98 protein-coding genes and 1 rRNA gene (1 of these 99 only partly in view) are annotated in these 104,609 nt (G+C 74.5%); 70 read left to right on the forward strand and 29 right to left on the reverse strand.

Translation table 11 applies throughout. From position 1 onward, the window contains the following. A protein-coding gene (miaA, locus tag B5Y66_RS19415) for a tRNA (adenosine(37)-N6)-dimethylallyltransferase MiaA (protein ID WP_245807227.1) crosses the window boundary here: on the forward strand, window positions 1-501 show its 3' portion. It extends 540 nt beyond the left edge of the window; only the last 501 of its 1,041 coding nucleotides appear in the window; its start codon lies off the left edge, out of view; it ends in the stop codon at window positions 499-501. After that, window positions 498-1,424: a diaminopimelate epimerase gene (dapF, locus tag B5Y66_RS19420; RefSeq protein ID WP_079576239.1), complete on the forward strand. Its 927-nt coding sequence runs from the start codon at window positions 498-500 to the stop codon at window positions 1,422-1,424. Before miaA ends, dapF begins: the two co-directional genes overlap by 4 nt. Before the next feature lie 34 nt (window positions 1,425-1,458). On the opposite strand, the gene B5Y66_RS19425 is transcribed toward dapF, so the two are convergent. Continuing rightward, window positions 1,459-2,061, reverse strand: a complete 603-nt coding sequence (locus B5Y66_RS19425) for a class I SAM-dependent methyltransferase (protein WP_079576240.1) — start codon at window positions 2,059-2,061, stop codon at window positions 1,459-1,461. Between the two features lie 124 nt (window positions 2,062-2,185). On the opposite strand from B5Y66_RS19425, the gene hflX reads away from it, so the two are divergent. From hflX to B5Y66_RS19440, 3 genes are all read left to right on the forward strand, one after another. Then, window positions 2,186-3,760, forward strand: a complete 1,575-nt coding sequence (gene hflX / locus B5Y66_RS19430) for a GTPase HflX (RefSeq protein ID WP_079576241.1) — start codon at window positions 2,186-2,188, stop codon at window positions 3,758-3,760. Between the two features lie 103 nt (window positions 3,761-3,863). Then, the gene (locus B5Y66_RS19435; RefSeq protein WP_176168930.1) at window positions 3,864-5,918 is read left to right on the forward strand and encodes an ATP-dependent DNA helicase; all 2,055 of its coding nucleotides are present in this window, start codon (window positions 3,864-3,866) and stop codon (window positions 5,916-5,918) included. 9 nt (window positions 5,919-5,927) lie between these two features. Beyond that, complete coding sequence (locus tag B5Y66_RS19440) at window positions 5,928-6,887, forward strand: L-lactate dehydrogenase (protein ID WP_079576242.1); 960 nt, start codon at window positions 5,928-5,930, stop codon at window positions 6,885-6,887. Between the two features lie 39 nt (window positions 6,888-6,926). Here the strand turns inward: B5Y66_RS19440 and lexA are convergent, their stop codons facing one another. After that, complete coding sequence (lexA, locus tag B5Y66_RS19445) at window positions 6,927-7,664, reverse strand: transcriptional repressor LexA (RefSeq protein ID WP_407656414.1); 738 nt, start codon at window positions 7,662-7,664, stop codon at window positions 6,927-6,929. A gap of 449 nt (window positions 7,665-8,113) precedes the next feature. On the opposite strand from lexA, the gene B5Y66_RS19450 reads away from it, so the two are divergent. From B5Y66_RS19450 to B5Y66_RS19460, 3 genes are all read left to right on the forward strand, one after another. Continuing rightward, complete coding sequence (locus tag B5Y66_RS19450; RefSeq protein ID WP_139820994.1) at window positions 8,114-8,365, forward strand: LysM peptidoglycan-binding domain-containing protein; 252 nt, start codon at window positions 8,114-8,116, stop codon at window positions 8,363-8,365. Window positions 8,366-8,476: 111 nt separating this feature from the next. Continuing rightward, a complete protein-coding gene (gene nrdR, locus B5Y66_RS19455; protein ID WP_079576245.1) occupies window positions 8,477-9,022 on the forward strand; it encodes a transcriptional regulator NrdR in 546 nt (181 codons plus the stop codon). A gap of 130 nt (window positions 9,023-9,152) precedes the next feature. Continuing rightward, window positions 9,153-9,338, forward strand: a complete 186-nt coding sequence (locus B5Y66_RS19460; RefSeq protein WP_079576357.1) for a DUF5302 domain-containing protein — start codon at window positions 9,153-9,155, stop codon at window positions 9,336-9,338. A 76-nt stretch (window positions 9,339-9,414) separates the two neighbouring features. Here B5Y66_RS19460 and serA read toward each other — a convergent pair whose 3' ends face one another. Together serA and B5Y66_RS19470 are read right to left on the reverse strand one after the other, a co-directional pair. Continuing rightward, window positions 9,415-10,653, reverse strand: a complete 1,239-nt coding sequence (serA, locus tag B5Y66_RS19465; RefSeq protein WP_079576358.1) for a phosphoglycerate dehydrogenase — start codon at window positions 10,651-10,653, stop codon at window positions 9,415-9,417. Window positions 10,654-10,696: 43 nt separating this feature from the next. Beyond that, on the reverse strand, window positions 10,697-13,018 hold the full coding sequence (locus B5Y66_RS19470; protein ID WP_139820995.1) for a HelD family protein: 2,322 nt from the start codon (window positions 13,016-13,018) through the stop codon (window positions 10,697-10,699). 171 nt (window positions 13,019-13,189) lie between these two features. Here B5Y66_RS19470 and B5Y66_RS19475 point away from each other — a divergent pair, with 171 nt between their 5' ends. From B5Y66_RS19475 to B5Y66_RS19495, 5 genes are all read left to right on the forward strand, one after another. Beyond that, window positions 13,190-14,605, forward strand: coding sequence for a PP2C family protein-serine/threonine phosphatase (locus tag B5Y66_RS19475; protein WP_079576246.1), 1,416 nt, complete (start codon window positions 13,190-13,192; stop codon window positions 14,603-14,605). After that, entirely contained in the window at window positions 14,602-15,810 is a 1,209-nt protein-coding gene (locus B5Y66_RS19480; RefSeq protein ID WP_079576360.1) for a sensor histidine kinase, read from the forward strand. The genes B5Y66_RS19475 and B5Y66_RS19480 overlap by 4 nt, the downstream gene beginning before the upstream one ends. Window positions 15,811-15,888: 78 nt before the next feature. Further along, on the forward strand, window positions 15,889-16,329 hold the full coding sequence (locus B5Y66_RS19485) for a response regulator (RefSeq protein ID WP_079576361.1): 441 nt from the start codon (window positions 15,889-15,891) through the stop codon (window positions 16,327-16,329). Between the two features lie 122 nt (window positions 16,330-16,451). Then, on the forward strand, window positions 16,452-17,390 hold the full coding sequence (locus B5Y66_RS19490; protein ID WP_079576247.1) for a proteasome assembly chaperone family protein: 939 nt from the start codon (window positions 16,452-16,454) through the stop codon (window positions 17,388-17,390). A gap of 207 nt (window positions 17,391-17,597) precedes the next feature. Then, window positions 17,598-17,801: a cold-shock protein gene (locus tag B5Y66_RS19495; RefSeq protein WP_079576248.1), complete on the forward strand. Its 204-nt coding sequence runs from the start codon at window positions 17,598-17,600 to the stop codon at window positions 17,799-17,801. Window positions 17,802-17,889: 88 nt separating this feature from the next. Here the strand turns inward: B5Y66_RS19495 and B5Y66_RS19500 are convergent, their stop codons facing one another. Then, window positions 17,890-18,696 (reverse strand): spermidine synthase, encoded by an 807-nt coding sequence (locus B5Y66_RS19500; RefSeq protein ID WP_079576249.1) that lies wholly within the window; start codon window positions 18,694-18,696, stop codon window positions 17,890-17,892. A 243-nt stretch (window positions 18,697-18,939) separates the two neighbouring features. Here B5Y66_RS19500 and B5Y66_RS19505 point away from each other — a divergent pair, with 243 nt between their 5' ends. From B5Y66_RS19505 to B5Y66_RS19515, 3 genes are read left to right on the forward strand one after another with little or no spacing between them, the layout of a single operon-like run. After that, window positions 18,940-19,389 (forward strand): SAV_6107 family HEPN domain-containing protein, encoded by a 450-nt coding sequence (locus B5Y66_RS19505; protein ID WP_079576250.1) that lies wholly within the window; start codon window positions 18,940-18,942, stop codon window positions 19,387-19,389. Then, window positions 19,386-20,663 (forward strand): DNA polymerase IV, encoded by a 1,278-nt coding sequence (locus B5Y66_RS19510; RefSeq protein WP_079576251.1) that lies wholly within the window; start codon window positions 19,386-19,388, stop codon window positions 20,661-20,663. The genes B5Y66_RS19505 and B5Y66_RS19510 overlap by 4 nt, the downstream gene beginning before the upstream one ends. Before the next feature lie 38 nt (window positions 20,664-20,701). Beyond that, window positions 20,702-21,130 (forward strand): DUF3040 domain-containing protein, encoded by a 429-nt coding sequence (locus tag B5Y66_RS19515; protein ID WP_079576252.1) that lies wholly within the window; start codon window positions 20,702-20,704, stop codon window positions 21,128-21,130. 256 nt (window positions 21,131-21,386) lie between these two features. On the opposite strand, the gene B5Y66_RS19520 is transcribed toward B5Y66_RS19515, so the two are convergent. The 3 genes from B5Y66_RS19520 to B5Y66_RS19530 are packed head-to-tail and all read right to left on the reverse strand — an operon-like array spanning window position 21,387 to window position 26,149. Beyond that, the gene (locus B5Y66_RS19520; protein WP_079576253.1) at window positions 21,387-23,624 is read right to left on the reverse strand and encodes a transglutaminase family protein; all 2,238 of its coding nucleotides are present in this window, start codon (window positions 23,622-23,624) and stop codon (window positions 21,387-21,389) included. Then, the gene (locus B5Y66_RS19525; protein ID WP_079576254.1) at window positions 23,621-25,027 is read right to left on the reverse strand and encodes a DUF58 domain-containing protein; all 1,407 of its coding nucleotides are present in this window, start codon (window positions 25,025-25,027) and stop codon (window positions 23,621-23,623) included. The genes B5Y66_RS19520 and B5Y66_RS19525 overlap by 4 nt, the downstream gene beginning before the upstream one ends. A gap of 9 nt (window positions 25,028-25,036) precedes the next feature. Continuing rightward, window positions 25,037-26,149 (reverse strand): AAA family ATPase, encoded by a 1,113-nt coding sequence (locus tag B5Y66_RS19530; RefSeq protein ID WP_079576255.1) that lies wholly within the window; start codon window positions 26,147-26,149, stop codon window positions 25,037-25,039. A 406-nt stretch (window positions 26,150-26,555) separates the two neighbouring features. Between B5Y66_RS19530 and mraZ the strand changes: the two genes are divergently transcribed. The 24 genes from mraZ to B5Y66_RS19650 all read left to right on the forward strand — a co-directional run bounded on the left by mraZ (window position 26,556) and on the right by B5Y66_RS19650 (window position 53,281). After that, the gene (mraZ, locus tag B5Y66_RS19535) at window positions 26,556-26,990 is read left to right on the forward strand and encodes a division/cell wall cluster transcriptional repressor MraZ (protein ID WP_079576362.1); all 435 of its coding nucleotides are present in this window, start codon (window positions 26,556-26,558) and stop codon (window positions 26,988-26,990) included. A 203-nt stretch (window positions 26,991-27,193) separates the two neighbouring features. After that, the gene (gene rsmH, locus B5Y66_RS19540; RefSeq protein WP_079576256.1) at window positions 27,194-28,216 is read left to right on the forward strand and encodes a 16S rRNA (cytosine(1402)-N(4))-methyltransferase RsmH; all 1,023 of its coding nucleotides are present in this window, start codon (window positions 27,194-27,196) and stop codon (window positions 28,214-28,216) included. Next, a complete protein-coding gene (locus tag B5Y66_RS19545) occupies window positions 28,213-28,665 on the forward strand; it encodes a hypothetical protein (RefSeq protein WP_176168932.1) in 453 nt (150 codons plus the stop codon). The genes rsmH and B5Y66_RS19545 overlap by 4 nt, the downstream gene beginning before the upstream one ends. Window positions 28,666-28,787: 122 nt before the next feature. After that, window positions 28,788-30,791 carry a peptidoglycan D,D-transpeptidase FtsI family protein gene (locus tag B5Y66_RS19550; protein WP_245807228.1) on the forward strand — a complete coding sequence of 668 codons (2,004 nt, stop codon included), beginning with the start codon at window positions 28,788-28,790 and terminating at the stop codon, window positions 30,789-30,791. 96 nt (window positions 30,792-30,887) lie between these two features. Then, window positions 30,888-32,528, forward strand: coding sequence for a UDP-N-acetylmuramoyl-L-alanyl-D-glutamate--2,6-diaminopimelate ligase (locus tag B5Y66_RS19555; RefSeq protein ID WP_079576258.1), 1,641 nt, complete (start codon window positions 30,888-30,890; stop codon window positions 32,526-32,528). Further along, on the forward strand, window positions 32,525-34,012 hold the full coding sequence (locus tag B5Y66_RS19560) for a UDP-N-acetylmuramoyl-tripeptide--D-alanyl-D-alanine ligase (RefSeq protein ID WP_079576259.1): 1,488 nt from the start codon (window positions 32,525-32,527) through the stop codon (window positions 34,010-34,012). The genes B5Y66_RS19555 and B5Y66_RS19560 overlap by 4 nt, the downstream gene beginning before the upstream one ends. After that, the gene (mraY, locus tag B5Y66_RS19565; protein ID WP_079576260.1) at window positions 34,009-35,091 is read left to right on the forward strand and encodes a phospho-N-acetylmuramoyl-pentapeptide-transferase; all 1,083 of its coding nucleotides are present in this window, start codon (window positions 34,009-34,011) and stop codon (window positions 35,089-35,091) included. The genes B5Y66_RS19560 and mraY overlap by 4 nt, the downstream gene beginning before the upstream one ends. Beyond that, window positions 35,088-36,533 (forward strand): UDP-N-acetylmuramoyl-L-alanine--D-glutamate ligase, encoded by a 1,446-nt coding sequence (gene murD / locus B5Y66_RS19570; RefSeq protein WP_245807229.1) that lies wholly within the window; start codon window positions 35,088-35,090, stop codon window positions 36,531-36,533. Before mraY ends, murD begins: the two co-directional genes overlap by 4 nt. A gap of 40 nt (window positions 36,534-36,573) precedes the next feature. Next, a complete protein-coding gene (ftsW, locus tag B5Y66_RS19575) occupies window positions 36,574-37,950 on the forward strand; it encodes a putative lipid II flippase FtsW (protein WP_079576262.1) in 1,377 nt (458 codons plus the stop codon). A gap of 4 nt (window positions 37,951-37,954) precedes the next feature. Next, window positions 37,955-39,136 (forward strand): undecaprenyldiphospho-muramoylpentapeptide beta-N-acetylglucosaminyltransferase, encoded by a 1,182-nt coding sequence (gene murG, locus B5Y66_RS19580; protein ID WP_079576363.1) that lies wholly within the window; start codon window positions 37,955-37,957, stop codon window positions 39,134-39,136. After that, window positions 39,133-40,656, forward strand: coding sequence for a UDP-N-acetylmuramate--L-alanine ligase (gene murC / locus B5Y66_RS19585; RefSeq protein WP_079576263.1), 1,524 nt, complete (start codon window positions 39,133-39,135; stop codon window positions 40,654-40,656). The genes murG and murC overlap by 4 nt, the downstream gene beginning before the upstream one ends. A 296-nt stretch (window positions 40,657-40,952) precedes the next feature. Further along, window positions 40,953-41,678: a cell division protein FtsQ/DivIB gene (locus B5Y66_RS19590; protein ID WP_245807230.1), complete on the forward strand. Its 726-nt coding sequence runs from the start codon at window positions 40,953-40,955 to the stop codon at window positions 41,676-41,678. Window positions 41,679-41,942: 264 nt separating this feature from the next. Then, window positions 41,943-43,292, forward strand: coding sequence for a cell division protein FtsZ (gene ftsZ, locus B5Y66_RS19595; protein WP_079576264.1), 1,350 nt, complete (start codon window positions 41,943-41,945; stop codon window positions 43,290-43,292). A 7-nt stretch (window positions 43,293-43,299) separates the two neighbouring features. Continuing rightward, window positions 43,300-44,121 carry a peptidoglycan editing factor PgeF gene (pgeF, locus tag B5Y66_RS19600; protein ID WP_245807231.1) on the forward strand — a complete coding sequence of 274 codons (822 nt, stop codon included), beginning with the start codon at window positions 43,300-43,302 and terminating at the stop codon, window positions 44,119-44,121. Between the two features lie 157 nt (window positions 44,122-44,278). Further along, window positions 44,279-44,752, forward strand: coding sequence for a cell division protein SepF (locus tag B5Y66_RS19605; RefSeq protein WP_079576265.1), 474 nt, complete (start codon window positions 44,279-44,281; stop codon window positions 44,750-44,752). A gap of 90 nt (window positions 44,753-44,842) precedes the next feature. Continuing rightward, complete coding sequence (locus B5Y66_RS19610; RefSeq protein WP_079576266.1) at window positions 44,843-45,136, forward strand: YggT family protein; 294 nt, start codon at window positions 44,843-44,845, stop codon at window positions 45,134-45,136. Window positions 45,137-45,319: 183 nt separating this feature from the next. Further along, a complete protein-coding gene (locus B5Y66_RS19615) occupies window positions 45,320-45,958 on the forward strand; it encodes a DivIVA domain-containing protein (protein ID WP_079576267.1) in 639 nt (212 codons plus the stop codon). 158 nt (window positions 45,959-46,116) lie between these two features. Beyond that, window positions 46,117-46,578 (forward strand): TraR/DksA family transcriptional regulator, encoded by a 462-nt coding sequence (locus B5Y66_RS19620; RefSeq protein ID WP_079576268.1) that lies wholly within the window; start codon window positions 46,117-46,119, stop codon window positions 46,576-46,578. A 42-nt stretch (window positions 46,579-46,620) separates the two neighbouring features. Next, window positions 46,621-47,319, forward strand: coding sequence for a signal peptidase II (locus B5Y66_RS19625; RefSeq protein WP_079576269.1), 699 nt, complete (start codon window positions 46,621-46,623; stop codon window positions 47,317-47,319). A 2-nt stretch (window positions 47,320-47,321) separates the two neighbouring features. Then, the gene (locus B5Y66_RS19630) at window positions 47,322-48,251 is read left to right on the forward strand and encodes an RluA family pseudouridine synthase (protein WP_079576270.1); all 930 of its coding nucleotides are present in this window, start codon (window positions 47,322-47,324) and stop codon (window positions 48,249-48,251) included. Between the two features lie 8 nt (window positions 48,252-48,259). Continuing rightward, the gene (locus tag B5Y66_RS19635) at window positions 48,260-48,676 is read left to right on the forward strand and encodes a YkvA family protein (RefSeq protein WP_245807232.1); all 417 of its coding nucleotides are present in this window, start codon (window positions 48,260-48,262) and stop codon (window positions 48,674-48,676) included. Between the two features lie 78 nt (window positions 48,677-48,754). Continuing rightward, window positions 48,755-52,309 carry a DNA polymerase III subunit alpha gene (gene dnaE / locus B5Y66_RS19640; protein ID WP_079576271.1) on the forward strand — a complete coding sequence of 1,185 codons (3,555 nt, stop codon included), beginning with the start codon at window positions 48,755-48,757 and terminating at the stop codon, window positions 52,307-52,309. Next, window positions 52,306-52,839: an NUDIX hydrolase gene (locus B5Y66_RS19645; protein WP_079576272.1), complete on the forward strand. Its 534-nt coding sequence runs from the start codon at window positions 52,306-52,308 to the stop codon at window positions 52,837-52,839. Before dnaE ends, B5Y66_RS19645 begins: the two co-directional genes overlap by 4 nt. A gap of 37 nt (window positions 52,840-52,876) precedes the next feature. Next, the gene (locus tag B5Y66_RS19650) at window positions 52,877-53,281 is read left to right on the forward strand and encodes a pyridoxamine 5'-phosphate oxidase family protein (RefSeq protein WP_079576273.1); all 405 of its coding nucleotides are present in this window, start codon (window positions 52,877-52,879) and stop codon (window positions 53,279-53,281) included. 52 nt (window positions 53,282-53,333) lie between these two features. On the opposite strand, the gene B5Y66_RS19655 is transcribed toward B5Y66_RS19650, so the two are convergent. The 7 genes from B5Y66_RS19655 to B5Y66_RS19685 form a co-directional block, all read right to left on the reverse strand. Beyond that, window positions 53,334-53,561: an RNA-binding S4 domain-containing protein gene (locus B5Y66_RS19655; RefSeq protein ID WP_079576274.1), complete on the reverse strand. Its 228-nt coding sequence runs from the start codon at window positions 53,559-53,561 to the stop codon at window positions 53,334-53,336. A gap of 54 nt (window positions 53,562-53,615) precedes the next feature. Then, a complete protein-coding gene (locus tag B5Y66_RS19660; protein ID WP_217700856.1) occupies window positions 53,616-54,686 on the reverse strand; it encodes an ornithine cyclodeaminase family protein in 1,071 nt (356 codons plus the stop codon). After that, entirely contained in the window at window positions 54,683-55,609 is a 927-nt protein-coding gene (locus B5Y66_RS19665) for an ABC transporter permease (protein WP_079576275.1), read from the reverse strand. Before B5Y66_RS19665 ends, B5Y66_RS19660 begins: the two co-directional genes overlap by 4 nt. Further along, complete coding sequence (locus B5Y66_RS19670; protein ID WP_079576276.1) at window positions 55,606-56,868, reverse strand: ABC transporter permease subunit; 1,263 nt, start codon at window positions 56,866-56,868, stop codon at window positions 55,606-55,608. Before B5Y66_RS19670 ends, B5Y66_RS19665 begins: the two co-directional genes overlap by 4 nt. After that, window positions 56,865-58,493, reverse strand: coding sequence for an ABC transporter ATP-binding protein (locus tag B5Y66_RS19675; RefSeq protein WP_079576277.1), 1,629 nt, complete (start codon window positions 58,491-58,493; stop codon window positions 56,865-56,867). Before B5Y66_RS19675 ends, B5Y66_RS19670 begins: the two co-directional genes overlap by 4 nt. Before the next feature lie 83 nt (window positions 58,494-58,576). After that, window positions 58,577-59,629 carry a BMP family ABC transporter substrate-binding protein gene (locus B5Y66_RS19680; RefSeq protein ID WP_079576278.1) on the reverse strand — a complete coding sequence of 351 codons (1,053 nt, stop codon included), beginning with the start codon at window positions 59,627-59,629 and terminating at the stop codon, window positions 58,577-58,579. Between the two features lie 106 nt (window positions 59,630-59,735). Further along, window positions 59,736-60,455, reverse strand: a complete 720-nt coding sequence (locus B5Y66_RS19685) for a GntR family transcriptional regulator (RefSeq protein WP_079576368.1) — start codon at window positions 60,453-60,455, stop codon at window positions 59,736-59,738. A 108-nt stretch (window positions 60,456-60,563) separates the two neighbouring features. On the opposite strand from B5Y66_RS19685, the gene hisD reads away from it, so the two are divergent. Continuing rightward, complete coding sequence (gene hisD, locus B5Y66_RS19690; protein ID WP_079576279.1) at window positions 60,564-61,889, forward strand: histidinol dehydrogenase; 1,326 nt, start codon at window positions 60,564-60,566, stop codon at window positions 61,887-61,889. 109 nt (window positions 61,890-61,998) lie between these two features. Next, window positions 61,999-65,322 carry a DEAD/DEAH box helicase gene (locus B5Y66_RS19695; RefSeq protein WP_079576280.1) on the forward strand — a complete coding sequence of 1,108 codons (3,324 nt, stop codon included), beginning with the start codon at window positions 61,999-62,001 and terminating at the stop codon, window positions 65,320-65,322. 39 nt (window positions 65,323-65,361) lie between these two features. On the opposite strand, the gene B5Y66_RS19700 is transcribed toward B5Y66_RS19695, so the two are convergent. Then, window positions 65,362-67,626, reverse strand: coding sequence for a RecQ family ATP-dependent DNA helicase (locus B5Y66_RS19700; RefSeq protein ID WP_079576369.1), 2,265 nt, complete (start codon window positions 67,624-67,626; stop codon window positions 65,362-65,364). Window positions 67,627-67,930: 304 nt separating this feature from the next. Beyond that, window positions 67,931-68,353, reverse strand: a complete 423-nt coding sequence (locus B5Y66_RS19705) for a hypothetical protein (RefSeq protein WP_079576281.1) — start codon at window positions 68,351-68,353, stop codon at window positions 67,931-67,933. 93 nt (window positions 68,354-68,446) lie between these two features. Between B5Y66_RS19705 and B5Y66_RS19710 the strand changes: the two genes are divergently transcribed. Further along, window positions 68,447-68,995, forward strand: coding sequence for a Rieske (2Fe-2S) protein (locus tag B5Y66_RS19710; RefSeq protein ID WP_079576282.1), 549 nt, complete (start codon window positions 68,447-68,449; stop codon window positions 68,993-68,995). A 30-nt stretch (window positions 68,996-69,025) separates the two neighbouring features. On the opposite strand, the gene adhP is transcribed toward B5Y66_RS19710, so the two are convergent. After that, window positions 69,026-70,057, reverse strand: a complete 1,032-nt coding sequence (gene adhP / locus B5Y66_RS19715) for an alcohol dehydrogenase AdhP (protein ID WP_217700858.1) — start codon at window positions 70,055-70,057, stop codon at window positions 69,026-69,028. 208 nt (window positions 70,058-70,265) lie between these two features. Between adhP and B5Y66_RS19720 the strand changes: the two genes are divergently transcribed. The 6 genes from B5Y66_RS19720 (at window position 70,266) to B5Y66_RS19745 (ending at window position 75,063) form a co-directional block, all read left to right on the forward strand. Continuing rightward, window positions 70,266-71,480 (forward strand): histidinol-phosphate transaminase, encoded by a 1,215-nt coding sequence (locus B5Y66_RS19720; RefSeq protein ID WP_245807233.1) that lies wholly within the window; start codon window positions 70,266-70,268, stop codon window positions 71,478-71,480. Next, the gene (gene hisB, locus B5Y66_RS19725; protein ID WP_079576283.1) at window positions 71,480-72,082 is read left to right on the forward strand and encodes an imidazoleglycerol-phosphate dehydratase HisB; all 603 of its coding nucleotides are present in this window, start codon (window positions 71,480-71,482) and stop codon (window positions 72,080-72,082) included. Before B5Y66_RS19720 ends, hisB begins: the two co-directional genes overlap by 1 nt. 4 nt (window positions 72,083-72,086) lie before the next feature. Continuing rightward, window positions 72,087-72,623, forward strand: a complete 537-nt coding sequence (locus B5Y66_RS19730; protein WP_079576284.1) for a hypothetical protein — start codon at window positions 72,087-72,089, stop codon at window positions 72,621-72,623. A gap of 9 nt (window positions 72,624-72,632) precedes the next feature. Next, window positions 72,633-73,433 (forward strand): imidazole glycerol phosphate synthase subunit HisH, encoded by an 801-nt coding sequence (hisH, locus tag B5Y66_RS19735; protein ID WP_079576285.1) that lies wholly within the window; start codon window positions 72,633-72,635, stop codon window positions 73,431-73,433. Between the two features lie 92 nt (window positions 73,434-73,525). After that, the gene (gene priA, locus B5Y66_RS19740; protein WP_079576286.1) at window positions 73,526-74,257 is read left to right on the forward strand and encodes a bifunctional 1-(5-phosphoribosyl)-5-((5-phosphoribosylamino)methylideneamino)imidazole-4-carboxamide isomerase/phosphoribosylanthranilate isomerase PriA; all 732 of its coding nucleotides are present in this window, start codon (window positions 73,526-73,528) and stop codon (window positions 74,255-74,257) included. Beyond that, window positions 74,254-75,063: an SseB family protein gene (locus tag B5Y66_RS19745; RefSeq protein ID WP_245807234.1), complete on the forward strand. Its 810-nt coding sequence runs from the start codon at window positions 74,254-74,256 to the stop codon at window positions 75,061-75,063. The genes priA and B5Y66_RS19745 overlap by 4 nt, the downstream gene beginning before the upstream one ends. 10 nt (window positions 75,064-75,073) lie before the next feature. Here B5Y66_RS19745 and B5Y66_RS19750 read toward each other — a convergent pair whose 3' ends face one another. From B5Y66_RS19750 to B5Y66_RS19770, 5 genes are all read right to left on the reverse strand, one after another. Next, complete coding sequence (locus tag B5Y66_RS19750) at window positions 75,074-75,865, reverse strand: S1C family serine protease (protein ID WP_079576287.1); 792 nt, start codon at window positions 75,863-75,865, stop codon at window positions 75,074-75,076. Continuing rightward, window positions 75,862-76,443, reverse strand: a complete 582-nt coding sequence (locus B5Y66_RS19755; protein WP_079576288.1) for a hypothetical protein — start codon at window positions 76,441-76,443, stop codon at window positions 75,862-75,864. Before B5Y66_RS19755 ends, B5Y66_RS19750 begins: the two co-directional genes overlap by 4 nt. A 1-nt stretch (window position 76,444) precedes the next feature. Continuing rightward, a complete protein-coding gene (locus B5Y66_RS19760) occupies window positions 76,445-76,822 on the reverse strand; it encodes a DUF1844 domain-containing protein (RefSeq protein WP_079576373.1) in 378 nt (125 codons plus the stop codon). Window positions 76,823-76,924: 102 nt separating this feature from the next. Beyond that, complete coding sequence (locus B5Y66_RS19765) at window positions 76,925-78,442, reverse strand: catalase (RefSeq protein WP_079576289.1); 1,518 nt, start codon at window positions 78,440-78,442, stop codon at window positions 76,925-76,927. 32 nt (window positions 78,443-78,474) lie between these two features. Beyond that, window positions 78,475-78,933 carry a Fur family transcriptional regulator gene (locus B5Y66_RS19770; RefSeq protein WP_079576290.1) on the reverse strand — a complete coding sequence of 153 codons (459 nt, stop codon included), beginning with the start codon at window positions 78,931-78,933 and terminating at the stop codon, window positions 78,475-78,477. 462 nt (window positions 78,934-79,395) lie between these two features. Here B5Y66_RS19770 and infC point away from each other — a divergent pair, with 462 nt between their 5' ends. The 4 genes from infC to B5Y66_RS19790 all read left to right on the forward strand — a co-directional run bounded on the left by infC (window position 79,396) and on the right by B5Y66_RS19790 (window position 82,044). Further along, the gene (gene infC / locus B5Y66_RS19775) at window positions 79,396-80,355 is read left to right on the forward strand and encodes a translation initiation factor IF-3 (protein WP_245807247.1); all 960 of its coding nucleotides are present in this window, start codon (window positions 79,396-79,398) and stop codon (window positions 80,353-80,355) included. Window positions 80,356-80,460: 105 nt separating this feature from the next. After that, window positions 80,461-80,655: a 50S ribosomal protein L35 gene (rpmI, locus tag B5Y66_RS19780; protein ID WP_079576291.1), complete on the forward strand. Its 195-nt coding sequence runs from the start codon at window positions 80,461-80,463 to the stop codon at window positions 80,653-80,655. A gap of 85 nt (window positions 80,656-80,740) precedes the next feature. Continuing rightward, window positions 80,741-81,124: a 50S ribosomal protein L20 gene (gene rplT, locus B5Y66_RS19785; protein ID WP_079576292.1), complete on the forward strand. Its 384-nt coding sequence runs from the start codon at window positions 80,741-80,743 to the stop codon at window positions 81,122-81,124. A 47-nt stretch (window positions 81,125-81,171) separates the two neighbouring features. Continuing rightward, entirely contained in the window at window positions 81,172-82,044 is an 873-nt protein-coding gene (locus B5Y66_RS19790; protein ID WP_079576293.1) for a TrmH family RNA methyltransferase, read from the forward strand. A gap of 16 nt (window positions 82,045-82,060) precedes the next feature. Here B5Y66_RS19790 and B5Y66_RS19795 read toward each other — a convergent pair whose 3' ends face one another. Beyond that, complete coding sequence (locus B5Y66_RS19795; protein ID WP_079576294.1) at window positions 82,061-82,390, reverse strand: hypothetical protein; 330 nt, start codon at window positions 82,388-82,390, stop codon at window positions 82,061-82,063. Window positions 82,391-82,474: 84 nt separating this feature from the next. Between B5Y66_RS19795 and B5Y66_RS19800 the strand changes: the two genes are divergently transcribed. From B5Y66_RS19800 to B5Y66_RS19815, 4 genes are all read left to right on the forward strand, one after another. After that, the gene (locus B5Y66_RS19800; RefSeq protein ID WP_079576295.1) at window positions 82,475-83,119 is read left to right on the forward strand and encodes a 2'-5' RNA ligase family protein; all 645 of its coding nucleotides are present in this window, start codon (window positions 82,475-82,477) and stop codon (window positions 83,117-83,119) included. Between the two features lie 303 nt (window positions 83,120-83,422). After that, the gene (pheS, locus tag B5Y66_RS19805) at window positions 83,423-84,496 is read left to right on the forward strand and encodes a phenylalanine--tRNA ligase subunit alpha (RefSeq protein ID WP_079576296.1); all 1,074 of its coding nucleotides are present in this window, start codon (window positions 83,423-83,425) and stop codon (window positions 84,494-84,496) included. After that, the gene (gene pheT, locus B5Y66_RS19810) at window positions 84,496-87,108 is read left to right on the forward strand and encodes a phenylalanine--tRNA ligase subunit beta (RefSeq protein WP_079576297.1); all 2,613 of its coding nucleotides are present in this window, start codon (window positions 84,496-84,498) and stop codon (window positions 87,106-87,108) included. The genes pheS and pheT overlap by 1 nt, the downstream gene beginning before the upstream one ends. Then, window positions 87,101-87,985, forward strand: coding sequence for an SDR family NAD(P)-dependent oxidoreductase (locus B5Y66_RS19815; protein ID WP_079576298.1), 885 nt, complete (start codon window positions 87,101-87,103; stop codon window positions 87,983-87,985). Before pheT ends, B5Y66_RS19815 begins: the two co-directional genes overlap by 8 nt. Before the next feature lie 30 nt (window positions 87,986-88,015). On the opposite strand, the gene B5Y66_RS19820 is transcribed toward B5Y66_RS19815, so the two are convergent. Genes B5Y66_RS19820 through B5Y66_RS19840 form a run of 5 tightly spaced genes read right to left on the reverse strand, consistent with a single transcriptional unit; the run spans window position 88,016 to window position 91,858 of the window. After that, window positions 88,016-88,801 carry an LLM class F420-dependent oxidoreductase gene (locus tag B5Y66_RS19820; protein WP_079576299.1) on the reverse strand — a complete coding sequence of 262 codons (786 nt, stop codon included), beginning with the start codon at window positions 88,799-88,801 and terminating at the stop codon, window positions 88,016-88,018. Between the two features lie 33 nt (window positions 88,802-88,834). Continuing rightward, complete coding sequence (locus B5Y66_RS19825) at window positions 88,835-89,626, reverse strand: methyltransferase domain-containing protein (protein WP_079576300.1); 792 nt, start codon at window positions 89,624-89,626, stop codon at window positions 88,835-88,837. A 55-nt stretch (window positions 89,627-89,681) separates the two neighbouring features. Then, complete coding sequence (locus B5Y66_RS19830; RefSeq protein ID WP_079576301.1) at window positions 89,682-90,665, reverse strand: quinone oxidoreductase family protein; 984 nt, start codon at window positions 90,663-90,665, stop codon at window positions 89,682-89,684. Between the two features lie 27 nt (window positions 90,666-90,692). After that, a complete protein-coding gene (locus B5Y66_RS19835) occupies window positions 90,693-91,295 on the reverse strand; it encodes a DUF1684 domain-containing protein (protein WP_079576302.1) in 603 nt (200 codons plus the stop codon). Beyond that, complete coding sequence (locus tag B5Y66_RS19840) at window positions 91,292-91,858, reverse strand: class I SAM-dependent methyltransferase (protein WP_245807235.1); 567 nt, start codon at window positions 91,856-91,858, stop codon at window positions 91,292-91,294. Before B5Y66_RS19840 ends, B5Y66_RS19835 begins: the two co-directional genes overlap by 4 nt. Window positions 91,859-91,881: 23 nt before the next feature. Between B5Y66_RS19840 and B5Y66_RS19845 the strand changes: the two genes are divergently transcribed. From B5Y66_RS19845 to B5Y66_RS19905, 13 genes are all read left to right on the forward strand, one after another. Beyond that, window positions 91,882-92,400, forward strand: a complete 519-nt coding sequence (locus B5Y66_RS19845) for a GNAT family N-acetyltransferase (RefSeq protein WP_245807236.1) — start codon at window positions 91,882-91,884, stop codon at window positions 92,398-92,400. A gap of 64 nt (window positions 92,401-92,464) precedes the next feature. Further along, window positions 92,465-93,553 carry an N-acetyl-gamma-glutamyl-phosphate reductase gene (gene argC / locus B5Y66_RS19850; RefSeq protein WP_079576304.1) on the forward strand — a complete coding sequence of 363 codons (1,089 nt, stop codon included), beginning with the start codon at window positions 92,465-92,467 and terminating at the stop codon, window positions 93,551-93,553. Continuing rightward, window positions 93,550-94,740 carry a bifunctional glutamate N-acetyltransferase/amino-acid acetyltransferase ArgJ gene (argJ, locus tag B5Y66_RS19855; protein WP_079576305.1) on the forward strand — a complete coding sequence of 397 codons (1,191 nt, stop codon included), beginning with the start codon at window positions 93,550-93,552 and terminating at the stop codon, window positions 94,738-94,740. The genes argC and argJ overlap by 4 nt, the downstream gene beginning before the upstream one ends. Next, a complete protein-coding gene (gene argB / locus B5Y66_RS19860; protein ID WP_079576306.1) occupies window positions 94,737-95,696 on the forward strand; it encodes an acetylglutamate kinase in 960 nt (319 codons plus the stop codon). The genes argJ and argB overlap by 4 nt, the downstream gene beginning before the upstream one ends. After that, window positions 95,693-96,991 (forward strand): acetylornithine transaminase, encoded by a 1,299-nt coding sequence (locus B5Y66_RS19865; protein ID WP_079576307.1) that lies wholly within the window; start codon window positions 95,693-95,695, stop codon window positions 96,989-96,991. Before argB ends, B5Y66_RS19865 begins: the two co-directional genes overlap by 4 nt. After that, on the forward strand, window positions 96,991-97,923 hold the full coding sequence (gene argF, locus B5Y66_RS19870) for an ornithine carbamoyltransferase (RefSeq protein WP_079576308.1): 933 nt from the start codon (window positions 96,991-96,993) through the stop codon (window positions 97,921-97,923). Before B5Y66_RS19865 ends, argF begins: the two co-directional genes overlap by 1 nt. Further along, entirely contained in the window at window positions 97,920-98,444 is a 525-nt protein-coding gene (locus tag B5Y66_RS19875; RefSeq protein ID WP_139820999.1) for an arginine repressor, read from the forward strand. Before argF ends, B5Y66_RS19875 begins: the two co-directional genes overlap by 4 nt. A gap of 75 nt (window positions 98,445-98,519) precedes the next feature. Beyond that, window positions 98,520-99,749, forward strand: coding sequence for an argininosuccinate synthase (locus B5Y66_RS19880; protein ID WP_079576309.1), 1,230 nt, complete (start codon window positions 98,520-98,522; stop codon window positions 99,747-99,749). 13 nt (window positions 99,750-99,762) lie between these two features. Continuing rightward, window positions 99,763-101,208 (forward strand): argininosuccinate lyase, encoded by a 1,446-nt coding sequence (gene argH, locus B5Y66_RS19885; RefSeq protein ID WP_079576310.1) that lies wholly within the window; start codon window positions 99,763-99,765, stop codon window positions 101,206-101,208. A 100-nt stretch (window positions 101,209-101,308) separates the two neighbouring features. Beyond that, on the forward strand, window positions 101,309-101,935 hold the full coding sequence (locus B5Y66_RS19890; protein ID WP_079576311.1) for a uridine kinase family protein: 627 nt from the start codon (window positions 101,309-101,311) through the stop codon (window positions 101,933-101,935). Continuing rightward, window positions 101,932-102,645 (forward strand): DNA-3-methyladenine glycosylase, encoded by a 714-nt coding sequence (locus tag B5Y66_RS19895; RefSeq protein WP_079576312.1) that lies wholly within the window; start codon window positions 101,932-101,934, stop codon window positions 102,643-102,645. The genes B5Y66_RS19890 and B5Y66_RS19895 overlap by 4 nt, the downstream gene beginning before the upstream one ends. A gap of 63 nt (window positions 102,646-102,708) precedes the next feature. Further along, the gene (gene tyrS, locus B5Y66_RS19900) at window positions 102,709-103,968 is read left to right on the forward strand and encodes a tyrosine--tRNA ligase (RefSeq protein WP_079576313.1); all 1,260 of its coding nucleotides are present in this window, start codon (window positions 102,709-102,711) and stop codon (window positions 103,966-103,968) included. Between the two features lie 554 nt (window positions 103,969-104,522). Then, window positions 104,523-104,609 (forward strand): 16S ribosomal RNA (locus B5Y66_RS19905); the annotation flags it as partial.

Consider the following 104,609-nt stretch of genomic DNA (forward strand, 5'->3'; position numbering starts at 1 on the left):
ATCGTGCGCGCGCTCGAGGTCATCCAGCTCACCGGCCGCCCGTACACCGCCAACCTGCCCCGCCAGGAGTACGTCCGGCCGGCCGTGCAGATCGGGCTCGACTGCGATCGCGAGGTGCTCGACGCCCGGGTGGCCGGCCGGGTCGAGCGGATGTGGGACGAGGGCCTGGTCGAGGAGGTCCGCGCGCTCGCGTCGCCGGCGCAGGGCGGGACGGGCGCCGGGCTCGGCGGCACCGCGGCCCGCGCCGTCGGGTACGCCGAGCTGCTCGCGTGCTGGCGGGGCGAGCTCACGCTCGAGGCGGCCCGCGACGCGATCGTCGCGAACACCCGCCGGCTCGCGCGCAAGCAGATGGGCTGGTTCGGCCGGGACCCTCGCGTCCGCTGGCTCGACGCCGGCTCTCCCCACCTGCTCGACGAGGCGCTCGCGGTGGTCGGCGCCGCCGACGCCGGGAGCCTCCCCGAGCCCGGGGCGGGGCTCGTGCGCCGTAGTCTGGGCTCATGACGCTGCGCTTCACCAAGGGTCACGGCACCCAGAACGACTTCGTGCTGGTGGCCGACACCCGGGGGGACCTCGAGCTGACCGCGGACCACGTGCGACGCCTGGCCGACCGCCGTGGCGGCATCGGTGGCGACGGTGTCATCCGGCTCACGCCCACCGCGGCCGTCGCCCGCGCCGGCGAAGAGGTCGCCGACCGGGTGCTCGCCGAGGAGCCGGCGGCCATCTGGTTCATGGACTACCGCAACGCCGACGGCTCCGTCGCGCAGATGTGCGGCAACGGCGTCCGCGTCTTCACGGCCTTCGCCGAGCACCTCGGCCTCGCGGACCTCGACGACGGGCAGGAGCTCGCGCTCGGCACCCGCGCGGGGGTGCGCCGGGTCCGCAAGGAGCCGGGCGGGTGGTACGCCGTCGACATGGGGCCGTGGGCCCTGCCCGGCGGCGCGGAGGCGGCCTCGCGCGGCGCGGACTCCGCCGTCCTGGTGCGCGGGTGGGACGCGCCCCGCCCGGCGCTGAGCGTCGACCTGGGCAACCCGCACACGGTGGTCGCCCTCGCACGGCCGTCCGAGCTCGCGGATGCCGACCTGACGCAGACCCCCGAGGTCGACCCTCTGCCGCCCGAGGGCACCAACGTCGAGCTGGTCGTGCCGCTCGCCGAGACCGTCGACCCCGAGGGGAGGGCGGTCGGGCACGTGCGGATGCGGGTGCACGAGCGCGGCGTGGGGGAGACGCAGTCCTGCGGCACCGGCGCCTGCGCCGCTGCGCTCGCGGTGCGCACGTGGGCGGCGGCCGGCGCGACGGGCGCGGTCCCGGACGTGTGGGAGGTCGAGGTGCCGGGCGGGCTGGTGCGCGTCCGGCTGCTCGACGGCGGCCACGTCGAGCTCGCCGGCCCGGCGGAGCTGGTGTTCAGCGGCGAGACGGAGCTCTGAGCGGTCCGACGGCGCCCCCGGGGGGCCGTGCGCGTCAGTCGACGCGCAGCACGCGGAAGCCCTTGGACGACGCCGCGCGTTCGACGTCGCGACCCAGCTCGGCCTCGATCCAGCGCGCGAGCGAGTCCGAACCGAGGTTCTTCTGCACGACGAGCCATGCCCGGGCCTCGGGGGCCAGGCGCGGGAGCCAGATGCGCAGGAGGTCGTGCAGCACCCCCTTGCCGACGCGGATCGGCGGGTTCGACCAGATCGCGGCGAACCGCACGTCGTGGGGCACGTCCTCGGCGCGCACGGCGCGGACGTTCTCGAGACCGAGGCGGGCCGCCGTCGTGCGGAGCAGGTCGAGCGCCCGCTCGTTGACGTCCACCGCCCACACGGTCGCGTCGGGCGACGCGAGCGCCATCGTCAGCGCGATCGGGCCCCAGCCGCAGCCGAGGTCGAGCAGGTCACCGGTGGCGGGCGGCGCGGGCACCTCACGCAGCAGCACCTGCGTGCCCTTGTCCACGCCACCGGGGGAGAACACCCCGCCCGCGACGTCCACCTCCACGTCTTGGCCGGCGAGCCGGACGACGGCGCGGCGCCGCTCGCCGGCCGAGGCCGGCTGGGCGGTGAAGTAGTGGTCGGGCTGCTCGCTCACCCGGCGATCCTAGGTCGCCGTCGTCAGCCGAGGGGAAAAACTCTCCGCCGGGACGATCTCGCGTGGGACCCTTGTTGTACCCGTACGGCGGCCCGACCGCCGGTCCCGACCCGAGAGGCACACCTTGACCCACACCCCGACCAACCCCGACACCCCGCGCCCTGACGAGTCCGCCGGGGCCCCCGGCGCCGAGACCTCGGCGGGCGAGCGCCGCGAGGCGGAGCGCGACGCCCAGGCGATCGCGCAGGACGTCGTGGCCCGGGTGCTCGCGCGGGCCGGGACGGCGCGGTCCGAGGGCGCCACGGTGCACACCGTCCACGACGGCGACCAGCTCGACCTCGAGGAGCGCATCTCGCTGCGCCGCGTGGGCGGGCTCTCGACGGAGCTCGAGGACGTCACCGAGGTCGAGTACCGCCAGCTGCGTCTGGAGCGCGTGGTGCTCGTCGGCCTGTACTCCGGCGGCGAGTCCGCGGCCCGCGACGCCGAGGTGTCGCTGCGTGAGCTCGCCGCTCTCGCCGAGACCGCGGGCTCGCAGGTCCTCGACGGTCTGCTGCAGCGCCGCCAGAAGCCTGACCCGGGCACCTATCTCGGGTCCGGCAAGGCGGCCGAACTGGCGGACGTCGTCGCCTCCGTGGGCGCCGACACCGTCGTCGCCGACACCGAGCTGGCCCCCTCCCAGCGCCGTGCGCTGGAGGACATCGTCAAGGTGAAGGTCGTCGACCGGACCGCGCTGATCCTCGACATCTTCGCCCAGCACGCCAAGTCCCGGGAGGGCAAGGCGCAGGTCGAGCTCGCCCAGCTCGAGTACCTGCTGCCACGCCTGCGCGGCTGGGGCGACTCGATGTCCCGCCAGGCCGGTGGCCAGGTGGGCGGCCAGGGCGCGGGCATGGGCTCCCGCGGCCCCGGCGAGACCAAGATCGAGCTGGACCGGCGCAGGATCCGCAACCGGATGGCCAAGCTGCGGCGCGAGATCGCGGCCATGGCTCCCGGGCGCGAGACCAAGCGACTCGACCGCAAGCGCCACGGGGTTCCCAACGTGGCGATCGCCGGCTACACCAACGCCGGTAAGTCGTCGCTCCTCAACGCGCTGACCGATGCCGGCGTGCTCGTGGAGAACGCGCTCTTCGCGACGCTGGACCCGACCGTGCGCCGGGCCCGCACCGAGGACGGCCGGCCCTACACCCTCACGGACACCGTCGGGTTCGTGCGGCACCTGCCGCACCAGCTCGTCGAGGCGTTCCGGTCCACGCTGGAGGAGGTGGGCGACGCCGCGCTGCTGCTGCACGTGGTGGACGCCTCGCACCCCGATCCCGAGGGCCAGATCGCCGCCGTGCGCGAGGTGCTCGCCGAGATCCCCGGGATCGCCGACGTGCCCGAGGTGATCGTGCTCAACAAGGCCGACGTCGCCGACCCGGCCGTGGTCGGCCGGGTGCAGCGCCGGGAGCGGCGCAGCGTGGTCGTGTCGGCGCACTCCGGCGAGGGCATGGCCGAGCTGCGCGAGCTGGTCGCCGCCGAGCTGCCGCAGCCGCAGGTCGAGATCGACCTCGTGGTCCCGTACTCGCGGGGCGACCTGGTGCACCGGGCGCACGAGACCGGCGGCTCCGTGGTCGAGGAGCACCTCGCCGAGGGCACGCGGCTGCGCGGCCGGGTGGACGAGGCCCTTGCGGTCGAGCTCGAGCGCGTCGCCGTCGCGGGCTGACCTCACGCAGCGGCCCGGACGGCCACCGACGACGGCCCGGGCATGCCTGGGCGGGCTGTGGGTCCGTCGCCCTGCGGTCGTCGGGTCGCCCTAGGATCGTCGGGTGACCTCCCCCGACACCGCCGACGCCCCGACGCTCCTCGACCTGGCGGTGGGGGCCCTCGGCGGCGGACGCCGGGAGGGGCAGCACCAGATGGCGGAGGCCGTCGCGGAGTCCATGGACTCCGGGCGGCACCTGCTCGTCCAGGCAGGGACCGGGACGGGCAAGTCGCTCGCGTACCTCGTGCCCGCCGTGCGGCACGCCGTCGAGGACGGCAAGCGCGTCGTCGTGTCCACGGCGACATTGGCCCTGCAGCGCCAGGTCGTGACGCGCGACCTGCCCCTCGTCGCCGAGACGGTGGGTCCGAAGCTGCCCCGGGCGCCCAAGGTGGCCCTCCTCAAGGGCTGGCACAACTACCTGTGCCGGCACAAGGTCACGGGCGGCTACCCGACCGAGGGCGCGACGCTCTTCGACCTCCCGGCGGACCCGGGACCGGGGGAGGGCGCCGGAGCGGAACAGCATCCCGCGCCGTCGGGACCGCGGGGTCGGCGCGCCGACGACGCGGCGACGCTGGCCGACCACGTGCGTCGGCTGCACGCCTGGGCCGACGAGACCGACACTGGCGACCGGGACGACCTGGTGCCCGGCGTCCCGGACCGGGCATGGCGACAGGTCTCGGTGACGGCCCTCGAGTGCCTGGGCCAGCGCTGCCCGCTCCTCGCGGAGTGTTTCCCCGAGCGAGCCCGCGCGACGGCGCGGGAGGCCGACGTCGTGGTGACGAACCACGCCATGCTCGGGATCGCGGTCTCCGGCAACCCGGGTGTGCTGCCGGAGCACGACGCCGTGGTCGTCGACGAGGCGCACGAGCTCGCCGAGCGGGTGACCGCCGCGGCGACGGTCGACCTGTCGCTCACGGTCGTCGAGCACGCCGCGCGACTGGCGCGCCGGCACGGCGGCACCGAGACCGAGGCGCTCGACGCGGCCTCGCAGCGGCTGGGGAGCCTGCTCGCCACCGCCCCGGCGGAACGCTTTCCCCTGGGCCTGCCCGACGACCTGCGTGCCGCGGTGGCCGCCGTGCGCGACGCCGCACGCGAGCTGCTCACCCGCCTCAAGCCCCAGGGCGGCGCCAAGGGCCAGGAGGCCCCGGACGCCGGGATGAAGATGGCGCAGTCCGCCGTGCTGCAGCTCTTCGAGGTCGCGGAGCGGATGGCGGCCGAGGACACGACCGCGGACGTGCTCTGGTGCTCGCGGCCGCCCGAGAACGCGCCCTGGGCCGGCGACGGCGTCACCCGGCTGCACGCCGCCCCCCTCGCGGTGGCCGGGCTGATCCGCACCCACCTGCTGGGCGAGGCGACAGGCGTGTTCACGTCCGCCACCCTCACGCTGGGCGGCACCTTCGACCCGTTGGCCCGCTCCCTGGGGCTCGCCGGTTCCGGTGGCACCGACGAGACCGCGGACTGGACCGGGCTGGACGTCGGCAGCCCGTTCGACTACCCCCGCCAAGGGATCCTCTACGTCGCGCGACATCTGCCCGCGCCCGGCCGCGAACCGACCACGGACGCCCAGCTCGACGAGATCGCCGGCCTGATCGAGGCCGCCGGTGGCCGCACGCTCGGGCTGTTCTCGTCGCGGCGCGCCGCGCTCGCGGCGGCCGAGGCGATGCGCGAACGGCTCGACGTCCCCGTGCTGTGCCAGGGGGACGACCAGCTGCCCACCCTGGTCCGCGCGTTCGCCGACGACCCGGCGACGTGCCTCTTCGGCACCCTGTCGCTGTGGCAGGGCGTCGACGTCCCGGGGCCGAGCTGCCAGCTCGTGCTGGTGGACCGCATCCCCTTCCCGCGACCGGACGACCCGGTGAAGGCGGCCCGGGCCCGCTCGGTGGAGCAGGCGGGCGGGAACGGGTTCATGCAGGTCTCGGCCACGCACGCCGCGCTGCTGCTCGCGCAGGGCGCGGGCCGGCTGGTGCGGACGGGGGACGACCGCGGGGTCGTCGCCGTCCTCGACCCGCGGCTCGCGACCGCGCGCTACGGGTCGTTCCTCACCCGGTCCATGCCGGACTTCTGGCCGACCACGGACGGCGAGCTCGTCCGCGCTGCGCTCCGCCGCCTCGACACCTAGCGTGGGGCCGTGGACGAGACACGCAGGACGACCAAGCTCGCGATCGTCGGAGCAGGAGCGGTGGGTTCCACCCTCGCGTACGCGGCCCTGGCCCGGGGCGCCGCCCGATCCGTGGCCCTCATGGACGTCAACAAGGCGAAGGTGGAGGCCGAGGTCCTCGACCTGCGGCACGGGGGCATGTTCATCCCGCAGGCGGAGATCGAGGGCTCGGACGACGTGGAGGTCTGCCGGGGCGCCGATGTCGTGGCGGTGACGGCCGGGGCCAAGCAGAAGCCCGGGCAGAGCCGCCTCGACCTGGCCGAGGCGACCGTCGGTCTGACCCGGTCGATCCTGCCGCGACTGCTCGAGGTCGCGCCCGACGCCGTGTACCTCATGGTCACGAACCCGGTGGACGTCGTCACGTACGCGGCGCAGGAGATCAGCGGCCTGCCCCGGGGGCGGGTCTTCGGCAGCGGTACGGTCCTCGACTCGTCGCGGCTGCGCGACGCGCTGGCCCGGCACTGCGGCGTCGCCGTCGGGAACGTGCACGCCAACATCGCAGGCGAGCACGGCGACTCGGAGATCGTGCTGTGGAGCTCGGCCACGATCGCGGGCGTGCCCCTCCTCGACTGGAGGCCGTTCCGGGGGCGCCCGCCGCTCGACGAGCCCGCGCGGCACCGGATCGCGACGGACGTCGTGGAGTCGGCCTACCGTGTGATCGCGGGCAAGGGGGCGACCAACTACGCAGTCGGCCTCGCTGCGACCCGGATCATCGAGGCCGTCCTCAACGACGAGCACCGCGTGATGAACGTGTCATCGCGCCTCGACGACTTCTACGGGATCAACGACGTCTGCCTGTCCGTGCCGTCGCTCGTCGACCGACGCGGCGTGACGGAGACCATCGACACGCCGCTGTCCGAGGACGAGGTCGCGGGGCTGCGGGCGTCGGCCGAGAACATGAAGGAAGTGCAGCGGCGCCTGGGTCTCTGACGAGACCTGCCGGTGCGCCGGGCGGTCGCCCGGCGCCGCTCAGAGGCTGCGGAGCACCGCCACGACCCGCCCCAGCACCTGCGCCTCGTCGCCGGGGATGGGGGAGTACGCGGTGTTCTGCGGCAGCAGCCAGGTGTGGCCGTCGGTCTGCTTGAACGTCTTCACCGTGGCCTCGCCGTCGATCATCGCGGCGACGACCTCCCCGTTCTCGGCGACCGGCTGGCTGCGCACGACCACCCAGTCGCCGTCGCAGATCGCGGCGTCGACCATCGAGTCGCCCGCGACCTTGAGCAGGAACAGGTCGCCGTCGCCGACGATCTGCCGCGGGAGCGGGAAGACGTCCTCGACGACCTGCTCGGCGAGGATCGGACCGCCGGCGGCGATGCGGCCGACCAGCGGGACGTACGAGGGCGCCTCGGCGGGCTGGGCGTCGGACGCGGCGATGGAGCCGGCCACGAACCCAGGCGTAGGAGTGCGCGCGTCGCCGTGCCGTCCGTTCCCGTCGGTCGCGGGCGCCTCGGGGTCGACGACCTCGATCGCGCGCGGCCGGTTGGGGTCGCGGCGCAGATAGCCCTTGCGCTCCAGCGTGGTGAGCTGGTGCTTGACGGAGGACGGGCTCGCGAGCCCGACCGCCTCGCCGATCTCGCGCATGGTCGGCGGGTACCCGCGGGACTCGACGGAACGGCGGATGGTGTCGAGGACGCGTCGCTGCCGCGGCGTGAGGCGGTCGGCCGACGACGACAGCTCGCTCACTGACGCCAGCGCGGTCACCGAGATTCCGTTCGCCGTGGTCGCTGCCGCGTCCTCGGGGTTCTCGTCCCGCGCCGACCACGCCGCCGTGACCGTCGTGGTCGTCGTGGACGCCGGGACCTGCTCCCGTCCGCTGGTCATCGCGTTCTCCGTCCTCCAGGGGCGCGGCCCGCGGGCGGGCCGATGAAATCCGACAAACCTTCCATCGCGCTGCCGGTCACTCTAGGCCAGTTCCGGCCCGACATCAAACATCTGTTCGATCAGGCCTCGACCGTGTCGCCCTGGCGTGGTACACCTAGTACAGCAGTTCGACGTACAGGTGTTCGACGAACGGATGTTCGACGGAGCTGGCGCCCACGGGCGGCACGACGTGGACCGGAGGCAGGACGATGCAGAACGCTCGCAGCACCAGTGACGCACCGGGGTTCCTCGGGCTCGGAGGGCTCCGGCTCACCCGGAGAGGTCGTGTCGTGATCATGGCGCTCGTCCTCCTGGTGCTCGTGGGCGCCGGGCTGATCGGGCAGCGAGCCGTGGCGGAGGCCCCCGGTGCCGGGGTCGAGGTGCGGATCCACACCGTCGCACCGGGGGAGACGATGTGGCAGTACGCGCAGTCCGTGCGCGACGCGGGCGAAGACCTGCGCGACGTCGTCGCGGAGCTCCGCGACCTCAACGGCCTGGCGACTGCGGAGCTGGAGGCGGGCCAGGTCGTGCTGTTGCCGCAGGACTGAGCGTGGTCCGGCGTCGGGGCCGGGCGGATCCTGCTTGCGCCGACGGTCGCGCGCCGCTTACCTTGACGGGCAGCCGGGCGCCGGTCCGGAGCCGAGCGCAGGAGACCAGCGATGCACTGCCCGTTCTGCCGCCACGCGGACTCACGAGTTATCGACTCGCGCACCTCCGACGACGGCTCGTCCATCCGCCGACGGCGCCAGTGCCCCGCGTGCCAGCGCCGCTTCACCACGATCGAGACGGCGAGCCTCTCGGTGGCCAAGCGGTCCGGCGTCACCGAACCGTTCAGCCGGGACAAGGTCGTGGCAGGCGTGCGCAAGGCCTGCCAGGGGCGGCCGGTGAGCGCCGACGACCTCGCCGTCCTGGCGCAGAAGGTCGAGGAGACCCTTCGCGCCTCCGGCCGTCCGGAGATCGAGGCGAACGAGGTGGGCCTGGCGATTCTCGGTCCACTGCGCGAGCTCGACGAGGTCGCCTATCTGCGGTTCGCGAGCGTGTACCAGTCGTTCGAGTCCCTGGAGGACTTCGAGAGCGCGATCACCTCGCTCCGCGTGGAGCGCGAGGCGCGCGGCCAGGAGGCGCGCGCGGACGACGTCGACAGCGGGTCCGGCGAGGGCCGGGTCGGCGAGCCGTCCAGCGCGGGGCGCGACACGTCGGTCTGAAGCGGGTCTCGCCCGGTCCGGGTGAAATGCCCTGGCGTCCCGGGGAGCGCCAAGGCATGCTGGACCGGATCAGGTGCCGCGCGGTCCGCCGTGCGAGCACACCCACCCCGACGACGACGAGGTGACCGTGATGACGACGGACGACTCCCGGGCGACGAAGGCCACCGAGGACACGAAGGCGCGCTTCAGGGAGGCGCTGGAGAAGAAGAACGCCGCCAGCCATCCGACCGCCGGCAAGGACGGCAACACCGGTCAGGTGCACGGCTCGGAGACGACCGGGCCGGTGCAGAAGATGTTCCGCCGCAAGTCGGGCTGAGCGGCCCGCACGACACGCGAGAGGGCGGCCCCGGACACTCCGGGGCCGCCCTCTCGCGTGTCGGTGGTGGGGCCGCTCAGCCTGCCGCGGGTCCGGGCGGGAACTCGGGCCTCTCGAACGCGTCGCGGATGCGCAGGCGAATGGTGGAGTCCATCGCCTGGAGCTTGGCCGACGCGCCGCGCTGCGTGACGTCCGAGATGTCGGTCACCACGTAGCCGATCTCGCCGCGCGTGGCGAGCATCTGCGCCTCGATGTTGGCGCCGTGGTCGGCGAACACCTGGTTCACGCGCGCGAGGACACCGGGCACGTTGCGGTGCAGCAGCATGATGCGGCCGACCCCCGTGTGCGCGAGCTGGAGGTTGGGCAGGTTCACGGACAGGGTCGTCGACCCGGTGGCCATGAAGTCCCGCAGCTTCTTGGACACGAACTCGCCGATCGCCTCCTGCGCCTCTTCCGTCGAGCCGCCGACGTGAGGGGTGAGGATGACGTTCGGGAGTCCCCGGAGCGGCGAGGCGAACCCGTCCCCGCGCTTCTTGGGCTCGGTCGGGAAGACGTCGACGGCCGCGCCGCCGAGGTGGCCGGACAGGATGTGCTCCCGCAGCGCGTCCACGTCCACGACGAAGCCGCGCGACAGGTTGAGGAAGATCGCGCCCGGCTTCATCCCGGCGAAGAGGTCCGCCCCGAACAGGCCGGCGTTGCCCGCCCGTCCGTCCACGTGGATCGTCACGGCGTCGGCCTGGGCGAGCAGCTCCTCGATCGTCTCGACGCGGTGCGCGTTGCCCAGTGCCAGCTTCTCGGCGGTGTCGTAGAAGACGACCCGCATGCCGAGGTTCTCCGCGAGCACCGAGAGCTGGGAGCCGATGTTGCCGTAGCCGATGATGCCCAGCGTCCGGCCGCGTACCTCGTGCGAGCCGTCGGCGGTCTTGTCCCAGACGCCGTCGTGCAGTGCCTTGTCGCGCACGGTGAGGCGCCGCGTCAGCGCGATGATCTCCGAGATCGCGAGCTCCACCACGGAGCGCGTGTTGGAGTACGGCGCGTTGAACACCGCGACGCCGTGGGCCGCGGCGGCGTCGAGATCGATCTGGTTGGTGCCGATGGAGAACGTGCCCACGGCCTGCAGGCCGGGGACGCTCTGGAGCACCTTGCGGGTCACCATGGTCTTGGACCGGATGCCGAGGATCTGGAAGTCCGCGAGGGACTCGATCAGCTCGGCCTCGTCGAGCGCGCCGGGGCGCGTGACGACCTCGATGCCCGCATCACGAAGATTCTGGGCAGCGACGGGGTGGACGTTCTCGAGAAGGAGGGCTCGCAGCACGAGGCCATGGTGCGCCGTGCGGGCCCGCGCCCACAAACCCGTCTCACGCCACGGCGAGCTCCACGATGCCCGTGGGCAGCGCCTGCTCGTGCACGACGACGAGGCGCTGGGTCGGGCGGGTCATCGCGACGTACAGGTCCGAGGCTCCGCCGGTTCCCTGCGCGACCGTCGCCGGCTCGACCAGCACGACGGCGTCGAACTCCAGTCCCTTGGCGGCGCGCGGGTCGAGCACGCTCACCTGCGCGTCCTCCGGGCGCTGCGCGAGCAGGCGGGCGGCCTCCTGCGCTCCCAGGGCGCCGGGCAGGACGGACTCCACGGCCTCGCGCAGCGCGCGCACCTGGTCGGCGGCGGCGACCACCGCCACCCGCCCGGCGCCGTCGGCGCCGACGAAGTCGGCCGCGAGCGCGGCGACCTGGTCGACGACCTCCTGGACAAGGACGGGCCTCGCCGGGCCGGACGGGGTGACCCTGCTGAGCTCCAGCGCACCGTCGACCTGGCGGGCGGCGGTGAGCGGCGAGACCGGGAGCGCGGCCGCGGCGGCCATCCGCTGCGCGGCGTCGGCGACCTCGGCCGGGGTGCGGTAGGAGACGGTGAGCTCCTCGAGGCGCCACGACCCGCCGAGCACCGGGTCCAGCGCGTCGGGCCACGACCGGGCCCCCGCGGGCGACGACGTCTGGGCGACGTCGCCCACGATCGTCATCGAGCGGGTGGGCACGCGGCGCACGAGCATCCGCCACGCCATCGGGGACAGCTCCTGCGCCTCGTCGACGACCACGTGGCCGTACGTCCAGGTGCGGTCCTCCGCGGCGCGCTCGGCCGTGGTCAGACGCGGCCCCGTGGACTCGAAGCGGGACGCCAGCGTCTCGGCGTCGACCAGCCCGCCGCCGGCCCCGGTGGACTCGAGCACGGACCGGGCGTACTCGAGCTCGGCCGCCCGTTCCGTCGCGCGGGCCCGGGCCTCGGCGCGGGCGATCGAGCCGTCCTCGCCGAGCAGCTCGGCGGCCTCGTCCAGCAGGGGCACGTCGGCCTCGGTCCACGGCTCGTCCGGGTCGCGGCGCAGGGCCGCGCGCTCGCCGGCGGTGAGCTCGGGGGCCGCCTCCGCGAGCCGGTGCGGCTTGGCGAAGAGGTCGGCGACGAGCTTCTCCGGCGTGATCGGGAACCACGCGAGGTTGAGCGCGACGCGCACGTCGCGGTGGGAGCGCAGGTCCTCGGTGACCATGGCGACGTCCTCGGGGGCGAGGTCGGCGTCGGCCGCGGCGCGGTACTGGTCCACGAGGCGGGTGAGCATGTCGCGCGCGAACGCGGCGCGCGCCTCGTTGTGGGGCTTGTGCGTCCGGCGCGCACGGCCGATCGCCTCCCGCACGTCCCGGCGTCGCACGACCAGGTCGTACCCCTCGAGGCGGAAGCGGACGTCGCGCGCGGGGACGCGCTCGCGGGCGCGCACGGCTCGGCGTACGACGTCGCGCCACAGCAGGCGCCCCTTGATCTCGGTGGCCGCGGGGGTGTCGGCCTCGTTCGCCCGGACGCCCGGGAGCAGCTCGCCCACGGTGGTCGCCACGACACCGGTCTCGCCCAGCGAGGGGAGCACCTGGTCGATGTAGCGCAGGAAGGCGCGGCTCGGGCCGACCAGCAGCACGCCGCTGCGCTCCAGCACGCGCCGGTGCGCGTACAGCAGGTAGGCGGCGCGGTGCAGGGCGACCGCCGTCTTGCCGGTGCCCGGCCCGCCCTGGACGACGAGCGCGCCGGCGAGGTCGGCGCGGATGATGCGGTCCTGCTCGGACTGGATGGTCGCGACGATGTCGGTCATGCGGCCCGTGCGGCGCGTGGCCAGCGAGGCGAGCAGCGCCCCCTCGCCGGAGAGCGTCGAGGCAGCGAGGGTGCCGGCGCCGGTCGTGCCGTCGGCGCCGTCCGCGGCCTGCAGCGCGTCGAGGTCGAGCACCTCGTCCTCGAGCCCCGTGACGGCGCGCCCCGTGGTCACGAGGTGCCGCCGGCGGCGGACGCCCGCGGGATGCAGGGCCGTGGCCCGGTAGAACGGGGTGGCCGCGGGTGCCCGCCAGTCCGTGAGGAGCGAGCGGTGCTCGGCGTCCGCGAGGCCCAGGCGGCCCACGTACCGGGTGCCGCCGTCGTCGAGGTCGAGGCGACCGAAGGCGAGGCGGTCCTCGACGGCGTCCAGCTGCGCCACACGGTCCTCGTAGAGGGTCGCGAAGGCGTCGCGCTCGCTGCGGTTCTGCGGTGACCCCGACGGGCCCGAGCGCCGGACCTCCGCGAGGCGCTCGCGCGTCGCGCGCCGCAGCTCGTCCAGTCGGGCGTAGAGGCCGTCGACGACCCCCTGCTCGCGGGCCAGCTCGTCCTGCCTGCCTGCCACGCATCCTCCCCAGGATCCTTCGTGCCGCGCTCGTACGGTGGTGCGGCCCCGGCGGCGGACCATCATTGCAGATGCCGGGGGCGCCCGTGGCCACGGTCCGGAGGCCGAGCGACGACGCGCCGGGCCCGCGGCACCCGCCCGGCGGGGGGGGCCCGGGCTAGGATCAGGCCCATGAGCAGCGGCGACGTCCTGCGAGCCGGGTCCGACGGGCCCGCCGAGGACGCGACCGCGACCGTCCTCCTCGTCGAGGACGACGACGGGGACGCGCTGCTCGTCACGGAGCTGCTCGAGGACGCCGAGGTGACGGTCGTGCTCCGGCGGGCCCGGTCGGTGGCGGAGGCCGTGGACGCGCTCTCCCGCCCCGGCGGCGCCCCCGGGGTCGACTGCGTCCTGCTCGACCTCGGCCTGCCCGACGCCGTAGGGCTGGCGGCGGTGACCCGGCTGCGCGAGGTCGCCGAGCGCGTGCACGACGTCCCCGCCCTCGTCGTGCTCACCGGGCTGACGGGCGGTGACCAGGGACTGCAGGCGGTGGCCGCGGGCGCCGACGACTACCTCGTCAAGGGCGAGACCGACTCGGGGCTCCTCGGCCGGTCGCTGCGCTACGCGCTCCAGCGGCGCCGCTCCGCCGCCCAGCAGCGCGCGCTGTACCGCAGCGCCGTGCGGGCCGAGGAGACCGCCCGGCTGGAGCGGGCGCTGCTGCCGAACCCCCTCGTGGACGACGAGCGGGTCTCCGTGATGGTCGGGTACCTGCCGGGCGGCGGCGGTCTGCTGGGGGGCGACTTCTTCGACACCGTCGAGCGGCCCGACGGCACGGTGCTGTCGGTCGTGGGTGACGTCGCGGGCCACGGCCCCGACGAGGCGGCGCTCGGTGCCACCCTGCGCACGGCCTGGCGCACCCTCGTGCTGACGGGGACGCCGCCCGAGCGCATCCTGGAGCACCTGGAGCGGGTGCTGCTGACGGAGCGCGCACGCCCGGAGGTCTTCGTCACGCTGTGCCAGGTGGTGGTGGCCCCCGACCGCCGGGGCGTCGACCTCTACCTGGCCGGTCACCTGCCGCCCTTGCTGATCACCGGACCGGTGGGAGACCTGCGCTGCGAGGCACTGCCGCCGACCGGCCGGGGACGGGCGCTCGGTGTCCCGGTCGAGGGCGGGTGGGAGCCGCGGCGCGTCGAGCTCGGTGGACCGTTCGCACTCATGCTGTACACCGACGGCCTGGTGGAGGCCGAGGTGCGGGGCGGCGCTGCCGTGCCCGGAGCGGCGGACGACCCGGGCCTGGACGGGCTGGGCCGGGACGCGCTGGGTCTGGTCGCGCTGCAGGGCGAGCGGCCCGCACGTGTCGGACCGCTGCGACACCGGGTGCCGCGGCTCGGGCAGTCCGGCCTGCACGACCTCGTGCGCGAGGACCTGGCGCGCGACGGGATCGTCGGCGTGGTCGAGCGCGTGCTGCGCCGCGTCCGCAAGCTGCACGGCGGGCCGCTCACCGACGACGCGGCACTGCTCGTCGTGGGGTGGACCGGACACGACACGCCGTACCTGGGGGAGCGCTCCTCGACCCTCGCCGACTCGGCCGAGTGGGCCCGGCCATGAGGCGCGAACGACCGCTGCACGACGTGGTCCTGCGGCTCCTGCTCATCGTCGGCGCGGTGCTGCTGCTCGTCCTCGCCGTCGCGCTCGTCGCGATCCAGCGGTCCCTGTCGCTGCTGCGGGTGGGGGCCGGGGACGAGGCGATGGACGCCGCGCACGCCTGGAACCGCACGCTGCTCGTGGTCGTGATCGTGCTCGTGCTGCTCGTGGTCCTCATGGGCCTGTTCATGTGGCGTGCCCTGCAGCGCGGGGTCACCCGGCCGCTCGCGCGGCTGGCGGACTCGGTCCGGGCGGCCAGCACGGGCGCGCACGACCACGAGATCCGGGTCGAGGGCACGGGCGAGGTGGCGGCGCTCGCGGCGGACGTCGAGCACATGCGTCGTGAGCTGGTGCAGCAGGTGGCCGAGGTGCGGGCGTCCCACGCGGAGACCGAGCGCACGCACGCGCAGCTCGCCGAGCAGGCACGCGAGCTCGCCCGCTCCAACCAGGAGCTGGAGCGCTCGAACCGCGACCTGGAGCAGTTCGCCTACGTGGCCTCGCACGACCTGCAGGAGCCGCTGCGCAAGGTCGCGAGCTTCACCCAGCTGCTGCAGAAGCGCTACGGCGACCAGCTGGACGAGCGGGCGGACCAGTACATCGCGTTCGCGGTCGACGGCGCGCGGCGGATGCAGCGGCTCATCCAGGACCTGCTGAGCTTCTCGCGCGTGGGACGCTCGGGCAGCGAGCCCGAGGACGTCGACCTCGAGCGGGCCCTCGACCAGGTGCGGCACGACCAGGAAGGGCGGATCGTCGAGGCGGGCGCGGAGATCACCCACGACCCGCTGCCGGTGGTCCGGGGCGAGCGGGCGCTGCTGACGATGCTGCTCGCGAACGTCGTGGGCAACGCGGTGAAGTTCCGCGACCCGGAGCGCCCGACGCGCGTCCACCTCTCCGCACGCCGCCTGCCCGCGCCGGAATCGGGGTGGGAGCTGACGTGCACGGACAACGGGATCGGCATCGACCCGCAGTACGCCGACCGCGTCTTCGTCATCTTCCAGCGCCTGCACCCCAAGGACGTCTACTCCGGCACGGGCATCGGGCTCGCGCTGGTCAAGCGGGTGGTCGAGCACCACGGGGGCCGGGTCTGGCTCGAGCCCGCGCCGGGGGGTGCCGGGACGTCGGTGCGGTGGACCCTGCCCGACGAGGCGTCGGACGGCGTCGTCGGATAGGCTCGGGGCACGTCGCTGACCTGCGACGATGCAGCAGCCGTGCGCCCCGACCGGGCGGTCGACGACGAGGGAGCGAGCATGACGGACCAGCAGGCGGGCATCGAGGTGCTCCTCGTCGAGGACGACCCGGGCGACGTGCTCATGACGCGCGAGGCGTTCGAGGAGCACAAGGTCGCCAACCGGCTGTCGGTCGTGTCGGACGGCGTGAGCGCGATGGCGTTCCTGCGCAAGGAGGGCGAGCACGCCCAGGCGCCGACGCCGGACCTGATCCTCCTCGACCTCAACCTGCCGCGGATGGACGGCCGGGAGGTGCTCGCGGCGGTCAAGGCCGATGAGCGGCTCAAGCACATCCCGGTGGTCGTGCTCACGACGTCGGAGGCGGAGGAGGACGTGCTGCGCTCGTACTCGCTGCACGCGAACGCCTACGTGACGAAGCCGGTGGACTTCGACCGGTTCATCCAGGTGGTCCGTGAGATCGACGACTTCTTCGTCACGGTGGTGCGGCTGCCGCACCGCTGACGGGAACCGGTCACGGCAGCCGCGGCTCGGCGGCGGGCCGGGAAGGATCCCGGGCGCACGACGGTTGTCACCCCTGCGGGCGCGAGCCCGTCGGTGCGAGCCGAGACCCGAGGAGGAGACCGTTGCTGGACCCGCAGAGCATCTATGAGGTCGACGAGGCCGCCGTCGGGCGTGTCCTGCCCCACCACGGGCCCGACGCTCCGTCGACCGGCGCCGGACCCGTGCTGCTGCACGCCCTCGACGGGTTCATCGACGCGGGCTCGGCGGGGGAGATCTCCGTGGAGCACGTGTTTGAGGAGCTGACCACCACGCGACTCGTGACGTTCGACGTCGACCAGCTGCTCGACTACCGGTCGAAGCGGGTCGGGATGACGTTCGACGCCGACCGGTGGTCGTCGTACGACGAGCCGTACCTCGCGATCGACCACGTGGCGGACCGGGAGGGAACGGGATTCCTGCTCCTGCACGGCGCCGAGCCCGACCTGCAGTGGGAGCGCGTCGTGGCGGCGGTGAAGGGGCTGGTCGAGCGCTTCGACGTCTCGCTGACGGTCGGCTTCCACGGGATCCCGATGGGCGTGCCGCACACGCGCCCGCTGTCGCTGACGGCGCACGGCACCCGCCCCGGCCTGGTCGAGGACTACACGTCGTTCTTCGGGACCGTGCGCGTGCCGGGCTCGCTGGCAGCGCTCCTGGAGTACCGGCTCGGCGCGGCGGGGCACGACGCGATCGGCTTCACCGTCCACGTGCCGCACTACCTCGCGCAGTCCCGGTACGCGCCGGCGGCGGTCGTCGCGCTGCGGCACGTGGAGCGCGCCACGGGTCTCGACCTCGCGACGGGTCTGCTCGCGGACGCCGCGGCCGACGCGACGATCGAGGTCGAGAAGCAGGTGGGGGAGTCGGGTGAGGTGAAGGCCGTCGTCAAGGCCCTCGAGGAGCAGTACGACGCGTTCACGAAATCCGTAGGACGCCCGAGTCTCCTGGCCGAGCAGGCCCCCCTGCCGACGGCCGAGGAGCTCGGCGCCGAGTTCGAGCGGTTCCTGGCCCAGCAGAACGACGACTGACGCCGGTCCGGCTCCCGTTCCGGGAGCCGCCCGCAATGGTCGTTGCGCGGCATCCGCGGCATATCCGTGGCACGAGGGTGTGGTCCGTGCCACACTGACCGCGTTGCAGAGGCAGACCCTCGCAAGAACCGCGGCGGCAGCCTGTGCAGTGACGGGTGGCCGCCCGGTGCGCCCGTGACCGTTGTGACGGAAGGTCGAAGGATCAGCATGGCGCAAGGTTCTGTGAAGTGGTTCAACTCGGAAAAGGGCTTCGGCTTCATCGCACAGGACGACGGCGGCGCCGACGTCTTCGTGCACTACTCGGCGATCCAGTCCCAGGGGTACCGCTCCCTGGAGGAGGCCCAGCGCGTCGAGTTCGAGATCACCCAGGGTCCGAAGGGGCCGCAGGCGGAGCAGGTCGTCCCGCTCTGAGCCTCCGGCTCGTCTGACGACGGCCGCGTCCCCGATGTCGGGGCGCGGCCGTCGGCGTGCCCGGGCCGTCGCGCCGGGTCCGGTCCGGTCAGCCGCCGGCGAACCGCGCGAGCTCGGCGCCGGCCAGGAGCCGTGCGGGGACGGGCAGGCTGCGGAGCCGTCGCGCGAGGGCCGCGTCGTCGAGGTCGACGCCGGGTGCGTCCCTGCCGGCGTCCTCCGCGGGCGTGGCCCGGACCGCGACGAGCACCACGTTGCCGTAGCGGCGCCCCTTGAGGATCGCGTGCTCGGCGACGACGCCGAGCCTCCCCTCCGCCAGCGCGTCGTCGCCGAACGCTTCGGCGAGGTGCCCGACCTCGCGGCGGGCGAGGAGCAGGGGCGGACGGTCCGCGCAGTTGGCGAGGAGGACGCCGCCGGGGCGCAGGGCGCGGTGCGCGGCTGCGGCGAACCCGGCGTCGGCCAGGTGGTCGGGGGTGCGGTCGCCGGCGAAGACGTCGCGCACGACGACGTCGAACGAGCCAGGGGCGAGCGACGCGAGGGCGTGCCCCGCGTCGTCGGCCCGCAGCCGCAGGCGCGGCGCGCGCGGCAGCGCGAACCAGGACCGGACGAGCTCGAGCAGGCGGGCGTCGACGTCCACGCCGAGCTGGCGCGAGTCCGGCCGCTCGTGCTCGACGTGCCGGGCCAGCGCGCACCCGGCCGCGCCGAGGTGCAGCACCCGCAGCGGGCCGGCGGGCAGGCCTGCCAGCACGGCGGCCATCTGCTGCATGTACTCGAAGGCGAGGAACCCGGGGTCGTCGAGGTCGAGGGCGGAGCTCGGCACGCCGTTGACGTGCAGCGTCACCCGGTCGGGATGGTCGGGGTCGCGCTCGACGCGCGCCGTGCCGGTGTCGATCGGCACCTCGCCGTCGGGGAGTGTCGGTGCGTCGGAGGATGCTGGGTGGCGTCGACCGGACCGGCGCTCAGGGCGCGATCCGCCTCGGGAGGAGCGGGGCATACGTCCAGTCTCCCCGGTCCACGGCGCCGGACGTGCCGATGATCGACGGTTGACATGTTCGAACAGGTGTTCGACACTGGACGGGCGCGGGCAAAGGCCGCGGAGCACGGGAGGTGCAGGATGTCGGCTCGCACGAGATCTGCCGGGATGACGAGCGGTCGTGGCCCGGCCGCCGTGGGCGCGTTGCCCGCGAGCCCCGAGGTGACCCGGCTGCTCGACCGGTCCGACGCCGAGCTCGCGGCCGCCGCGACGGCGACGCACCCGGCCGATCGCTTCGTGCACGCGCACCTGGCGGCGCTCCGCGCGGCCGCCGCGGTCGTCGCGCTGCGGGGCAGGCCGTCGGCACGCACCCGCGCGCGGTCGGTGTGGGACATGCTGGCCCTCGTGGAGCCGGAGCTCGCGGCGTGGTCGGGATACTTCGCCGCCGGGGCCCGGGTGCGGGCTGCGGTCGAGGCGGGCCTCGAGCCCGACGTCGACGCTCGCCGCGCGGCCGAGCTCGTCGCGTGCGCGGAGGACTTCCGGGACGAGGTCGGCCTCCTGGTCGACCCCCGCACGGGATTCGCGCGGCCGCTCGCCGTCGCGCCGGCGGCCTCGTGAGCCGCGGCCCGCGGTCCGCGGAAGCTTTCCGTGACTGGGGCTCCGACGAGTCGCGCACGTCCGTGCTGCACGTCGACATGGACGCGTTCTTCGCCTCGTGCGAGCTGGTGCGCCGGCCGGAGCTGCGTGGCCGGCCGGTCATCGTGGGTGGGAGGGACCGGGGCGTCGTCCTCGCCGCGACGTACGAGGCGCGGGCGTTCGGCGTCCGCTCGGCGATGTCGATGGCCGCAGGCCTGCGCCTGTGCCCGCAGGCGGTCGTCGTGCCGCCCGACCACACGCTCTACCACGAGGTGTCCGAGTCGGTCATGGCGCTCCTCGCCACGATCACCCCGCTGGTCGAGCGGATCTCCGTGGACGAGGCCTTCCTCGACGTGAGCGGGGCGCGCCGCCGGCTCGGGTCGCCGACGGAGATCGGTGCGCGGCTCCGGGAGCGGGTACTGGCCGAGCACGGGATCACCTGCTCCGTCGGGGTGGCACAGAACAAGTTCGTGGCCAAGCTCGCGTCGACCCATGCCAAGCCCGACGGGATGATGCTCGTGCCGGCGGACGCCACCGTGCGGTTCCTGCGCACGCTCCCGGTCGGGGCACTGTGGGGCGTGGGGGAGAAGACGGAGGCCGCCCTGGCGCGCTGGGGCATCACGACGGTGGCCCAGCTCGCCGACACCGACGTGCCCTCCTTGCAGGCGGCGGTCGGATCGGTGTCCGGGGCACACCTGCACGACCTGGCGTGGGGGCGTGACCCGCGTCCGGTCGTCCCGGGGCACGAGGAGCGCAGCATCGGGGCCGAGACCACCTTCGAGCGGGACCTGTGGGACCTGCGCGCCGTGGAGCAGCGGGTGCTGGAGCTCGCGGACCGGGTCGCCGCGCGGCTGCGTCACCAGGGCGTGGTGGCGCGGACGGTGTCGATCAAGGTGCGCACCAGCGACTTCCGCACCTTCACGAGGTCGCGGACGCTCGACGGTCCGACCGACGTGGCGCGAGAGATCTTCCTCGTCGCGAGCGATCTGCTGGGCGCGGCCGACCTGCGCGGGCTGCCCGTGCGGCTCGTCGGCGTCCGGGCGGAGAACCTGCAGGTGAGGGCCGGGATCGCGGAGCAGGTCACCCTCGACGAAGCCGTGGATCCCCGCCAGGAAGCCCGTCGGGAGGCCGAGCTCGCGCTGGACGCCGTGCGTGAGAGATTCGGGAGATCGTCGATCAGCCTGGGTGCGGCATCGAGACGTGGGCGAGGTTCACCCTCGTCGACTACCGTGGCGGGCGGCGCGGGCCTATCCTGAGAGCGTTACCGTTCCACCGCGAGACCCGGGGGGACTCGATGCCACTGTCCGAGTACGAGCAGCGAGTGCTGGAGCAGATGGAGCGTGCGCTGAGCAGCGACGATCCCCGTCTGGCCAACACCCTGCAGCAGGCGCGCCGCCGGTCGCCCCTGCGCTATGTCCTGGCCGGCGTCGGAGTCATCGCGGGGCTGCTGCTGCTCGTGGTCGGTGCCGCCACGTCGCAGGCCTGGGTCGGCGTCGCCGGCTTCGTCCTCATGTTCGCCGGGGTGGCGTTCGCCTTCGCCGCTCCTCGTCGGTCAGGGCCTACGGGCGTCGTCCGGCCGGACGGAACGATCGATCCGGTGACCAACCCTGATCGATCACGCCCCGGGCAGACCACGACCCGCCCCAGCACCGCCGCGAAGAAGGAGGGGTTCCTGGCACGTCTCGAGGCGCGCTGGGAGCGTCGACGGGACCAGGGTCGCTGAGCCCCGGAGCCGCCGTCGTCGCGAACCGCTGACGAGAAGCAACCGAGCCCGTCCTGCCCTTCGAGGGGCAGGACGGGCTCGTCTTTCCTTGGTCGATGGTCGCGCCCGCTGCGTCGGGCGGCCGGCACCTCGAAGTCCGGCACCCAGCGGGTCGGCACCCGTCGAGGATGTCGGCACCGACGGGCGGCCGGCACTGTCGATCCTTGCCGACCACCTGTGCGCGGCAGGCTCGGCGCGTCGACGCCTGGTCGCCCCCTCAGCGGGACGACAGGGTCGCGCCGAGTCCTGCCGTGACCGTGTCCGTGAGCCTCTCCAGCTCGTCGGCCCCGGGCGTGCGGGGCTCGCGCGCGTAGCGGCTCGTCTCTGCCGCATCGGCGAGTGACGCAAGGTCCTCGAGGACCTCGGGTGCCAGCTCGCGGCCGGTCCTCGTGGTCACGGCGGACGCGATGGCCGCCGGGGCGCGCCGGAGCGTGGTGGCGGGCGGTAGGCGGACACCCTCGACCGCGAGCGCGGCGAGCACCTGCTGCCAGGCGAGCTCGGGGTCGAGCTCCTGCGCGGCATGCCGCCGCCGGGCGAGCAGCAGCACCAGGCCGCCGACCAGGACGACGACGAGGCTCCCCGACGTGATCCACACCCAGGCCGGCAGACCGGTGTCCACCACCGGCGTGACCGAGACCGCGGTCGAGGCCGTGGGCGACGCGTCGTCGGTCGGGGTGCTGCCGGCGGTCGGCCGACGGTCGCGGAGGTCGTTCCCGGTGGGTACGGCCGCCGGGTTCCCCTGGACGCGCGGCATCGTGTAGGCGGGCGGGCTGCCGGTCTGCTGCGCCGGCGTGGGCTCGAACCGCACCCACCCGGTTCCGGGGAAGAAGACCTCCGGCCAGGCGTGCGAGTCCTGGCCCGTGATCTGCCAGGTGGTCTCGCCCGTGCGGTCGCCCGGGAGGTAACCGACGGCCAGCCGTGCCGGGATGCCCAGCGAGCGCGCCATCACCACCATGGTCGTGGCGAACTGGATGCAGTAGCCGGTGCGGTGCTGCAGGAAGTCCCACACCGGGTCCCCGGTACCGCCGCGCGGGATGGTGGTCGAGTAGGTGAAGCGGGTCGGGTCGCGCAGCCAGCGCTGGAGCGCCACCGCCTGGTCGTACGCGGTCTCGGCGTCGCCCACCACCTCCCGGGCAGCCTGCTCGACGTCCGCCGAGTGGGCCGTGTCGGGCATCTGCGTGTAGACGGCGTCGATGTCGGCCTCGGGGGGGGCGTCGCGGAGCGCGGCGGGGTCGAGGTCCCGTTGGTACACGGTGAGGGTGTAGGCGTCACCGGAGCTCGTCAGGCCGCCGACGACCTCGTCCCGGGTGGGGTCGTAGCCCCACTCGCCGCCGTCCGTCGCGACCTGGCGCGGGTCGAGGGTGATGGGCAGCTTGTCGTCGCGCAGCTCGCCGACGTCGAAGGCGACGGTGCGGACCGCGAGCTCCCCGGACGGCGGGTCCTCGGGCCACAGGACGTCGCCGGCGTCGAACTCCCGGCCGCTGCGCTCCTCGCCACGTTGCCACCGGCGTCCGTCGAAGGCCGTGGCCGTGTAGCTGCGCAGGGGGCCCACGTCGGCGTCGGACCCGGTGTCGTAGGAGAGGACGACGGAGCTCGACCGCTCGGTCAGGCTGCGCAGGATGTCGAGGTCCTCGGCGAGCCGGATGGTGTCGCCGGTGGTGGTGAACGTCCGGTACCAGCCCGTGGGGCCGCCGGGCAGGGTCGCGGATGCGCTCCCGACGAGCCCGGCCGCGACCGCGAGGACGACGGCGCCGGCGGTCGTCGCGATGGCGCGCGACCGCTCGGCGCGTCGTACGGGCGCCGGAGTGCGCTCCGGCCGGCGGGTCCGCGTGACGAGCGGGCCGTCGAGGGTGAGGAGCAGGAGCAGCGCGGTGACCGTCACGACGAACACGCCCCACGGCACCCGCCCCGTGAGCACGAGCGGTGGGCACCAGAGCGCGAGGAGCGGGAGGCCTACGGCGGCGGGTCGGCGCAGTGCGCCCGCGAGCGCGTCGGCGAGCAGCAGCACGAGGAGGGTGCCGCCCACGGTGAGCAGGCCCATCGGCGCGCTGCCGGTCACCGGCGCCACCTCGGACCGGGCGATCTCGCCGGCCTCGCCCAGCCGGGCCACCACGCGCGCCACATGCTCGGGCGTCACGAAGAACGTCGGGTCGGCCGTCGGCCCGCCGTAGCGGGCGAGGAGGAACCACGCGGCGACGACGCAGCCGAGGACGCTGGGCCACACGGAGCCCAACTCCTTCGAGCGCCGGCCGCGGGCGCGCGCCCGACGCTCGATCACCACCCGTGAGGTGACCGTCGTCGCGCTGACCAGGACGATCGCGAGCAGCCCCGCCCGCGTCCAGCCGCCAGGCAGCACGATGCTCGTGAGCGAGAGCATCGATGCGGCGACCGCCACCGCGACGAGCACGCCGGAGGCGATGGTGCGGGCGGTGGGTCCGGCATGGGCGGGGATCATGCCGCCCCCTCCGCGAGGAGCGCCCAGGCGCGGTCGGGAGGGGTCCCGGGCGAGCAGGTCGCCACGCGCCAGCCCGCGGCGCGCAGCGCGCCGACGGTGTCCGCGGCCGGCGTCGCGCCGGGCTCGCGGGTGTCGGCGGGAGCGACGAGGAGCGCCCAGCACGTGCCCTCGACGCCGAGCTCGGCCATCTCCCGGAGCACGGGCTCCGGCTGCGGTCCGAGCACCGCCACCGTGATCTCGTCCTGAGAGCGCGCGGCCCGTAGCGACCGGACGGTCTGCAGGACCGCGCGCTCGGCGTCGGCGGCACTGCGGTGCCCGCGCAGGTCGACCGTCGAGTCGAGGATGGTCCCCCGGCCCGTCCGGGCACCCGAGGCGAAGGGCACGGGCGCGGGCCCCGACCCGGTGGGCACGAGGCGTGCGGGATGGCCGGCGTCCAGGAACGACGTGGCGACCGAGGCGGCGAGCTCGACCGCACGCTCGCCCTCCGCGTGCGTGCGGGTGCCGCGGGTCGACGGCCAGACGCCGGTGCGCGGGTCCGCCGGTGGCGGCAGCAGCGACCGGTCCAGCAGCACGGTGACCGGCCGGACGCCGGCGCTCTCGTCGGCCCGAACCATGAGCCTGCCCTGGCGTGCGGAGCCGGCCCAGTGGACCCGGCGGGGGTCGTCGCCGGAGACGTACTCGCGCAGGACCGAGTCGTCCGTCGACGCCAGCCGTGCGCCGGTGGCCGCGCGATCGACCTCGCCGAGCACCCGCGTGCGCGTGGGCAGCTCGGTGGTGCGCGGCCAGACCGCGACCCTCGTCGCGACGCCGAGGGGCTGCGTGGTGCGGACGAGCCCGAAGACGTCGGTGCGGGTGGTGATCAGGGGGCCCAGCGCCCAGCGACCGCGGCGGGAGGGGGTCAGGGCGTAGGAGACGGCGATGCGGTCCGCGTGCGCCGTCACCCGGGCGCGGATGCCGTGCGGCCCGGCGAGCTCGTGCGCGGCCTGCTCGGACAGCCGCAGGCGCGCGAGCCGCTCGTAGGCGGCACCGGTCCGTGCCCGGGCGCCGACGACGAGCCGCACGGCGGCCGTCTGGTCGCGCACCACGGGGTTCGGGGTGAGCTCGCGGGTCACCACCAGGGCGCCGCGGCCGGCGTCCAGGCGCTGCACCCCCATGAGCGTCCAGGCGAGCAGGACCGCGAGCACCGCGGCGGCCCCGAGGCCGACCACGTCGGGCAGCTCGAGCAGGGCGCCGGTCGCGGCGAGCGCCAGCCCCGCGAGCAGCAGGGCCAGCCCGCGGCGGGTGGGCCGCACGCGGGCGAGCCGCCGCAGCGTCGGGTGCGCCCCGTCATGGGAGCGGTCGTGCGCGGCCGTGCCCTCGGTGGGACCGGGAGGAACCGCGCCGGCCTCGTCGTCGCCGGACATCGCCGGGCCCTACCGGCCGCGTTCGCGGCCGGGGCGCGCGAACGACCCGGCGGCCGGGGCGACGGAGACGCGACCGCCGGGCACCGGTGTGCGCTGGACGATCTCGGAGATCACGTCCTCGGGCAGCACTCCACCGAGCCGGGAATCCGTGCTGAGGATCAGCCGGTGCGCGAGGACCGGGACGGCGAGGGTCTGCACATCGTCCGGGAGCACATGCTCGCGCCCCGCCATCGCGGCCGTGGCCTTGGCGGCCCGCAGCAGCTGGAGCGAGGCCCGCGGCGACGCGCCGAGCCGGACGCCCTCGTGCTGCCGGGTCGCGCCCACGAGGGCGAGCACGTACTGCTTGACGGCGCCGGCCGCGTGGACGGTGCGGACGGCCTGGGCGTACCGCGCGACGTCGGTGCCGGTGGTGACGGGGGACAGGTGGTCCAGGGGGTCCGACGACTCCTGACGGTCGAGCATCTGCAGCTCGGCGTCGGTGTCGGGGTAGCCGACCGTGAGACGAGCCGTGAACCGGTCGCGCTGCGCCTCGGGGAGGGGGTACGTCCCCTCCATCTCCACCGGGTTCTGGGTCGCGACGACGAGGAACGGCCGCGGCAGCGTATGGGTGGTGCCGTCGATCGTCGTCTGTCCCTCCTCCATGCACTCGAGGAGGGCGGACTGGGTCTTGGGCGATGCGCGGTTGATCTCGTCGCCGATCACCACGTTGTTGAACACCGGGCCTGGGCGGAACTCGAAGTCGTGGGTGGCGGTGCGGAAGATGTTGACGCCGGTGAGGTCGCTCGGCAGCAGGTCGGGCGTGAACTGGATGCGGCCCACGCGGCAGTCGATGCTGCGGGCGAGCGCCTTCGCGAGGGTCGTCTTGCCGACACCGGGGACGTCCTCGATCAGCAGATGACCCTCGGCGAGCAGGACGGCGACGGTGACCTCCGCGAGCCCGGGCCGCCCCGAGACGACGGACTCGACGGCGGCCCGCACCCGTGCGGTGGCGCTGACGAGCTCGTCGAGGTCCCTGGCGAGGAGGTTCGGGCCGGGCTCCGTGCCGGGGCGTGTGCCGTCCCCGCCGTCCTCCGTCTCCGTGCGTGCACCGGACAGCGTGGGGGAGACGGGTTCTGGGTGCACGGGTGACCTCCGGTTCACGTGCTCGTGACGGTTCTCGCAGCCTAGTGGAATCGGGGCCGGAGGTGAGGAGGATCACCCGCTCCACCTTCCTCCACGACGACCCCGGGCCGCCGGACGCCCGGGGGGACGGCGGCCGCCCGTGCCGCGGGGTGTCGATGCCCCGGGGAACCGTGACGCGCCCTCTCCGCCCGACCCCTCCACCACGCCACCACCGTGCTCCCGACCCGGCTTGGCCCGCTGACCTGCGGGGATGTGTGTGGGCCGTGTGAGGAGCGGGTGAGATGGGGAGAACTGCCCACCGTTGCCCGCGCCCGGTGGAGGAAAGTGGAGTAGCGTGGAGGATGCGGGAGCGCGAGGGGAGGTGCGAGCCGTGGCAGGTCTGGAGGACACGTTTCCGGGGGCCGGGCTGCTGCTGGGCACCTACACCCCCAAGCTCGACGAGAAGGGCCGGCTCATCCTCCCCGCGAAGTTCCGTGCCCGACTCGCTCCCGGCCTCGTCATGACGAGGGGGCAGGAGCGTTGCCTCTTCCTCCTTCCGATGGACGAGTTCGGCCGCATGTACGAGCAGGTGCGGCAGGCCCCCGTGACCAGCCGGCAGGCGCGCGACTACCTCCGCGTGTTCCTGTCGGGCGCGAGCGACGAGCTGCCGGACAAGCAGGGGCGGGTCGTCATCCCGGCCGCCCTGCGCACGTACGCCGGCCTCGACCGGGACGTCGCCGTGATCGGCGCCGGCACCCGCGTGGAGGTCTGGGACCGGACCACCTGGGAGACCTACCTGGCCGAGCAGGAGTCGTCGTACTCCGAGACGTCCGAGCAGATCTTTCCGGACCTGCAGTTCTGACGACCGACAACCGCACAGCAGTCCCGGCGCCCTCGGGCGCCGCCCCGGGCCCCGCACGACGAGGCCTCCTCCCGCGAGGGTCTGGCGCACTTCCCCGGTGCCAGAACGACGCGGAGGGAGACCTGGCCGGGCGGGGCCCAGACGACCAGGCACCACCGACGAGCAGACCGACGAGCACGAGCAGCACGGGAGGAGGAGCACCGATGAGCACACCGGACGGCGCGCGACCTGCGGGGGACCGCCACCTGCCCGTGCTGCTGCAGCGGTGCGTCGACCTCCTCGCGCCGGCGCTCGCGGAGCCGGGCAGCGTGCTGGTCGACTGCACGCTGGGGATGGGCGGGCACGCGGAGGCCGTGCTCGAGCAGGTGCCCACCGCCCGCGTCGTGGGCATCGACCGCGACACGCAGGCGCTGCGCCTGGCGGGCGAGCGGCTCGCCCGCTTCGGCGAGCGTTTCACCCCGGTGCACGCGGTGTACGACGAGATCGGCGAGGTCGTCGCAGAGCTCGGCCTGGATGGCGTGCAGGGCGTCCTCATGGACCTCGGGGTGTCGTCGCTGCAGCTCGACGAGGCGGAGCGCGGCTTCGCGTACGCCCAGGACGCGCCGCTCGACATGCGCATGGACCAGACCCGCGGCGAGACGGCGGCCGACGTCCTCAACACCTACGACGAGCGTGCGCTCGCGCGGGTGCTGCGGGAGTACGGCGAGGAGCGGTTCGCGCCGCGCATCGCCCGGGCGATCGTCCGGCGCCGCGAGGAGCGGCCGTGGGCGCGCACGGGTGAGCTGGCGGACCTGGTGCGCGCATCCATCCCCGCGGCGGCCCGGCGCACCGGCGGTAACCCGTCCAAGCGGACGTTCCAGGCGCTGCGGATCGAGGTGAACGGCGAGCTCGAGGTCCTCGAGCGGGCCGTGCCGGCCGCGATCGAGGCGCTGGCGACGGACGGACGGATCGTCGTCGAGTCGTACCAGTCGCTGGAGGACCGCATCGTCAAGCGCGCCATCGCGCGCGGGACGACGTCGAGCGCCCCCGCCGGCCTGCCCGTCGAGCCGGAGACGCACAAGCCGTACCTCGAGGCCCTCACGCGGGGCGCGGAGGACGCGGACGAGGCCGAGCTGGAGCGCAACCCGCGGGCGGCCTCGGTCCGGCTGCGCGCCGCGCGCCGCATCCGCCCCACCCCCGACCACCTGCGGACGACTGCTCGCCAGACCAAGGAGGACCGCCGATGAGCGCCCTGCGTGCCCCCGCCAGCCCCGGGACCCGCCCCGCCGCGGCGCCGCGCCGTGCCCCGCTGACCTCGCTGCCGGGCGGTGCCGCCGACCGCGGCCGCCGCCTCGACGCGGTCCGCGCCCCGCTCCAGGCGACGTCGGGCGTGCCCTTCCTCGTGCTGTGCGCGGTGATCCTCGCCGGCGCGCTGCTGGCGGCCCTGCTGCTCAACACGTCGATGGCGCGCGGCTCGTACGAGGCGTCGCGGCTGCAGGCCGAGGTGGGCCACGTGGCGCAGGACGTCCAGTCCCACCAGGAGAAGCTGCGCGCCGCCGAGGCGTCGCTGGCGGAGCGCGCGACCAGGCTCGGCATGGTCCCCGCGGAGGACCCGACCATGATCAGCATCGAGAAGCGGGCGAAGGTCGGCGTCGGCGAGGCCGACGCGGGGGCGGACGCCACCCTGGGGCCGTGACCGAGCGGCGGACGTCCCCGGGCGGGGGAGCGCCCCGGACGCGGGGCGGATCGGGGAACGGGCGTACGACACGCCAGGGCCCGGCGCGCACCTCCCGGGCGGCCGCCCCGCAGACTCGGGGGGTGAGCACCTCCCGCCCCGCCACCGGCTCGTCGCCGCGCGGCACGTCGCGCACCGCGTCGCCGCGGCCGGGCTCGGGGACCGGGGGGACCAGGAACGCGAACCCCTCCTCGCCCCGCGGGTCGGGCGGCGGGCGGTCGCGGCCCGCGGCGGGCGCCGTCCGACCCGCGGGCGGACGCGGGCCCGTCCGCGGCGGGGGCTCTCCGCCGCGCCCCCGCACGGGCGTCACGACGCGCGGCCGCCCGGGCGATCCGGGCCGTCGCCAGCGCTGGATCATGGTGCTCGCCGTGCTGGTCCTCACGGTCTTCGTCGGACGCCTGGTGCAGGTGCAGATCTTCCAGGGGCCCGCGCTCGCCGCGCGCGCCCAGGAGGAGCGCATCACCAGCTCCGTCGAGGTGGCGCACCGCGGCGACATCGTCGACGCGAACGGGCGGGTGCTCGCGACCTCCGTCGACCGGTACACGATCTCGGCGGACACGCTCGCGATCCAGAGCTTCCAGGGCGGCCAGCGCGTGGACGCCGCCACCGGCAGGGCCGTGCAGGACGGCGCGCTCGGCATCGCGCAGCTCCTCGCGCCGATCCTCGACGAGCAGCCCGCGGAGCTCGCCGCGAAGCTGAACGGCGACGACCGGTACGTGATCCTCCAGCGCAACGCCGTGCCCGAGGTGCAGCGGGCGATCGCCAAGCTCGACCTGCAGGCCTACGTCCGTACCGAGCTCACGTCGCGGCGCACGTACCCCGCGGGCGTCGTCGCGGGGACGTTGGTGGGCTACGTGGACCGGGACCAGGTCGGCCAGGGCGGGCTCGAGCGCGCCTACGAGGACGTGCTCGCGGGCACGGACGGCAAGGTCGTCTTCGAGCGGGGCCGTGACGGGGTCCAGATCCCGAACTCCGAGCAGGAGTCGACCCCCGCGGTGCCCGGTGGCGACGTGGTCCTGACCATCGACGCCGACGTGCAGTGGAAGGCGGAGGAGCTCATCGACGACGCCGTGTCGAAGTCGGGCTCGGCCTACGGCATCGCCGTCGTGCAGGACGTGCGCGACGGGACGGTGCTCGCCGTGGCCGACTCGGGCGACGTCGACCCGAACGACCGGTCCACGTCCGCCGTGGCCAACGGCTCGCGCGCCGTGAAGGACGTCTTCGAGCCCGGCTCGACCGGCAAGGTGATCACCATGGCGGCGGCGCTCGAGGAGGGTTACTGGGCGCCCGACAGCCAGTTCGAGGTGCCCTACCGCTTCACCACGCCCAACGGCGAGAGCTTCAAGGACTCCCACGAGCACCCCCTGCAGCGGCTGACGCTCGCGGGAGTGCTGGCGCACTCGTCGAACACCGGCACGGTGCAGATCGGCGAGAAGATCCCGCTGGACGTCCGGCACGACTACCTGGGCAAGTTCGGCTTCGGGCAGCAGACCGGTCTGGGGCTGCCGGGCGAGTCCGCGGGCATCGTGCCGTCGGAGCAGACGCTCGCGAACGACTCCCGCACGCCCTACACGATCCTGTTCGGCCAGGGCGTGGCCGTGAACGCGATGCAGGCGACGCAGGTCTTCTCGACGGTCGCCAACGGCGGCGTGCGGGTCGAGCCCAGCCTCGTGGCGGGCACCCGCGACGCGGAGGGCACGTTCTCCGCCGCCGACGCGCCCACGGAGACGCGGGTGGTCTCCGAGAAGACCGCGGACTCCGTCATGCGGATGATGGAGTCGGTCGTGGGCGAGGAGGGGACGGCGGCCAACGCCCGCGTGCCCGGCTACCGCGTGGCCGGCAAGACCGGCACCGCCCAGATGTGGCTGCCCGGCGGCGGCACCACCTACATGGCGTCGTTCATCGGCGTCGCGCCGGCCGACGACCCGCGCTACACGGTGTCCGTCTTCCTGCGCAGCCCGCAGTCGTCGATCTACGGCGGCGTGGTCGCGGCACCCGTGTTCAGCGACCTCATGGGCTACACGCTGCAGAAGATGGACGTGCCCCCCAGCACCACGCCCGCAGACCCGTACGACCTCACCTGGTGAGCGGGTCGCGCAGCACCGTCGCGAGAGCCGTGACGGTCGTCATGCCCGGCACGCCCGGTGCCTGGCCGACAGCCCGCAGACGGTAGGTTCTTCTCCGTGACATCCCCGCTTCCCCGTATCCGGCCCGCGGGCACGACGCCCCGGCGGGTGCGGGACCTCGCCCTGACCTTCGGGCTCGAGGTGACGACGCCGACGGGCCCCGCCGAGGGCCACCGGCCGCAGGCTCCCGCCGACGTCGTCGTCACCTCGGTCGCGTCCGACAACCGCGTGGCCGCCGACGGCGATCTGTTCGTCGCCCTGCCGGGCGCGCACGCGCACGGCGCGAGGTTCGCCGCCGACGCCCTGGCGCGCGGGGCCCGCGCGGTGCTCACCGACGCAGCCGGGGCCGCGGCGCTCACGACGGGACCGGACGCCCTCGACCCCGCGGTGCCCGTGCTGGTCGCCGCCGACCCGCGTGCCGTGCTGGGGCCGGTCGCGGCCTGGGTCTACGGCGAGCCCGCCGAGCACCTCATGACGTTCGGCGTCACCGGGACCAACGGCAAGACCACCACGACCTACCAGGTCGACCACCTGCTGCGGGCCCTGGGCTGGACCGGCGGGCTGATCGGCACCGTCGAGATGCGGGCGGGGGACCGGGTGCTGCCGAGCCGGCTGACCACCCCGGAGGCAGCCGACCTGCAGGCGCTGCTCGCGGCCATGTGCGAGGCCGAGGTCCGCACGCTCGCGATGGAGGTCTCGTCGCACTCGCTGTCGATGCACCGGGTGGACGGGATCGAGTTCGGCGTCGTCGGCTTCACGAACCTCAGCCAGGACCACCTGGACTTCCACGGCGACCTGCAGTCCTACTTCGACGCGAAGGCGTCGCTGTTCACGCCGGAGCACGCGCGCCGCGGCGTCGTCGTGGTGGACGACGTCTGGGGCGAGCGCATGGCGGCCGTCGCGCAGGTGCCGGTCGCGACGCTGCGCACCCGCGCGCCTCGGGACGACGAGCAGGCGGCCGACTGGACGGTCACCGACGTGGCCCCGCAAGGCACCGGCTCCGCCTTCACGCTCACGCACACCGACGGCCGCGCCCTGCGCACGTCGACGTCGCTGCCGGGCGGGTTCAACGTGGCGAACGCCGCGCTGGCCCTCGCGATGGTGCTCGAGGGCGGCGCGCACGTCGAGGACGTGGCCGAGGCGCTCGCCGCGGCCGACGGGCTCTCGGCGGTCGTTCCGGGCCGCATGGAGGTCGTGGGCGCCGGTGGCGACGGGCAGCCCCGCGTGATCGTGGACTTCGCGCACAACACGGAGGCCCTCGAGCTCGCGCTCGCCGCGCTGCGCCCGACGACGGGCGGCCGGCTGGTCGTCGTCTTCGGCGCCACGGGCGACCGGGACAAGGGCAAGCGTCCCGCCATGGGCGCGGCCGCCGTCGCGGGCGCGGACGTCGTCGTCGTGACCGACGACGACCCCCACGGCGAGGACCCCGCCGTGGTCCGCGCGGCCGTGCTCGACGGGGCCCGCGCGGCCCGCGACGCGGCGCGCGCCACCGGGCGCGACGTCGTCGTGACCGAGGCCGCGCCCCGTGGGGCCGCGATCGAGGCCGCCGTGCTCGACGCAGGGGCGCGGGACACCGTCCTCGTGGCGGGCCGTGGCCACGAGACCATCCAGGAGGTCGCGGGCGTCGACCTGGAGCTCGACGACCGGGACGAGGCCCGCCGTGCGCTGCAGCGGCGGCACGAGAGGACGACCGCATGATCGCGCTGACCGCCGCCGACGTCGCTTCCGCGACCGGGGGACGGCTGCACGCCGACGCCGAGACACCCGTGACCGGGCCCGCCGTGGTGGACTCCCGGCGGGTCGAGCCCGGCGGGCTGTTCGTCGCGCTGCCGGGCGAGCGGGTGGACGGGCACGACTTCGCCCGCGCCGCCGTGGAGGCCGGGGCCACCCTGGTCCTCGCCGCCCGGGAGGTCGAGGGCGTGCCGACCGTCGTCGTCGACGACGTGCAGGCCGCCCTCGGCGAGCTCGCCCGCGCCGTGCTGGCCCGCGTGCGGGCGCAGGGCGACCTGCGGGTCGTCGCGGTGACGGGCTCGGTGGGCAAGACGACCACCAAGGACCTGCTCGGCCAGCTCCTCGCCGACCAGCTGCCGGACGGCGTGGCCGCCGAGGACGCCCTCGTCGTGCCCGCGGGGTCGTACAACAACGAGGTCGGCCTGCCGCTGACCGTGCTGCGCGTCACCCGGGCCACCCGGTTCCTCGTGCTGGAGATGGGCGCCGACGGCCCGGGCAACATCGCGTACCTCACCCGGATCGCGCCGCCCGACATCGGCATCGTGCTGGCCGTGGGCGTCGCCCACGTGGGCAAGTTCGGCTCGGTCGAGGCGATCGCGCGCACCAAGTCCGAGATGGTCTCGGGCGTCCTCCCGGGCGGCACCGTCGTGCTCAACGCCGACGACCAGCGTGTCGCGGCGATGGCGTCCCTCGCGGCGCCCGAGCACACCGTCACCACGTTCGGCACCATCCCCTCCGCCGGCGTGCGTGCCGCCGACGTCCAGGTGGACGCCTCCGGCCGGGCGGCCTTCGGGCTCGAGGTCGCGGGCGGTCAGGGGTCCGGCGAGCCCGCCCCCGTGGCGCTGCGCCTCGTGGGGGCCCACCACGTGAGCAACGCGCTGGCCGCGGCCGCGGCCGTGCTCGCCCTCGGCGGCTCGACACCCACCGTGGCGCAGGGGCTCTCTCGCGCGACGCCCGTCAGCCCGCACCGCATGGCCGTCACCGAGCGGGCGGACGGCGTCACCGTGATCGACGACGCCTACAACGCCAACCCGGACTCGATGCGTGCCGCCCTGCGCACGCTCGCCGTCATGGCGGGTCGCACGCGCCGCTCCGTCGCCGTGCTGGGCGAGATGCTCGAGCTCGGGGACGGCTCGCGCGCCGCGCACGACGCGATCGGCCGCCTCGTGGTGCGATTGAACGTCAAGCTCCTCGTCGTCGTCGGCGACGGGGCGTACCACATCCATGAGGGAGCCCTGCAGGAGGGGTCCTGGGGAGAGGAGTCGGTCTTCGTGCCTGACCTCGACGCCGCGCGCGCGGTGCTCGCCGAGGCGCTCGAGCCGGGCGACGTCGTCCTCGTGAAGTCCTCCCTGGGGTCCGGCTTGTGGCAGCTCGGCGACGAGCTCGCCGCCGGCGGCCCGTCCCTCGGGTCCGACGCCACGGACGAACCTGCCACGGAGGTCGCCCCGTGATCGCGATCCTGGTCTCGGCCGGTGTCTCCGGGCTCGTCGCGCTCTTCGGGACCCCGCTGTTCATCCGGTTCCTCGTGCACCGCAACTACGGCCAGTTCGTGCGCCAGGACGGGCCGACGGCGCACTTCACCAAGCGCGGCACCCCGACGATGGGCGGGGTCGTGATCATCGCGGCGACCCTGGTCGGCGTCGCGGTGTCGATGCTGATCGCCGGCCGGCCCCCGAGCGCGTCGGCGCTGCTGTGCCTCTACCTCATGACCGGTCTCGGGCTGGTCGGCTTCCTGGACGACTTCACGAAGATCCGTAAGCAGCGGTCGCTCGGGCTGACGCCGAAGGCGAAGATCGTGGGCCAGGGCTTCGTCGGGATCAGCTTCGCGATCCTCGCGCTGCAGTTCCCCAACGCCAACGCCCGGACGCCCGCGTCCACGCGCATCTCGTTCCTGCGGGACACCAACCTGGACCTCGCCTTCGCCGGCGTGACGGTGGGCCTGATCCTCTTCGTGATCTGGGCGAACTTCCTCATCACCGCCTGGTCCAACGCGGTGAACCTCACGGACGGCCTGGACGGCCTCGCCACCGGGGTGTCGATCATCGTCTTCGGGGCGTACGTCCTCGTGTGCATCTGGCAGCTCAACCAGTCGTGCCAGCGCCTCGCCGCGGCCGGGCCGCGCTGCTACGAGGTGCGTGACCCGCAGGACCTCGCGATCGTCGCCGCCGCCATCGCGGGCGCCTGCATCGGCTTCCTGTGGTGGAACGCCAGCCCCGCGAGGATCTTCATGGGCGACACCGGCGCCCTCGCCCTCGGCGGCGCGCTGGCCGGCATCTCGATCCTGTCGCGCACCGAGATCCTCGCCGCCATCATCGGCGGGCTGTTCGTCGTCATCGTGATGTCGGACGTCATCCAGATCGGCTTCTTCAAGATGACCGGCAGACGCGTGTTCAAGATGGCGCCGCTGCACCACCACTTCGAGCTGTCCGGGTGGGGCGAGGTCACGATCGTCATCCGGTTCTGGCTCATCGCGGGCCTCTTCGCCGCGCTCGGCATGGGCGTCTTCTACGCCGAGTGGGTCGCCACGTGACGGGCGCCCTGCCGGACGGCGTGCGCGTCGTCGTGGCGGGGCTCGGCGTGACCGGCCGCGCCGTCGTCGCGGCCCTGCACGGCCGCGCGGGGTCGGTGGTGACGGTCGACGGCCGGGCCGACGACGCGGACGTCCGCGCCGCGGACGACGCCGCGGTGGCGGAGCACGTCGTCGCCGGCGCGGATCTCGTGGTCGCCTCCCCGGGGTGGCCGCCGAGCTCGCCGCTGCTGGTCGCCGCCCGCGCGGCGGGCGTCCCGGTGTGGAGCGAGATCGAGCTCGCGTGGCGGCTGCGGGTCGAGCGCGTGCCCGGGCCGGACGGCCGGCGCGGGCCCGCCCCGTGGCTCGCCGTCACGGGGACGAACGGCAAGACGACGACGGTCGAGATGCTCGCGTCGATCCTCGCGGCGGCGGGCCTGCGCATGGCCGCCGTCGGGAACGTCGGCACCCCCGTCGTGGAGGCCGCGCAGGACCCGACGCTCGACGTCCTCGCCGTGGAGCTGTCCAGCTTCCAGCTGCACCACACGCTCACGACGTCGTTCGAGGCCGCGGCCGTGCTCAACGTGGCCGCCGACCACCTCGACTGGCACGGCTCGCTCGAGGCGTACGCGGCGGACAAGGGACGGGTCTACGCCCGCGCGCAGCTGGCGTGCGTGTACAACACGGCCGACCCGCGTACCGAGCAGCTCGTGCGCGACGCCGACGTGACGGAGGGAGCGCGGGCCGTCGGGTTCACCCTCGGCGCCCCCGGCCCCGGCCAGCTGGGCGTCGTGGAGGACGTGCTCGTCGACCGCGCCTTCCACACCGGGTCCTCCGTCCGCGACCGGCAGCGGACGGCCGCGGAGCTGGGCACGCTCGCCGACCTGGCGCACCTCGCGCCCGCAGGCGCACCGGCCCCGGCGCACGTTGTCGCGAACGCCCTGGCCGCGGCGGCACTGGCGCGGGCGCACGGCGTTCCCGCTGCCGCCGTGCGCGACGGCCTGCGGGCGTTCCGACCCGGCGCACACCGCATCGCCCGCGTCCGTGAGCTCGACGGCGTCGCCTGGGTGGACGACTCGAAGGCCACCAACGCGCACGCGGCGGCCGCGTCGCTGGGCGCGTACGGCGCCGGCACCGTGGTGTGGGTGGCGGGCGGCCTCGCGAAGGGTGCCTCGTTCGACGCGCTCGTCGCCGGCCGGGCCGACCGCCTGCGCGCTGCCGTGCTCATCGGCGTCGACCCGGAGCCGATCCGCGGTGCGCTGGCCCGACACGCGCCCGAGGTCCCCGTCGTCGTGGTCGATCCCGGCGACACTGGGTCGGTGATGCGACGCGCGGTCGCGGCGGCACGGGACCTGGCGGAGCCGGGCGACACCGTGCTGCTGGCGCCCGCGGGAGCGTCCATGGACCAGTTCGCCTCCTACGCCCAGCGCGGGGAGGCGTTCGCCACGGCCGTGGCGGAGCTGTAGGCGGCAGATCGCTGCCGCAACGTGAGCAAGGGGTGTCGGGATGGCGGTCACGACGGGCACCCGACGCGGCCCCCGCGGCTCGGCCGATCGCCCGTCGAAGGGCACGTCGACCGGGCGGGCGTCGAGCGGACGTGGCGCGGGGGGCGCGAAGCAGTCCGCGACGAAGGGGGCGCGGGGGTCCGCCGAGCGCCCGTGGCTCGGTCAGTGGAACTCCACCGTCACGAGCTACTACCTGCTCGTCGGGGCCACCGGGCTGCTGCTCGTCATCGGCCTCGTCATGGTGCTGTCCAGCTCGACGGTGACGTCGATCGCCGAGGGCGACTCGCCGTTCGCCGCCTTCCTCGTCCAGGGCCGGTACGCGCTCATCGGGCTGCCGCTCATGCTGGTCGCCGCCCGCCTGCCGGTGCGCTGGTACAAGCGACTGGCGTGGCCCGCGATGATCGTCTCGCTCGGGATGCTCGTCGCCGTGCTCTTCGCCGGCAAGCTCGTCAACGGCAACCGCAACTGGCTCGTCGTCGGGCCGCTGCAGTTCCAGCCCTCGGAGCTCGCCAAGCTCGGCCTGGCGGTGTGGCTGGGCGCGGTGCTGGGCCGCAAGCAGCACCTGCTCGGCAGCTGGGGCCAGGCGATCGTGCCCGGGGTGCTCGGTCTCGCCGCGGTCCTCGGTCTCGTCATGGCGGGGCACGACCTGGGCACGGCGCTCATCCTCGCGCTGCTGGGCCTCGGCGCCTACTGGGTCTCCGGCGCCCCCGCGTCGCTGCTCGCGGTGGGCGGGGTCGGGGCGGCGCTCCTGGTCGGCTGGGCCTTCATCCTCAACCAGGGCAGCTCGGACCGCCTCACCCGCATCCTCGCCACCTACGGCGCCGCGTGCGACGCGGCGAGCGAGTGCTACCAGTCGATCCACGGCCTGTACGGGCTGGCGACGGGCGGCCTGTTCGGCGTCGGCCTGGGCGCCAGCCGCGAGAAGTGGAAGTACCTGCCGGAGGCGCACAACGACTTCATCTACTCCGTGATCGGCGAGGAGCTCGGGCTGCTCGGCACGCTCCTGGTGCTCGCGCTGTTCGCCGTCCTCGGGATCGCGATGGCCCGGGTGGTCCGTCGTCACGAGGACCCGTTCGTGAAGATCACCACGGCCGCGATCGGGTGCTGGATCGTGGGTCAGGCCTTCGTCAACATCGGCGTGGTGATCGGCGTCCTGCCGGTGATCGGCGTGCCGCTGCCCCTGGTCTCTGCGGGTGGGTCGGCCCTCGTCACCACCATGCTGGCGCTCGGGGTGGTGATCAGCTTCGCGCGCAGTGAGCCGGGCGCCGCGGAGGCGCTCGCCGCGCGCCGGAGCGTCGTCAAGAGGTCGGTCGCCGTCCTCTCGCGGCGGGGTCGCCGCGGGACGGGTCGGGGCCGCGGGGACGGCGCCGGCCGATAGGGTCCTGCGTGTGAAGAGCACTGCAGTCACGTCCGTCGTCCTCGCCGGGGGCGGCACCGCCGGCCACGTCAATCCCCTCCTCGCCGTCGCGGACGAGCTCCGCGCCCGCGAGCCGGAGGCCCGGATCCTCGCCCTCGGCACCACGTCAGGGCTCGAGGCCGAGCTCGTCCCGGAGCGCGGCTACCGCCTGTGGCCCGTGCCGCGCGTCCCGCTCCCGCGCCGCCCCAGCGTCGACCTCCTGCGGCTCCCCGGCCGGCTGAGCGCGGCGGTGAAGGCGGCCGAGGCCGCGATCGACGAGATCGGCGCCCAGGCGGTCGTCGGCTTCGGCGGGTACGTCTCGACGCCGGCCTACCTCGCCGCCCGTCGCCGCGGCGTTCCTGTGGTGATCCACGAGCAGAACGCCCGGCCCGGCCTGGCCAACAAGCTCGGCGCCCGCTGGGCGGCCCGCGTCGGCGCGACGTTCCCGGGCACCGCGCTGCCAGGCGCCCGGGTGGTGGGGCTGCCGCTGCGCGCCGAGATCGCGGAGCTCGTCTCGGCCCGCGAGGCGGACCCGGTGGCCGCCCGCGTGCAGGCCGCCGACGCGCTGGGCCTGGACGCCGCGCTGCCGACGCTCGTCGTCACGGGCGGCTCCTCGGGAGCGGCCTCGGTGAACGCCGCGCTGGCGGGTTCGGTGGACGCGTTGCTGCGCGCCGGGGTGCAGGTGCTGCACCTCACGGGAAAGGGCAAGGACGGTCCCGTCCGCACCGCCGTCGAGGCCGCCACGGCCGCGGGCGGCCACGAGGCCGCGCGCTACCAGGTGCGGGAGTACCTGTCCGAGATGCAGCTCGCCCTCGCCGTCGCCGACCTGGTCGTGGCCCGGTCGGGTGCGGGGACGGTGTGCGAGCTCGCCGCTCTCGGTGTGCCGGCCGTCTACGTGCCGCTGCCCATCGGCAACGGCGAGCAGCGGCTCAACGCCGCGCCGCTCGTCGAGGCGGGCGGCGGCCTGCTCGTGGACGACGCGGACCTCACGCCGGCCTGGGTCGCCGAGCACGTGCCGGCGCTGCTGGCCGACCGCACCCGCCTCGACGCGATGGCGTCCGCGGCCCGGACGACCGGCGTGCGCGACGGTGCCGCACGCGTGGTCGACCTCGTCGCCGAGGCGGTCGCGCAGTCGGATGCAGGCTCCGGCTCCGGGCGGCAGGCGTGAGCGCCGACGCGTCGTCACGACCCCCGGCCCTGACCGTCGAGGAGCTCGGCCGGGTGCACCTGGTGGGCGTGGGCGGCGCCGGCGTCTCGGTCGTCGCGCGGCTGCTGGCGGCCCGCGGCGCGGACGTCCAGGGCTCCGACGCGACCGCCGGTCCCGCCCTCGAGGCGCTCCGGGCCGATGGCGTGCGGGTCTGGGTCGGTCACGACGCGGCGCACGTCGTCGGGCCGGACGGCGCGCCCCTGGTCGACACGGTCGTCGTGTCGTCCGCGGTGCGGGACACCAACCCCGAGCTCGCCGCCGCCCGCGCGGCCGGGATCCGCGTGCTGCACCGCTCGCAGGCGCTGGCGTCGCTCATGCTGGGGCGCCGCGCGGTGGCCGTGGCGGGCGCGCACGGCAAGACCACGACGTCCGCCATGGTGGCGACGGTGCTGCGGGCCTGCGGCGTGGACGCGTCGTTCGCGATCGGCGGCACCGTGCGGGTCCGCGACGCCGAGGGCCGTGAGGGCGCGGTGCCCGGCGGCCACCTCGGGGCGTCGGACGTGCTGGTCGCCGAGGCGGACGAGTCGGACGGCTCGTTCCTCAACTACGCGCCGACCGTCGCCGTGGTGACCAACGTCGAGCCGGACCACCTCGACCACTACGGCTCCCGCGAGGCCTTCGAGCAGGCGTTCGAGGAGTTTGCCGGGCGCATCGCCGAGGGCGGCACCCTCGTGGCGTGCGCCGACGACGCCGGGTCGGCGACCCTGGCGGCCGCGCACCGGACGGCGGGCGGCGCCGTCGTGACGTACGGCGAGGCCGCCGGCGCCGACGTCCGGGTGCGCGACGTCGTCGTGGGCCCGGGCACCGTGTCCGCGGTGGTCTCGGGCGGTCTGCTGGGCGACGCCTCGCGCGAGCTGCGGCTCGACGTGCCGGGCGCGCACAACGCGCTCAACGCGACGGCGGCCGTGGTGACGGCGGTGCTGCTCGGCGCGGAGCCGGGCGCGGCGGTCCGTGGCGCGGCCTCGTTCGTCGGGACGGGGCGGCGCTTCGAGCCCAAGGGCGAGGCCGACGGGGTCCGGGTGTTCGACAGCTACGACCACCACCCCACCGAGGTCGAGGCGCTGCTGCGCGCGGCCCGGCCGGTGGCCGGCGACGGACGCATCGTGGTGCTCTTCCAGCCGCACCTGTACTCCCGTACGCGGATCTTCGCCGACCGGTTCGCCGCGGCCCTGGCGCTCGCGGACGAGGTGGTCGTCACGGGCGTCTACCGAGCGCGGGAGGACGTCGACCCGTCGGTCGGGCCGCACACGATCACCGACCTGCTCGAGCGGACGTCGTCCGGCGGGGGAGTGCGTGCGATCGAGGACCGGCTGGAGGCAGCGCACGTCGCCTCGGCACTGGCCCGTCCGGGCGACCTGGTGCTCACCGTCGGCGCGGGCGACGTGACCGAGCTCGGCCCGGTGGTCCTCGCCGACCTCGCCGCGCGCGGCTCCGGCGTGGCGTCGCCACCGGCCGCGGCCCCCGACGAGACCATGGGGTGATGCGACCGCCAGCCCGCCCGCGCCCGTCGACCCGTACGACGTCGGGTCCGTCCGGCCGTCCCGGTGCGGGCCGGTCCCGGGCGACCGCCGCAGAGCGCCCCGTCCCGAGCCCCCCGGCGGCGCGCGCGGCGGCGACGGCCCCGACCGGCACCCCGGCGGCGGGCGCGACGGCACCCGGGCCGGCGCGGGGCGCGAACGACACCTCGAAGCCCGCCCGTGCGGGAGGGCCCAGGCCGGCAGCCCCGCGCACCGGCGCCACGGCGGTGGTCCCGGCCGGTCAGGAGGTGCCGCCCCGCGTGTCGACCGCGATGGCGGACCGCCTCGCCGAGCGCACCGCGATGCGGCGGCACCGCGCCTGGCGGCGCGTGCTCGCCTGGGTCGTGGCGCTGGTGCTGGTCGTGGGCGCCGCGGTGGCGGCGCTGTGGTCGCCGGTGCTGGCGCTGGAGAAGGCCGAGGTCACCGTCTCCGGCGTGGACGAGTACATCGACGGGGCCGCGGTGCGAGAGATCGTCGAGGCCCCGGTGGGCACCCCGCTGCCGCGCCTGGACACCGTCGCGATGCGCGAGGAGGTGCTCGGGCTGCGCGGGGTGAAGGACGTGCGGATCGCGCGGGCCTGGCCCCACGGGCTCGCGGTGGAGGTCGCGCCGCGCGTCCCCGTGGCCGCGGTGCCTGACGGCGACGAGCTGGCCCTGCTCGACTCGTCCGGGGTGCGCGTCGCGACGCGGGAGGCGGCGCCGAAGGGACTGCCGCAGGTGGACGTCCCTCTGGACGACGCGCTGGCGCTGCAGGCGGCGCTGCACGTGCTGGCCGCGCTGCCGGCCAGGCTCGCAGGTCAGGTCGAGCACGTGAGCGCGGACACGCAGGACGCCGTCGAGACCGTCCTGGACGACGGCACCACTGTCCGGTGGGGCGGGAGCTCGGACCTGCCGCTCAAGGTGGAGGCGGTGCGCACGCTGCGCTCGCTGGACGAGGGTGCGCGGACCATCGACGTGTCGTCGCCCGAGCTGCCGGTGACCCGATGAGCCGCGCGGCACGAGCGGTGGGTCGCCGTGTCAGGGGGCCGTGGCACGAGCCGGAGGGTGATGCGAGCACCGGGCGCGCGCGACACGCCGAGAGACGTCCGGCGCCGGGCCCGACGCGACGCCTACCGTCGATCGCAGCAGCAACCTGACATAACTCTAACCCTCAACTCGAACCTTAAGGTTAGACCCGCGGGTCGGCCGGCAGGGGCGATGGGGGAGCGAGGACCGGACGTCGGGACAAGGAACGACCCGAGAGGCAACGACGTGGCAACTCCGCAGAACTACCTGGCAGTGATCAAGGTGGTCGGTATCGGCGGTGGCGGCGTGAACGCCGTGAACCGCATGATCGAGGTCGGACTCAAGGGTGTCGAGTTCATCGCCATCAACACCGACGCGCAGGCGCTGCTGATGTCGGACGCCGACGTCAAGCTCGACGTCGGTCGCGAGCTCACCCGTGGCCTGGGCGCCGGTGCCGACCCCGAGGTCGGCAAGAAGGCGGCCGAGGACCACGCCGAGGAGATCGAGGACGTCCTGCGGGGCGCCGACATGGTCTTCGTGACGGCGGGCGAGGGCGGCGGCACCGGCACCGGTGGCGCACCCGTGGTGGCGCGCATCGCGCGCTCGCTCGGCGCGCTGACGGTGGGCGTCGTGACGCGTCCGTTCACCTTCGAGGGCCGGCGCCGTTCCGTGCAGGCCGAGCAGGGGATCGATGCGCTCCGCGACGAGGTCGACACCCTCATCGTGATCCCCAACGACCGCCTCCTGTCGATGTCCGACAAGAGCGTCTCGGCGATCGCGGCGTTCCACTCGGCCGACCAGGTGCTGCACTCCGGCGTCCAGGGCATCACCGACCTCATCACCACCCCGGGCCTCATCAACCTCGACTTCGCAGACGTGAAGTCCGTGATGCAGGGGGCGGGCTCCGCGCTCATGGGCATCGGCTCGGCCCGGGGTGAGGACCGCGCGGTGCAGGCCGCCGAGCTCGCGATCTCCTCCCCGCTGCTCGAGGCCTCCATCGACGGCGCGCACGGCGTCCTGCTCTCGATCCAGGGCGGCAGCGACATCGGCCTCTTCGAGGTGCACGAGGCCGCCCGTCTCGTCCAGGAGGCGGCGCACTCCGAGGCGAACATCATCTTCGGCACGGTCATCGACGACGCGCTCGGCGACGAGGTGCGGGTCACCGTCATCGCCGCCGGGTTCGATGGCGGCGTGCCGCAGGCGCGCAAGGACGGACGCGGGCTCGGCCAGATCGCCGGGGTGCCGGCCAAGCCGGTCGTCTCTGCCCAGGGCGGCGTCGCCTCGACGCCCGTCCCGCAGCCCGGTGCGCCGTCGGTCCCGGCGCGCCCGTCGCAGCCGGCCACCGCCTCCGTCCCCGCGGCCGGCGTACAGCCGCGGCCGATCCCGGCCGAGCCCGACGACGTCCCCGTGAGCCTCGACGCCCCGCCGGCCCCTCCGGCCGGTGCGCGGCCCGCGGAGCCCCGCCGGCCGTTCACGGTGGTCGAGGACGGCGAGGGCGAAGGGGTCACCGTCGAGCGCCCCGTCGAGGTGCCGCGCCTGTTCGACGAGCCGCGTCGTCCTGCCGAGGAGCTCGACGTGCCCGACTTCCTCAAGTGAGCGCGGAGTGAGCGGCGGCATCGACGGGGCCGTCGGCTGGGCCCAGGAGGCGTTGTTGCCGGCACAGTTCGGTGCGGGGCTGCTGCGGGTGGACCTCGGTGACGGCGTCGTGGCGGGCTTCACCACGCGCCACGGCGGCGTGTCGCCCGCTCCGTGGTCGTCGCTCGACCTGGGCATGTCGACGGGCGACGACCCGGTGCGGGTGCGGGAGAACCGCGCCCGCCTCGGGGAGTGGGTCGGCGCACCGGTGGCGTTCTCGGCACAGGTGCACGGCGACCGGGTGCTGGCGCTGGGCGCCGCGGAGCTGGCCGAGTGGTCGTCCGCGGAGCCCCCGGTCGCCGCGGGCGAGGCCGACGCGATGGTGACGGCGGAGCCGGGCCTCGGCCTCGGAGTGCTGGTCGCGGACTGCGTGCCGGTCGTGCTGGCGGACCCGGTGGCACGGGTCGTGGCCGTGGCGCACGCCGGCCGCAAGGGTGTCGCCGCAGGCGTGGTGCACCGCGTCGTGGAGCGGATGCTCGCGGCCGGTGCCCGCGTCGAGGACGTCCGTGCGGCCGTCGGCCCGGCCGTGTGCGGCGCCTGCTACGAGGTGCCCGCCGCGATGCGCGCCGAGGTCGCGGCCGTCGTCCCCGAGACGTGGGCCACGACGGCCGCGGGCACGCCGGGCCTCGACCTTCCGGCCGGGGTGCTCGCCCAGCTGGCGGCGCAGGGCGTGGCCGCCACGCGCGTGGACCGGTGCACGCTCACGGACACCGACCTCTACTCCCACCGACGTGCCACCGCCCAGGGCGTCACGACGGGCCGTCAGGCGGGCGTCGTCGTCCTCGCCTGACTCCCGGCAGGCCCGCGGCACGCCGCCGAGCAGCGAGGACACGCCCGCGACGCAGGACACACCGGCGTGTCGTGCGTCGATGCCGGCGTGGCCGTGGTTAACGTCGTGACACCGTCCGGGACGGAGGGCGGGACGTGGCGACGAACGGAGCAGGGCGATGGGCGGAGCGCTTCGCAAGACGATGCTGTACCTGGGGCTCGCCGACGACCAACGGGAGTCGGAGGAGTACCTCGACGAGTACGAGGAGCTGGAGGCACCGGTGCGTGACCGTGACGACTACCAGGCGCAGGTCACCCCGCTGCACCGCGGCGGATCGAGCGAGTCGGTGATCGCCTCCGACCTGCGGCGCATCACGACCATCCACCCGCGCTCGTACAACGACGCGCGCACGATCGGCGAGGCGTTCCGCGGGGGCACGCCGGTGATCATGAACCTCTCGGACATGGACGACGCCGACGCCAAGCGCCTCGTCGACTTCTCGGCGGGGCTGATCTTCGGGCTCCGCGGGTCGATCGAGCGTGTGACGAACAAGGTCTTCCTGCTCTCGCCGGAGCACGTCGAGATCGCGGGCGAGGAGCCCCCGGCGGAGAAGCCGGCTCCCAACCGGGGCGCGTTCTACAACCAGAGCTGACCGCGCGGCCGATCGCGCCGATCGCACCGTCCGGCACGGGCCGGGGCAGTCCTGCCCCGGCCCTGCGTCGTGCTCGGGTAGGTTCGACCCGTGAGTCTCGTCTTCAACCTGGTCTACCTCGTCCTGTGGCTGTTCATGCTGTGCCTGATCGTCCGGCTCGTCTTCGACTGGGTGCAGTTCTTCGCGCGCGACTGGCGGCCGAAGGGTGTGCTGCTCGTCGTGGCCGAGGCCGTGTACACGGTGACCGACCCTCCGCTGCGCTTCCTGCGCGGCCTGATCCCGCCGCTGACCCTCGGGCAGATCCGGCTGGACCTCGCCTTCCTCGTGCTCTTCATCGGCACGGGCATCCTCATGCGGGTGGCCTCGTTCCTCGCTGCGATGTGACCTGGACCGCGGTTCGACCGGGCCGGGCAGGGGCGCCTCGGTGCTGACCTGTGAAGACGTCGTGTGGGCGGGACAGCCCGGCCTCGTCGGACAGGTCGCCCGGCGAGGCGTCCGCTACCGTGGTCATCCAGACGGCCCGGGAACCGGGTCCCACCGACCCTGCAAGAACGATGAGGTGAGACGATGGCGCTGCTGACGGCAGAGGACATCCTGAACAAGAAGTTCGCCGCGACCAAGTTCCGTGAGGGCTACGACGTCGAAGAGGTCGACGACTTCCTCGACGAGGTCGTGCGGACCCTCACGGCGGTCCAGGAGGAGAACGACGACCTCCGCTCCAAGCTCACCGCGGCGGAGCACCGGGTCGCGGAGCTGAGCCGTTCGGACGCTGCGCAGCAGGCGCAGCCCACGCCGACCCCGGCGCCCGCGCCGACGCCGGCCCCCGCCCCCGCGGCGGCCGCGGCGAAGCAGCAGCCCGCGGAGCCCGAGTCCGCGACCGGGATGCTCCAGCTGGCCCAGAAGCTGCACGACGACTACGTGCGCTCCGGTCAGGAGGAGGGCGACCGCCTCATCTCGGAGGCCAAGTCCGAGGGCTCGCGCATCGTCCGCGAGGCCGAGGAGACCAGCCACCGCACGCTCTCCCAGCTCGAGCAGGAGCGTTCGCTCCTCGAGCGCAAGATCGACGAGCTCCGGCTTTTCGAGCGCGACTACCGCACGCGCCTCAAGAGCTTCCTGCAGAACCTGCTGGGCGACCTCGACGCCCGCGGTTCGGCACTGCCGCCCCAGCGGCAGAACGCCGCGGCAGGCCGCGGCTCGGAGCTCTGAGCGGGGGGCCGTCACCCCGCGCACCCCGCTCCTTCGTCCTGCCTCACGCCGAGCGGCCCGCACGACACGCACGCCACACCGCGCGTGCTGTTGTGCGGGCCGCTCGGCGCACTTACGCTGCGGTGACTCGTCGTCGACGCACCAACGAAAGGGCACCGATGGCCAAGCTCTCGACCACCACTCGCGCGGCACTGCGCGAGAACTTCCCGCACCTCGCGAGGGACGTGAAGTCGTTCCCGGTCCGCGAGGGCGAGGAGTCCTGGACCCTGCACGAGGTGGAGGAGCTGGCGGCCTTCCTGCTCGAGGACAAGGAGCGCCTGGAGCGGGAGCTCGCGGTCGCCGACCAGGAGCTGTCGGACCTGCTGCGCAACTCCGGCGACGGCGCGGGCGACGACCAGGCGGACTACGGCTCGAGCGCCCTGGAGCGCGAGCAGGAGCTCACCCTGGTGAACAACATGCGCGACCTGCTCGCCCAGACCTCGCACGCCGTCGATCGCATCCGCAAGGGCACGTACGCCACGTGCGAGATCACGGGTCTGCCGATCGGCAAGGCGCGCCTGCAGGCGTTCCCGCGTGCCACCCTCTCCGTCGAGGCGAAGGCCCGCGAAGAGCGCCGCTGAGCCGGTCCCGGCGTCCGGCTCGTCCGCCTAGACTGGCCGACGATGTCGACCACGCCCGCCGGCTCTGCCCCGGCCCCTGAGCCCGCGCCGCGCGACGGCGCCCCCGAGTCGCCCGTGTCGGGTGCACCCGCCGACGCCGTCCCTGAGGCGACTGCCGAGCCCGGGGCCGACGACGCCCCGGTGTCCGCGGCGCGCCGGCGCCGACTGGTGACGTGGACGTTCGTCCTCGCGGCGCTCGTGCTCCTCGTGGACCAGCTCACCAAGTGGTGGGCCGAGTCGGCCCTCGTCTGGGGCGCCGACCCGCGGCCGCTGGTCGGCGAGCTGCTGCAGCTGCGGCTGATCTACAACGACGGCGCGGCGCTGTCGATCGCCACGGGCATGACCTGGATCCTCACGATCGTGGTGTGCGTGGTGGTCGTCGTGATCGTGCGGGCGATCCGGCGCATCGGCTCGACCGGCTGGGCCGTCGCCCTCGGGCTCCTGCTGGGCGGGGCGCTGGGCAACCTGGGCGATCGCTTCTTCCGGGAGCCCGGCTTCGCCCGTGGACACGTGGTGGACTTCATCGACTACGGCGTGTTCGTGGGGAACGTCGCCGACATCGCGATCGTGGCGGCGGCGGTGCTCATCGTCGTCCTGTCGTTCCGGGGGATCGGCCTCGACGGGCAGCTCCACACCGACGGCGCCGAGCGCCAGGCTGCCGAGAGTGAGGCCGTCGAGCCTGCCGCCGACGAGGAGCGCTGACGATGTCCACCCGCACCCTGCCGGTCCCCGACGGTCTCGCCGGCGAGCGGGTCGACGCCGCTCTCGCCCGCATGCTCGGGTTCTCCCGCACCCAGGCCGCGGAGCTGGCGGCGTCCGGGGCCGTGCTCCTCGACGGCCGCGAGGTCGGCAAGTCCGACCGGGTCGTCGCCGGGGGCTGGCTCGAGGTGACCGTCCCGGAGACGCGGCCGGCGGCGCCTGTCGTCGCCGAGCCGGTGCCCGGGATGGTGATCGCCTACGAGGACGACGACGTCGTCGTCGTCGACAAGCCGGTCGGGGTCGCGGCGCACCCGTCCCCCGGCTGGACCGGCCCGACCGTGGTCGGCGCGCTGGTCGCGGCCGGCTACCGGATCGCGACGTCGGGCGCCGCCGAGCGGCAGGGCATCGTGCACCGCCTGGACGTCGGCACGTCCGGCCTCATGGCCGTGGCGAAGAGCGAGGCGGCGTACAGCGGGCTCAAGCGGGCGTTCAAGGAGCGCACGGTCGAGAAGGTCTACCACGCGCTCGCGCAGGGCCACCCCGAGCCCACGACCGGCACCATCGACGCGCCCATCGGTCGGCACCCGAGCGCTGACTACAAGTTCGCCGTCGTCGCGGACGGCAAGCACTCGGTGACGCACTACGAGGTGCTCGAGATGCTGCCCGCCGCCTCGCTGGTCGAGGTGCACCTCGAGACGGGGCGTACCCACCAGATCCGCGTGCACTTCCAGGCGGTGCGGCACCCGCTCGTGGGCGACCTCACCTACGGCGCCGACCCGGTGCTCGCGTCGAAGGTCGGGCTGGAGCGGCAGTGGCTGCACGCGATGCGGCTCGGCTTCGAGCACCCGCTGACCGGGCGCTGGGTCGAGGTGACCAGCGAGTACCCCGACGACCTGGCGCACGCGCTCGAGGTCGTGCGCGGGGCCTACCGGTAGGCACGCAGGTGCCCGACCTGCCCGTCTGGGCGGACGTCGTCCTGGGGCTCGTGGCCGCCCTGCTCGCCCTCTGGGCGCTGCTGGCCGTGGGCCTGCTCGTGGTGCGGCGGCGCACCGGGCGGGGGTCGCTGCGCGGGGCGGTGCGCCTGCTGCCCGACGTGCTCCGCCTGGTGCGCCGGCTCGCCGCCGACCGAACCCTCTCGCGGCGCGTGCGCGCGCTGGTCGTCGTGCTCCTCGGCTATCTGGCGATGCCGTTCGACCTCGTGCCGGACGTCATCCCGGTGCTGGGTTGGGCCGACGACGTGATCGTCGTGGTGCTGGTGCTGCGGGCCGTGGTGCGCAGCGCGGGGCCCGACGTCGTGCGCCGGCACTGGCCGGGTACGGAGGACGGGCTCCGCGTGCTGCGGCTCCTGGTGCCGTGGTGACCGGAGCGCGACGGGCCTGTGAGATCTCCCTCGGCGGGGGAGTTTCCGTATGTCCCAGGGTGTATCTAGGCTCGCCTCATGCCCGCTGAGACAGACGATTTCGTTCATCTCCACGTCCACACCGAGTACTCGATGCTCGACGGCGCGGCGCGGATGAACGACCTGTTCAGCGAGGTGTCGCGGCTCGGCCAGAAGGCCATCGCGATCACGGACCACGGATACCTGTTCGGGGCGTTCGACTTCTGGAGCACGGCGCAGAAGCACGGGGTCAAGCCGATCATCGGTGTCGAGGCGTACGTGACCCCTGGCACCAGCCGCAAGGACCGCACCAAGGTGCTGTGGGGCGAGCAGCACCAGAGGCGCGACGACGTCTCCGCGGGCGGCGCCTACACCCACATGACCCTCTGGGCCCGCGACAACGAGGGGATGCACAACCTGTTCCGCGCGTCGTCGCTGGCGTCCCTGGAAGGCCAGATGGGCAAGTGGCCGCGCATGGACCGCGAGCTGCTCGAGACCTACGGCAAGGGCCTCATGGGCACCTCGGGCTGCCCGTCCGGCGAGGTGCAGACCCGCCTGCGGCTGGGACAGTGGGACGAGGCCGTCCGCGCGGCGGGGGAGCTGCAGGACATCCTCGGCAAGGAGAACTTCTTCGTCGAGCTGATGGACCACGGGATCGAGATCGAGTCCCGCACGTACAAGGACCTGCTGCGCCTCGCCGAGCACATCGACGCGCCGCTCGTCGCGACGAACGACCTGCACTACACCAAGCAGGACGACTCGCACTCGCACGAGGTGCTGCTCGCGGTGAACTCCGGGTCCACGCTCGACGAGCCGACCTACGACCAGGGCGGCAGCCGGTTCGCCTTCAGCGGGGACAGCTTCTACGTGCGCTCGGGCGCGGAGATGCGCCGCCTGTTCTCCGAGCTGCCGCAGGCGATCGACAACACGCTGCTCATCGCCGAGCGGTGCGAGGTCTCGTTCGACACCAAGGCGAACTACATGCCGCGGTTCCCGGTGCCGGACGGCGAGGACGAGGTCAGCTGGTTCGTCAAGGAGGTCGAGGCCGGCCTGCGCCGCCGCTACCCCGACGGCATCGGCGACGACGTGCGCAAGCAGGCGAACTACGAGGTCGAGGTCATCATCCAGATGGGCTTCCCGGGGTACTTCCTCGTGGTGGCCGACTTCATCAACTGGGCCAAGGAGCAGGGCATCCGCGTGGGCCCGGGCCGCGGGTCGGCGGCGGGCTCGATGGTGTCGTACGTCATGGGCATCACCGAGCTCGACCCGCTCAAGCACGGCTTGATCTTCGAGCGCTTCCTCAACCCGGAGCGCGTCTCGATGCCGGACGTCGACGTGGACTTCGACGAGCGCCGGCGCTCCGAGGTGATCCGCTACGTCACCGAGAAGTACGGCGACGACCGCGTCGCGATGATCGTCACGTACGGCTCCATCAAGGCCAAGCAGGCACTGAAGGACGGCTCGCGCGTGCTCGGCTTCCCCTTCGCGATGGGGGAGAAGCTCACCAAGGCGATGCCGCCGGCGGTGATGGGCAAGGACATCCCGCTGTCCGGCATCTTCGACCCGAAGCACGAGCGGTACGCCGAGGCCGCGGAGTTCCGCGCGGTGCACGACGCCGATCCCGAGGCGCAGCGCGTGGTCGAGACGGCGCGCGGCATCGAAGGCCTGAAGCGGCAGTGGGGTGTGCACGCCGCGGGCGTCATCATGTCGAGCGACCCGCTGATCGACATCATCCCGATCATGCGGCGGCCGCAGGACGGCGCGGTCATCACCCAGTTCGACTACCCGACGTCCGAGGGCCTCGGCCTCATCAAGATGGACTTCCTCGGGCTGCGCAACCTCACGATCCTCGACGACGCGCTCGAGAACATCGTCATGAACGGCAAGGAGCCGGTGGCGATCGAGACGGTGGAGCTCGACGACAAGGCCACCTACGACCTGCTGGCGCGCGGCGACACGCTCGGCGTCTTCCAGCTCGACGGCGGTGCGATGCGCTCCCTGCTGCGCCAGATGCGCCCCGACAACTTCGAGGACGTCTCCGCCGTCATCGCCCTGTACCGTCCGGGCCCGATGGGCATGAACTCGCACATCAACTACGCCTTGCGCAAGAACGGCCTGCAGAAGATCGAGCCGATCCACCCGGAGCTCGAGGAGCCGCTCAGTGAGGTCCTGGGCGAGACCTACGGCCTCATCGTCTACCAGGAGCAGGTGCAGCGCGCCGCGCAGATCCTCGCCGGGTACTCGCTCGGCCAGGCGGACCTGCTGCGCCGCGCGATGGGCAAGAAGAAGAAGGAGATCCTCGACAAGGAGTTCGTCCCGTTCGAGGCGGGCATGAAGGAGCGGGGCTACTCCAAGCCCGCGATCCAGGCGGTCTGGGACACCCTGGTCCCGTTCGCCGGCTACGCGTTCAACAAGGCGCACTCCGCCGGGTACGGCGTCGTCTCGTACTGGACCGCGTACCTCAAGGCGAACTACCCGACCGAGTACATGGCCGGCCTGCTGCAGAGCGTGCGGGACGACAAGGACAAGATGGCGCTCTACCTGGGCGAGTGCCGTCGCATGCACATCACCGTGCTGCCGCCGGACGTCAACGACTCGGCGGCGAAGTTCACCGCCGTCGGGCACGACATCCGGTTCGGGCTGACGGCGATCCGCAACGTCGGCGCCAACGTCGTGGACGCGATCATCACCGCGCGCGAGGAGAAGGGCGCGTTCACCTCGTTCACGGACTTCCTCGACAAGGTGCCGGCGGTCGTCTGCAACAAGCGCACCATCGAGTCGCTCATCAAGGCCGGTGCCTTCGACTCCCTCGGCCACCCGCGCCGCGCCCTGCTCGTGGTCCACGAGCAGGCCGTCGACTCGGTGATCTCCGTGAAGCGCAAGGAGGCCGAGGGGCAGTTCGACCTCTTCGCCGGCTTCGGCGGGGCGGAGGAGGACGCGGCGATGACCTTCGCCGTCGACGTGCCCGACCTGCCGGACTGGGACAAGAAGCAACGGCTCGCGTTCGAGCGGGAGATGCTCGGCCTGTACGTGTCGGACCACCCGCTGTCGGGGCTCGAGCACGTGCTGGCGCGCGCGGCGGACACGTCGATCGCTGCGCTGATGGCCGACGAGGGGCGCCAGGACGGCTCGCAGGTCACGGTCGCGGGACTGCTCACCAGTGTGCAGCGCAAGATGAGCAAGAACGGTAACCCCTGGGCGGCCGTCACGGTCGAGGACCTCGAGGGCGCCGTCGAGGTGATGTTCTTCGGCGAGACCTACCTCGCGTACTCGACGATCCTCGCGGAGGACCAGGTCGTCACCCTGCGCGGCCGCGTGCGGCGCCGCGACGACCAGATGCAGCTGCAGGCGATGGAGGTGTCGCTGCCGGACACGTCCGCCGTCGCCGACGCGCCCGTGCTGGTCACCGTGCCGCACACCCGGTGCGTCGAGCCGGTGATGGTGCGGTTGCGCGAGGTGCTCGCCACGCACCCGGGATCGGCGGAGGTGCACGTGAGCGTCGCGGAGCCGGGCAAGCGGACGGTGGTGCGCGCGGCGGACACGCTGCGCGTCGAGAAGTCGCCCGCGCTGTTCGGCGACCTCAAGGCCCTCCTCGGACCGAGCTGCCTCTCATGACCGGGCCGACGTCGGCCAGCCCGGTCCAGCCCTCCGCCGGGTCGTGGGACGACGGCTCCGCGGACCACCGCTTCCGGGTGGTGCCCGCGGCGTACGTCTACCTGCGTCGCGAGGGCCAGGTGCTGCTGCAACTGCGGCAGGGCACGGGGTTCATGGACGGGCACTGGGCCGCCGCGGCGGCCGGGCACGTGGAGCCCGGGGAGTCCGTCGTCGGCGCGGCCGTGCGCGAGGCGCGCGAGGAGCTCGGGGTCGTGATCGACCCGGCGGACCTCGTCCCGGTCACGACGATGCACCGCGGGCTTCCCGGCGGCCCGGCGCTGGAGCAGCGGGTCGACTTCTTCTTCACGGCGACGCGCTGGTCGCGCAGCCCGGAGATCCGCGAGCCGGGCAAGGTCGCCGACCTGCGGTGGTTCCCGTTCGTCGCGCTGCCGGAGCCCGTGGTGCCGCACGAGCTGGTGGTGCTGCGCGCCCTGCACGACGAGGGCCGGCACGGCACCCGGGTGCCGCCGATCCTCACCGACGGCTTCTGAGAGCCGGCTCCTGCTGGGGCCGTCGTAGGCTCGGGGCGTGTTCCGCCTCAACCCCGAGCAGCTCGTGTTCGTCACCGAGCGCCATCTCGCCACCCTGACGACGCTGCGCGCCGACGGCAGCCCGCACGTCGTCCCCGTCGCCTTCACCTGGGACACGGACGCGGGCGTCGCGCGGACCACGGCGCGCCGCTCGTCGACCAAGGTGGCCAACGCGCGGCGGGCGGCGGCGGACGGGAGCCGTCCCCGCGCCGCGCTGTGCCAGGTGGACGGCGGCCGGTGGCTGACGCTCGAGGGCACGATCGAGGTGAGCGAGGACCCGGACGAGGTGGCGGACGCCGTCGTGCGGTACACGAAGCGCTATCGCCCGCTGGAGCACGACCCCGAGCGCGTGGTCCTGCGCCTCACCCCGGACCGCGCGATGGCCTCCACCTACATGGCGTGAGGCCGGCGGCCCCGTCGCAGGACCGCCGCGGGCCGCCGCGGCGCCGGTCGCGTCAGGCCACGACGGCGGACTCGTCGCCCTCGGGCTGGGACACCGTCACCCGGTCGCCGCGGACCAGCTGACGGCCGCGGCGGGTCTCGGGCTCCTCGTTGACCCGGACCTCGCCGTCGGCCACCAGGTCGCGGGCGTGGGTGCCGGACTCCGCGAGACCGGCCAGCTTGAGGAACTGACCCAGCCGGATCACGTCGTCGCGGATGGGGACCTCGATCGGGGCGCTCATGGCCCCATTGTCCGCCCTTGTGGGCGGCGCCCCGTCGCCACGCGTCGCCGCGGGTCAGGCGGCCAGGTCGACCGCGACGCCCCGGCCCGTCGCGCGCGCCCGCTCGACGAGCACGGCGCCGAGCGCGACGTCGAGCAGGCCCAGCCCGACGGAGTCGAAGAGGGTGACCTCGTCCGGTGCGCGGCGACCGGTCTCGCGGCCGGTCACGACGTCCCCGAGCTCGAGGCGGCACGCGTCGGTGTCGATGGCTCCCTCGGCGATGGCGAGGAGCGCGTCGCCGGACTCGTGCAGCGCGGTCGCCACGGAGTCGACCACGACGCGGGAGCGCGCCATGGCGGCTCCGTCCACCTCGCGGTGGTCGGGCCGGGGAGGTGCGCCGACGACGTTCACGTGCAGGCCCGGCGTGAACCACGCACCCTGGACGAGGGGGTCGCGGGCGGGCGTCAGCGTGCACACGATGTCGGCGGGCCGGACTGCCGCCTCCGGCGAACCGACCGCTTCCACGGTCAGGTCCGGCCGGTGCTCGGCGACCAGCGCGGCGAACGCCGCGACGCGCTCCGCCGTGCGGGACCAGACGAGGACGCGCTCGAGAGGGCGGACCTCGGCCAGCGCGCGCACGTGCTCGAGCGCCAGCGCGCCCGCGCCGACGAGGCCGAGCACTCGGGCGTCCTCGTGTGCCAGCCACCGGGTCGCCACGGCGCTCGCCGCCGCCGTGCGCAGCCGGGTGGGGACTGCGCCGTCGAGCACCGCGACGGGGGCGCCCGTGACGGAGTCGACGAGCACCAGGACGGACCGCTGGGCCGGCAGGCCGCGGTCGCGGTTGCCGGGGACGTCGGCGAGCAGCTTCGAGCCGGCGAGGCCGGCCCGGCCTGAGACGGCGGTCATGGGCAGGAAGTGCGCGGCCGGGTCGAGCGCCGCGACGGTGAGCGGCGCCTGGGCGGCGACCCGGTCGGCGAGGTCGGCGAAGGCCTGCTCGACGAGATCGACCACCTCCCCGGGCGTGACCAGCCCGGTGAGGTCGGAACGGGAGAGGACGAGAGGCACGGGCGCTCCAGCGAGGTCGGTGGGGAGGTCGGAGGTGGGGGCGATGTCGGGGCCGGCGCGGCATGGCGTGACGGCGCTCATGCCGTGCGCCCGAGCCGGACGAAGGGCGTGGTGAGGCCCGACGGCGGGCGGCTGTGGGTGACGAGCCCGGCGACGGCCAGCAGGGCGAGGACGTACGGCAGCATGACGAGCAGCGCGAACGGCACGTCCACCCCCAGCGCGGGAAGCGTGAACTGCAGCGCCTGCGCCAGCCCGAAGACCAGGGCCGCGACGGCGACGCCGACGGGGCGCCAGCTCCCGGCGATCACGGCCACGACCGCGAGGTAGCCGGCACCTGCCGTCATGTTGTCCGTGAAGGTGTGCACCTCCGCGAGGGCCAGCTGGGTGCCCGCGAGCCCGGACAGCACCCCGACGACGAGCACCGCCAGGAACCTGACGCGCCGCACCGGGACCCCCGCGCGGTCGGCGCTCGCCGCGTCCTCGCCGACGGCGCTCAGGGCGATGCCCCACGTCGTGCGGCGCGACGTGAGGAAGCCGAGCCCGACGACCACCGCCAGCAGGACGTACGCGAGGCCGGTCTGCTGGAACAGCGCGGGTCCGAGGACGGGGAGGTCGGAGAGCCAGGGCACCGCGACCCGGTCGAAGCCGGGGACGACGGTCCCGCGCTCGAGGAGCAGGCGGGCGCCGAAGGTGGTGCCGGCGAGCGCGAGCGCGTTCGCGGCGATGCCGGTGACGATCTGGTCCGCGCGCAGGACGACGCTCAGGAGGGCCTGCAGGAGCCCGGCCAAGAGCCCCGCAGCGGCGCCGCAGGCGACGCCGACCAGGGCGGACCCCGTGGTGGTGGCCCCGACGACGGACGCGAAGGCGCCGGTGAGCATCATGCCCTCGACGCTCATGGTCAGGACGCCCGACCGCTCGCCCACGAGCTCACCGCTCGCGGCGACGAGGACGGGGACGGCCAGGGCGACGCCTGCGGCGAGCAGGTCGGTGAGGGTGTCGATCACGGGGTCGCCTCCGCTCGGGGGGACGTCGGGTCGGGGCGGTGCGCGCGCCGTGGCCGGGCCGCGCGGACGGCCCAGATCGCGGTGCCGGCGATGCCGAGGATGAGGAGGCTCTCCGCGACCTGCGTGAGCGACGCGGGGACCCCGGCGGCGAGCTGCAGGTTGATACCGCCCGACACGAGGAAGCCGAGCGCGGTCGCCACGGCCACCGCGGCGGCGCACGACCCGCGCGCCAGCAGACCCACGACGAGGCCGGAGAACCCGTACCCCGACGAGATGCCGTCGTCGAGCACGTGCGGCGCGGAAGCGACGAGGACGCCGCCGGCGACCCCCGCGGCAGCCCCGGCGCCGGTCAGGGCGGAGAACCGGAGCCGGTCGACGCCCAGCCCCAGGCGGTGCGCCGCGGGCCGGGACAGCCCGACGGCCGCCAGCCGGATGCCGGTTCCGGTGCGATGCAGGACGAGCGCCACGACTCCCGCCGCGGCGAGCGCGAGCACCGGCGCGACGGTGGCGGGCGAGCCCGGGATCCCCAGGAGCGGCAGGTGCGCCGCCTCCACGAGCGGAGCGGACTGCGGGAGGGTCTCCGAGCTGGTCACGGGCTGGCGCAGGAGCGCCTCCTCGTGCACGGCGAGGACGAGGACGGCGGCACCGACGAAGTTGAGCAGCAGCGTGGTGATGACCTCGCTCACCCCGCGCCGGACGGCGAGCCAGGCGGCGATCGCCGCCCATCCTGCGCCACCGGCGGCGGCGGCGAGCAGGACGAGGGGCAGGGCCAGGGCCGGGGGCACGCTCGGCGGCAGGGCGGTGCCGACCGCGGTGGCGGCGACCGCCCCCACGCAGATCTGGCCCTCGCCGCCCACGTTGACCAGGCCCGCGCGGTGCGCGAGGAGGAACCCGGCGGCCACCAGGAGCAGGACCGCCGCGGTGTTGACGGCCGAGCCGATCGCGTACGGGGTCCCGACCATCCCGTCCCAGAGGGCCGCGGCCGCCTCGGCGGGCGGCGCGCCGGCGAGCGCGGCGAGCACGGCGCTGACCGCCAGGGCTCCGGCGACGGCCGCGGTCGGGACGAGGACGGGTGCCAGGTCGCGGAGCCGGGCCGCCGGTCCGCCCGGGCGAGAAGCGGTCGGCGAGCTCGGTGACCCGGGTGGCGGTGCGGGTCGTGTCTCGGGTGGTGACGGGGGTGGCGACGCGGGCGGCGACCCCGGCTCGGGCTGCCCCGGGGCGCCCTGCGCGGCGGCGGTGGCTCGTGCGGCGAGGGTCATGCGGCTGCTCCCGTCATGAGGTGCGCGACCTGGTCGCGAGCGTCCGGTGCGTCGGTGGGCACGGGCCCGCTGAGCCGACCTCGGTAGGCGACGTGCACGCGGTCGCACGTCGCGAGGAGCTCCGAGAGCTCGCTCGAGACCACCAGCACGGCCACGCCGGAGGTGGCGGCGTCGCGCAGTCGGGTGACGACGTCGTCGACGGCGCCGAGGTCGAGGCCGCGCGTCGGCTGGGCGGCGACGACGCAGCGGAGCGGGTCGAGGCTGAGCTCGCGGGCGAGCACGGCCTTCTGCTGGTTCCCGCCCGAGAGCGAGGAGAGGGGCGCGTCGAGGTCGGCGGCCCGGACGTCGAACCGGGCGGCGAGGTCGCGGGCGTCGGCCCGCAGCGCGCGGCGGTCGAGGAGACCGAACCGCCGGTAGGCGCCGAGGCGCCCGAGGAGGAGGTTCGTCGTGACGCTGAGCGCCGGCACGACGGCCTCGTGGTGCCGGTCCTCGGGGACGACGCCGAGGCCGAGCGCCGTGCGCCGCCCGGGCGTCGCGCGGGTGATGTCGTCCCCGTCGAGCAGGACCTGTCCAGCACTCGGGCCGCGCGCCCCGGACAGCGCGGCGACCAGCTCGCTCTGGCCGTTGCCCTCCACGCCCGCGATCCCGACGACCTCGCCGTGCCCCACGGCCAGGTCGACGCCGTCCACGAGCCGCGCGCCGTCCGCGTCCTCGACGACGAGGCCGCGGACGTCCAGCACGGCGGGCGGGCGTTCGCCCGGCACGGGCACGCCCGGACGGGGAGCCGCGGCCGTCGCTCCGACGTCGACGCTCGCGGCGAGCACCGGGTCGAGCATCCGGACGTCCCGTCCGATCATCAGGGGGACGAGGTCCGCGGCGCTGAGCGCGCCGGTCCCGACGTCGTCGCGCAAGGTCCCGACGTCGTCGGTCGTGCGCGCGATCCGCCCGCCCCCGACGACCCGGCCGCCGCGCAGCACCGTGGCGCGGTCGCCGACCCGCATCACCTCGGCCAGCTTGTGGGTGATGAGCACCACGGCCGTCCCGGTGGCCGCGACACGGCGGCAGGTCGCCAGCAGGCGCTCGACGTCCGCCGGCCCGAGCACGCCTGTGGGCTCGTCGAGCAGCAGCAGGCGGGGACGGTCGAGCAGGGCACGGACGATCTCGACCTGCTGGCGGGCTCCGACGCTGAGCGACCCCGTGACCGCCGCCGGGTCGACGCGCAGGCCCAGGTCCTGCTCGATCTCCCCGAGCCGCTCCGCGAGCCCCGCCCGGTCGGGGCGCAGCCGCCGCCCGCGCCCGAGCAGGAGGTTCTCCTGCACGGTGAGCGTGGGCACCAGCGAGAAGTGCTGGTGGACCATGCCGACGCCGAGGCGGAGCGCCTCGGCGGGGGAGGCGGGGGAGTACGGCGCGCCGTCGAGGAGCAGCTCGCCGCGGGTGGGCGGCAGGGTGCCGAAGACGAGGTGGCACAACGTCGACTTGCCGGCGCCGTTCTCCCCGAGCACGCAGTGCACCTCGCCGGCGGCGACCGTGAGGTCGACGTCGTCGAGCGCGGTGTGCGTGCCGAAACGGCGGGTGACGCCGCGGAGCTCGAGCGCGGGCGTGGCCGTCGGCTGCGGTGGGGGCACGGGACCTCCTGGGCGGGTGGGCGGTGTGGTGCCGGGCGGGTGGCCGGGGCAGTGGCCGGGCGGACGGACCGGAGGAAGGCCCGTCAGTACGGGGTGACGTCGCCGCCGGCGACGGAGTCGGTGATCGTCGCGAGCGCGTCCGCGATCTCGGGGTCGTCGTCGCACAGCACGAACTCGGTGCCGCCGCGCTCGGACGTCAGCCCGAACGGCACCTGCGCCGCTTCCCACGTGCCGTCCAGGACGGACTGCACGGCGTACTCGACCTCCGTGCCGATGTCCGTGCGGACGTACCCGGCGTACGGCGCGGTGCACTCGCCGGGGATCGGGCCGCCGATCATCGCGGCGCCCGCGTCGTCCGCGGCCTGCTCGATGCCCTGCTTGCCGAGGTTGACGATCTGCCCCACGACGTCGACGCCGACGCCGAAGTTCGCCGCGGCGGCCTGCTTCGCCTTCGCCGGGTCGTTGAAGTCGCCGAGGAACTGCGGCGTCACCACCGTGGTGCCGGGGACGGCGGCCTCGGCGCCGTTCGCGAAGGCGGCGGAGGCGTTGACGATGGCGGGCAGCTCGACGCCGCCGATGAACCCGATCTTCCCGGTGGACGACGACAGGGCGGCGACGGCGCCCGAGAGGTACTCGGCCTCGGCCTGCTGCGGGTCGTAGTAGGCGAGGTTCTCGAGCGGCTCCGCGTCGGCCGGGCCGCCGATCTCGACGAAGGTGACGTCGGGGAACTGCGGGGCCACCTTGCGCAGGTCGGCGTCGGTCTGCCCGCCCACGGAGATCACGAGGTCGGAGCCCCCGGCGAGCCGCACCAGGGTCTGCTCGTAGTCGGCCGCGGCGACCTCCTCCACGAACGACATGTCGACCTCGTCGCCCAGCTCCTCCTCGACGCGCTGGTACCCCAGGTACGCCGACTGCATGAACCCGGTGTCCGAGGTCGAACCGGGCAGGAACACGCCCACGGCCAGCGGGCCGTCGGCCGTCGGGTCGGTGCCGGAGGCCGCGGGGGTGCCGCACGCCGTGAGGGCGAGCAGCCCGGCGGTGCCGAGTGCGACGGCCCGGACCTGGGGGGTCGGTGCCCCGGGGCGTGGCCGGGTGCGGTGGGTACGGGGACCGGTGCCGGGTCGGGGGCTGCGCATGGTCGTCCTCCAGTGAGTTAGCGGTATACCACTAATGGAGGAGTCTCGGGACGCCGTGTTTCCGGGGGGTCAACCGGCCGTAAATGGTGCGTGACCGTCCCGGCGGTCAGCCGGGGCGCCGGCTCCGGTTGCGCGACCGGGTCGCCTCGACGGGATCGATCGGGGAGGACGCCCAGGTCTCGGCGAGCGCGAGGCTCGGCTCGCGCCCCGAGGCCACGTGTCGCTGCGCGAGCGCGCCGACGGTCTCCGCGTCGCGGGCCTCGATCGCCGCCAGCATCGCCGCGTGCTCCTCGCACTGCTCGCGGGTGTCCCGCTGCTTCGTGAGGTGGAAGAGCCAGCGCACGCGGGCGTCGAGCGGCGCGAGCATCGACCGCAGCAGCGCGTTGCCGCAGGCCTGGACGACCGCCGCGTGGAAGCCGGCGTTCGCGGCGGCCGTCGCGGCGTCGTCGTGGGCGTCGAGGGCGTGGCGCGCGGCCTGCACCGCGGTCGCCATCGCCTCGAGGTCGGCAGTCGTGCGCCGCAGCGCCGCGAGCCTGAAGGCGAGCACCTCGACGCTCTCGCGGACCTCGAAGATCTGCTCGACGTCCTCGCGCGTGAAGGGGGCGACGAGCGCGCCCTGCCGCGGTACCAGGATCACGAGCCCTTCACTCTCGAGCTGCTGCAGCGCCTCGCGGAGCGGGACGCGCGAGACGCCGAGCTCGGCGGCGATGTCCCGCTCGACCAGACGCTGCCCGGGGTGGAGGTCGAGGCCGATGATGCGGGCTTTGATGGTCTCGTAGGCGGTCTCGCGCAGCGAGCGGCCGTCGTCGCGAGGTGCCGGGAGCATGGTCACCCACCGATCCTAGGGAGCGGGCCGCCGGTGCGTCGTCCTGCCCGCCGTCCGTCCTCCGGTCGGGACGGATGTCGGCCACGGGGCCCGACCTAGACTGGTCGGGTGATCCGACGCATCGACCTCCGCGGGCAGGACCTGGCCCGCACCGAGCTGCTCGGGGTGCTGCCGCGCCCCGAGATCGGGGTGGACCAGGCCGTCCAGGCCGTGACCCCGATCATCGCCGACGTGCGGTCCCGCGGCGCCGCCGCGCTGCGGGACCTGTCCGAGCGCCTCGACGGGGTGCGGCCGGAGCATCTGCGCGTCCCGGCAGCGGCGCTGTCCGACGCTCTCGCCTCGCTCGACCCGCAGGTGCGGGCCGGGCTGGAGGAGGCGATCCGGCGCGTGCGCGCCGTGCACGCTGCCCAGGTGCCCACGGAGCACGCGACGCAGGTGGCGCCGGGTGCCGTGGTGCGGCAGCGATGGGTCCCGGTGCAGCGCGTGGGTCTCTACGTGCCCGGCGGGCGTGCGGTCTACCCGTCGTCGGTGATCATGAACGTCGTCGCGGCGCAGGAGGCCGGAGTGCCCGGTCTCGCGGTCGCGTCGCCGCCCCAGAAGGACGCCGGCGGCCTGCCGCACCCGACGATCCTCGCGGCCTGCGCCCTGCTCGGCGTGGACGAGGTCTACGGGGTCGGCGGGGCCCAGGCGGTCGCCATGTTCGCGTACGGCGCCGCGGGCAGCGAGCCGCAGGACGGGGACGTCCTGTGCGCGCCGGTGGACGTGGTGACGGGGCCGGGCAACGTCTACGTCACGGCGGCCAAGCGCCTGGTGCGCGGCGTCGTCGGCATCGACGCGGAGGCGGGGCCCACGGAGATCGCCGTGCTCGCCGACGCCACCGCGGATCCGGGGCACGTGGCTCTCGACCTCATCAGCCAGGCCGAGCACGACCCGATGGCGGCCTCCGTGCTGGTCACCCCGTCCGTGGAGCTGGCCGGCGCCGTGGAGGCGCGGCTCAGCGACCTGGTGAGCTCGACGAAGCACTCGGCGCGCGTCATGCAGGCGCTGGGCGGTCCGCAGTCGGCGGTCGTGCTCGTGGACGACCTGGAGCAGGGTCTCGCGGTCGTGGACGCCTACGGTGCCGAGCACCTCGAGATCCAGACGGAGGGCGCCGCGGAGCTCGCGGAGCGCGTGCGCTCGGCCGGGGCGATCTTCGTCGGGCCGTGGTCGCCGGTCTCCCTGGGGGACTACATGGCGGGCAGCAACCACGTGCTGCCCACCGGCGGGTCCGCGCACTTCTCCAGCGGCCTCGGCGTGCACGCGTACCTCAAGTCCGTCCAGGTGGTCGAGTACACCCGGGACGCGCTCGAGGAGCTCGCGGACCGGATCGTCGCGGTCGCGAACGACGAGGACCTGCCGGCGCACGGCGAGGCCGTGCGCGGCCGCTTCCTCTGAGCAGCTTCGCCCGGCTGTCGGCGCCCTCCGGGCGGCGCGACGAAATAGTGTGCCAAGCGGCACGGTCGACCCCGCCCGTCGCGTCGGAGGCCCGTGCGAGCATGGACGCATGCCCGCGCCGCCACCCCGCCTCGACCCGGTCGCGGTGGGCGACGTCGTCGGGAGCGCGGCATTCCGGCGTGCCCAGGGCTACCAGCGCGCGGGCATGGTGCGTACCTGGCGGTGGGACGCCGATGCGTGCGTCCTGACCGCCCGGGTGGCAGGGAGCGGCCCGCAGCCGTACACGTGCAGGGTCTCGTTCACGGTCGGCACCGACGGACGGTACGCGTACGGGTCGTCGACGTGCAGCTGCCCCGTCCGTGCGGACTGCAAGCACGTCGCGGCCGTGCTCCTGCACGTCGGGGCACAGCCCGGGGCGGCCGACGCCGGCAAGTTCGACGACGGTGGTGGTGACGGCGCCCCCGAGGGCTGGCGAGGACGCCTCGCCGCGGTGACCGGCGTGTCGGGGGCCCGCACCGCGGACGCCGACGAGGTCGCCGCCCGCGGCGGCGGTGTCCTGCCCGTGGCGCTGCGCTTCCGCCTCGACGAGGCGTTCGGCGACCTCCCGACCCAGCTCTCGGTGCGACCCGTGGTGCGCGGCAGGACGGGCTGGAAGGTCGCGCCGGAGGCGAGCTGGGAGGCGCTCGCCACCGGCCTGTACGCATTCGCGGACGTGCGCGCCACCCCGGCGCCCGAGGTGCGCCGCTGGTTCGCGGACCTCGGCTCCGCCCTCGCCGACGGCGGCGGGTTCGGCCGCGCCCGCCAGGCGTGGCGCCCGCTCGCGGCCGGCGGCCGCGGGCTGTGGGCGCTGCTCGCCGAGGCGTCCGACCTGGAGATCCCCCTCGTCGCGCACGGTGCGCGCGACGAGGTGCGGCTGGCGCGGGTCGCCGAGGCTCGCCTCGTGGTGGGCGCGGCGGGCGACGGGGTGCGCCTCGACCCGGTCCTCGCCTTCGACGGCGCGGACGCGCCGGCCGGGGCCGCGCTCGGCGCGGTGGGGGACACGGGGCTGTTCGCGGCCGACACACAGGACCGGCGGACGGTGCTGCGTGTCGGTCCGACCCCGCGGCGCCTGGGCGACGCGGCGCGCGAGCTCGTCGTCGTCGGGCGGGTGGACGTCCCCGCCGCCGACGTCGCGGAGCTGTTCGCCGACCATCTGCCGGTGCTGCGCCGGGCGGTGCGCGTGGTGTCCTCCGGCTCCGTCGAGCTGCCCGACCCGCCGCGTCCCGTGCTGGTGGCCGAGGTCGGCTTCGTGTCTCCCGAGCACGCGCGGCTGGCCTGGACCTTCGAGTACTCGCCCCCCGACGGCGCGGTCCGTCGCGTCCCGCTGGACGGGGCGACGTCGGAACCGGTGCGCGACCCGGACGCCGAGGCGGAGATCCGGGACAAGGCGCAGGCCGCCGTGCGCGGGGTGGCGGGGTTCGAGCGGTTCGACCTCGTGGCCCGGACGGAGCTGCGGGGGCTGGACGCCCTCGACCTCGCCCACGCGGTCCTGCCGGCGCTCGCGGCCACCGGCGACGTGCGGGTGGCCGCGACCGACGTTCCGCACTACCTGCACCTCGACGCCGCGCCGAGGGTCGTCGTGTCCGGGGCGCCCTCCGGCGACTCGGACTGGCTCGATCTCGGCATCTCCGTGACCGTCGCGGGCAAGGAGCTGCCCTTCACGCGCCTGTTCACGGCGCTCGCGCGCGGCGACGAGCGGCTCCTGCTCGTCGACGGGTCGTGGCTCCGGCTCGACCAGCCGGTGCTGGGCCGGCTGCGCGACCTCATCACCGAGGCCACCGCGCTGAGCGACCGCCCCGGGAAGGCCCGGGTCAGCCGGTACGACGCCCACTTGTGGGGCGAGCTCGAGGACCTGGCGGACGTCGTGGAAGCCGCAGCGGCGTGGCGGCGCGCGCTGGCCGGCCTGCGATCCCTCGCCGCGGGGGGCAGCGCGCCGGAGCCCGCCGCCGTGCCGGACGGTGTACGGGCGGTGCTCAGGCCGTACCAGCGGGAGGCGTTCGAGTGGCTGACGTTCCTGTGGGACCACGGGCTGGGCGGGATCCTGGCCGACGACATGGGGCTCGGCAAGACGGTCGAGACGCTGACCTTCCTCGCGCACGCCCGGACGCAGGCGCCGGGCTCGCCGCCGTTCGTCGTCGTGGCACCCGCGTCCGTGGTCGGGAACTGGGTGGACGAGGCGGCCCGCTTCACCCCCGACCTGCGGGTGGTGGCGATGCCGGCCACGGCGCGCACGCTGGGGACCGAGGTGGCGGACCTCGCCGCCGAGGCCGACGTCGTCGTGACCTCGTACGCCGTCTTCCGCCTCGAGTTCGACGCGTTCGACGCCCTCGACTGGGGCGGGCTGATCCTCGACGAGGCCCAGGTCGCGAAGAACCCGCGCACCCGGGCGCACGAGACGGCGCGACTGCTCGGCGCACCGTTCAAGCTGGCGATCACCGGCACCCCGCTCGAGAACAACCTGATGGAGCTCTGGGCGGTGCTCGCGATCGTCGCGCCGGGGCTGTACCCCTCGATGCACCGCTTCAAGGCGGAGACCGCCCGGGTGGTCGACGCCGCGGCCGCTGACGACGACCCGCAGGTGGTCGCGGCCGGCAACCGTGCCCTCGCCCGGCTCAAGCGCCGTATCCGCCCGCTGGTGCTGCGCCGGACCAAGGAGCAGGTCGCGCCGGAGCTGCCCGAGCGGACCGAGCGCGTGCTGCGCGTGCCGCTCACCCCTGACCACCGCAAGGTCTACGACACCCACCTGCAGCGCGAGCGCCAGCGGCTGCTCGGCCTGCTCGAGGACTTCGACGCCAACCGTGTGGCGATCTTCCGGTCGCTGACGACGCTGCGCCGCCTGGCGCTGGACGCCTCGCTGCTCGACGACGCCTACGCGCACGTCGGCTCCGCGAAGCTCGACGTGGTGACCGACGAGCTGACGGAGATCGCCGCCGAGGGGCACCGCGCGCTCGTCTTCTCGCAGTTCACGTCCTTCCTGCGGCGGGTCGAGGAGCGCTGCGCCGCCGCGGGGCTGCCCGTCGTCTACCTCGACGGCGCCACCCGGCGGCGCGCCGACGTCGTGCGGTCCTTCAGGGACGGGGACGCGCCGGTGTTCCTCATCTCGCTCAAGGCGGGCGGCGTGGGCCTCAACCTCACCGAGGCCGACTACGTCTACCTGCTCGACCCGTGGTGGAACCCGGCGGCGGAGGCGCAGGCCGTGGACCGCACCCACCGCATCGGGCAGACCCGCAACGTCGTGGTCACCCGCCTGGTGGCCCAGGACACGATCGAGGAGAAGGTCATGGCGCTCGCGCGGCGCAAGGCCGCCCTGTTCGACGCGGTGCTCGACGACGCCGCGGGCACGTTCGCGCGGGCGCTCGCGGCCGACGACGTCCGCGGCCTGCTGGACGGGTAGCCGTCGCCGGCCCGGGACGCCGCCGTCGGACCGGACGGGTCAGCGCACGCCGAGCACGAACGGGTGCACGCCCGATGCGCCGGCCTGGCGCAGCAGCCGGGCCGCCACAGTGAGCGTCCAGCCGGACTCCGTCCAGTCGTCCACCAGCAGCACGGTGCGCCCCGGCAGGCCCCGCAGGGCGGCGTCGCTCAGCTCCAACCGCAGGCGCTTGGCCACCCCCGCGAGTCGCATCGCCGAGTTCACGTCGTGCCGGTCGGGCTGCTCGGCGCCGTCGGCCGGGCCGACGGCCCCGATGAGCGGGACGCCGAGGTACGCGGCCAGCCCGGTCGCGAGGTGGTACGTGAGCTGCGGCCGGGTGGCCGACCGCACCGCGACCACGCCCTCGATCGCGTGCGGCCGCGTGGGGTCGCCGGAGCTCTCGCCGTCTGCGCCGTCTGCGCCGTCTGCGCCGTCCGCGCTGCCAGGGTGGATCGCGTCCCAGTCGTCGAGGACGCGTGCCGCGGCGTGCCGCAGGGGCACGGGCACCTCGCCGTCGGGGGCGCCTGCGGCGAACAGGTCGCGCAGAGGCCCGGACCAGCCCAGGCCGTCGAGGCGCGCCACCGCACGGCCCGGCTCTGCCCGCTCGTCGGGCGCGATCTTGCCCTTGAGGTCGAGGCCGAGCGCGGCGAGGCCGGACGGCCACATCGCGCGGGGGCCGACCTCCACGCCCGGCCGGTCCATGTCGGCGCGTGCGGCGGCGACGGCCTCGGCGTCCGGGACCGCCGGCAGCGTGACCCCGCCACAGCGGTCGCAGCGCCCGCAGGTCCAGCCGTCCGGCAGCTCCGGGTCGTCGAGCTGGGCGCGCAGGTACGCCATCCGGCACCCGGAGGTCGCCACGTAGTCGACCATCGCCTGCTGCTCCGCCTCGCGGGTGGCCTCCACGCGGGCGTACCGGTCGGCGTCGTAGGCCCACGGGAGGCCGGTGGCGACCCAGCCGCCCTGCACGCGCCGCACCGCGCCGTCGACGTCGAGCACCTTGAGCATCGTCTCCAGGCGGGAGCGCTTGAGGTCCACCTGGGTCTCGAGGGCCGCCGTGGACCGTGTGCCCTCGGCGCCGGACAGCGCGGCGAGGGTGGCGCGCACCTGCGGCTCGGCGGGGAACGCCTGGGACCCGAACCAGTCCCAGATGGCGCGGTCCTCGTGCCCCGGCAGCAGCACGACGACGGCGTCGTCCACGCCACGACCCGCGCGGCCCACCTGTTGGTAGTACGCGATGGGTGACGACGGCGCCCCGAGGTGCACGACGAACGCGAGGTCGGGCTTGTCGAAGCCCATGCCGAGGGCCGACGTCGCCACGAGCGCCTTGACCCGGTTGGACTTGAGGTCCTCCTCGAGCTGCTCCCGCTGGGTGGGGTCGGTGCGCCCGGTGTACGCGGCGACCGCGAGCCCGGCCCCGCGCAGCTGCTCCGCGACCTGCTCGGCGGCGGACACGGTGAGGCAGTACACGATCCCGGAGCCCTCGACGTCCTGCAGCGCCTCGACGAGCCACGCGACCCGGGTCGGCTGGTCGGGCAGCTCGAGCACGGCCAGGTGCAGCGACTCCCGGTCCAGTCCGCCGCGCAGCACCAGCACCTCGTCGGACGGCGCCTCGCCGGCGCCGTCGTCGGGAGCCGCGCCGTGCACCGCCAGTTGCTCGGCGACGTCGGCGGTGACGCGCGCGTTGGCGGTGGCCGTCGTGGCGAGCACGGGGATGCCCGGCGGCAGGTCGGCGAGCAGGGTGCGGATGCGGCGGTAGTCCGGGCGGAAGTCGTGGCCCCAGTCGGAGATGCAGTGCGCCTCGTCGATCACGACGAGGCCGGCGTCCGCCGCGAGCCGGGGGAGCACCTCGTCGCGGAACGCCGGGTTGTTGAGCCGCTCGGGGGAGCACAGCAGGACGTCCACCTCGCCGGCCGCGATCTCCGCGTGGATCTGGTCCCACTCGGTGACGTTCGAGGAGTTGATCGTCACGGCGCGGATCCCGGCACGGGCCGCGGCCGCGATCTGGTCGCGCATGAGCGCCAGGAGCGGGGACACGATGACGGTCGGCCCCGCGCCGCGGGAGCGCAGCAGCGACGTGGCGACGAAGTAGACGGCGGACTTGCCCCACCCGGTGCGCTGCACGACCAGCGCGCGACGACGGAAGGCGACCAGGGCCTCGATGGCGCGCCACTGGTCGTCGCGCAGCGTGGCGTCCTCGCGGCCGACGAGCGCGCGCAGAGACTCCTCCGCCTGCTCGCGCAGCGTGCCGCCGCCCTCGCCTGCGCTGTCGAGCAGGCCTCGGAGCATCGCGAGCTTCGCGCGCTTGGCGGCGTCGGTCGACGGAGCAGCCGGGGCCGCCGAGGGGGCTTCGGTTGCCGGTTCCGCGCCGCTGGGAGGCGCGTCCGCCGGCGCCGGGGCGGCGGGGCCGGGTTCGGGCTCGGGCGCCAGGTCGTCCGGCGGCGGGACGTCCTCGTCCGTCGGGTCGAACACGAGGTCGGCGTACGGGTCGTCGGGGTGGCTCACGTCCTCGATCGTAGGGGGCGCCGCCGACGGCCTCGACGGTCCCTCCACAGGACGGCGCGCCGCCGTCCGCCGAGCGGGCGGGTCGCCGTCAGCGCACGTACTCCCGTAGGAGCGCGACGGCCGACGCGACCACCGCGACCACCTCGGACGCCGCGGCGACGATCTCGTTCGTGCCGGCGAAGGTCTCGTTGACCCCGTAGAACCCGACCGTCGTCGACAGGACGAACGCGAGCAGCGTCGCGCCGCCGAAGCCGATCCCGCCGACCAGCGGCAGCCAGTGCCGCCACACCACGAGCAGCACGGCCAGCACCAGGCCCGCCACGGCGTTCAGGAGGAAGAGGGGGCCGACGACGGCAATCGTGTCGTAGCCGTCGAGATAGAGGACGACGTGGACCACCGCCGAGACGAGCACGGCGGCCGCGGCCACCAGACGCCACGCGCGCGCGACCGGCGGTCGGTCCGGGGTGGTGGGCCGTGGCTGCGGTGGCACGGCGCCCTGTGGCGAGTCCATGATGTTGATGCTCCCACTCCTCGGGCGCGTCGTCATGGAGAGGCACGCCGGCGGCGGTGGCCGTCCGGGGTCCCGACCGTCCCGGAGGCCCGCATGCGCAGCACCACGACCGTGACCCCCGCACCGTCCACGACCGGCCCGGCGACAGGTGCCGTGGCCGATCCCGTGGTCGACCCCCGTGCCGCCGGCGCCGAGGTCGCCGGGTGTGCCTGCGGGCCCACGAGGCGTCAGCTGCTGCGCGGCACCGGCGCCGCGGCCGGTGCGCTCGCGGGCGTGGGCGCCCTCGCCGCCTGCTCCGGGCAGACGCCGTCGCCGCAGGAGGCCGCGGAGTCCGTGAGCTCGGCCGAGGCGGGCACGGTCGTCGTGGCGCTCGCGGACGTGCCGGTGGGCGGCGCCGTGGCGGCGAAGATCGGCGGGCAGGACGTGCTCGTGACCCAGCCGACGGAGGGCGAGGTGCACGCGTTCAGCGCGATCTGCACCCACGAGGGGTGCGCCGTCACGCCCGGCGAGGGAGAGCTGGTGTGCCCCTGCCATCAGTCGCGGTACGCGCTCACCGACGCCGCGGTGCTGGGCGGGCCCGCCCCCGCACCGCTCCCCGCGATCGACGTCGAGGTCTCGGGCCAGGACGTGGTCGTGACCTGAGCGGGATGCGGGCGGGCCCGAGCCGTGAGGTCAGCCCCGCATGTCCATGACGACGCGTCCGTCGATCCTGCCGTGCTCCATCTCGTCGAAGATGGCGTTGATGTCGCTCAGCGGGCGCACGGTGTAGGTCGGGTCGATCTTGCCGCGGGCGAAGAAGTCCAGCGCCTCGGCCATGTCCTTGCGCGTGCCGACGATCGAGCCGCGCACGGTGAGGCCGAACAGGACCGTCGTGAAGATGTCCAGCGGGAACTTCTCCGGCGGCAGGCCCACGAGCGACACCGTGCCGCCGCGGCGCAGCGCGCCGACGGCCTGGGGGAAGGCGTGCGCGTTGACGGCGGTGACCAGGGCGCCGTGCACGCCGCCCCCCGTCTTCTCCTGGAGCTCGGCTGCGGCGTCCGCGGACGCCGCCGCGTTGACCGTGACCTCGGCGCCGTGCCTGCGGGCCAGCTCGAGCTTGGCGTCGTCGACGTCGACCGCCGCGACGCGGCGACCCATGGCCACGGCGTACTGGACGGCGATGTGGCCGAGGCCGCCGATGCCGGAGATCAGCACCCACTCGCCGGGCTTCGTGTCGGTGACCTTGAGGCCCTTGTAGACCGTGACCCCGGCGCAGAGGATCGGCCCGACGGCGGCGGGCTCGACGCCCTCGGGGACGACCGGCGCGTACCGCGAGTCCACGAGCATGTACTGGCCGAACGAGCCGTCGACCGAGTAGCCGCCGTTCTTCTGGTTCGGGCAGAGGGTCTCCCACCCGGTCTCGCAGTACTCGCACTCGCCGCAGGCGCTCCACAGCCAGGCGTTGCCGACCGTGTCGCCGACCTGCACCCGGGTGACCTGGTCGCCGACGGCGACCACGTGACCGATGCCCTCGTGCCCGGGCACGAACGGCGGGGTCGGCTTGACCGGCCAGTCGCCGTGCGCGGCGTGCAGGTCGGTGTGGCACACGCCGGTGAAGTCGACCTTGACGAGGGCTTCGTGGGGGCCGGGGGCGGGGATCTCGAGGTCACGGATCTCGAGCGGCGAGGTGAACGAGGTGACGACGGCGGCCTGCATGGTGCTCATGGACCTGACTCCTTCACGGGCCGGGGCGAGGTCTCCCGCCCCTGGGGCTGCTCCGCGCTGACGTCTCCACGCTAGGCACGCGTCGTCTGCGGCGCAGCGCCGTCGTCCGGAATGTCTTGTGAACTTCTTCACAAGACGAGAAGAGCCTGCCCGTCCGGGCGTCGGACGGGCCGCCTCGGCCACCTCGGGCGTTCCGTAGACTGGCGCGGTGACCACCCCTCTGTCCGCCCCCGCACCCGCGGGCGGGGTCGACGGCGCGCGGCTGCCGCTGCGCCCGGAGCTCGCCGACGAGGCGCCCTACGGCGCCCCGCAGCTCGACGTCCCCGTGCTGCTCAACGTGAACGAGAACCCGTACGCGCCGCCCGAGTCCGTCGTCGCGACGATCGCCCGGTACGTGGCGGACGCGGCGCGGGGTCTCAACCGCTACCCGGACCGCGACTTCGCGGCCCTGCGCGGCGACCTGGCGGACTACCTGGCGCTCGAGTCCGGCGTGCGTCTCGCGCCCGAGCAGGTCTGGGCCGCCAACGGGTCCAACGAGGTCATGCTGCACCTGCTGCAGGCGTTCGGCGGCCCCGGCCGCACGGCGGTGTCGTTCGCGCCGACCTACTCGATGTACCCCGAGTATGCCCGGGACACCCACACCCGCTGGGTCACCGGCCGCCGGGAGACCGACTTCACCCTCGACGTCGACCACGCGGTCGCGACGATCGAGGAGGTCCGGCCGTCGGTGGTCCTGCTGGCCAGCCCCAACAACCCGACCGGCACCGCGCTCCCGCTCGCGACGGTGGAGGCGATCCTCGACGCGGCGGCGCGCATCCAGGTGCCCGACGCGCCGGAGCACGACGGCCGCCGCGCGGGCGCCGTCGTCGTGGTCGACGAGGCCTACGCCGAGTTCCGCCGCCCCGGCACGCCCTCGGCCCTCGAGCTGCTCGGCGCGCACCCGCACCTGGCGGTGTCGCGCACGATGTCGAAGGCCTTCGCCGCGGCCGGGCTGCGGCTCGGCTACCTGGCGGCGTCGACGGCGCTCGTCGACGCGCTGCGCGTCGTCCGGCTGCCCTACCACCTGTCTGCCGTCACGCAGGCGGCCGCGCGCGGCGCCCTGGCGCACCACGACGAGCTGCGCGCCCAGGTGCGCGACCTGCGCGACGAGCGCGACGCGCTGGTCGCGTGGCTGCGTGAGCAGCGGGTGGGCGGCCGCCCGCTCCAGGTCGCGGACTCCGACGCGAACTTCGTGCTGTTCGGCACCTTCGGTGACCGGCACGCCGTCTGGCAGGGCCTGCTCGACCGTGGCGTCCTCATCCGCGAGACCGGGCCCGACGGGTGGCTCCGCGTCTCCGTCGGCACGCCCGCAGAGAACGCCGCGTTCCGCGCTGCGCTCACCGAGGTCGTCGCCGCCGCGCCGACCACCGAGAAGGAGGACTGATGCAGCACCGCACGGCCCGCGTGGAGCGCACGACGAGCGAGTCCAGCGTCGTCGTCGAGCTCGACCTCGACGGCACCGGGCGCACGGAGGTCTCGACCACCGTGCCGTTCTACGACCACATGCTCACGGCGCTCGGCAAGCACTCCCTGATCGACCTCACCGTGCGCGCCACGGGGGACACCCACATCGACGCCCACCACACCGTCGAGGACGTCGCCATCGTGCTCGGCGAGGCCCTGCGTGAGGCGCTCGGCGACAAGCGCGGCATCTCCCGCTACGGCGACGCCACGGTGCCGCTCGACGAGGCGCTGGCGCTCGCGGTCGTCGACCTCTCCGGTCGCCCGTACCTGGTGCACTCGGGCGAGCCGGAGGGCCAGGAGTACCACCTCATCGGGGGCCACTTCACCGGGTCGCTCACGCGGCACGTGCTCGAGTCGATCGCCCACCACGCCGGCATCTGCCTGCACGTGCGCGTCCTCGCCGGGCGCGACCCGCACCACATCGTCGAAGCCCAGTTCAAGGCGCTGGCCCGTGCGCTGCGCGCCGCTGTCGCCCCCGACCCGCGCGTCGAGGGCGTCCCGTCCACGAAGGGTGCGCTGTAGCCGCATGACCACCGATCCCGACCAGCACCCGGACCTGCCTGACGAGCTGCCCGAGGGGTTCGAGGTCCCTGACGACCTGTCGGGCCTCGACGGCACCCGCAAGGACCCCGACCTGGCGGTCCTCGTCACCCAGATCGCGGGGGCGGAGCCGCTCGCCGCCGCCTGCGCGCTCGCCGAGCTCGACGTCGACGCCGCCCCCACGCCCGTGGGCGCGGTCGCCGTCCTGCGCGACACGAGCGACGACGCCCCCGACCACGCCGCCGCGGCCGTCTCGAAGCTCGTCGCGGGCGTGCCGCTGGTGCTCGTGACGCGCTGGGGCGAGCAGCTCACGTGCGTGCGGTACGCCGACGGCGAGGCCGAGGGCGAGCTCCCGCCCGGCCTCGTGCTGGGTGGCGCGCCCGAGGCGCTCGAAGACCTCGTCACCGGGCAGATCACCGTGGCCGACCTGCCCGGCGTCGTGGCGTCCGGGAGCATCGGCCGGTTCAAGGCGATGCGGATGCTGACCGGCGCCGCCCGCAAGGCCCGCAAGAAGCAGCAGTAGGGGAGACGCATGCCGGACACGCCTCGCGAGGCCGACCAGGCTGACCAGCCCGACCTCGCCGCTGTGCAGGCGGCCGCGGGGATCTCCCCGCTGCTGCCGCACGGCGGCGCCGCAGCCGACCTGAACCCCACGCCTGTCGCGCCCGCGACCGGCGGCCGCCGGCGCGTGGTGGTGCTCGACTACGGCTTCGGCAACGTCCGCTCGGCCGTGCGCGCGCTCGAGCGCGTGGGCGCCGACGTCGAGCTCACCGCCGACCTGGCGCGGGCCGTCGAGGCCGAAGGGCTCGTGGTCCCGGGCGTCGGCGCGTTCGCCGCCTGCATGACCGGGCTCCGCGCCGTGCGCGGCGACCAGGTGATCGACCGTCGGCTCGCCGGCGGCCGTCCCGTGCTCGGCATCTGCGTCGGCATGCAGGTCATGTTCGACGCCGGCGTGGAGCACGGCGAGCGCGCCGAGGGGCTGGGGGAGTGGCCCGGCGTCGTCGAGCGGCTCGAGGCCCCGGTGGTGCCGCACATGGGCTGGTCGCCCGTGGAGGTGCCCGACGGCTCCCGCCTGTTCGCGGGCGTGGAGCGCGAGCGCTTCTACTTCGTGCACTCGTACGCGGCGCAGGAGTTCACCCAGGGGCACGACGGCGACGCCGACCCCCGGTACACGCCGCCGCTGGTCACCTGGGCACGGCACGGCGCGCCGGGCTCCCAGGCCCGGTTCGTGGCCGCCGTCGAGAGCGGGCCGCTGGCCGCCACGCAGTTCCACCCCGAGAAGTCCGGCGACGCGGGCGCCACCCTGCTGGAGAACTGGGTCCGCTCGCTCTGACACCCCCCGGTGGTCGAGCCCGTCGAGGCCACCGTCGCCGAACCCTGGTGGTCGCGAAAGGCTCGACCACCGCTGAGACTGGAGACATCCTCATGACCGACCGCCTCGTGCTGCTCCCTGCCGTCGACGTCGCCGACGGCCAGGCCGTCCGCCTCGTCCAGGGGGAGGCCGGCTCCGAGACGTCCTACGGCGACCCGCTGGCGGCCGCCCGCGACTGGCAGGCCGGCGGCGCCGAGTGGATCCACCTCGTGGACCTCGACGCGGCGTTCGGGCGCGGCTCGAACGCCGACCTGCTGGCGCAGGTCGTGGCCGAGCTGGACGTGCAGGTGGAGCTGTCGGGCGGGATCCGCGACGACGCGTCGCTCGAACGCGCCCTGGCCACGGGGGCGCGCCGCGTCAACATCGGCACGGCGGCTCTCGAGGACCCGGAGTGGACGGCCCGCGTCATCGCGGAGCACGGCGACGCGGTCGCCGTCGGGCTCGACGTGCGCGGCACCACCCTCGCCGCACGCGGCTGGACCAAGGAGGGTGGCGACCTCTGGGAGGTGCTCGCCCGCCTGGACGCCGCCGGCTGCACGCGGTACGTCGTCACGGACGTCACCAAGGACGGCACGCTGCGCGGCCCGAACGTCGACCTGCTGCGCGAGGTCGCGTCCCGGACTCCCGCGAAGGTGGTCGCCTCGGGCGGCATCTCCTCGCTCGCCGACCTGGAGGCGCTGCGCGCCCTGGTCCCGGACGGCGTCGAGGGCGCCGTCGTCGGCAAGGCGCTGTACGCGGGGGCGTTCACGCTGCCCGAGGCACTCGACGTGGCGGGCCGGCCGTGACCAGCGCGGACGAGAGGGGGGCCGGCGAGGAGCGTGCGCTGCCCGGCCACCTGAAGTCGATCCAGCCCACGTCGCAGTTCGCCGGCGACGACGGCACGGCCGACCCGGAGCTCGCCGGGCTGCTGCGCGCGCACGCCGACGGCACGGGGCCGCTGCGTGACGTGGTGCGCCGCCTGGCGGCGACCCGCGTGCTCGTGCCGGTGCTCGCCGAGCTCGCCGTCGCCGACGTCGTGGAGCACGACGGCCCGTCGGGCACGCAGGAGCTGCACGTCGACAAGGAGGCCGCTGCCGGCGTGGTGGCGATCGAGGCCCCCGACGGTCGCCGGGCGCTGCCCGTCTTCACCTCGGTCGACGCGATGCGCGCCTGGCGTGCCGACGCCCGTCCCGTCCCGGTCGAGGCGTCCCGCGCCGCCCTGTCGGCGGTGAGCGAGGACTGGTCGCTCCTGGTCGTCGACCCGGCCGGGCCGGCCACCGCCCTCGTGCCCCGGCCGGCGGTGTGGGCGCTCGCCCAGGGCGAGGAGTGGCGCCCGGCGCTCGTCCCGGCGGGGCCGGACGGCGTCGTGGAGGTCGACCAGGAGGTCGCCTCCGCGGTCGCGGACGCGGCCGCCCCCGTGCAGCACGTGGTGCGCGCGCACGCCGCGCCCGGCCGCCGCGCCGAGGTCGCCGTCGTGCTGGCCCTGGACCCGGGGCTGGACCGAGCCGGCCTGGACCGCGTGCTCGCGCAGGTGAACGCCCGCCTCGGTGCGTCGTCCGTGATCTCGGGCCGGGTGGACTCCCTCGAGCTGCGGGTCGGCGCCGCGCGCTGAGCCCGGTGGCCTAGTCCGTGGGTGACCCGGAGGGCTGCGCGCACGGGGGCAGCGCCCGGAACCCGTCGGCGTCGTCCAGCACCCGCTCGAGCGTGGAGAGCGGCACCAGCAGGGACCGGTCGTCCGCGGTCTTGGCGTAGACGACCCCGATCACCCGGCCCTGCGCGTCGAGGGCCGCGGACCCCGACGACCCCGGCTCGACCTGGGCGTCGGTGAGGAGCACCTCGCCCAGGTTCTCGTGCAGCGGGTCGGTGGTCGGGCCGATGACCTCGCCCGCGGTGATGGTCAGCTCGCCGCCCTCGGGGTACCCCACCACCGTCACCTCGTCCCCGGGCCGGGGGTCGGCGTCCGCGAGGGTCGGATGGCTGGGCAGCGGGTCCGTCGTGCGCACCAGCGCCAGGTCGGCCAGCGACGCGCTCCCCGCCGCCGAGACCGCGAGGTCCCGCCCGTCGTACGTGCTGACCTCCAGCGTCGCCGAGTCGGCGACCACGTGACGGTTGGTGACGAGCGTGTGCTCGTCCACGGCGAAGCCGGACCCGGTGGAGAGCCCGTCGCAGCCCACGTTGCGGATCCGCACGGCCATGCGCTGGACGGCGTCGAAACCGTCGGGGGAGAGGGCCTCCGCACCGTCCGGCGAGCGTGGCGCCGCCGAGGGCACGGCGCGCGTCGGCACGACGTCTCCCGGTACCGACGGCGGCAGCGAGGGGAGCACCCCGCAGCCCGCGAGGGCCACGGCCAGGAGGACGACCGGCACCGGGCGCAGCGGCCGTGCGGAGGCCCGGGCGCCGCCCGGCCTGCTCACTGCTCGAGCTCCTTCTGCAGCTGGTCGTTCGCCTTCGACGCCTGCCGGCACAGGGTCTCGACGTCGGAGGCGAACCGTTCGACGTCGTCCGCGTCGTAGGAGCCGCGGTCCCCGAGGTACGTGATGAGCTGCGACTGCGCGTCGACGCAGTCGCCGAGCGCCGTGGTCACGACGCCCGCGGCCTCGCTCACCCGCCGCTGGTAGTCGAGGTACTGCTGCGACGCGACGTTCTCGTCCCCGAGCTGCGCCTTCTCGTTGGCGAGGTCCGAGATGCGCGCGGTCGCGGTGGCGAGCTGCTCCCGGGCCGCCACCAGCTCCGCGTCCGTGGCGTCGAGCTCGGCGTCGAGGGAAGCCACCCGGTCGGCGTACCCGCGGGCCTCGGACTCCCAGGCGGCGCTGTGCTCCTGCCAGCGCGTCGTCGTCAGCCACAGGTAGGTGCCGACGCCCAGCGACCCGGCAAGCAGCACCGCCAGGACGACCACCGCCGTGCGCCGCCCGCGGCGCCGTGGGAGCGGGCCGCCGCCCGGCGGCGACGGCGGGTGGTCCGGGGGCGGCGGCCAGGCCGACTGGGCGGACATGTCAGACGACGGAGCCCGTGAACTTCTCGCCCGGGCCATCGCCGGGCGCGTCCGGGACGACGGAGGCCTCGCGGAACGCGAGCTGCAGGGAGCGCAGGCCGTCGCGCAGGGAGCGGGCGTGCTGGTTGCCGATGTCCGGGGCGCTTGTCGTGACGAGCGCGGCGAGGGCCGTGATCAGCTTCCGGGCCTCGTCGAGGTCCAGGTGCCCCTGGGCGTCCGCGTCCTCCGCGAGCCCGCACTTCACGGCGGCGGCGCTCATGAGGTGCACGGCTGCGGCGGTGATGACCTCGACCGCGGCGACGTCGGCGATGTCACGGGTCGCGTCGTCGGCGGGGTCGGTCGCAGGGGAGGTGGAGGTGGCGTCGGGCGAGGTGCTCATGGGGTCCATCTTCGCATCGGGAAAGGGGGGCGAGGACGGCCGAGGCCGGGTCCCGTGCGGGGCCCGGCCTCGGCGTGCGGTGCGTCCGCGTGCGCCGCCGCGTCAGATCCCGACGGGCTCGACGTCGGGGCCGGAGCCGCCGGCGGCCGGCGACGGGACGTGGCCCGCGGAGACCTCGGCCCGCAGCTTGGCGCCGAGCTCGGCGTCGACGTTCGTCCAGTACTGGAAGAACCGCTCACGGATCTCGTCGATCGTGATCGCGAGGCCCTGGCCGGTGAGCGTCTCGAGGAACCGCGCCTTGGCGGCGTCGTCGAAGACCTCGCGGTACAGGGTGCCGGCCTGGCCGAAGTCGTCGTCCTCGGCGTGCAGGGACTGCGCCGTGCGGACGAGCTCGCCGTCCGACTCCCAGGCGGACTCGACGCCGCGCGTCGCGTCGGCCACGGGGCCGCCCTGGGCGCCGAAGGAGTTCGGCGTGTAGACGCGGTGCTCCGGGCCGTTGAACTGGTACTGCATGTTGCCCTGGTGCATGTAGTTCGCGACCGGGGCGGCGTGCGGCTGGTTCACCGGCAGCTGGTTGTAGTTGGTGCCGATGCGGTACCGCTGCGCGTCCGGGTAGGAGAAGACGCGCGCCATGAGCATCTTGTCGGGGGAGATGCCGGTGCCGGGCACCTGGTTGCCCGGCGAGAACGCGGCCTGCTCGATCTCGGCGAAGAAGTTCTTCGGGTTCCGGTTCAGCGTGAATGTGCCGACCTTGATCAGCGGGTAGTCCGCGTGCGGCCAGACCTTCGTCATGTCGAACGGGTTGAAGCGGTAGGTCTTCGCGTCCTCGTACGGCATGACCTGGACCTTGACGTCCCACGAGGGGTGCTCGCCGCGCTCGATGGCCTCGTACAGGTCGCGGCGGTAGTAGTCCGCGTCCTCGCCCGCGATCCGCTCGGCGTCCTCCGAGGACATGTTCTCCACGCCCTGCTGCGAGATGAAGTGGTACTGCACCCAGAAGCGCTCGCCCTCGGCGTTGATCCACTGGTAGGTGTGCGAGCCGTAGCCGTTGAGGTGCCGCCACGACTTCGACAGGCCACGGTCACCCATGACGTAGGTGACCTGGTGGGCCGACTCGGGGGAGAGGGTCCAGAAGTCCCACTGCATGTCGGCGTCGCGCAGGGCCGAGGCGCCGAGGCGCTTCTGCGAGTGGATGAAGTCGGGGAACTTCATGGCGTCGCGCAGGAAGAACACCGGGGTGTTGTTGCCGACGATGTCGAGGTTGCCCTCGGAGGTGTAGAAGCGCAGCGAGAAGCCGCGCACGTCGCGCCACGTGTCGGGGGAGCCCTGCTCGCCCGCGACCGAGGAGAAGCGGAGCAACGTCTCGCTCGTGGCGCCCTTCTGGAAGACGGCCGCGCGGGTGTACTGCGAGACGTCCTCGGTGACGACCAGCTCGCCGAAGGCGCCGCCGCCCTTGGCGTGCGGGTTGCGCTCGGGCACGCGCTCCCGGTTGAAGGAGGCGAGCTTCTCGACCAGGTAGCGGTCGTGCAGGACGGTGGGCCCGTCCGCACCCACGGTGAGGGACTGTGCGTCGCTCGCGACCGGGGTGCCGGTCTGCGTCGTCGTGAACGGCGTCGTCATGGGGATGACGTCCTTTCTCAGGGGGTTCCAGGTCAGAGGGTCGTGCTCAAAGGCCCGGCTGCCGGGACGGGGTCGACAGCACAGGTGGGGCACAGGCCCCAGAAGGTGACCTCGGCGAGGTCGACGGCGAAGCCGTGGGACGCGCTGGGGGTCAGGCACGGTGCGTGCCCCACGGTGCAGTCGACGTCGGCGACGGCTCCGCACGAGCGGCAGACCACGTGGTGGTGGTTGTCGCCGGTGCGGCGCTCGTACCGCGCGGGATGCCCGGCTGGTTCCATGCGGCGCAGGAGCCCGGCCGAGGTGAGCGCGTGCAGGCAGTCGTAGACGGCCTGCACGGACACCGAGCCGAGGTCGGCGCGCACGGCTCGCACGACGTCGTCGGCGGTGGCGTGCGGGTGCTCGGAGAGCGCGCGGAGGACGGCGAGCCGGGAACTGGTGACGCGCAGGCCACGTTCCCTCAGCGACGTCCCGTCCGTGCTCGCCGTGGTCATGGCGGCGACCCTGCCACACATTCTGGAATGATTCCAGCAAAGCGAACCCGGTCAGGCGTGGCTCGGCGGGCCCCGCGACGGCGCCGGGAGGCGCTCGTCACAGGGTGCGACCGCGGGGTGATCTGCGTGCTAGCCTTGATCGCTGACCGACCCGGGTCATCACGCACGACGCTCCGCAGGAGCATTCGTCGTCGGCCTGGGTGCATCAAGTGGATCTCATCCCACCCGAGCACCGACGACCGCCTGTGGGCGGCGACTGGAGCCGGGTCCCGGTCGGGCGTCCCTCGTGGGCGCCCGCCTCGGTCGTCGGAGCCCCGCGCTCCGGCGTCGGTAGATGGCCTCCACCTGTGCTCAGGTCGGGGGCCTTTCCCGTCCCTGACGGTCTACCGACGAGTTCCTAGGAGCATCACCATCAGCGAGCCTCGCATCAACGATCGGATCCGCGTCCCCGAGGTCCGACTCATCGGCCCGGGCGGGGAGCAGGTCGGCGTGGTCGCCACGGGAGTCGCCCTGAAGCTTGCCCAGGACGCCGACCTCGACCTCGTCGAGGTGGCCCCGGACGCCCGTCCGCCCGTCGCCAAGCTCATGGACTTCGGCAAGTTCAAGTACGAGTCGGACATGAAGGCGCGCGAGGCGCGGCGCAACCAGGCGAACACGGTCCTCAAGGAGATCCGGTTCCGCCTGAAGATCGACCCCCACGACTACGGCACCAAGAAGGGCCACGTCGTGCGCTTCCTGGAGGCCGGCGACAAGGTCAAGGTCATGATCATGTTCCGCGGCCGTGAGCAGTCGCGCCCCGAGATGGGCGTGCGCCTGCTGCAGCGGCTCGCGGAGGATGTCGCGGACCTCGGCTTCGTCGAGTCGATGCCGAAGCAGGACGGCCGCAACATGACCATGGTGCTCGGCCCGGTGAAGAAGAAGGCCGACGCCAAGGTCGAGCAGCGCAAGCGGTCCAGCGAGATCGACGCGCAGCGCAAGACCAAGTCCGAGGTCAAGGCCGAGGCCCGCGCCCAGTCCACGACCGCGCAGTCGGTGGACGAGGCCCCGGCGGACGTCCAGGAGGCGCTGGTCCCCGAGGCCGAGCAGCCGGCACCTGCCGCGCCGCCCGCGGAGCCGGAGGCGGCCGTGGTGCCGCCTGAGGCGCCGGCAGAGCCTGCCGCCGCCCCGGTGGAGCCCGCGACGGCCGAGCCCGCAGCCGCGGCCCCGGCGAAGCCCGCGACGGCTGCGCCGGCCAAGCAGGCCGCCGCGCCGAGGCCCGCGTCCTCGACAAAGCCCGCCGCCGCGACAAAGCCCGCCGCCGCGCCGAAGCCTGCGTCCTCGGCGAAGCCTGCCGCCGCGACGCCGAGGCCCGCGACGCCGAAGCCCGGCACCCCGCGGCCGTCGGCACCGCGTCCGAAGCCGAGCCCCCGCGCGGGGCACTAAGGCCGCGCCGTACACGACCATCTGGCACCGGGCCGCTCGTCGGCCCCGGTCCGCACCACGTCCCCGCCACCCGGCGGGTGACCGACACGAGGAGAGACGGCAGTCATGCCGAAGAACAAGACGCACTCCGGCGCCAAGAAGCGTTTCCGGGTCACCGGCAGCGGCAAGATCATGCGTGAGCAGACGAACGCTCGTCACTACCTCGAGCACAAGTCCAGCCGCCGCACTCGTCGTCTGGCCCAGGACCAGGTGGTCTCGGCCGCCGACGTCAAGACCATCAAGAAGCTGCTCGGCAAGTGAGCCCTCGGCGGCCACCCGCTCCCGGTGACACCGAGGAGCACGGCCGCCGGGTCCACTTCCGACCCGATACTGCAAGGAGCATCACGTGGCACGCGTGAAGCGGGCGGTCAACGCCCACAAGAAGCGCCGTACGACCCTCGAGCGCGCCAGCGGCTACCGCGGCCAGCGTTCGCGCCTGTACCGGAAGGCGAAGGAGCAGGTCACCCACTCCCTCGTCTACTCGTACCGCGACCGCAAGGCGAAGAAGGGCGACTTCCGCAAGCTGTGGATCCAGCGCATCAACGCTGCGTCCCGCGCGCAGGGGCTGACCTACAACCGCCTCATCCAGGGCCTCAAGGCTGCCGGTGTGGAGGTCGACCGCCGCATGCTCGCCGAGCTCGCGGTCAACGACGTGGCGGCGTTCAACGCGCTCGTCCAGGTCGCCAAGGACGCGCTGCCGGCCGACGTCAACGCGCCGAAGGCCGCCTGAGCCACCCCGCTCAGCACCACGGACGCCCGGACACCCCCGACCTGTCGATGCCCCGCATCCCCGACGTGACGCTCGCCAACCCGCGAGCGGACCGGGTCAAGCAGGTCAGGGCGCTGTCCGGGCGTCCTGCGCGTTCCCGGCACGAACAGTTCCTCGTCGAGGGTCCGCAGGGCGTGCGCGAGGCGGTCCGCCACGCGACCGACGACGTCCGGGACGTCTACCTCACACCGGCCGCGGCCGAGCGCTACGACGAGATCCTGCACGACGCCCTCGAGTCCGGCCTGCACGTGCACGTCGGTACCCCCGAGGTGCTGGAAGCGATGAGTCCCGACGCCCAGGGCGTCCTGGCCGTCGTCCGCGCCGGGTCGACCGGCCTCGACGAGGCCGTGGCGACCCTGGAACAGGCGAGGTCCGCCGTCGGGCGCCCGCTGCTCGTCACGGTGCTCGCCGCCGTGCGCGACCCCGGGAACGCGGGCACGGTGATCCGTGCGTCGGACGCCGCAGGGGCCGACCTGGTGGTCCTCGCGGGCCACAGCGTCGACCCGCACAACCCCAAGGTCGTGCGCTCCACCGCCGGCTCGCTCTTCCACGTCCCGGTCGTCACCGGGGCGTCGCTGGCCGACGCCGTGGCCGTCCTCCGGTCGGCCGGCTGCGTCGTCCTCGCCGCGGACGGCGCGGGCACCCACGACCTCGACGACCTGCTCGACGTCGCGGGCGCTGCCCCGCGCGAGCCTGATCAGCCCGATCTGGCCGGCTCGACGGCATGGGTCTTCGGCAACGAGGCATGGGGTCTGCCCGAGGCCGACCGTGCCCTCGCCGACGCCGTCGTGCGCGTGCCGATCCGCGGCCAGGCCGAGTCTCTGAACCTCGCCACCGCCGCCACGGTGTGTCTCTACGCCAGCGGACGCGCACAGCGCTGAGCCCACGGCTCGCGCCTCACGAGGCCGCAGCCCGCTCGTCGCCCCGGCGGCCGAACGCCCCCGGGCCGGCGTGGAACAGGCCGATCGCCAGGACGCCGAGCGACCCGGCGGCCCACGCCGACACGGGATGCTGCCCTGCCGGGGACCAGACGAGCCACAGCGGCGTCGTGCTCAGGGCGAACCAGCCGGCCACCAGGTTCGGCACCGGGCCGCTGCCCAGAGCCGACGGGTAGCGCCGCCGCGTGGTGCCGCGGACCAGGTGCGGGACGCCGTCCCCGCCCCAGACGCCGTCGAGGAAGCTGAGGACGTTCGTGGTCAGCATCGTGGTCAGCATCGTGGTCAGCACGGGGCGCCTCTCGGTGGCGGACGTCGGTGGCGGCCGGTCTTCCGTCGCGCGAACCGCGCCGCGAGGGCGTGGCACGATGCCGGGATGCGTCTCTTCACGGCCGTGTACCCCTCCGGGGAGGCGGCCCGTCACCTGGAGCTCGCCCTGGCAGGGGTCGGTGGGCCGTTCCTCGCGGACCCGGGCCGGGGCCTGCGGTGGGTGCCGCCGGGGCAGCGGCACGTGACGCTCGTCTTCCACGGCGAGGTGCCGGACGGTGCTGTGCCGGACTACGTCGACGCGCTGAGGGACGCCCTGGCCGACGTGCCGCCGTTCGAGCTGGCCCTGAGCGGCGGCGGCACGTTCGGGGGGCGCACCCTCTGGGTGGGCGTCGCCGGGTCCGTCGACGACCTGCGGCGCGCCGGGGAGCTCGCGCAGGACGCCGCCGTCGGCGCCTCGGGTCTGCCCGCCTCGGACCGCACGTCGGGGCGGCCGCACCTCACCGTCGCGCGTGCGACCGTCCGGGCCGCGGAGGGGCGGCGGCGGGTGGACGGCGCGCGCGGCGGCACGAGCGGGCGCGAGGCCGAGACGTCGCCGCTGGTGCCCTGGGCGCGAGCGCTCGTCGTGTACCGGGGGCCGTCGTGGCGGGTGGACGCCGTGCACGTCGTCGCGTCCCGGCTCGGGGAAGGGCGGTCGGGAGGGCCGCTGCACGAGGACGTCGCCGTCGTCGCGCTGGGCGGAGGGGTCGCCTAGCGGTCGGCCGGGCGAGGCGTGCTGGACGCAGCGGGGTCCGCTCGTCGGCGAAGGTCGAGGCGATCTGCGGGTACGCGGTCGCCTGAGCCGCGGTCACAACGTCCGCGCCACGCCTCCCGTGCCATCATGGGAGGCGTGACACGCCGCGACCGCCGATTTACCGGGCCCGCCACGGGCCCGGCCCCGGCTGCCTCCGCGCGCTGAGCGCGCGGCACCGCGGACGCCGACCTGACCGGCCCGGGCGGGCACATAAACTGACCCCGCCGCCACACCCCTCGCAGGGCCCCTCTCAGGAAGGCACGCATGTCCACGCCCGCACCCACCCCAGACCTCGGCCCCGACCCGCTGGACGTCGCAGCGCTCGACGCAGCCGTCGACGAGGCCCTCGCCGCGGTCGCCGCCGCGGACGACCTCGACGAGCTCAAGGCCGTCCGCACCGCGCAGACCGGCGACAAGAGCCCGCTCGCGCTCGCCAACCGCGCCATCGGCGCCCTGCCCGGGCCCGACAAGGCCGCCGCGGGCAAGAACGTCGGCCCGCGCCGCGGTCGCGTGAACCAGGCGATCGCGGCCCGCCAGGCAGAGCTCGAGGCGGAGCGGGACAAGCGCGTCCTCGTGGAGGAGGCGGTCGACGTCACGCTGCCGACCGACCGCCGGCCCGTCGGGGCGCGGCACCCCATCGAGCTGGTGCAGGAGCGGATCGCGGACTTCTTCGTCGGGCTCGGCTGGGAGATCGCCGACGGCCCGGAGGTGGAGGCGGAGTGGTTCAACTTCGACGCGCTGAACTTCGACCAGGACCACCCGGCGCGGCAGATGCAGGACACGTTCTACGTCGCGGGTGACGGGGACAAGGCGTCGAACCTGGTGCTGCGCACGCACACCTCCCCGGTGCAGTCGCGCTCGCTGCTCGAGCGGGGGGTGCCGCTGTACGTCGCGTGCCCCGGCAAGGTCTTCCGCACCGACGCGCTCGACGCCACCCACACCCCGGTGTTCCACCAGGTCGAGGGCATCGCGATCGACAAGGGTCTGACGATGGCGAACCTCGTCGGCACCCTCGACGCCTTCGCGCGTGCCATGTTCGGCCCCGAGGCGCGCACGCGGCTGCGCCCGAGCTTCTTCCCCTTCACGGAGCCCAGCGCCGAGATGGACCTGTGGTTCCCGCAGAAGAAGGGCGGGGCCGGCTGGATCGAGTGGGGCGGCTGCGGCATGGTCAACCCGAACGTGCTGCGCGCGGCCGGGATCGACCCCGAGGAGTACCAGGGGTTCGCCTTCGGGATGGGCATCGAGCGCACGCTCATGCTGCGCCACACGATCGCGGACATGCACGACATCGTGGAGGGCGACGTGCGCTTCTCCACCCAGTTCGGGACGGAGATCTGATGCCTCGCATCGTCACTGACTGGCTCGGCGAGCACGTCGAGCTGCCGGCGGACCTCACCGCGGAGCAGCTCGCGGCAGCGCTGGTGAAGGTCGGCCTGGAGGAGGAGGAGATCCACCCCGCCGCCGTCACCGGCCCGCTCGTCGTCGGGCGCGTGCTCTCGCAGACGCCGGAGCCGCAGAAGAACGGCAAGACCATCAACTGGTGCCTGGTCGACGTCGGCCCGGAGCACAACGCCACGCAGATCAAGGGCGTCGACGACGCCGACGTCCCCGCGGGCGGCGCGCGCGGCGTCGTCTGCGGCGCGCACAACTTCGGCGTGGGGGACCTCGTCGTCGTGTCGCTGCCCGGCACGGTGCTGCCGGGCGGCTTCGCCATCGCGGCGCGCAAGACGTACGGCCACGTGTCGGACGGCATGATCTGCTCGGTGCGCGAGCTCGGCATCGGCGAGGACCACGACGGTATCCTCGTGCTGACCCGCGCCGGCTTCGACGCCGCCGACCTCACGCCCGGCCAGGACGCGGTCGCCCTGCTCGGCCTCGGCGACGAGGTCCTCGAGATCAACGTGACCCCCGACCGCGGGTACGCGTTCAGCTACCGCGGGGTGGCGCGCGAGTACGCCCACTCGACGGGCGCGCGCTTCACCGACCGGGGGCTCGCCGCGAACCTCGTGACGCCCCCGCCCCCCGCGACGGCCGACGGGTTCGCCGTCGAGGTCGACGACGCGGCGCCGATCCATGGGCAGGTGGGCTGCGACCGGTTCGTCACGCGCGTGGTGCGCGGCATCGACCCGGCGGCGCCCACCCCGCCGTGGATGAAGCGCCGCCTCGAGGGCTCGGGCATGCGCACCATCTCCCTGGCCGTCGACGTCACCAACTACGTCATGCTCGACCTCGGGCAGCCGCTGCACGCCTACGACCTGGACCAGGTCGCGGCGCCGATCGTCGTCCGGCGAGCGGCCCCGGGGGAGCGGCTGACCACGCTCGACGACGCCGACCGCGCGCTGGACGGGGAGGACCTGCTGATCACCGACTCGCTCGCCGGCGGGCGTGGATCGCGGGTGCTGGGCCTGGCCGGCGTCATGGGTGGTGCCTCCTCCGAGGTCAGCCCCACGACGACCGACGTCCTGGTCGAGGCGGCCCACTTCGACCCGATCACCGTGGCCCGCACGGCCCGCCGGCACCGGCTGCCGTCCGAGGCGGCCAAGCGGTTCGAGCGCGGCGTGGACCCGCTCCTGCCCGCCGTCGCGGCGCAGCGCGTGGTCGACCTGCTCGTCGAGCTCGGCGGCGGCACGGCCGACCCGGCCGTGGGCGACCTGGACGCCACCACACCGCCCCAGGCGGTGCACCTGGACGTCACCCTGCCGACGCGGCTGTCCGGCGTCGACTACGACCGGGCGACCGTGACCAGGACTCTCGAGCAGATCGGCTGCACCGTCACCGACGCGGTGCCCGGCGCCGCCATGGACGCCGTCCGTGTGACGCCGCCGTCGTGGCGCCCCGACCTCACCGAGCCGGCCGCGCTGGTCGAGGAGGTCGTGCGGATCGAGGGTTACGACCAGATCCCCTCGGTGCTCCCCGCCGCACCCGGCGGCCGCGGGCTCACGACCGAGCAGCGGGCCCGCCGGTCGGTGGCGCGCTCGCTCGCCGAGGCGGGGCTCGTCGAGGTCCTGTCCTACCCGTTCGTCGGTCAGGCCGACCTGGACGCGCTCGGGCTGCCCGAGGACGACGTGCGCCGCACGACGCTCCGCCTGGCGAACCCGCTGGCGGACGACCGGCCGTTCCTGCGTGCCGACCTGCTCTCGACGCTGCTCGAGACCGCGCGCCGGAACGTGTCGCGCGGGCTTCCCGACGTCGCGGTCTTCGAGATCGGGCTGGTCACGCGGCCGACGCCGGGCACGCCGGCGCCGCCGCAGCTGCCGGTCGGCGTGCGGCCGTCGGACGAGGACCTGGCGGCCCTGGTCGCCGCCGTGCCCGACCAGCCTCGGCACGTCGCCGGCGTGCTGACCGGCCGGGCCGTGCCCGCCGGCTGGTGGGGAGGCGGTCGCTCGGCGGACTGGGCGGACGCCCTCGACGCCGCCCGCCTCGTCGCCGCGCGCACCGGCGCCGTGGTCACGGTCGCGGCCGACGCGGGGACGATGCCGTGGCACCCGGGCCGCTGCGCGGCGCTGACGCTGCCCGACGGCACCGTCGCCGGGCACGCGGGCGAGCTGCACCCCAAGGTGGTCGAGGCCCTGGGCCTGCCCGCCCGGGCTGCGGCGTTCGAGCTCGACCTCGGCGCGCTGATCGCGGCCGGCGGCGACGAGCCGGTGGCTGCCGGCCCGGTGTCGGCGTTCCCGGCGGCGAAGGAGGACTTCGCGTTCGTCGTCGACGACGCCGTGCCTGCCGCGGACGTGCGCGCCGCCGTCGTGGCGGGCGCCGGCCCGCTGCTGGAGGACGCGCGGCTGTTCGACGTGTTCACCGGTGACCAGGTGGGGGAGGGCAAGAAGTCCCTCGCCTACTCGGTGCGGCTGCGCGCCGCCGACCGCACCCTCACCGCGGACGACGTGCGCGCCGTCCGCGAGGGCGTCGTCGCGTCGGCCGCCGAATGCGTGGGAGCCGTGCTGCGTGGCTGACTCGTCCCGGCCGGTCGAGCCTGTCGAGACCACGCCGCCCCCGGCCCGCACCGCGCTGGTCACCGGCGCGAGCCGCGGCATCGGCCGTGAGGTCGCGCTCGGGCTGGCGAGGGCCGGTCTCGACGTCGCGCTCGTCGCGCGGGATGCCGGTCGGCTGGCCGAGGTCGCGCGCGAGGTGCGCGACCTCGGCCGGTCGGCCCTCGAGCTGCCGGCCGACGTGACCGACACCGCCGCGGTGGGCGCCGCCGTGCACGCGGCCGAGGCGTCCCGGTCCGACGGGGGCCTCGGGTCGGTGGACCTGCTCGTCAACAACGCGGGCCGCATCGACGCCGAGGTGCCGCTGTGGGAGGCGGACCCCGACGAGTGGTGGTCGGTGCTGGAGACCAACGTGCGCGGCCCGTTCCTGCTCGCCCGGCACGTGGTGCCCGGCATGCTGGCCCGTGGCGGCGGTCGCGTCGTCGACCTTGCCTCGGGCGCGAGCACGCACGAGATGGTCGCGTCGAGCGCCTACAACGCGAGCAAGACGGCACTGCTGCGTCTCGGCGCGGGCTTGCACGCGGCGGGGCACGCGCGCGGGCTGCGGGTCTTCGAGCTCTCGCCCGGGACGGTCGCTACCGAGATGACCGCCGGAATGCCGATGCACGCCGAGCGCACCGAGTGGACGCCGGTCGAGCGCACGGTGGACATGGTCGTCGCGATCGCGAGCGGCGACCTGGACGCCTGCTCGGGGTGGTACCTGCGGGTCACGCACGACACCCCGGCGTCCCTGCGCGCTCTCGTCGCGACGGCGGAGGGGCGCCGGGGCATGGCACGGCACCTGCGGGTGCTGCCCGCGGCCGCGGGCGACCCGCTGGGCCCGGACCTCACCGGTCGATGACCGGCGGCCCGGGCGGCCCCGGGAAGCGGATCAGCGGCGCTCGTCGCGCCAGCGCACCCACTGCTCGACGAGCGTCAGGTCGTAGTCGGGCCCGCTCGTGCCGATCGTGAACAGGGTGGCGCCGGCGTCGAGCAGCTTGTCCCCGACCTCCTCGGGCGGGGCGCCCACGCCGACCGACCGCTCCACGAGGGCCGCGGTGTCGCGCCCGACGGCCGCGCCGTGCTCGTCGAGGATCGCGGACTTGCGCGTCAGGGTGTCGACGTCGCCGAAGGAGTGCCAGACGTCGGCGTGCTCGGCCACGAGGCGCAGCGTCTTCTTCTCGCCGCCGCCGCCGATCAGCACGGGGATCTCCCGGGTCGGCGCGGGGTTGCCGGCCGCGAGCCGGGCCTTGATGCGGGGGAGCGCCTCGCCGAGGTCGGCGATCCGCGAGCCCGCCGTGCCGAACTCGTAGCCGAACTGCTCGTAGTCCTTGGCGAACCAGCCGGCGCCGATGCCGAGGATCAGGCGGCCGCCGCTGATGTGGTCGACCGTGCGTGCCATGTCCGCGAGCAGGTCGGGGTTGCGGTAGGAGTTGCAGCTGACCAGGGCGCCGATCTGGACGCGCTCCGTCTGCTCGGCCCAGGCGCCGAGCATGGTCCAGCACTCGTAGTGCTTGCCGTCGGGGTCGCCGGACAGCGGGAAGAAGTGGTCCCAGTTGAAGAGGACGTCGACCCCGGCGTCCTCGGCGCGCCGGACGGCGTCGCGCATCTGGGCGTAGTCGGCGTGCTGAGGCTGGAGCTGGACCCCGATGCGGATCGGGTGGGTGGTGTCGGTCACGCGCCGAGCCTACGACCGTCCGTGCGCTGGCCGTCAGGCTGTTCGCGTGGCGACCACGAACACGCGCCGGAACGCCAGGGGAGTGCCCCACGGCCGGCGGGGGTACGCCTCCCGCAGCGCCGCCCCGAGATCGGCGTCGAAGCTCGCGCGCAGCCCCGTCCCCTGCGCCGCGTCGTACGCGTCGAGCGCGTGCAGCACCGGCTGCGCCCCGGTGGCGGAGATCCAGCGGAGCACCGGGTCCTCGCCGCCCAGCACGTGGGAGTAGGTGGTCTCCCACGTGTCGACCTCCCACCCGGGGCCCGCGAGGAGCTCGAGGTAGTCCGCCGGGTCGCCGACGGCGCGGCGCTCGACCGGGCCGACGGCGGCGGCGTACGGCTCGCGCCCGGCGACCTCGCGCAGCGCGCGGTGGCTCGGGGCGTCGTGGTTGCCGGGGACCGAGAAGGCGAACGTCTGCCGCGCCGTCGCGGCGAGCGCCGGCAGCAGGTCGCGGTGCCCGGGCACCCACTGCAGCGTGGCGTTGCTGATCACGAGGTCGGCCTCGGGCGCAGGGCCACGGCCGGCGGCGTGGTCGCGGACGTCGGCGAGCTCGTAGCGTCCGTCCGGGTCGGCCGCCCGCGCCCGCTCGATCATCGCCGGGGAGGCGTCGAGCCCGACGAACGAGGCGTGCGGCCACCGCTCGCGGAGCAGGGGAGTGAGGTGGCCGGGGCCGCAGCCGAGATCGACGATGCTCGCCGGGTCGGTCAGCACGCGCGCGACCAGGTCCCCGAACGGCCGCGACCGCTCGTCGGTGTAGCGCAGGTACGCGGTGGGGGACCAGTCGGCCATCACGATTCCTCTCGACGTCAAGTGTCTTGATGTCGAGAGACTAGCCTGGCGCAGCTCAGGGGACCAGCAGCACCTTGCCGGTCGTCGCGCGCCCCTCGAGGGCACGGTGCGCCTCGCCGGCGTCCGCCAGCGGGAACGTCGCGCCGACGCGGACGTCGAGGTCGCCCGCCGCGGCGGCGCCCAGTACCTCGGCCGCCCGCCACTCCAGCTCTCCGCGGGTGAGCGTGTAGTGCGCCAGCGTCGGCCGGGTGAGGTAGAGCGAGCCACCGGCGTTGAGCCGCTGCGGGTCGAACGGCGGCACCTGACCCGACGCACCTCCGAACAGCACCAGCGTGCCGCGCGGGCGCAGCGACGCGAGCGAGGCGTCGAACGTCGCGCGGCCCACGCCGTCATATGCCACGTGCACGCCGCGGCCGTCGGTGAGGTCGCGCACGACGGCGGGCAGCTCGGTCGAGACGTCGCCCATCGCGGCGTAGTCCACCGTGTGCGCGGCGCCCGCCGCCGACGACAGGGCGGCCTTCTCCGGCGAGGACACCGTCGTGATGACACGCCCGCCGCGCGCGACCGCGAGCTGCGTCGCGAGCAGGCCGACGCCGCCCGCCCCGGCGGTGAGCAGGACGTCGTGGCCCGGACCGACCTCGAAGGTCGACGCCACGAGGTAGTGCGCCGTCATCCCCTGCAGCGGCAGTGCGGCAGCGGTGACGAGGTCGAGCCCCGCGGGGACGCGGACGGCGTTCGCGGCGGGGACGACGGCGAGCTCGGCGTACGAGCCCGGGGCCTCGTTCCAGGCCACCTCGTCGCCGACGGCGAAGCCCGTCACGCCGTCGCCGAGCGCCTCGACCGTGCCCGCACCCTCGACACCGACGACGTGCGGGTAGCTCATCGCGTACACGCCCGCACGCCGGTAGGTATCGATGAAGTTGACCCCGGCCGCGGCGACGCGGACGACGAGCTCGCCCGGGCCGGGCGAGGGGTCGGGCTGCTCGACGTACTCCAGGACCTCAGGACCACCCGCCGCGCGGGCCACGACTGCGTGCATGCGCCCGAGCCTACGCAGCCGGGACCGTCAGTCCGTCCGCTCGCCGGCCCGCACCGGCGTGGTGAGCCGGTTGCCGGCGGGCGCCAGCGGGCACGTCCAGGCGGGGTCGTAACGGCAGGACGGGTGGTAGGCGAGGTTGAGGTCCATCACCACGAGCCCGTCGCGCCCGCCGAGGTCGGCGCCCTTGGCCGTGTCGAGGAGGTACCTCCCGCCGCCGTACGTCTCGCCGCCGGCGGTGCCGTCGCGCAGCGGCACGAAGAGGCCGCCGCCGTACTGCGCCAGCCACCAGGCGTCCAGGGGGCCGATGCCGGGCAGCTCGAGCGTGCCGACGCGCTCCATCGTCGTCGTGCCGTCCGCCCCCGTGTCGAGCTCGAGCATGGCGGGCGGCGCGGGTCGCAGCGGGACCTCGAACCGCAGCGCCGGGTCGTAGGGCCAGTACGGCAGGCCGGACCTGCGCAGCGGGTCGCCGGAGGGCAGCGGGCTCTGCGGGTGGTCGCGGAACAGCGCGTCACGGCCGGCCCGCCAGGTGGCGTGCCCGCTCGCGGGGTCGGGGGCGGCGCGGACCGCCGCGTAGAGCTCGGCCGTGCGGCGCCGCCAGTCCGCGAGCTCGACCGCGGTACGCGGCGTCATCGCGCCGCCCCGGGCAGAGCCGTCTCCAGCTCGGCGAGCAGGAACGAGTCGCCGTCGTCGTGGCGCCACGCGGCGTGCCGGCGCAGGCGCAGCCCGGCGAGCAGTTCGGGCGTGGCGAAGCGGTCGTGGTGCACGGGGAAGTCGCGGGGTGGGCCCGCGGGCCGGCCGAAGCCGGTGAACGTCGCTGTGACGGCGCGGCCGCCCGGCCGCAGCACGCGGGCCCACTCGGCCAGCACCGCGTCCGGTCGGGGCATGAGCTGCAGCGCCGTCACGCACGTCACGAGGTCGACGGAACGGTCGGCGACGGGCAGCGCCGCCGCGTCGGCCAGGACGAACACGGCGGCGGGCAGCGCACGACCGGCGGCAGCGAGCATCGCGGGGGCGACGTCGACGCCGGTCGCCCGCAGCGGGTCCGGGGATGTCGCGGCCAGCGCCCGGAGCACCAGGCCGGTCCCGGTGCCGACGTCGAGGACGTCGGCGACCGCGGCGCCGACCGCGCCGCTCTCGATGCCGTTCTCGATGCCGTTCCCCATGTCGTCGGTCAGGGTCGGGTCGACGGTCACGCTGGCGACCCTATGCTGCGCGGGTGACACGCGACACGAACCCGGCATTCCGCGTCCGCCCGGCCCGCGACGAGGACTGGCCCCGTCTGTGGCCGATCGTGGCGGAGGTGGTGCGCGCGGGGGAGTCGTACGCCTACCCGACCGACCTCACGAGCGACGACGGTCGCGACCTCTGGATGGAGCGAGCGCCAGGCGCGACGGTCGTCGCGGAGGGGGCGGACGGGGAGCTGCTGGGCACGGCCAAGATGGGGCCGAACCGTCCCGGTCGGGGCGACCACGTCGGCACGGCGTCGTTCATGGTGGCGCCCGCGGCGCGGGGGCTCGGCGTGGGCCGGGCGCTCGGCGAGCACGTCGTCGCCTGGCACCGGGAACAGGGCTTCCGCGGCATCCAGTTCAACGCGGTGGTGGAGACGAACGAGGCGGCGGTCCGGCTGTGGCGGTCGCTCGGGTTCGAGGTCGTCGGCACCGTGCCGGGTGCCTTCCGCAGTGCGTCGCACGGGTACGTGGGGCTGCATGTGATGTACCTACCGCTGGCCGGCTGACAGCCGTCGTCCGGTCCGCGGGAGGGGGTCCCCGGCGACTGCATAGGTATGTATAGTGCTGCATATGGTCAGCACTGAGTCGCGCACGTTCCGTGTCGCCGTCGCCGGTGCCTCCGGGTACGCCGGGGGCGAGTTCCTGCGCGTCGCGGCGCGTCACCCCGCGCTGGAGGTCGGGACGCTCACGGCGCACTCGAACGCCGGCGCACGGCTCGGCGCGCTGCAGCCGCACCTGCGCTCGCTCGCCGACCGCGTGCTCGAGCCGACCACGCCGGAGGCGCTCGCGGGCCATGACGTCGTCGTGCTCGGCCTGCCGCACGGGGCGTCCTCGGAGATCGCCGCACAGCTGCCCGACGACGTGCTCGTCCTCGACCTCGGCGCCGACCACCGGCTCGTCTCCGCCGCCGACTGGGAGCAGTTCTACGGCTCGGCCCACGCGGGCACCTGGCCCTACGGCCTGCCCGAGCTGATCCACGCCGACGGCGCGGGTTCGGTCGCCGGCACCCAGCGCGACCAGCTGGCCGGCGCGAGCCGCATCGCCGTGCCCGGCTGCAACGTCACGGCCGTCACCCTGGGGCTGCAGCCGGGCGTCGCGGCCGGCCTGGTGAGCCCTGTCGACGTCGTCGCGGTCCTCGCCAACGGCTACTCCGGGGCCGGGAAGTCGCTCAAGCCGCACCTCCTGGCCTCCGAGGGCCTCGGGTCGGCGGTGCCGTACGCGGTGGGTGGCACGCACCGGCACATCCCCGAGATCGCGCAGAACCTGCGCACTGCCGGGGCTCCTGCGGTGTCGATCAGCTTCACGCCCACCCTCGTGCCGATGTCGCGGGGCATCCTCGCCACCGTGACCGCCAGGCTCGCGCCCGGCCGTGAGGACGCGACGGCCGCCGACGTGCGTGCCGCCTGGGCCGACGCCTACTCGGGCGAGCCGTTCGTCGAGCTGCTTCCCGAGGGGCAGTGGCCGACCACGGCCGCCACGCTCGGTGCCAACACCGCCCTCGTGCAGGTCGCGCTCGACGCCGCCGCCGGGCGCGTCGTGACGGTCACCGCCATCGACAACCTGGTCAAGGGCACCGCCGGGCAGGCGGTCCAGGCCATGAATCTTGCCCTCGGCCTGCCGGAGACGGCCGGCCTCGTCACCGAAGGAGTGGCTCCATGAGCATCACCGCACCGGCCGGGTTCCGGGCCGCCGGCGTCGCCGCCGGCCTCAAGTCGTCGGGCGGGCGCGACGTCGCGCTCGTCGTCAACGACGGCCCGCGACGTACGGCAGCGGCGGTGCTCACGACCAACCGTGTCCAGGCTGCGCCCGTGGTGTGGACCCGCCAGGCCGTGAGCGACGGCGCCGCGCGCGCCGTCGTCCTCAACTCCGGCGGGGCGAACGCGTGCACCGGCCCCGAGGGCTTCGCCGACACCCACCGCACGGCGGAGCACGTGGCCGCGGTGCTCTCGGCCGGCGCCGCCACGCCCGAGGACGAGGTCGGCGCGGGCGACGTGCTCGTGTGCAGCACCGGCCTCATCGGCCTGCGCCTGGACATGGACGCCCTGCTCGGCGGCGTCGACGCGGCCGCGGGTGCGCTCGCCGCGGACGGCGGCGACGCCGCTGCCGACGCGATCCGCACCACCGACACGGTGTCCAAGCAGGCCGTCGCGCAGCGCGCGGGCTGGAGCGTCGGCGGGATGGCGAAGGGTGCGGGCATGCTCGCTCCGGGCCTTGCCACGATGCTCTCCGTGATCACGACCGACGCCGTGGTCGATCCCGCGACGGCCGAAGCCGCGCTGCGTGCCGCCACGGCCACGACGTTCGACCGGGTCGACTCCGACGGCTGCATGTCGACCAACGACACCGTGATCCTGCTCGCCAGCGGCGCGTCGGGCGTCGAGGCCGGCGTCGAGGACCTGACGGCTGCGGTCACCGAGGTGACGGCCTCGCTCGCGCGCCAGCTCGTGGCCGACGCCGAGGGCGCCAGCCACGACATCGCGGTCACCGTCACCGGCGCCACGACCGACGCGGCGGCCGTCACCGTCGCCCGGGCCGTGACGCGCTCCAACCTGTTCAAGGCGGCCATCTTCGGCAACGACCCGAACTGGGGCCGCATCGTCGCCGCCGTCGGCACCGTGCCGGAGGACGTCGCCCCCTACGACCCGCTGGCGCTCGACGTCACGGTCAACGGCGTGCAGGTGTGCCGGGCGCAGGGCGTGGGGGAGCCGCGCGAGCTCGTCGACCTCGCCGCGTCGCGCGAGGTGACCGTCGTGGTCGACCTGCACGCGGGCGACGCGTCCGCCACCGTGTGGACCAACGACCTCACGCACGACTACGTCCACGAGAACAGCGCGTACAGCTCATGAGCAGCGACGTCGTGAACGGGCTGCTGCCCGAGCAGAAGGCCGAGGTGCTCCTCGAGGCGCTGCCGTGGCTCCAGGAGTTCGCCGGGGCCCTCGTCGTCGTCAAGTACGGCGGCAACGCGATGATCGACGACGAGCTCAAGGCCGCGTTCGCGCAGGACATGGTCTTCCTGCGCCAGGTGGGCCTGCGGCCGGTCGTGGTGCACGGCGGCGGCCCGCAGATCAACGCCATGCTGGAGCGGCTCGGCATCCACAGCGAGTTCCGCGGCGGGCTGCGGGTCACCACGCCCGAGGCGATGGACGTGGTGCGCATGGTGCTCACGGGCCAGGTCTCGCGCGAGCTCGTGGGCCTGATCAACGCGCACGGCCCGCACGCCGTCGGCATGTCGGGGGAGGACGCGGGCCTGTTCCGCGCCGCCCGCCGGCACGCCGTCGTCGACGGGGAGCCGGTGGACGTCGGCCTCGTGGGCGACGTGGTCCAGGTGGACCCGGGCGCGGTGCGGGACCTGCTCGACGCCGGGCGGATCCCCGTCGTGTCGACGGTCGCGCCCGACGTCGACGACCCGACCCAGGTGCTGAACATCAATGCCGACACCGCGGCCTCTGCGCTCGCGGTGGCGCTCGGGGCGAGCAAGCTCATCATGCTGACGGACGTCGAGGGCCTGTACACGTCGTGGCCCGACAAGGACTCGCTCGTCGAGGAGATCTCCGCGCCGCAGCTCGCGGCCCTGCTGCCGTCCCTCACCTCGGGCATGGTGCCCAAGATGGAGGCCTGCCTGCGGGCCGTGCAGGGCGGCGTGCCGCGCGCCACGGTGATCGACGGCCGCCAGCCGCACTCCGTGCTGCTGGAGGTCTTCACCACCCGCGGCAACGGCACCATGGTCGTGCCCGCCCCGGCTCCGGCGACCACCGACGACACGAACCTGAGCAAGGACCCGAGCAAGGAGGACGGCGCGTGAGCGACACCCTGCAGTCCGTGAGCGGCGGAGCCCTCGCCGACGCGTCGAACGCCGCGTGGACGGATCGCTACACCCACGCGGTGATGGACACGTTCGGCCCGCCGCAGCGCGTGCTGGTGCGCGGCGAGGGCGCCTACGTGTGGGACGCCGACGGCCGGCGCTACCTCGACCTGCTCGCCGGGATCGCGGTGAACGCGCTCGGCCACGCGCACCCCACCCTCACGGCGGCGATCAGCGCCCAGCTCGGCACCCTCTGCCACGTGTCGAACTTCTTCGCCACGCCCACGCAGATCGGTCTGGCGGAGCGGCTGCTGCACCTCGCCGGGGCGCCGGAGGGGTCGCGGGTGTTCTTCACCAACTCGGGCACCGAGGCGGTCGAGGCGGCGTTCAAGATGGCTCGCCGGAACCGCGGTGAGGACGGGTCCCGCACGCGCGTGCTGGCCCTCGAGGGCGGGTTCCACGGCCGCTCGATGGGCGCGCTCGCACTCACCGCCAAGGCCGCCTACCGGGAGCCGTTCGAGCCGCTGCCGGGCGGCGTCGAGCACGTGCCCTTCGGCGACACCGCCGCCCTCGAGGAGGCGTTCTCGCCCGCCGCGGTGGCCGAGCGTGGCGGCGTGGCGGCGTTCGTCCTCGAGCCGCTCCAGGGCGAGGCCGGCGTGCGGCCCCTGCCCCCGGGCTACCTGGCGCACGCTCGCCGGCTCACCGCCGACGCGGGCGCGCTGCTCGTGCTCGACGAGGTCCAGACAGGGGTCGGCCGCACCGGGTCGTGGTTCGCGTTCCAGCAGCCGGAGATCGGCGGGGGCGTGCTGCCCGACGTCGTCACCGTGGCCAAGGGCCTCGGCGGAGGCTTCCCCGTGGGGGCCACGATCGCGTTCGGCGAGCGGGCGGCGACGCTGCTCGGCCGGGGCCAGCACGGCACCACGTTCGGCGGCAACCCGGTCGCGGCCGCCGCCGGCCTCGCCACGCTCGGCGTCATCGAGCGCGACGCACTGCTCGAGAACGTCCGCCACGTCGGGGCGGTCCTGAGCTCCGAGATCGAGGCCGCGGGCAACCCGCTCGTCGCCGGCGTGCGCGGTCGGGGGCTGCTGCTCGCCGTGCAGCTCACGCGGCCCGTCGCGGCCGACGTCGCGGCGGCCGCGCTGGAGGCCGGCTTCGTCGTGAATGCCGTGGCCCCTGACGCGATCCGCCTCGCCCCGCCCCTGATCCTCACCGCGGACCAGGCGCGCGACGTCGCCCGATTCTTCGCCGCCGTCACCGTGCCCGACACCACCGTCCCTGCCGAAAGGGAGAGCTGATGCCCCGCCACTTCCTCCGCGACGACGACCTCACCCCGGACGAGCAGCGGGAGGTCCTCGAGCTCGGCATGGCGTTCCGGGAGGACCGCTTCGTGCGCGCGCCGCTGGCCGGCCCGCAGGGCGTCGCCGTGCTCTTCGACAAGCCGACGCTGCGCACCCAGGTCTCGTTCTCCACCGGGATCGCCGAGCTCGGCGGCTTCCCCGTGATCGTGGACGGCCGCCTCGCCCAGGTGGGCGTGCGAGAGTCCGTCGCCGACGTCACGCGGGTGCTCGACCGCCAGGTGTCCGCCATCGTGTGGCGCACGTTCGGGCAGGACCGGATCGACGAGATGGCCGCGGTCTCGCGCGTCCCCGTCGTCAACGCCCTCACCGACGGCTTCCACCCGTGCCAGATCCTCGCCGACCTGCTGACGGTCGCGCAGCACCGCGGCGGCATCTCCGCCCTCGCCGGGCAGCGCCTCGCGTACGTGGGTGACGCCGCGAACAACATGGCCGCGTCCTACCTGCTCGGCGGCGTGACGGCCGGCCTGCATGTCGCCGTTGCCGGCCCGGAGGGCTACCTCCCGCCCGAGGACGTCGTCGCGCGCGCCCGCGAGATCGCCGCCACGACGGGCGGCTCGGTGACCGTGACGACCGACGTGCGCGCCGCCGTCGCAGGGGCGGACGTCGTCGCCGCGGACACCTGGGTGTCCATGGGAGACGAGGACGAGGCGGCCGAGCGGCTGGCCGCCCTCGACGCCTACCGCGTGGACGACGCGCTGATGGCCGCCGCCGCGGACGACGCGATCTTCCTGCACTGCCTGCCCGCATACCGGGGCAAGGAGGTCACCGCCGCGGTGATCGACGGCCCCGCGTCGGCGGTGTGGGACGAGGCCGAGAACCGGCTGCACGCGCAGAAGGCGCTGCTCACCTGGCTCCTGGAGCACCGGTGAGCGCGGACGGGGCCGCGGGCCCGACGACCAAGGCCGCGCGGCACGCACGGATCGTCGAGATCGTGCGGCGCACGGCGATCCACTCGCAGGCCGAGCTGGCCCGCGAGCTCGCCGACGCCGGCGTCAGCGTCACCCAGGGGACGCTGTCGCGCGACCTCATCGAGCTGCGGGCCGAGAAGGTGCGCAACGCCTCGGGGTCGCTCGTGTACGCCGTCCCGGGCGAGGGGGGCGACCGCAGCGTGCAGGCCGCGGGCGTAGGGGAGCACGACGTCGAGTACGTCGCCGCCCGCCTCGCCCGGCTGTGCAACGACCTGCTCGTCTCCGCGGAGGCGTCCGGGAACCTCGTGGTGCTGCGCACCCCGCCCGGCGCGGCGAACTACCTGGCCTCGGCGATCGACCACTCCGTCTTCCCGGGCGTCCTCGGCTCCATCGCGGGCGACGACACGATCCTCGTGATCGCTCGCGACCCCCTGGGCGGCGACGAGCTCGCGCGCCGCTTCCTCGAGCTCACCCAACCCTGACCCCGGCAGGCCGTGGCCCCCGCGGGCCGGCACTGCCAGACTTGACCTGAACCCCACGCCAGAAAGAGAACTGTGATGACTGATCGCGTCGTGCTCGCCTACTCGGGCGGCCTGGACACCTCCGTGGCCATCGGCTGGATCGCCGAGGCCACCGGGGCCGAGGTCGTCGCCGTCGCCGTCGACGTCGGCCAGGGCGGCGAGGACATGAACGTCGTGCGCAAGCGCGCCCTCGACTGCGGCGCCGTCGAGGCGTACATCGCGGACGCGCGCGACGAGTTCGCCGCCGAGTACTGCATGCCCGCGCTGCGGGCGAACGGCATGTACCTCGACCGGTACCCGCTGGTCTCGGCCATCTCGCGGCCCGTCATCGTCAAGCACATGGTCCGGGCCGCCCGCCAGTTCGGCGCGACGACCGTGGCGCACGGCTGCACCGGCAAGGGCAACGACCAGGTGCGCTTCGAGGTCGCGACGACCTCGCTCGCCCCCGACCTGAAGACCATCGCCCCGGTGCGCGACCTCGCCCTCACGCGCGAGAAGGCCATCGAGTACGCCGAGCGGCACGACCTGCCGATCGCGACCACCAAGAAGAACCCGTTCTCGATCGACCAGAACGTCTGGGGCCGCGCGGTGGAGACCGGCTTCCTCGAGGACATCTGGAACGAGCCCACCAAGGACGTGTACTCCTACACCGACGACCCGACGTTCCCGCCGGTCGCCGACGAGGTCGTCATCACGTTCGACCAGGGCATCCCGGTGGCGCTCGACGGCGTGGCCGTGACGCCGCTGCAGGCCATCCAGGAGATGAACCGCCGGGCCGGCGCGCAGGGCGTGGGCCGCATCGACATCGTCGAGGACCGCCTCGTGGGCATCAAGTCCCGCGAGATCTACGAGGCGCCCGGCGCCGTGGCCCTCATCGCCGCGCACCAGGAGCTGGAGAACGTCACCCTCGAGCGCGAGCAGGCCCGCTTCAAGCGGACCGTCGAGCAGCGCTGGACGGAGCTGGTCTACGAGGGCATGTGGTTCTCGCCCCTGAAGAAGAACCTGGACACGTTCATCGACGAGACGCAGAAGTACGTCTCGGGCGACATCCGCATGGTGCTGCACGGGGGCCGGGCCACCGTGACGGGCCGCCGCTCGGAGTCCAGCCTGTACGACTTCAACCTCGCCACCTACGACGAGGGCGACTCGTTCGACCAGTCGCACGCCAAGGGCTTCATCGAGATCTACGGCCTGGCCGCCAAGCAGGCCGCCGCCCGCGACGAGAAGTTCGGCAACGGCGTGGACTTCGGCGCCGGGGAGTTCTGACGTGGGTTCGGAGATGACGCCCGGCGGGCCGGACGGGAGCGTGACGCGGCAGTCCGACAACGTATCGCTGTGGGGCGGCCGGTTCTCCGGCGGCCCGTCGCCGGAGCTGCAGGCGCTGAGCCAGTCGACGCACTTCGACTGGGTGCTCGCGCCCTACGACATCCAGGGGTCCCGGGCGCATGCCCGCGTGCTGCACGCGGCCGGCCTGCTCACGGACGACGAGCTGTCGGGGATGCTCGAGGCGCTGGACGTCCTGCTCGCCGACGTCGAGTCGGGAGCCTTCCTCCCGGTGCTCGGCGACGAGGACGTGCACACCGCGCTCGAGCGCGGGCTCATCGAGCGCGCGGGCACGGAGCTCGGCGGCAAGCTGCGCGCGGGCCGCTCGCGCAACGACCAGATCGCCACCCTCGTGCGGTTGTACCTGCGCGACCAGTCGCGCGTCGTCGTGCGGCAGGTGCTCGACGTCGTGGACGCGCTCATCGTGCAGGCGGAGGCCGCCGGGGACGCGGTGATGCCGGGGCGCACGCACCTGCAGCACGCGCAGCCGGTGCTGCTGGCGCACCAGCTGCTGGCCCACGCGTGGCCGCTGCTGCGCGACGTCGACCGGCTGGTGGACTGGGACGTGCGCGCGGCGCGCTCGCCCTACGGGTCGGGGGCGCTCGCGGGCTCGTCGCTGGGCCTCGACCCCGCGGCGGTCGCCGCCGAGCTCGGCTTCGACGGCCCGGTGGAGAACTCGATCGACGGCACGGCCGCGCGCGACGTCGTGGCCGAGTTCGCGTTCGTGTCCGCGATGGTCGGCATCGACCTGTCGCGGCTGTCGGAGGAGATCATCCTCTGGAACACCAAGGAGTTCGGCTTCGTCCGGCTGGACGACGCGTGGTCGACCGGGTCGAGCATCATGCCGCAGAAGAAGAACCCGGACATCGCGGAGCTCGCGCGCGGCAAGGCCGGTCGGCTGGTGGGCGACCTCACGGGTCTGCTCACCACGCTCAAGGGACTGCCGCTGGCGTACAACCGCGACCTGCAGGAGGACAAGGAGCCGGTCTTCGACCAGGTGTCCACTCTCACGGTGCTGCTGCCCGCGTTCGCGGGGATGGTCCGGACGCTCACCTTCGACACGGGCCGGATGGCCGAGCTCGCGCCGCAGGGGTTCTCGCTGGCCACCGACATCGCCGAGTGGCTGGTGCGCCAGGGCGTCCCGTTCCGCGTCGCGCACGAGGTCGCGGGCGCGTGCGTCCGGGTCTGCGAGGAGCGTGGCATCGAGCTGTGGGACCTGTCCGACGCCGACCTCGCGGCGATCTCGGAGCACCTCACCCCGGGTGTCCGGGAGGTGCTGAGCGTCGAGGGCTCGGTGGCGTCGCGCGACGCCGTCGGGGGCACCGCGCCCCCGCGGGTCGCCGAGCAGGTGGAGTCCGCCAAGGAGCGGTCGGCGGAGTACCGCATCTGGGCGGACAGCTGAGCCGAACCGTGCCCGACGTCGGCCGCACGCTCCGTCGGGAGCGTGCGGCCGACGTCGTCCGGGGGCGGGTACGGTCGGCGGGCCGGGGGAAGGAGAGGGCGTGACGACGAGCGAGGACGTGCTGGACCAGCTGGTGGCGCGCGTGCGCGCAGCGGAGCCCCGGCTGCCGGGCACGGGCGCGCCGGAGCCGTGGCGGCGGACCAGGCTCGTGTGCATCGACGGGCCGGCGGGCTCGGGCAAGACGACGCTCGCGACGCAGCTCGCCATGCGGTTCGCCTGCCAGGTCGTGCACCTGGACGACCTCTACGAGGGCTGGGCAGCCGGGCCCGACGGCGGCGCCCACCGCCTGGGGGAGTGGGTCCTGGGTCCTCTCGCCGCCGGTCTGCCGGGGCGGTACCGCCGGTACGACTGGGACCGGGGCGAGTACGCCGAGCCCCACGACGTCGAGCCCGGTCCGGTACTGGTCGTCGAGGGCTGCGGCGCGGCGGCTCGACAGGTCGACGCCTGGGCCGCGCTGCGGGTGTGGGTCGAGGCCGACGACGAGGTGCGCCTTGCCCGCGGGCTCGCCCGGGACGGGGCGGACGCACGCGAGCACTGGTTGCGCTGGATGGCCGACGAGCACGCCCACTACGCGGCGGAGCGCACCCGCGACCGGGCCGACGTCCGGCTCGACGGCGCGGGCCGCATCCTCGACGGCGCGCGGCTCGCGGCACGGGACGCGCGATGACGGCGAGGCGCGAGCCGGCCGGGGGCGTCGCCACCGGGACGGGGGCCGCGACGGCCCCGGGGACCGTGGTCCCGGACCGCGCATGGTTCACGCGGGACGTGCTCGTCGTCGCCCGAGGCCTGCTGGGCGCGCTGCTCACCCGGCGCACGCCACAGGGAGCGGTCACCGTGCGGATCACGGAGGTCGAGGCCTACGCCGGCCCGGACGACCCGGGCTCCCACGCCTACCGCGGCGAGACGGCCCGCAACCGCACCATGTTCGGTGAGCCCGGCCGGGTCTACGTGTACCGGCACCTGGGGCTGCACCACTGCATGAACGTCGTGTGCAGCCCGCCCGGGGAGGCGTCGGCCGTCCTGCTGCGGGCGGGCGAGGTCGTCGAGGGCGTCGAGCTGGCCCGTGCGCGCCGCGCGGCCGCCGGCGTGACTCGCTCCGACCCGGACCTCGCCCGCGGCCCGGCGCGCCTCACTGTCGCGCTGGCGGTCGACCGGGAGGACGACGGTGCGGATGTCACGGACCCTGCCGGCGACCTGGTCCTGCGGGTGCCTGCGACGTCGCCGGACCGCGGCGGCCAGAGGATCGCGACCGGCCCGCGGGTGGGCGTGAGCGGCGAGGGCGGCCGCGCGGACCTGTTCCCTTGGCGCGCCTGGCTCGACGGCGATCCTGCCGTCTCGGTGTACCGAGCTGCGGAATCACGGCGCCGTCGGCGGTAGCGGTCGGGCACACTAGGAGGGCGGCCCGCCCGGGTCGTGATCCCCATTTCCGAGGAGCACACGGTGACCGACGTTCTCGACGAGCTGCACTGGCGGGGCCTGGTGGCGCAGTCCACCGACGAGGCCGCGCTGCGTTCTGCGCTGGCCGAGGGACCCGTCACCTATTACGCGGGTTTCGACCCGACGGCGCAGAGCCTGCACGTCGGGCACATGGTGCAGCTGCTGAACATGCGCCGGCTGCAGCTCGCGGGGCACCGGCCGCTCGCGCTGGTCGGCGGAGCCACGGGCCTCATCGGCGACCCGCGTCCGACGACGGAGCGCTCGATGCAGTCGCGCGACGTCGTCGCCGGCTGGGTGGACCGCATCCGGGCGCAGATCGAACCGTTCCTCGACTTCGGGGGGCCGGCCGCCGCGCGCATGGTCAACAACCTCGACTGGACCGGGTCGATGTCGGCGATCGACTTCCTGCGCGACGTCGGCAAGCACTTCCGGGTCGGCACCATGCTGGGCAAGGACATCGTGGCGCGTCGGCTGCGGTCCGACGAGGGCATCAGCTACACGGAGTTCAGCTACCAGGTGCTGCAGGGCATGGACTTCCGCGAGCTCTACGAGCGGCACGGGTGCACGCTGCAGCTCGGCGGCAACGACCAGTGGGGCAACCTGCTGTCGGGGGTCGAGCTGATCCGGAAGACGGACGGCACGGCCGTGCATGCCCTGACGTCGCCGCTCATCACGAAGGCGGACGGCACCAAGATGGGCAAGTCGGAGGGTGGGGCCGTCTGGCTCGACCCGGAGCTCACGAGCCCGTACGCCTTCTACCAGTTCTGGCTGAACACGGCCGACGCCGACGTCGTGAAGTACCTCAAGGTCTTCACGTTCCGCTCCCGCGAGGAGATCGAGACGCTCGAGGGTGAGGTGGCCGAACGCCCCTTCGCTCGCGAGGCGCAGCGAGCGCTGGCCGGCGACCTCACGACCCTGGTGCACGGCCAGGCGGCGACCGACGCGGTGATCGCGGCGAGCCAGGCCCTCTTCGGCCGCGGCGAGCTGCGGGGGCTGGACGCCGGCACTCTCGGTGCGGCGGTGTCGGAGCTGCCGCGGACGCTGGCGAAGGCCGGCGACCTCGTCGTCGACGCGTTCGTCGGGTCCGGCCTCGTGGCGTCGAAGGCGGCAGCCCGCCGCGCGATCGGTGAAGGCGGTGCCTACGTGAACAACACGAAGGTGGACTCCGACGACGCCGCGCTGCGGACAGAGGACCTGCTGCACGGCCGGTACGCCGTGTTGCGCCGCGGCAAGCGGACGCTGGCCGTGGCGGTCGCCGAGTAGACGCTGCCGACGCCGAGGGCCCCGGGGGAGCGAGTGCTCCTGCCGGGGCCCTCGTGCGTGTTGGACGACAGCATCGATCCTGCATCACCGCAGGTCAGCGCGCGATTTGGCACCTAGGTCGGAGTGTGTGTAATGTTCTGGTCGTTCGCCCGACAGGGAGAACGGACACCGAGGAGACAGCCGAGAGGCTGGGTACCGGTGGCCGGCCCGGGGCGGACAACCCGAATCCTTCTTCACGAGGGCGACGAGTGCGCTCTTGTTCGGGAACGGGTCGTTCGAAACCAGCAAGTTCGGGCCAAGGCCGGAAGTTGACGGGGCAGGACGAACCGAGTAAGTTTGAGGGGTTGCCCCGGCGGGGCTGGGATCCTGGAAAGGGGTTCTGGTTGCGCGGTGTGCGTCGGTTGTTTGAGAACTCAACAGTGTGTTTGATAGTCAATGCCAAGTATTTTTGAACCTTTTTGGTTCCTTTGGATCGGACTGAGCAGTTCAGCTTGGTCTGGCCAGTATCGTTGAATGCTGCGGGCTCTTTTGGGGGTTCGTGGTGTTTCTCTTCTTTTACGGAGAGTTTGATCCTGGCTCAGGACGAACGCTGGTGGCGTGCTTAACACATGCAAGTCGAACGGTGAAGCCCAGCTTGCTGG

It is taken from the genome of Krasilnikoviella flava (assembly GCF_900167525.1).
GTDB lineage: Bacteria > Actinomycetota > Actinomycetes > Actinomycetales > Cellulomonadaceae > Isoptericola > Isoptericola flavus.

Excerpts from the sequence above, each read along its gene's own strand:
- dapF (WP_079576239.1), top strand. The coding sequence starts at position 498 with ATGACGCTGCGCTTCACCAAGGGTCACGGCACCCAGAACGACTTCGTG.
- B5Y66_RS19450 (WP_139820994.1), top strand. The coding sequence starts at position 8,114 with ATGGCGCTCGTCCTCCTGGTGCTCGTGGGCGCCGGGCTGATCGGGCAG.
- nrdR (WP_079576245.1), top strand. The coding sequence starts at position 8,477 with ATGCACTGCCCGTTCTGCCGCCACGCGGACTCACGAGTTATCGACTCG.
- B5Y66_RS19460 (WP_079576357.1), top strand. The coding sequence starts at position 9,153 with ATGACGACGGACGACTCCCGGGCGACGAAGGCCACCGAGGACACGAAG.
- B5Y66_RS19475 (WP_079576246.1), top strand. The coding sequence starts at position 13,190 with ATGAGCAGCGGCGACGTCCTGCGAGCCGGGTCCGACGGGCCCGCCGAG.
- B5Y66_RS19480 (WP_079576360.1), top strand. The coding sequence starts at position 14,602 with ATGAGGCGCGAACGACCGCTGCACGACGTGGTCCTGCGGCTCCTGCTC.
- B5Y66_RS19485 (WP_079576361.1), top strand. The coding sequence starts at position 15,889 with ATGACGGACCAGCAGGCGGGCATCGAGGTGCTCCTCGTCGAGGACGAC.
- B5Y66_RS19495 (WP_079576248.1), top strand. The coding sequence starts at position 17,598 with ATGGCGCAAGGTTCTGTGAAGTGGTTCAACTCGGAAAAGGGCTTCGGC.
- B5Y66_RS19505 (WP_079576250.1), top strand. The coding sequence starts at position 18,940 with ATGACGAGCGGTCGTGGCCCGGCCGCCGTGGGCGCGTTGCCCGCGAGC.
- B5Y66_RS19515 (WP_079576252.1), top strand. The coding sequence starts at position 20,702 with ATGCCACTGTCCGAGTACGAGCAGCGAGTGCTGGAGCAGATGGAGCGT.
- B5Y66_RS19520 (WP_079576253.1), bottom strand. The coding sequence starts at position 23,624 with ATGATCCCCGCCCATGCCGGACCCACCGCCCGCACCATCGCCTCCGGC.
- B5Y66_RS19525 (WP_079576254.1), bottom strand. The coding sequence starts at position 25,027 with ATGTCCGGCGACGACGAGGCCGGCGCGGTTCCTCCCGGTCCCACCGAG.
- rsmH (WP_079576256.1), top strand. The coding sequence starts at position 27,194 with ATGAGCACACCGGACGGCGCGCGACCTGCGGGGGACCGCCACCTGCCC.
- B5Y66_RS19545 (WP_176168932.1), top strand. The coding sequence starts at position 28,213 with ATGAGCGCCCTGCGTGCCCCCGCCAGCCCCGGGACCCGCCCCGCCGCG.
- B5Y66_RS19560 (WP_079576259.1), top strand. The coding sequence starts at position 32,525 with ATGATCGCGCTGACCGCCGCCGACGTCGCTTCCGCGACCGGGGGACGG.
- ftsW (WP_079576262.1), top strand. The coding sequence starts at position 36,574 with ATGGCGGTCACGACGGGCACCCGACGCGGCCCCCGCGGCTCGGCCGAT.
- B5Y66_RS19605 (WP_079576265.1), top strand. The coding sequence starts at position 44,279 with ATGGGCGGAGCGCTTCGCAAGACGATGCTGTACCTGGGGCTCGCCGAC.
- B5Y66_RS19615 (WP_079576267.1), top strand. The coding sequence starts at position 45,320 with ATGGCGCTGCTGACGGCAGAGGACATCCTGAACAAGAAGTTCGCCGCG.
- B5Y66_RS19620 (WP_079576268.1), top strand. The coding sequence starts at position 46,117 with ATGGCCAAGCTCTCGACCACCACTCGCGCGGCACTGCGCGAGAACTTC.
- B5Y66_RS19625 (WP_079576269.1), top strand. The coding sequence starts at position 46,621 with ATGTCGACCACGCCCGCCGGCTCTGCCCCGGCCCCTGAGCCCGCGCCG.
- B5Y66_RS19630 (WP_079576270.1), top strand. The coding sequence starts at position 47,322 with ATGTCCACCCGCACCCTGCCGGTCCCCGACGGTCTCGCCGGCGAGCGG.
- dnaE (WP_079576271.1), top strand. The coding sequence starts at position 48,755 with ATGCCCGCTGAGACAGACGATTTCGTTCATCTCCACGTCCACACCGAG.
- B5Y66_RS19645 (WP_079576272.1), top strand. The coding sequence starts at position 52,306 with ATGACCGGGCCGACGTCGGCCAGCCCGGTCCAGCCCTCCGCCGGGTCG.
- B5Y66_RS19655 (WP_079576274.1), bottom strand. The coding sequence starts at position 53,561 with ATGAGCGCCCCGATCGAGGTCCCCATCCGCGACGACGTGATCCGGCTG.
- B5Y66_RS19660 (WP_217700856.1), bottom strand. The coding sequence starts at position 54,686 with ATGAGCGCCGTCACGCCATGCCGCGCCGGCCCCGACATCGCCCCCACC.
- B5Y66_RS19670 (WP_079576276.1), bottom strand. The coding sequence starts at position 56,868 with ATGACCCTCGCCGCACGAGCCACCGCCGCCGCGCAGGGCGCCCCGGGG.
- B5Y66_RS19680 (WP_079576278.1), bottom strand. The coding sequence starts at position 59,629 with ATGCGCAGCCCCCGACCCGGCACCGGTCCCCGTACCCACCGCACCCGG.
- B5Y66_RS19685 (WP_079576368.1), bottom strand. The coding sequence starts at position 60,455 with ATGCTCCCGGCACCTCGCGACGACGGCCGCTCGCTGCGCGAGACCGCC.
- B5Y66_RS19695 (WP_079576280.1), top strand. The coding sequence starts at position 61,999 with ATGCCCGCGCCGCCACCCCGCCTCGACCCGGTCGCGGTGGGCGACGTC.
- B5Y66_RS19700 (WP_079576369.1), bottom strand. The coding sequence starts at position 67,626 with ATGCTCCGAGGCCTGCTCGACAGCGCAGGCGAGGGCGGCGGCACGCTG.
- B5Y66_RS19705 (WP_079576281.1), bottom strand. The coding sequence starts at position 68,353 with ATGGACTCGCCACAGGGCGCCGTGCCACCGCAGCCACGGCCCACCACC.
- B5Y66_RS19710 (WP_079576282.1), top strand. The coding sequence starts at position 68,447 with ATGCGCAGCACCACGACCGTGACCCCCGCACCGTCCACGACCGGCCCG.
- adhP (WP_217700858.1), bottom strand. The coding sequence starts at position 70,057 with ATGAGCACCATGCAGGCCGCCGTCGTCACCTCGTTCACCTCGCCGCTC.
- hisB (WP_079576283.1), top strand. The coding sequence starts at position 71,480 with ATGCAGCACCGCACGGCCCGCGTGGAGCGCACGACGAGCGAGTCCAGC.
- B5Y66_RS19730 (WP_079576284.1), top strand. The coding sequence starts at position 72,087 with ATGACCACCGATCCCGACCAGCACCCGGACCTGCCTGACGAGCTGCCC.
- hisH (WP_079576285.1), top strand. The coding sequence starts at position 72,633 with ATGCCGGACACGCCTCGCGAGGCCGACCAGGCTGACCAGCCCGACCTC.
- priA (WP_079576286.1), top strand. The coding sequence starts at position 73,526 with ATGACCGACCGCCTCGTGCTGCTCCCTGCCGTCGACGTCGCCGACGGC.
- B5Y66_RS19755 (WP_079576288.1), bottom strand. The coding sequence starts at position 76,443 with ATGTCCGCCCAGTCGGCCTGGCCGCCGCCCCCGGACCACCCGCCGTCG.
- B5Y66_RS19760 (WP_079576373.1), bottom strand. The coding sequence starts at position 76,822 with ATGAGCACCTCGCCCGACGCCACCTCCACCTCCCCTGCGACCGACCCC.
- B5Y66_RS19765 (WP_079576289.1), bottom strand. The coding sequence starts at position 78,442 with ATGACGACGCCGTTCACGACGACGCAGACCGGCACCCCGGTCGCGAGC.
- B5Y66_RS19770 (WP_079576290.1), bottom strand. The coding sequence starts at position 78,933 with ATGACCACGGCGAGCACGGACGGGACGTCGCTGAGGGAACGTGGCCTG.
- rpmI (WP_079576291.1), top strand. The coding sequence starts at position 80,461 with ATGCCGAAGAACAAGACGCACTCCGGCGCCAAGAAGCGTTTCCGGGTC.
- B5Y66_RS19790 (WP_079576293.1), top strand. The coding sequence starts at position 81,172 with ATGCCCCGCATCCCCGACGTGACGCTCGCCAACCCGCGAGCGGACCGG.
- B5Y66_RS19800 (WP_079576295.1), top strand. The coding sequence starts at position 82,475 with ATGCGTCTCTTCACGGCCGTGTACCCCTCCGGGGAGGCGGCCCGTCAC.
- pheS (WP_079576296.1), top strand. The coding sequence starts at position 83,423 with ATGTCCACGCCCGCACCCACCCCAGACCTCGGCCCCGACCCGCTGGAC.
- pheT (WP_079576297.1), top strand. The coding sequence starts at position 84,496 with ATGCCTCGCATCGTCACTGACTGGCTCGGCGAGCACGTCGAGCTGCCG.
- B5Y66_RS19825 (WP_079576300.1), bottom strand. The coding sequence starts at position 89,626 with ATGGCCGACTGGTCCCCCACCGCGTACCTGCGCTACACCGACGAGCGG.
- B5Y66_RS19830 (WP_079576301.1), bottom strand. The coding sequence starts at position 90,665 with ATGCACGCAGTCGTGGCCCGCGCGGCGGGTGGTCCTGAGGTCCTGGAG.
- B5Y66_RS19835 (WP_079576302.1), bottom strand. The coding sequence starts at position 91,295 with ATGACGCCGCGTACCGCGGTCGAGCTCGCGGACTGGCGGCGCCGCACG.
- argC (WP_079576304.1), top strand. The coding sequence starts at position 92,465 with ATGGTCAGCACTGAGTCGCGCACGTTCCGTGTCGCCGTCGCCGGTGCC.
- argJ (WP_079576305.1), top strand. The coding sequence starts at position 93,550 with ATGAGCATCACCGCACCGGCCGGGTTCCGGGCCGCCGGCGTCGCCGCC.
- argB (WP_079576306.1), top strand. The coding sequence starts at position 94,737 with ATGAGCAGCGACGTCGTGAACGGGCTGCTGCCCGAGCAGAAGGCCGAG.
- argF (WP_079576308.1), top strand. The coding sequence starts at position 96,991 with ATGCCCCGCCACTTCCTCCGCGACGACGACCTCACCCCGGACGAGCAG.
- B5Y66_RS19880 (WP_079576309.1), top strand. The coding sequence starts at position 98,520 with ATGACTGATCGCGTCGTGCTCGCCTACTCGGGCGGCCTGGACACCTCC.
- argH (WP_079576310.1), top strand. The coding sequence starts at position 99,763 with ATGACGCCCGGCGGGCCGGACGGGAGCGTGACGCGGCAGTCCGACAAC.
- B5Y66_RS19895 (WP_079576312.1), top strand. The coding sequence starts at position 101,932 with ATGACGGCGAGGCGCGAGCCGGCCGGGGGCGTCGCCACCGGGACGGGG.